The organism is Devosia sp. LC5 (genome assembly GCF_000735585.1).
Lineage (GTDB): Bacteria > Pseudomonadota > Alphaproteobacteria > Rhizobiales > Devosiaceae > Devosia.
In genome coordinates, this window is sequence record NZ_JNNO01000023.1 from 173,015 (window position 1) to 287,463 (window position 114,449).

Annotated in this window: 106 protein-coding genes, 1 tRNA gene, 2 other RNA genes and 2 pseudogenes (1 of these 111 cut by a window edge); 44 read left to right on the forward strand and 67 right to left on the reverse strand. The window is 62.2% G+C overall.

Going from position 1 to position 114,449, the window contains the following annotated elements:
- The 7 genes from FF80_RS12935 to FF80_RS12965 all read right to left on the reverse strand — a co-directional run.
- Positions 1-145, reverse strand: the beginning of a protein-coding gene (locus FF80_RS12935; RefSeq protein ID WP_081917424.1) for a protease modulator HflC. The gene continues 989 nt to the left of window position 1, outside the view; 145 of the gene's 1,134 nt are visible here — the first part of the coding sequence; its start codon is at positions 143-145; the stop codon falls past the left edge of the window.
- Positions 146-148: 3 nt separating this feature from the next.
- Positions 149-1,276, reverse strand: coding sequence for an FtsH protease activity modulator HflK (gene hflK, locus FF80_RS12940; RefSeq protein WP_052153528.1), 1,128 nt, complete (start codon positions 1,274-1,276; stop codon positions 149-151).
- 62 nt (positions 1,277-1,338) lie between these two features.
- Positions 1,339-1,863 (reverse strand): dihydrofolate reductase, encoded by a 525-nt coding sequence (locus FF80_RS12945; protein WP_035101048.1) that lies wholly within the window; start codon positions 1,861-1,863, stop codon positions 1,339-1,341.
- On the reverse strand, positions 1,860-2,339 hold the full coding sequence (locus FF80_RS12950; RefSeq protein WP_035101050.1) for a GNAT family N-acetyltransferase: 480 nt from the start codon (positions 2,337-2,339) through the stop codon (positions 1,860-1,862). Before FF80_RS12950 ends, FF80_RS12945 begins: the two co-directional genes overlap by 4 nt.
- Before the next feature lie 2 nt (positions 2,340-2,341).
- Positions 2,342-3,355, reverse strand: coding sequence for a DUF4424 domain-containing protein (locus tag FF80_RS12955; protein WP_035101052.1), 1,014 nt, complete (start codon positions 3,353-3,355; stop codon positions 2,342-2,344).
- Positions 3,356-3,456: 101 nt separating this feature from the next.
- Complete coding sequence (locus tag FF80_RS12960; RefSeq protein ID WP_035101054.1) at positions 3,457-3,771, reverse strand: hypothetical protein; 315 nt, start codon at positions 3,769-3,771, stop codon at positions 3,457-3,459.
- Complete coding sequence (locus FF80_RS12965) at positions 3,768-4,562, reverse strand: thymidylate synthase (RefSeq protein WP_035101056.1); 795 nt, start codon at positions 4,560-4,562, stop codon at positions 3,768-3,770. Before FF80_RS12965 ends, FF80_RS12960 begins: the two co-directional genes overlap by 4 nt.
- Before the next feature lie 230 nt (positions 4,563-4,792).
- Here FF80_RS12965 and FF80_RS12970 point away from each other — a divergent pair, with 230 nt between their 5' ends.
- The 5 genes from FF80_RS12970 (at position 4,793) to FF80_RS12985 (ending at position 6,689) form a co-directional block, all read left to right on the forward strand.
- On the forward strand, positions 4,793-5,191 hold the full coding sequence (locus FF80_RS12970; protein WP_035101059.1) for a RidA family protein: 399 nt from the start codon (positions 4,793-4,795) through the stop codon (positions 5,189-5,191).
- Positions 5,188-5,427, forward strand: a complete 240-nt coding sequence (locus FF80_RS12975) for a YdeI/OmpD-associated family protein (RefSeq protein WP_035101061.1) — start codon at positions 5,188-5,190, stop codon at positions 5,425-5,427. Before FF80_RS12970 ends, FF80_RS12975 begins: the two co-directional genes overlap by 4 nt.
- Before the next feature lie 61 nt (positions 5,428-5,488).
- Positions 5,489-5,846: a transfer-messenger RNA gene (ssrA, locus tag FF80_RS21415) on the forward strand.
- A gap of 111 nt (positions 5,847-5,957) precedes the next feature.
- Entirely contained in the window at positions 5,958-6,449 is a 492-nt protein-coding gene (locus FF80_RS12980) for an SspB family protein (RefSeq protein ID WP_035101064.1), read from the forward strand.
- Between the two features lie 12 nt (positions 6,450-6,461).
- On the forward strand, positions 6,462-6,689 hold the full coding sequence (locus tag FF80_RS12985) for a ribbon-helix-helix domain-containing protein (RefSeq protein WP_035101067.1): 228 nt from the start codon (positions 6,462-6,464) through the stop codon (positions 6,687-6,689).
- Here the strand turns inward: FF80_RS12985 and FF80_RS12990 are convergent.
- Both FF80_RS12990 and FF80_RS12995 read right to left on the reverse strand, forming a co-directional pair.
- Positions 6,670-10,296 carry an AsmA family protein gene (locus FF80_RS12990; protein WP_035101073.1) on the reverse strand — a complete coding sequence of 1,209 codons (3,627 nt, stop codon included), beginning with the start codon at positions 10,294-10,296 and terminating at the stop codon, positions 6,670-6,672. The genes FF80_RS12985 and FF80_RS12990 overlap by 20 nt on opposite strands.
- 188 nt (positions 10,297-10,484) lie before the next feature.
- Complete coding sequence (locus tag FF80_RS12995) at positions 10,485-12,668, reverse strand: esterase-like activity of phytase family protein (RefSeq protein WP_035101076.1); 2,184 nt, start codon at positions 12,666-12,668, stop codon at positions 10,485-10,487.
- 205 nt (positions 12,669-12,873) lie between these two features.
- Here FF80_RS12995 and FF80_RS13000 point away from each other — a divergent pair, with 205 nt between their 5' ends.
- The gene (locus FF80_RS13000) at positions 12,874-15,213 is read left to right on the forward strand and encodes a UvrD-helicase domain-containing protein (RefSeq protein WP_035101078.1); all 2,340 of its coding nucleotides are present in this window, start codon (positions 12,874-12,876) and stop codon (positions 15,211-15,213) included.
- A 25-nt stretch (positions 15,214-15,238) separates the two neighbouring features.
- Here the strand turns inward: FF80_RS13000 and FF80_RS13005 are convergent, their stop codons facing one another.
- Together FF80_RS13005 and FF80_RS13010 are read right to left on the reverse strand one after the other, a co-directional pair.
- Complete coding sequence (locus tag FF80_RS13005; protein ID WP_035101081.1) at positions 15,239-15,616, reverse strand: carboxymuconolactone decarboxylase family protein; 378 nt, start codon at positions 15,614-15,616, stop codon at positions 15,239-15,241.
- Positions 15,617-15,637: 21 nt separating this feature from the next.
- Positions 15,638-15,982, reverse strand: a complete 345-nt coding sequence (locus tag FF80_RS13010; protein ID WP_035101355.1) for a MerR family transcriptional regulator — start codon at positions 15,980-15,982, stop codon at positions 15,638-15,640.
- A gap of 72 nt (positions 15,983-16,054) precedes the next feature.
- Here FF80_RS13010 and FF80_RS13015 point away from each other — a divergent pair, with 72 nt between their 5' ends.
- Positions 16,055-16,372, forward strand: coding sequence for a heavy metal-binding domain-containing protein (locus FF80_RS13015; RefSeq protein WP_035101084.1), 318 nt, complete (start codon positions 16,055-16,057; stop codon positions 16,370-16,372).
- Here FF80_RS13015 and FF80_RS13020 read toward each other — a convergent pair.
- Together FF80_RS13020 and FF80_RS21420 are read right to left on the reverse strand one after the other, a co-directional pair.
- Positions 16,369-16,659 carry a putative quinol monooxygenase gene (locus FF80_RS13020; RefSeq protein ID WP_035101087.1) on the reverse strand — a complete coding sequence of 97 codons (291 nt, stop codon included), beginning with the start codon at positions 16,657-16,659 and terminating at the stop codon, positions 16,369-16,371. The genes FF80_RS13015 and FF80_RS13020 overlap by 4 nt on opposite strands.
- Positions 16,660-16,672: 13 nt before the next feature.
- Positions 16,673-16,971, reverse strand: a pseudogene (locus tag FF80_RS21420) (DUF5680 domain-containing protein).
- A gap of 103 nt (positions 16,972-17,074) precedes the next feature.
- Between FF80_RS21420 and FF80_RS13025 the strand changes: the two are divergent.
- Complete coding sequence (locus FF80_RS13025) at positions 17,075-17,959, forward strand: 50S ribosomal protein L11 methyltransferase (RefSeq protein ID WP_052153530.1); 885 nt, start codon at positions 17,075-17,077, stop codon at positions 17,957-17,959.
- A 176-nt stretch (positions 17,960-18,135) separates the two neighbouring features.
- On the opposite strand, the gene FF80_RS22345 is transcribed toward FF80_RS13025, so the two are convergent.
- Positions 18,136-18,267, reverse strand: a complete 132-nt coding sequence (locus FF80_RS22345; RefSeq protein WP_262166763.1) for a hypothetical protein — start codon at positions 18,265-18,267, stop codon at positions 18,136-18,138.
- Between the two features lie 301 nt (positions 18,268-18,568).
- Between FF80_RS22345 and FF80_RS13030 the strand changes: the two genes are divergently transcribed.
- Positions 18,569-20,389: an aminopeptidase P family protein gene (locus FF80_RS13030; protein WP_035101089.1), complete on the forward strand. Its 1,821-nt coding sequence runs from the start codon at positions 18,569-18,571 to the stop codon at positions 20,387-20,389.
- Positions 20,390-20,607: 218 nt separating this feature from the next.
- Here FF80_RS13030 and FF80_RS13035 read toward each other — a convergent pair whose 3' ends face one another.
- From FF80_RS13035 to ftsZ, 7 genes are all read right to left on the reverse strand, one after another.
- The gene (locus FF80_RS13035) at positions 20,608-21,075 is read right to left on the reverse strand and encodes a DUF3828 domain-containing protein (RefSeq protein WP_035101091.1); all 468 of its coding nucleotides are present in this window, start codon (positions 21,073-21,075) and stop codon (positions 20,608-20,610) included.
- Positions 21,076-21,095: 20 nt separating this feature from the next.
- The gene (locus tag FF80_RS13040; RefSeq protein WP_035101094.1) at positions 21,096-22,379 is read right to left on the reverse strand and encodes a hypothetical protein; all 1,284 of its coding nucleotides are present in this window, start codon (positions 22,377-22,379) and stop codon (positions 21,096-21,098) included.
- A 24-nt stretch (positions 22,380-22,403) separates the two neighbouring features.
- Positions 22,404-24,614, reverse strand: a complete 2,211-nt coding sequence (ligA, locus tag FF80_RS13045) for an NAD-dependent DNA ligase LigA (RefSeq protein WP_035101096.1) — start codon at positions 24,612-24,614, stop codon at positions 22,404-22,406.
- Between the two features lie 159 nt (positions 24,615-24,773).
- The gene (gene recN, locus FF80_RS13050) at positions 24,774-26,444 is read right to left on the reverse strand and encodes a DNA repair protein RecN (protein ID WP_035101098.1); all 1,671 of its coding nucleotides are present in this window, start codon (positions 26,442-26,444) and stop codon (positions 24,774-24,776) included.
- Between the two features lie 217 nt (positions 26,445-26,661).
- The gene (locus tag FF80_RS13055; protein ID WP_160172836.1) at positions 26,662-27,507 is read right to left on the reverse strand and encodes an outer membrane protein assembly factor BamD; all 846 of its coding nucleotides are present in this window, start codon (positions 27,505-27,507) and stop codon (positions 26,662-26,664) included.
- A gap of 89 nt (positions 27,508-27,596) precedes the next feature.
- Complete coding sequence (gene lpxC / locus FF80_RS13060; RefSeq protein ID WP_052153531.1) at positions 27,597-28,553, reverse strand: UDP-3-O-acyl-N-acetylglucosamine deacetylase; 957 nt, start codon at positions 28,551-28,553, stop codon at positions 27,597-27,599.
- A gap of 112 nt (positions 28,554-28,665) precedes the next feature.
- Complete coding sequence (gene ftsZ / locus FF80_RS13065; protein WP_035101101.1) at positions 28,666-30,336, reverse strand: cell division protein FtsZ; 1,671 nt, start codon at positions 30,334-30,336, stop codon at positions 28,666-28,668.
- A 214-nt stretch (positions 30,337-30,550) separates the two neighbouring features.
- Here ftsZ and FF80_RS13070 point away from each other — a divergent pair, with 214 nt between their 5' ends.
- The 3 genes from FF80_RS13070 (at position 30,551) to FF80_RS13080 (ending at position 33,070) form a co-directional block, all read left to right on the forward strand.
- Positions 30,551-31,012 (forward strand): VOC family protein, encoded by a 462-nt coding sequence (locus FF80_RS13070; protein ID WP_035101103.1) that lies wholly within the window; start codon positions 30,551-30,553, stop codon positions 31,010-31,012.
- Between the two features lie 56 nt (positions 31,013-31,068).
- A complete protein-coding gene (locus FF80_RS13075; protein WP_035101106.1) occupies positions 31,069-31,872 on the forward strand; it encodes a nucleotidyltransferase domain-containing protein in 804 nt (267 codons plus the stop codon).
- A gap of 115 nt (positions 31,873-31,987) precedes the next feature.
- Entirely contained in the window at positions 31,988-33,070 is a 1,083-nt protein-coding gene (locus FF80_RS13080; RefSeq protein ID WP_152558375.1) for a transporter substrate-binding domain-containing protein, read from the forward strand.
- Here the strand turns inward: FF80_RS13080 and ftsA are convergent.
- The 18 genes from ftsA to FF80_RS13165 all read right to left on the reverse strand — a co-directional run bounded on the left by ftsA (position 33,067) and on the right by FF80_RS13165 (position 52,514).
- Entirely contained in the window at positions 33,067-34,380 is a 1,314-nt protein-coding gene (gene ftsA / locus FF80_RS13085; RefSeq protein WP_081917427.1) for a cell division protein FtsA, read from the reverse strand. The genes FF80_RS13080 and ftsA overlap by 4 nt on opposite strands.
- A complete protein-coding gene (locus FF80_RS13090) occupies positions 34,377-35,261 on the reverse strand; it encodes an FtsQ-type POTRA domain-containing protein (RefSeq protein WP_052153533.1) in 885 nt (294 codons plus the stop codon). Before FF80_RS13090 ends, ftsA begins: the two co-directional genes overlap by 4 nt.
- Positions 35,249-36,169: a D-alanine--D-alanine ligase gene (locus FF80_RS13095; protein WP_035101109.1), complete on the reverse strand. Its 921-nt coding sequence runs from the start codon at positions 36,167-36,169 to the stop codon at positions 35,249-35,251. Before FF80_RS13095 ends, FF80_RS13090 begins: the two co-directional genes overlap by 13 nt.
- Before the next feature lie 121 nt (positions 36,170-36,290).
- Positions 36,291-37,268, reverse strand: a complete 978-nt coding sequence (gene murB, locus FF80_RS13100) for a UDP-N-acetylmuramate dehydrogenase (RefSeq protein ID WP_035101112.1) — start codon at positions 37,266-37,268, stop codon at positions 36,291-36,293.
- Positions 37,265-38,683: a UDP-N-acetylmuramate--L-alanine ligase gene (gene murC, locus FF80_RS13105; RefSeq protein WP_035101115.1), complete on the reverse strand. Its 1,419-nt coding sequence runs from the start codon at positions 38,681-38,683 to the stop codon at positions 37,265-37,267. Before murC ends, murB begins: the two co-directional genes overlap by 4 nt.
- The gene (gene murG / locus FF80_RS13110; RefSeq protein ID WP_035101120.1) at positions 38,680-39,795 is read right to left on the reverse strand and encodes an undecaprenyldiphospho-muramoylpentapeptide beta-N-acetylglucosaminyltransferase; all 1,116 of its coding nucleotides are present in this window, start codon (positions 39,793-39,795) and stop codon (positions 38,680-38,682) included. Before murG ends, murC begins: the two co-directional genes overlap by 4 nt.
- On the reverse strand, positions 39,792-40,952 hold the full coding sequence (locus tag FF80_RS13115; protein WP_035101372.1) for a putative peptidoglycan glycosyltransferase FtsW: 1,161 nt from the start codon (positions 40,950-40,952) through the stop codon (positions 39,792-39,794). The genes murG and FF80_RS13115 overlap by 4 nt, the downstream gene beginning before the upstream one ends.
- 255 nt (positions 40,953-41,207) lie before the next feature.
- Positions 41,208-42,293, reverse strand: coding sequence for a phospho-N-acetylmuramoyl-pentapeptide-transferase (gene mraY, locus FF80_RS13120; protein WP_035101122.1), 1,086 nt, complete (start codon positions 42,291-42,293; stop codon positions 41,208-41,210).
- Positions 42,294-42,320: 27 nt separating this feature from the next.
- Complete coding sequence (gene murF, locus FF80_RS13125; protein ID WP_035101124.1) at positions 42,321-43,715, reverse strand: UDP-N-acetylmuramoyl-tripeptide--D-alanyl-D-alanine ligase; 1,395 nt, start codon at positions 43,713-43,715, stop codon at positions 42,321-42,323.
- Positions 43,715-45,160: a UDP-N-acetylmuramoyl-L-alanyl-D-glutamate--2,6-diaminopimelate ligase gene (locus tag FF80_RS13130; protein WP_035101125.1), complete on the reverse strand. Its 1,446-nt coding sequence runs from the start codon at positions 45,158-45,160 to the stop codon at positions 43,715-43,717. Before FF80_RS13130 ends, murF begins: the two co-directional genes overlap by 1 nt.
- 21 nt (positions 45,161-45,181) lie before the next feature.
- The gene (locus FF80_RS13135) at positions 45,182-46,897 is read right to left on the reverse strand and encodes a penicillin-binding protein 2 (protein ID WP_035101127.1); all 1,716 of its coding nucleotides are present in this window, start codon (positions 46,895-46,897) and stop codon (positions 45,182-45,184) included.
- Positions 46,897-47,280 (reverse strand): hypothetical protein, encoded by a 384-nt coding sequence (locus tag FF80_RS13140; protein WP_035101130.1) that lies wholly within the window; start codon positions 47,278-47,280, stop codon positions 46,897-46,899. The genes FF80_RS13135 and FF80_RS13140 overlap by 1 nt, the downstream gene beginning before the upstream one ends.
- Positions 47,277-48,278, reverse strand: a complete 1,002-nt coding sequence (rsmH, locus tag FF80_RS13145; RefSeq protein WP_052153535.1) for a 16S rRNA (cytosine(1402)-N(4))-methyltransferase RsmH — start codon at positions 48,276-48,278, stop codon at positions 47,277-47,279. The genes FF80_RS13140 and rsmH overlap by 4 nt, the downstream gene beginning before the upstream one ends.
- A gap of 131 nt (positions 48,279-48,409) precedes the next feature.
- Positions 48,410-48,795, reverse strand: an RNA gene (gene rnpB, locus FF80_RS21035) — RNase P RNA component class A.
- A gap of 33 nt (positions 48,796-48,828) precedes the next feature.
- Positions 48,829-49,605: a DnaJ family molecular chaperone gene (locus tag FF80_RS13150; protein WP_244445768.1), complete on the reverse strand. Its 777-nt coding sequence runs from the start codon at positions 49,603-49,605 to the stop codon at positions 48,829-48,831.
- Positions 49,606-49,689: 84 nt separating this feature from the next.
- On the reverse strand, positions 49,690-50,466 hold the full coding sequence (locus FF80_RS13155) for a hypothetical protein (protein WP_035101132.1): 777 nt from the start codon (positions 50,464-50,466) through the stop codon (positions 49,690-49,692).
- A gap of 188 nt (positions 50,467-50,654) precedes the next feature.
- Entirely contained in the window at positions 50,655-51,563 is a 909-nt protein-coding gene (metF, locus tag FF80_RS13160) for a methylenetetrahydrofolate reductase [NAD(P)H] (protein WP_244445769.1), read from the reverse strand.
- Entirely contained in the window at positions 51,564-52,514 is a 951-nt protein-coding gene (locus FF80_RS13165; protein WP_052153539.1) for a metalloregulator ArsR/SmtB family transcription factor, read from the reverse strand.
- Positions 52,515-52,656: 142 nt separating this feature from the next.
- Between FF80_RS13165 and FF80_RS13170 the strand changes: the two genes are divergently transcribed.
- Both FF80_RS13170 and FF80_RS13175 read left to right on the forward strand, forming a co-directional pair.
- Positions 52,657-52,911: a type II toxin-antitoxin system VapB family antitoxin gene (locus FF80_RS13170; protein WP_035101134.1), complete on the forward strand. Its 255-nt coding sequence runs from the start codon at positions 52,657-52,659 to the stop codon at positions 52,909-52,911.
- The gene (locus FF80_RS13175; protein WP_348270330.1) at positions 52,908-53,318 is read left to right on the forward strand and encodes a type II toxin-antitoxin system VapC family toxin; all 411 of its coding nucleotides are present in this window, start codon (positions 52,908-52,910) and stop codon (positions 53,316-53,318) included. Before FF80_RS13170 ends, FF80_RS13175 begins: the two co-directional genes overlap by 4 nt.
- A gap of 12 nt (positions 53,319-53,330) precedes the next feature.
- On the opposite strand, the gene FF80_RS21030 is transcribed toward FF80_RS13175, so the two are convergent.
- Entirely contained in the window at positions 53,331-54,455 is a 1,125-nt protein-coding gene (locus tag FF80_RS21030) for a DUF2336 domain-containing protein (protein ID WP_052153541.1), read from the reverse strand.
- 163 nt (positions 54,456-54,618) lie between these two features.
- On the opposite strand from FF80_RS21030, the gene FF80_RS13185 reads away from it, so the two are divergent.
- Positions 54,619-54,972 carry a hypothetical protein gene (locus FF80_RS13185; protein WP_035101136.1) on the forward strand — a complete coding sequence of 118 codons (354 nt, stop codon included), beginning with the start codon at positions 54,619-54,621 and terminating at the stop codon, positions 54,970-54,972.
- 46 nt (positions 54,973-55,018) lie between these two features.
- Here FF80_RS13185 and FF80_RS13190 read toward each other — a convergent pair whose 3' ends face one another.
- Positions 55,019-56,518, reverse strand: coding sequence for a catalase (locus FF80_RS13190; protein ID WP_035101138.1), 1,500 nt, complete (start codon positions 56,516-56,518; stop codon positions 55,019-55,021).
- 104 nt (positions 56,519-56,622) lie between these two features.
- Between FF80_RS13190 and FF80_RS13195 the strand changes: the two genes are divergently transcribed.
- Entirely contained in the window at positions 56,623-57,534 is a 912-nt protein-coding gene (locus tag FF80_RS13195; RefSeq protein ID WP_052153543.1) for a hydrogen peroxide-inducible genes activator, read from the forward strand.
- Here FF80_RS13195 and rarD read toward each other — a convergent pair.
- Positions 57,531-58,451 (reverse strand): EamA family transporter RarD, encoded by a 921-nt coding sequence (rarD, locus tag FF80_RS13200; protein ID WP_052153544.1) that lies wholly within the window; start codon positions 58,449-58,451, stop codon positions 57,531-57,533. The two genes, FF80_RS13195 and rarD, sit on opposite strands and share 4 nt — an antisense overlap.
- Positions 58,452-58,647: 196 nt before the next feature.
- Here rarD and FF80_RS13205 point away from each other — a divergent pair, with 196 nt between their 5' ends.
- Positions 58,648-59,097 (forward strand): host attachment protein, encoded by a 450-nt coding sequence (locus tag FF80_RS13205; RefSeq protein WP_035101144.1) that lies wholly within the window; start codon positions 58,648-58,650, stop codon positions 59,095-59,097.
- 258 nt (positions 59,098-59,355) lie between these two features.
- On the opposite strand, the gene FF80_RS13210 is transcribed toward FF80_RS13205, so the two are convergent.
- The 5 genes from FF80_RS13210 to FF80_RS13230 all read right to left on the reverse strand — a co-directional run bounded on the left by FF80_RS13210 (position 59,356) and on the right by FF80_RS13230 (position 67,712).
- Entirely contained in the window at positions 59,356-60,216 is an 861-nt protein-coding gene (locus FF80_RS13210; protein WP_052153546.1) for an alpha/beta hydrolase, read from the reverse strand.
- Positions 60,217-60,303: 87 nt separating this feature from the next.
- Positions 60,304-61,959 carry an energy-dependent translational throttle protein EttA gene (ettA, locus tag FF80_RS13215; protein ID WP_035101147.1) on the reverse strand — a complete coding sequence of 552 codons (1,656 nt, stop codon included), beginning with the start codon at positions 61,957-61,959 and terminating at the stop codon, positions 60,304-60,306.
- Between the two features lie 231 nt (positions 61,960-62,190).
- A complete protein-coding gene (locus FF80_RS22220; RefSeq protein WP_244445777.1) occupies positions 62,191-63,015 on the reverse strand; it encodes a hypothetical protein in 825 nt (274 codons plus the stop codon).
- A gap of 403 nt (positions 63,016-63,418) precedes the next feature.
- Positions 63,419-64,348, reverse strand: a complete 930-nt coding sequence (locus FF80_RS13225) for a response regulator (protein ID WP_035101151.1) — start codon at positions 64,346-64,348, stop codon at positions 63,419-63,421.
- Entirely contained in the window at positions 64,335-67,712 is a 3,378-nt protein-coding gene (locus FF80_RS13230) for an ATP-binding protein (RefSeq protein WP_035101153.1), read from the reverse strand. The genes FF80_RS13225 and FF80_RS13230 overlap by 14 nt, the downstream gene beginning before the upstream one ends.
- A gap of 278 nt (positions 67,713-67,990) precedes the next feature.
- Between FF80_RS13230 and urtA the strand changes: the two genes are divergently transcribed.
- From urtA to urtE, 5 genes are all read left to right on the forward strand, one after another.
- The gene (urtA, locus tag FF80_RS13235; RefSeq protein WP_035101395.1) at positions 67,991-69,262 is read left to right on the forward strand and encodes an urea ABC transporter substrate-binding protein; all 1,272 of its coding nucleotides are present in this window, start codon (positions 67,991-67,993) and stop codon (positions 69,260-69,262) included.
- A gap of 112 nt (positions 69,263-69,374) precedes the next feature.
- Complete coding sequence (urtB, locus tag FF80_RS13240; RefSeq protein WP_244445775.1) at positions 69,375-70,961, forward strand: urea ABC transporter permease subunit UrtB; 1,587 nt, start codon at positions 69,375-69,377, stop codon at positions 70,959-70,961.
- A gap of 202 nt (positions 70,962-71,163) precedes the next feature.
- Positions 71,164-72,384, forward strand: a complete 1,221-nt coding sequence (gene urtC, locus FF80_RS13245) for an urea ABC transporter permease subunit UrtC (RefSeq protein ID WP_035101157.1) — start codon at positions 71,164-71,166, stop codon at positions 72,382-72,384.
- A 3-nt stretch (positions 72,385-72,387) separates the two neighbouring features.
- Entirely contained in the window at positions 72,388-73,137 is a 750-nt protein-coding gene (urtD, locus tag FF80_RS13250; protein WP_035101159.1) for an urea ABC transporter ATP-binding protein UrtD, read from the forward strand.
- Position 73,138: 1 nt separating this feature from the next.
- Positions 73,139-73,840, forward strand: a complete 702-nt coding sequence (gene urtE, locus FF80_RS13255) for an urea ABC transporter ATP-binding subunit UrtE (RefSeq protein WP_035101161.1) — start codon at positions 73,139-73,141, stop codon at positions 73,838-73,840.
- 60 nt (positions 73,841-73,900) lie between these two features.
- Here urtE and FF80_RS13260 read toward each other — a convergent pair whose 3' ends face one another.
- Positions 73,901-74,233, reverse strand: a complete 333-nt coding sequence (locus FF80_RS13260) for a hypothetical protein (protein WP_035101163.1) — start codon at positions 74,231-74,233, stop codon at positions 73,901-73,903.
- Positions 74,234-74,323: 90 nt separating this feature from the next.
- Here FF80_RS13260 and FF80_RS13265 point away from each other — a divergent pair, with 90 nt between their 5' ends.
- The 12 genes from FF80_RS13265 to ureG all read left to right on the forward strand — a co-directional run bounded on the left by FF80_RS13265 (position 74,324) and on the right by ureG (position 81,237).
- Positions 74,324-75,118 (forward strand): urease accessory protein UreD, encoded by a 795-nt coding sequence (locus tag FF80_RS13265; protein ID WP_035101398.1) that lies wholly within the window; start codon positions 74,324-74,326, stop codon positions 75,116-75,118.
- Positions 75,119-75,127: 9 nt separating this feature from the next.
- Complete coding sequence (locus FF80_RS13270; protein ID WP_035101165.1) at positions 75,128-75,430, forward strand: urease subunit gamma; 303 nt, start codon at positions 75,128-75,130, stop codon at positions 75,428-75,430.
- Between the two features lie 9 nt (positions 75,431-75,439).
- Complete coding sequence (locus FF80_RS13275; RefSeq protein ID WP_035101167.1) at positions 75,440-75,745, forward strand: urease subunit beta; 306 nt, start codon at positions 75,440-75,442, stop codon at positions 75,743-75,745.
- 4 nt (positions 75,746-75,749) lie between these two features.
- A complete protein-coding gene (locus tag FF80_RS13280; RefSeq protein ID WP_035101169.1) occupies positions 75,750-76,172 on the forward strand; it encodes a hypothetical protein in 423 nt (140 codons plus the stop codon).
- 12 nt (positions 76,173-76,184) lie between these two features.
- Positions 76,185-77,894 (forward strand): urease subunit alpha, encoded by a 1,710-nt coding sequence (ureC, locus tag FF80_RS13285; protein ID WP_035101171.1) that lies wholly within the window; start codon positions 76,185-76,187, stop codon positions 77,892-77,894.
- 128 nt (positions 77,895-78,022) lie between these two features.
- Positions 78,023-78,415 (forward strand): MliC family protein, encoded by a 393-nt coding sequence (locus FF80_RS13290; protein WP_052153547.1) that lies wholly within the window; start codon positions 78,023-78,025, stop codon positions 78,413-78,415.
- A 6-nt stretch (positions 78,416-78,421) separates the two neighbouring features.
- Positions 78,422-78,652, forward strand: a complete 231-nt coding sequence (locus tag FF80_RS22225) for a hypothetical protein (protein WP_244445771.1) — start codon at positions 78,422-78,424, stop codon at positions 78,650-78,652.
- A gap of 153 nt (positions 78,653-78,805) precedes the next feature.
- Positions 78,806-79,012, forward strand: a complete 207-nt coding sequence (locus tag FF80_RS22230; protein WP_244445772.1) for a hypothetical protein — start codon at positions 78,806-78,808, stop codon at positions 79,010-79,012.
- Between the two features lie 53 nt (positions 79,013-79,065).
- A complete protein-coding gene (locus tag FF80_RS13300; protein WP_035101402.1) occupies positions 79,066-79,530 on the forward strand; it encodes an urease accessory protein UreE in 465 nt (154 codons plus the stop codon).
- Positions 79,527-80,180, forward strand: coding sequence for an urease accessory protein UreF (locus tag FF80_RS13305; protein ID WP_035101173.1), 654 nt, complete (start codon positions 79,527-79,529; stop codon positions 80,178-80,180). The genes FF80_RS13300 and FF80_RS13305 overlap by 4 nt, the downstream gene beginning before the upstream one ends.
- On the forward strand, positions 80,177-80,608 hold the full coding sequence (locus FF80_RS13310; RefSeq protein ID WP_052153549.1) for a DUF3995 domain-containing protein: 432 nt from the start codon (positions 80,177-80,179) through the stop codon (positions 80,606-80,608). The genes FF80_RS13305 and FF80_RS13310 overlap by 4 nt, the downstream gene beginning before the upstream one ends.
- Positions 80,605-81,237 (forward strand): urease accessory protein UreG, encoded by a 633-nt coding sequence (gene ureG, locus FF80_RS13315; RefSeq protein WP_035101176.1) that lies wholly within the window; start codon positions 80,605-80,607, stop codon positions 81,235-81,237. The genes FF80_RS13310 and ureG overlap by 4 nt, the downstream gene beginning before the upstream one ends.
- 284 nt (positions 81,238-81,521) lie before the next feature.
- Here the strand turns inward: ureG and glgX are convergent, their stop codons facing one another.
- The 8 genes from glgX to FF80_RS13355 all read right to left on the reverse strand — a co-directional run bounded on the left by glgX (position 81,522) and on the right by FF80_RS13355 (position 96,103).
- The gene (gene glgX / locus FF80_RS13320) at positions 81,522-83,519 is read right to left on the reverse strand and encodes a glycogen debranching protein GlgX (RefSeq protein WP_035101178.1); all 1,998 of its coding nucleotides are present in this window, start codon (positions 83,517-83,519) and stop codon (positions 81,522-81,524) included.
- A gap of 110 nt (positions 83,520-83,629) precedes the next feature.
- Positions 83,630-85,264, reverse strand: a complete 1,635-nt coding sequence (locus FF80_RS13325) for an alpha-D-glucose phosphate-specific phosphoglucomutase (RefSeq protein ID WP_035101180.1) — start codon at positions 85,262-85,264, stop codon at positions 83,630-83,632.
- The gene (gene glgA / locus FF80_RS13330; protein WP_035101407.1) at positions 85,245-86,705 is read right to left on the reverse strand and encodes a glycogen synthase GlgA; all 1,461 of its coding nucleotides are present in this window, start codon (positions 86,703-86,705) and stop codon (positions 85,245-85,247) included. Before glgA ends, FF80_RS13325 begins: the two co-directional genes overlap by 20 nt.
- Complete coding sequence (gene glgC / locus FF80_RS13335; RefSeq protein ID WP_035101182.1) at positions 86,705-87,976, reverse strand: glucose-1-phosphate adenylyltransferase; 1,272 nt, start codon at positions 87,974-87,976, stop codon at positions 86,705-86,707. Before glgC ends, glgA begins: the two co-directional genes overlap by 1 nt.
- A 55-nt stretch (positions 87,977-88,031) precedes the next feature.
- Complete coding sequence (gene glgB / locus FF80_RS13340) at positions 88,032-90,227, reverse strand: 1,4-alpha-glucan branching protein GlgB (protein ID WP_244445773.1); 2,196 nt, start codon at positions 90,225-90,227, stop codon at positions 88,032-88,034.
- 106 nt (positions 90,228-90,333) lie between these two features.
- On the reverse strand, positions 90,334-92,811 hold the full coding sequence (locus FF80_RS13345) for a glycogen/starch/alpha-glucan phosphorylase (protein ID WP_035101189.1): 2,478 nt from the start codon (positions 92,809-92,811) through the stop codon (positions 90,334-90,336).
- Between the two features lie 101 nt (positions 92,812-92,912).
- Positions 92,913-94,766, reverse strand: coding sequence for a monovalent cation:proton antiporter-2 (CPA2) family protein (locus FF80_RS13350; protein ID WP_244445774.1), 1,854 nt, complete (start codon positions 94,764-94,766; stop codon positions 92,913-92,915).
- Between the two features lie 80 nt (positions 94,767-94,846).
- On the reverse strand, positions 94,847-96,103 hold the full coding sequence (locus tag FF80_RS13355; protein ID WP_052153551.1) for an AI-2E family transporter: 1,257 nt from the start codon (positions 96,101-96,103) through the stop codon (positions 94,847-94,849).
- Between the two features lie 148 nt (positions 96,104-96,251).
- On the opposite strand from FF80_RS13355, the gene FF80_RS13360 reads away from it, so the two are divergent.
- From FF80_RS13360 to FF80_RS13370, 3 genes are all read left to right on the forward strand, one after another.
- Complete coding sequence (locus tag FF80_RS13360) at positions 96,252-97,193, forward strand: nucleoside hydrolase (protein ID WP_035101192.1); 942 nt, start codon at positions 96,252-96,254, stop codon at positions 97,191-97,193.
- Positions 97,194-97,197: 4 nt separating this feature from the next.
- Complete coding sequence (locus FF80_RS13365) at positions 97,198-97,431, forward strand: hypothetical protein (protein WP_035101195.1); 234 nt, start codon at positions 97,198-97,200, stop codon at positions 97,429-97,431.
- Between the two features lie 62 nt (positions 97,432-97,493).
- Complete coding sequence (locus tag FF80_RS13370; RefSeq protein WP_035101198.1) at positions 97,494-98,105, forward strand: LysE family translocator; 612 nt, start codon at positions 97,494-97,496, stop codon at positions 98,103-98,105.
- A gap of 106 nt (positions 98,106-98,211) precedes the next feature.
- Here the strand turns inward: FF80_RS13370 and ugpC are convergent, their stop codons facing one another.
- The 6 genes from ugpC to FF80_RS13400 form a co-directional block, all read right to left on the reverse strand.
- Positions 98,212-99,285: a sn-glycerol-3-phosphate ABC transporter ATP-binding protein UgpC gene (gene ugpC, locus FF80_RS13375; protein WP_035101200.1), complete on the reverse strand. Its 1,074-nt coding sequence runs from the start codon at positions 99,283-99,285 to the stop codon at positions 98,212-98,214.
- Positions 99,282-100,109 carry a carbohydrate ABC transporter permease gene (locus FF80_RS13380; RefSeq protein ID WP_035101202.1) on the reverse strand — a complete coding sequence of 276 codons (828 nt, stop codon included), beginning with the start codon at positions 100,107-100,109 and terminating at the stop codon, positions 99,282-99,284. Before FF80_RS13380 ends, ugpC begins: the two co-directional genes overlap by 4 nt.
- Complete coding sequence (locus FF80_RS13385) at positions 100,106-101,008, reverse strand: sugar ABC transporter permease (RefSeq protein ID WP_035101204.1); 903 nt, start codon at positions 101,006-101,008, stop codon at positions 100,106-100,108. Before FF80_RS13385 ends, FF80_RS13380 begins: the two co-directional genes overlap by 4 nt.
- Positions 101,009-101,071: 63 nt before the next feature.
- Entirely contained in the window at positions 101,072-102,298 is a 1,227-nt protein-coding gene (locus tag FF80_RS13390) for a sugar ABC transporter substrate-binding protein (RefSeq protein WP_035101207.1), read from the reverse strand.
- A 71-nt stretch (positions 102,299-102,369) separates the two neighbouring features.
- A complete protein-coding gene (locus FF80_RS13395) occupies positions 102,370-103,272 on the reverse strand; it encodes a sugar phosphate isomerase/epimerase (RefSeq protein WP_035101209.1) in 903 nt (300 codons plus the stop codon).
- A gap of 12 nt (positions 103,273-103,284) precedes the next feature.
- A complete protein-coding gene (locus FF80_RS13400) occupies positions 103,285-104,319 on the reverse strand; it encodes a Gfo/Idh/MocA family oxidoreductase (protein WP_280113905.1) in 1,035 nt (344 codons plus the stop codon).
- Positions 104,320-104,482: 163 nt separating this feature from the next.
- On the opposite strand from FF80_RS13400, the gene FF80_RS13405 reads away from it, so the two are divergent.
- Both FF80_RS13405 and FF80_RS13410 read left to right on the forward strand, forming a co-directional pair.
- Complete coding sequence (locus FF80_RS13405; protein WP_035101211.1) at positions 104,483-105,520, forward strand: LacI family DNA-binding transcriptional regulator; 1,038 nt, start codon at positions 104,483-104,485, stop codon at positions 105,518-105,520.
- A 32-nt stretch (positions 105,521-105,552) separates the two neighbouring features.
- Positions 105,553-105,628 (forward strand) — tRNA-Ile (locus FF80_RS13410).
- 31 nt (positions 105,629-105,659) lie between these two features.
- On the opposite strand, the gene phnE (FF80_RS13415) is transcribed toward FF80_RS13410, so the two are convergent.
- From phnE (FF80_RS13415) to FF80_RS13435, 5 genes and pseudogenes are all read right to left on the reverse strand, one after another.
- A complete protein-coding gene (phnE, locus tag FF80_RS13415; protein WP_081917432.1) occupies positions 105,660-107,003 on the reverse strand; it encodes a phosphonate ABC transporter, permease protein PhnE in 1,344 nt (447 codons plus the stop codon).
- Between the two features lie 3 nt (positions 107,004-107,006).
- Positions 107,007-107,972, reverse strand: a complete 966-nt coding sequence (phnE, locus tag FF80_RS13420) for a phosphonate ABC transporter, permease protein PhnE (protein ID WP_152558379.1) — start codon at positions 107,970-107,972, stop codon at positions 107,007-107,009.
- Positions 107,973-108,035: 63 nt separating this feature from the next.
- Positions 108,036-108,947, reverse strand: coding sequence for a phosphonate ABC transporter substrate-binding protein (gene phnD, locus FF80_RS13425; RefSeq protein WP_035101216.1), 912 nt, complete (start codon positions 108,945-108,947; stop codon positions 108,036-108,038).
- A 65-nt stretch (positions 108,948-109,012) separates the two neighbouring features.
- On the reverse strand, positions 109,013-109,819 hold the full coding sequence (phnC, locus tag FF80_RS13430; protein ID WP_035101219.1) for a phosphonate ABC transporter ATP-binding protein: 807 nt from the start codon (positions 109,817-109,819) through the stop codon (positions 109,013-109,015).
- A 134-nt stretch (positions 109,820-109,953) separates the two neighbouring features.
- Positions 109,954-110,148 (reverse strand): annotated as a pseudogene (locus FF80_RS13435) (helix-turn-helix domain-containing protein); the annotation flags it as partial.
- Between the two features lie 225 nt (positions 110,149-110,373).
- Here FF80_RS13435 and FF80_RS13440 point away from each other — a divergent pair.
- The 5 genes from FF80_RS13440 (at position 110,374) to FF80_RS13460 (ending at position 114,445) form a co-directional block, all read left to right on the forward strand.
- Positions 110,374-110,967, forward strand: coding sequence for a GNAT family N-acetyltransferase (locus FF80_RS13440; RefSeq protein WP_035101223.1), 594 nt, complete (start codon positions 110,374-110,376; stop codon positions 110,965-110,967).
- A gap of 296 nt (positions 110,968-111,263) precedes the next feature.
- Positions 111,264-111,656, forward strand: a complete 393-nt coding sequence (locus tag FF80_RS13445) for a pseudoazurin (protein ID WP_052153569.1) — start codon at positions 111,264-111,266, stop codon at positions 111,654-111,656.
- A gap of 127 nt (positions 111,657-111,783) precedes the next feature.
- Positions 111,784-112,536 (forward strand): ABC transporter permease, encoded by a 753-nt coding sequence (locus tag FF80_RS13450; protein ID WP_035101225.1) that lies wholly within the window; start codon positions 111,784-111,786, stop codon positions 112,534-112,536.
- Between the two features lie 32 nt (positions 112,537-112,568).
- A complete protein-coding gene (locus FF80_RS13455) occupies positions 112,569-113,582 on the forward strand; it encodes an ABC transporter substrate-binding protein (protein ID WP_035101227.1) in 1,014 nt (337 codons plus the stop codon).
- A complete protein-coding gene (locus FF80_RS13460; protein WP_081917435.1) occupies positions 113,579-114,445 on the forward strand; it encodes an ABC transporter ATP-binding protein in 867 nt (288 codons plus the stop codon). The genes FF80_RS13455 and FF80_RS13460 overlap by 4 nt, the downstream gene beginning before the upstream one ends.
- The last annotated feature ends 4 nt before the right edge of the window (positions 114,446-114,449 follow it).

The following is a 114,449-nucleotide window of genomic DNA, read 5'->3' on the forward strand; positions in this document are numbered from 1 at the left end:
GCCCCGGTTCGGTGCGGATATCGGTGATCTGGCCAAAGCGCATGACGATGGCCTGTTCGCGCTCGTTCACGATGTAGAGCGAGGAGAACACGACATAAAGGGCGGCGAGAATGGCAACGCCAAGGATAATCAGACGATTGCTCATGGCTTAGTTCCCCGTCCCGGTTGTCGGTGGCGTGGTCGTTCTGGCGCCTGGGCGCAGTTCAGGCAATGGCAGATAAGGCACGACACCCTGCCCATTGGCCCCGCTCTCGATCAGCACCTTTTCGGAGCCGCTATAGACCTCTTCCATGGTCTCGAGGAACAGGCGCTTGCGCGTCACTTCGGGCGCATTGACATATTCGGCATAGATCGCGTTGAAGCGCTGCGCCTCACCGGTTGCTTCCTGCACCACGCGGTTGCTGTACGCAGCCGCATCTTCGCGCAGGGCCGCAGCCCGGCCACGCGCATCACCCAACAGGGTGTTGGCGTAGGAGCGAGCTTCTTCCTGCAGGCGCGTTTCGTCCTGGCGGGCACGCTGCACTTCGTTGAAGGCGTCGATGACTTCGGCCGGCGGACCGGCATTTTCGATCAGCACCTGCCCGATACGCACGCCCAACTGATAGCTGTCGAGGATCGACTGGGTGATCTGCTGGACTTCGAGCTCAATGCCGCGGCGGTCATCGCTATAGATGTCCTGGGCCGGACGGCGCCCTGCCACTTCGCGCATCGCGCTTTCCGCGGCATTGCGGACCATTTCTTCAGGGTCACGCACATTGAACAGGTAAGCCACCGGATCGCTCACCGACCACAGCGCCGAAAACTGCACATTGACAATATTCTGGTCACCAGACAGCATCAGCCCGCTGCCGCCATTGGAATTGGCGCGCGAACCCGAAGCCGTTGCCGCCCCGATCGTGGTCTGGTTCTCGGTGACCGTGACACGCTCGACGGTTTCGATCGGCCAAAGATGGAAATGCAGGCCCGGCATGGACAATTCGGGCTTGGGCTTACCGAAGCGCAGCTCGACGCCCACTTCCTGCGGATCGACCGTATAGATCGAATTCAGCCCCCAAAACGCGATGACGGCAAGCACGCCGCCAATCAGCGCCCAGCGTCCGCCGGGTACACCGCCCTTGAACTGGTCACGGCCGCGATTGAGAATATCTTCGAGGTTGGGCGTATTGCCACCCCCTGGCCGGCGTGGACCACCACTGCCGCCGCCACCGGGCGCTTGCCCCCAGGGGCCGCCATTATTATTGCGGCCACCCCCGCCTCCGTTACTCTCCCACGGCATCGCAATCCTTTCAGGATATGTTTGTTTCGTCGTGGACATATATAGGCAAGCGCGTCACCCGATCAATGCGCGGTTCCGTTATGTCGCTCATACACTTTGACGCGGTAGCCGGCCTGGTCCTTCTCCATCGGGGTCACCTCCGGCTCGTCCACAATCGCCCATTCTGCGGGGTTTATTGCGGGAAACCGGATGTCGCCCTCTGGCGAAAGTGCGATATGGCTGATGTAAAGACGGTCGGCCACGCCCATAAGCTGGGCATAAATATCGCCGCCACCGATGATCATGATCTCGTCAACACCGTCTTTTTCCGCAATTTCCCGTGCTTTTTGCAGCGCCGCATCCACGCTGGAAACCACCACCACCCCCTCGGGCTGATAGCCCTCCTGCCTTGTGACCACGATATTGGTGCGGCCGGGCAAAGGTTTTCCAACCGTCTCATATTGCTTGCGCCCCATGATCATGGGCTTGCCCATGGTCATGCGCTTGAAAAAGGCGAAGTCGGATGGGATGCGCCAGGGAATGGTCTGTTCGCTGCCGATCACGCCATTTTCGGCGACGCCGGCGATCATGGCAATTCTGATGCTCATAGCGCCCCCAGCCGGGCCAGCGCGTCGCCATCGACCCGCACCTTGGTCCATTCGTCCTGCATCACCCCACCCTGCGATTTATAGAAGTCGATGCTCGGCTCGTTCCAGTCGAGCACCCACCATTCAAAGCGTCCCAGCCCCTCGGCCACGCAACGCTGCGCCAGATTGATCAGTAAGGCCTTGCCGATCCCCTTGCCGCGCAAGGACGGGTCAACAAACAAATCCTCGAGCCAGATGCCGTGCCGTCCCTGGAAAGTGGAATAGGTATAGAACCAGAGCGCGAACCCCACCGGCTCGCCCTGCCATTCGGCAATCTCGCAGAACACTTTGGGATCCGCGCCGAACAGGTCGCGCACTATATCGGCCTCATTGGCCTGCACTTCGTGTTTGAGCTTTTCATAGGCTGCCAGCGCCCGCACGAAACCGACAATGGTCGCGGCATCAGCCGCAAGAGCCGGGCGAATGACCAGGCTCACGTTCAGTAATCCTCGTGCCGCTCAAGAATGAGAATCTCCAGTTCCTTCTCCGGGTAGAAATCGGTCGCCACCATTTCAAACGTCGTCGGCCCGGTCTTCTTGATACCCTCGCCACAGAATGACACCAGATTGGCTTCGTCGCCCTTGTCCACCACCAGCCGGAACTTGGGGATGTAGCCACCGCCCCAATTGCCGCCCGTGGTCAGGATGTAGGAAATCCAGCTTTCGTAGAACGGCGCCGCCCAGGGCTCATCCCCGCTCTTGACCGTCTTGCGCACGGCATTGAGGAAGGCCTCGTCCGTGCAATAGCGCTCCCGGTATTCCGCCGCCGGGTCGAACCCCTCATAGGGCTCGCTCAGGAAGCTGACGCCGGTCGTGCCGCCCACGCTGGGCTTATAGCGATGCTCGACCTTGACGGTTTCCCCGGCCGGGAAATTGGCCTCCCAGGTATAGGTCGCCCGATAGGTCCACATTGGATAATAGTTGGTCTCGGCGCCGTCGCTCTCGTCATACATATCGGGCACGAACATGCCCAAATGCAGCATTTCCGCCTTGGTCGCATCATCCAGCGCATCGGTTGCTTCATTGGTCGATTGCGCAAACGACACCAGCGAAATGCCCTTTTCGCGCAGATAGTCCGAGCGATCGACCCCCGCCGCGATGGCATATTCATGCAGCTCGGCCTTGACCGGCTGACCATTGAACGTGGTCTGGAAGTGGAAGAGATTGTCGTTCGGCCCATCGGGGAACGCGGTCGGCGACCACCAATCCGGCTCGATATCGGGCATGGGGAAGGCCACCAGCACATTCTGGTCTGTGTCGGTATTGTTCTGGAATTCATAGACGACGCGGATTTCGTCGCGCGAGATGAACAGCTCTTCGCTCAGCATCTTGATGTCGTCATTGATGACGAATTCCAGCCCGCCGGTAACCAATTGCGCCGCCGTATCATTCGCCTGCGTCGGCACCGCCACGGAGGCGGCGAGCACACAAACCAATCGCGAAAACACCCTCATGTTCCAACACTCCAAAAACGCATATGGCGTAAAGGGTTAGCCCCTTGTCCAGATTCTTTGCCACCAGATGAAATGGCGGCGCGACGTACGCCTGGCGTAAATCAGCCAGGCAAATGGCTGAACCATTTGCGTTCCAGCGCCGCATCGAGATCGATGCCATTCTGTCGCGCAAACAGCAGCAGCATAGCTAGGACGTCTGCCGCCTCGTCTTCCTTGGCCTGCTGCACGATACTTTGCGTAGCGCCCTTGAGCCGCCCGCGCCCGCTGGCCTTCAGATGCTCGGCCGTGAGTTCGCCCAGCTCCTCCTGCAGCTTGAGGATGTACCAGTCGTCATCCCGGGCAATATCGTTGCGCTCCGCGTAAATATCGGAAACGCGCGCCACCAGTTCGCTGATTTCGCTCAGGCTCCGGCTCATACCGCTATGGGCGCTTTGATATTGGGATGCGGATCGTAGCCCTCGAATGTGAAATCCTCGAACACGAAGTCCTCCAGCCGTTTCACATCCGGGTTGATCTTGAGCACCGGCAACGGTCGTGGCTCGCGGCTTAGCTGCTCCCTGGCCTGCTCGAAATGGTTGGAATAAAGGTGCACATCGCCAAAGCTATGGACGAATTCCCCCACTTCGAGCCCCGTCACCTGCGCCATCATATGGGTGAACAGCGCATAGGACGCGATGTTGAACGGCACGCCCAGGAACGTATCGGCCGAACGCTGATAGAGCTGGCAGCTTAGCTTCCCATTGGCGACATAGAACTGGAACAGGCAGTGGCATGGCGGCAGCGCCATCTCATCCACCTCGGCCGGATTCCAGGCCGAAACGATGTGCCGCCGCGAATCCGGCTTGGTCTTGATCGAATGCACCACATTGGCGATCTGGTCGATTTTGCGCCCATCCGGTGCCGGCCAACTGCGCCATTGCGAACCATAGACCGGTCCGAGATCGCCGTTTTCATCGGCCCACTCATCCCAGATCTTGACCCCGCGCTCCTGCAACCAGCGCACATTGGTCTCGCCGCGAAGGAACCAGAGCAGCTCATAAATGATCGATTTGCGGTGCAACTGCTTGGTGGTCAGCAGGGGAAAGCCCTGCGCCAGATCGAACCGCATCTGATAGCCGAACAGGCTGCGCGTACCGGTACCGGTCCGGTCGGACTTGTCCGTACCATGTTCAAGAATATCGGAGAGAAGTTTTAGATAGGGCTGCATGCCGGCACTCTAGACGATTCTCTTGGCGAACGGGCTCATCGTGATGCTGTGTCCACATCCCGACCGGTCAACGCGGTTCTCCATCATCGCCCGGCGGGGAACTGGATCGCCAACGGCCGGTTGTAGCAATACCGCGTCGCAAAGCTGGTAATAGAATACCGCATCAAGCACTGACACAGGCTGTCAGGACCCGGTGCTATTCGTTGGCCGCACCGCAAGGAGAAATTACAATGGCCGTCCAACATATCAATCCCCAGGGCATGTATAAGAGCCCGGTTTTCTCGCAAGGCATCATCCTGCCGGCGGGCGCCCGTATCCTGTTGATCGGCGGCCAGAACGGCGTCGATGCCAATGGCCAGATCGTCGGCAAGGGCGATGTCGGCAAGCAGACCGCGCAGGCGCTGGCCAACCTGCAAAAGGTGCTGGACGCCGCCGGCGCCAAACTTGAGGACCTGGTCAAGGTCACCATCATCATGCAGCAGAACATCGACCTCAACGCCGCCTTCGGCGAATGGATGAAAGTGTGGGGCCAAAGAACCAACCCGCCCACCGTCACCGGCTTCCGCGTCGCCGCCCTCGCCAATCCCGATGTCCTGATCGAGATCGAGGCTCAGGCGGTGCTGAAATGAGCCCGGTCCTGCGTCCCCTGCGTCCGCGCGAGACCATGCCCGGCTTCGTCAGCGCCGCGCTCGACGAACGCGGCCTGCGCGAAAAATACGACGCGCGCCCACCCTATCAGCGCAATGATTACCTGCTCTGGATCAACAAGGTCAAAACCGAGCAAACCAGGCAGAAGCATCTGGCGCAGATGCTCGACGAACTGGAATCCGGCGGCGTTTATATGGGGATGCAGTGGAACGGGTGAAGTGTTAGCCGGTACGCGCCTCGATGCTAACAGTCCGCTAACCAATTCGCCCTGTCGGTGAACGATTGCATCACCGGTCGGGTGCGCCTATATAGGAATTGCCCGCAAGGGCTATGGCAATAAACTGTCATCGTAATAAACCTTTCGGACCCGGGGGCAGTACCCGGCGCCTCCACCATCTAGCCCGCCAAAGGGCCAGCCAATGGGGGCGAAACAGGATCGACGAGGGCGTAAAGGGTGTGCTTTTGCTCGGTGAGGTACCACCGTTATCGGTCCAAAACTTATAGTTGCAAATGACAACCATAAGGCTCCAGTCGCTCTCGCTGCGTAAGCAGTGCTAGCATTGGGAAATTAAGTCCTCCGCTCCTAGCCGGGCGACAGGCGGGGTCCGCAGGCACCTGGCAACAGAAGCCTGCATTAACATTGTCCCAATCGCCCAAGCGTGACGCCTTTATCCTTGAATTCTCATGGAACGTGAGGCTGATATGGGCCATTCGGGATTCGCTCCCCAAGGCGCAAGAAGGGTAATTATGGCCGAAGATCACATGCGATACGACATTCTCGCCCAGGAAGCCCTGCGCGGCGTCGTGCGCAAGGTTCTGGCCGAAGTTGCCAAAACCGGCCTGCCCGGTGACCATCACTTCTTCATTTCCTTCGTAACCCGCGCCCCCGGCGTGCGCCTGAGCGAAAAATTGCTCGGCCAGTACGACAAGGAAATGACAATCGTCATCCAGAACCAGTATTGGGACCTCAAGGTCAACGAAACCGGCTTCGAGGTTGGCCTGTCCTTCGACGGCATCCCCGAAACGCTGGTGATCCCGTTCTCCGCAGTCAAAGGGTTCTTCGACCCCTCCGTGCAGTTCGGCCTGCAATTCGACCCGGCAACGGCCGCGCGGGATGACGGGCAGGAAGACAATGCCGACGACGCCCTTGAACACGCGGCCGATCCGGCTACCCCCGCCGACGACGAGAAGCCCGGCGAAAAGGTCGTGAGCCTCGACGCCTTCCGCAAAAAGCCGTAACGCCAGCCGGGCATGGAAAAGCGCTCGCTCTCCATTGCCGGCCATCGCACCAGCATCGCGCTTGAGCCCGAATTCTGGGCAGCGCTTGCCGAACTCGCCGCCAGCCGCGGCCAGACCATGGCCGGTCTCATCAAATCCATCGACGAAACGCGCCAGACGACAAACCTGTCCTCGGCGGCGCGATTGGCCGCACTCAAATGGTATCAGGACCGCGCGGCCGCTAGTTCAGCGGCAGAGTGAACGGCTGGTTGACCGGTGGCGGTGCCGGCAGCCCCAGGTCAAGCGGACCCTGCGGCTGAGACGGTGTGGGTTGAGGCTGCGTTTGCGGCTGCAATTGCTGTAGTTCGAGACGCCGCGCCTCTTCCGCCGCCTGCCGCGCAGCTTCTTCCTCGGCCCGGCGGGCAGCTTCTGCGGCGGCACGCTGGCGCTGTTCCTCGATCAGCCGGTTGCGCTCCTCGGCCGCCGCCCGCTGGCGCTCCGCATCCTCGGCGCGCAGGACTTCCAGGCGTTCCACTTCCAGCTCATTGGCGCGCACCTGAATGGCCGCGATCAGCGTATCCAGATCGAGCGTGGACACCGGCGTCAGCACACTACCCGATAGCTGGGTCCCGATCCGCGCCGTGTCGGCCGAGATGAGCCCATTGGCATCGTCGAACCCAAGCGGGGTCAGCGCAAACCCACCCTCGAGGCCAAGCGTGGCAAGCTGTACATTGATATTGCCAGCCAACCGGCCGCCCTGCCCTTCGACGATGAAATTGGCCAGCCGCGCCACGCCGCCGGCCACGGTGAAGGCACCGGTCGCCTGGCTCGCGGTAAACGGGCCCTGTTGCAAGGCCACGCCGATAATTCCGGCCAAAGCATCGGGTTCCATATTGAGCACATCATCGAGGCCCGACACAGCGCCGAACACGCGCGGATCAAGCTGATCCACCGCCAGATTGGTCAGCGTGAAATTGCCTTCGCCGGTCATGGCGCCAAACACCGAAGCCAGGCTTGCCCCGGTGCCCTCGAACCGCACGCCGCCCTCGATCGTGCCCCCCACCATCGCCGCCAAGGCCGGAAAAGCAATGGAGTTGACCGGCACACCGGCCAGGGTCAGTCGGCCGCTGACCGTCTTGTCCAGCAGCGCTCCGGCACAGCACACAGACAGATCGAGCGTCGCCTTGCCGCCGCCCAGCCCAGCTTCGAAGCGAGCGAGGCGCAGGCGGCTCTCATCCCAGCTTAGTTCAAAACTGGCATCGGTCATCCTTGCGACGCCGCCAGCCGAGACGAGCGGCGCAGTAATGCTGACCGAACCCCGCGTCTGGCGCGGTGCATCCCCCGAGGCGATTGGCCCTTCGGGCCATATGCTATCGCCCGGAACGAGCGCTGCGGAACCGAACACGGCAGTGGAAAGGCCTTCGACGGAAACCTCCTCAATGGTGAAATTACCTGCCACTGCCGCCGCATTATTGGTACGGGACAAGGAGAGCTCGCCGGTAAAGCCGGTTTCGCCGGAAGTTCCCTGCACATTGGTCAGCCGCGCCAGCCGCTCACCCTCGAAATGCAGGTCGGCACTACCCTTGGCCATGGGCAGGCTGAGATCGCGGCCGCCGGCAATCTGCGCTAACCCCCCGGCATCGGCCAGATCGACATTGAGCTGCCCCGTGCCTTGCAATTCGGCATTGGGGCCGAACACCAGATTACCGGCAAACCCGACGCTCTCGCTGCCGAGGCTGGTGGTAATGCTGCCATTCAGACTGGTGGACGGCGTGCCTTCGAGGCCAATGGCCACCAACATGGAACCCGGCCCGGCGAACAGATCGGCTTCACCCAGGCCGATCTGGCGCGTCAAGCCGGCGGTGTCGGTCGATTCCAGCATCGCAGTAACACGCAGTGGCGCGCTGAAAGCCGCCGCCAGGCCGCCGCCAAGCTGCAGGCGGGCATCGAGATTGGCGGCGCCAAGCGTGCCATCCAGGGTGAGCGTCTGCCCGTTCTCGCCCGCCGGTGCGCCCAGATCAAAGGCAATGTCGCCCGGTACGGAAAGCGCGAGGAAATTGCGCCAGTCCGCCGGCGTCTTCAGCCCCTCGTAAAGCGCCAGAAGCGCTGGCGCATCGCCCGAGCCGATTTTGATATTGCCATTGCCCACGAGCTGCGGCGCGGTCAACGTGCCGGTAAATTGGCCAGCGGCGTCGAAGCCCACGCCACCCAGATCATCAGCGGCAAGCCGCGTGAACTCGACCCCACCGGCGCTCCACATACCCTCCGCGACAAGACCCGCACCATCCAGCCCAAACAGCTGAGCGCTGTTGCCGCTGAGCGCAAAACTGCCCATGGGAAAGCTGATACCGAAAGTGGGGCTGGCGCCCATATCGGGCAGCAGAGCGCCGATCAGCGTGCTGCCGCTGGCGCCCAGGTCGTCGAAATGACCCACCACATCGAGCCGCTTTTCTGCGCCAAAACCCAGCCGCAGTTCCACCGCGTGGTCATGCTCATCCAGCGTCAGCCGCCCGTCGGTCAGGCCGAACGCGTCGCCGCCCAGCATGACGCGGCCCTCCAGCCTGCCCGGCTGGTTGAACAGCGGATTGTTCTCCAGCGGCTTGCGCCACAATGCAGCAAGACCATCGAGCCTGCCGCTGTCGAGCGAGGCCTGTCCGCGAAATGCCGGCGAACCATTTTCATCGCTCAGCGTGCCGCTGGCGCGCAATTCGGTTTCCCCCGGCAGACCGGCGATGAATTGCTCGATCTGCCAGGCCTTGCCATCGGTGCTGGCATCGACGCGCACATTGCGCAGGGCAAAACCGCGCAGCCCGATTTCGGCCAGGTCCACCCCGATACGGCCGGGAATGGGCGGAATGAGCGGCGCGGGAAGCTCAGCAAGCAGGCGGACGGCCTCATAGGGCTGGGCATTGGCGTCTTCCTTGGCATCGCGCGGCGGCAGCGTGAACACGCCGCCCGAGATCACCGCATCAAAACTCTGCTGCGTGCCCAATTGAATGCTGGCAGCGCCGGTTAGCCTGGTGCCGGCCCGATTTTCGTCTGGCTGCAAAGTATAGCCCGACAGCACCACCCGATCGGTCGACGCCGTGATTCGGCTTTCGAGCACCAGATCGCCATGGATTTCGTCCGCATTTTGCGCCACTGGCGGGCGCTTCCGATAGGTCATCGTCCCGTCGAATTTGGGCGCCATGCCCGCCGCCAGCAGCCCTTCGACGGCAAACGAAAATGCATCCGATTCCGGCCTGACCGCAGCCGTGACCCGGCTCGATCCGTCGCTGGCCAGCGGCGCCGAATTGAACCGCGCCGTGTAGCGCCCGCCATCATAGCTGCCCGAGCCCTGAAATTGCAGTGGCCCGGCAAGACCGGAAAGTTTGAGTTCTCCATCGACCTCGCTGGCCTCGTAGGTCTTGCGCACCCGCCGATCCATCAGCCGAACGGTGGCGTCGATAATGCTGGCCTGCGCCAATCCCACCCCGGTTCCCGTGCCATTCGGAGCAAATCCGCTGCCAAACAGACCGCTTTCGTCGATAGTGAAATCCACCACCGGCTCGCGCAGCACCAGCCGGGTGATGTTGTAGTGATCGCGTAGAAAATCCATCAGGGAGAATTCGGCCTCGACTGCGCCGACGGTCGCGGCGGGCTCGTCAGCCGATCCCACCAGCACATCGGTGAAGTTCAGCCGTGGCTGCGGCAGCAGGGAAAACTCAATATCGCCGCGGATGATGACCTTGGCGCCCAACACCCCGCCGGCAAGCTCTTCCATGCGTTCGCGATAGTCACCCCATTGGATGAAGCGCGGCGCGATAAACGCTCCGGCGAGTACGAAAATCGCCAGCAAGCCAACGATGATATAGATGCGATTCAGCACGGTTACGCATGGGTCCGGTTTGCGCGCAGAGTTTAGGCACTTGCGCCCCCTAAGCAAGCCCGCCATTGCCTTGATTCACGCTATGAAATTGTCGGGGTAAAGGCAGGTGCCATCACGCCTTTGCGACGGGCAAAGCAAAAACGGCCGGGCGCTGGGCCCGGCCGTCACCGTCAATTGGTCTCTATCGATCAGAGCTTGCCGATCGACCAGAACAGGGTCTCGCCCGAGCTGTCATCGACACCGTCATTGTCGGTGATGACATAGCCCACACCGTCGGCGTCGACGGCAAAGCTCTCAACCTTGTCGACCACATAGCCATTGAGGCTCTTGAGGTCGGGAACCAGGTCGCGCACCAGCTCCTTGGTGACGACAGGCAGTTCGCCGCCAAGCTCGGCAGCCACAAGTTCAGCGACCGGCACGCGATAGAGTGCCTTGAGCTGCGCATTGCCGGCGATCTGGTTGTCACGCTCGATGATATAGACGTAGTCGCCATGGGCGGTGATTTCCGACAGGCCAACCCACGCGCCTTCCGAGGGGGCCTCCAGCGCGTAGGCGACAGCGCCCCATTCCTCGGTTGAAGGCTTGTAGCTGACGAGCTTGACCTGGCCCTTGGGATCATCCTTCCACTCGCGCTGGATAGCGATCCACAGGGTCATGTCGTCACCCTCGCCAATGGCGGTGATGCCTTCCGAACCCGAGCGGATTTCATTGGCCAGCAATTCGGCCGGGAACGCGACCTCGTCCTCGATCTCGCCATCGGCGTTCACGTGGTAGAGCGCATGCGGCGTCAGCTTGGCGGTATAGCCCTCCGAAGCCAGCCAGAAGCCGCCTTCCCCATCCAGCGCAATGCCTTCAAGGTCGAGCTTCTGGGCGGGAGCGCCGTTGCGGGTGATGATGGTCTTCTTGATGATACGGGCAGGCTTGGCGGTCGCATCGATCTCGTAGATCGCAGCTTCCGCGAAGGCGCTGTCGTTGACGGCATAGAGGGTGCCTGGCTTTTCGGCATCGCCCACGGCGCCCGAAAGTGCCGCCCAGCCAATCGGCTTACCGTCGGCGTCGAGGTCGGACATGATCTGTGGATAGGCCGGCTCGCTTTCGCTGAGTTCGAAGATCATGACATGGGAACCGGCCAGCCCATCGGGCGACAGGTCGGTTTCGTTGGCGGTCACATAGAGATTGCGCGACGGGATCGCCAGCGCACCTTCTGGACCGACCCCCGAGGGGAGTGACTGCCAATATTCCGGCTCGCCGCCGGTATCCTTGTAGACGGCCACGAGCGAGGAACGTTCCTGGTTCACGAAAATGAACCTGGTGTCGCCATAAGTGCCCACTTCCATGCCTTCGGGCTCAACGCCCTTGGCGTCCGAACGCCCCTCTGGATAGTGGCCGAGCTGGGCCGCGATATATTCCATCGACGGGCCGCTTTCATAGAGAACGGTGCCGTCTTTGTTGAAGATGGTGAAGCCGCGCGCACCGCCTTCATAATCGCCTTCATTGGCAGTGACGATACGATCGTCATCCAGCCATTGCAGGGCATCGGGTTCGCGCTTGCGGCCCGGCTGGCTCTCGGTGAAGCTGAGACGGTCGTCTTCGGTGGCATCAATGCCTTCGAGATCGACGGTGCCGGCGCTGAAATCACTGATGATCTCGCCGGTCTCGCCGTTGAGGATCACAATATGATTGTTTTCCTGCAGCGTCACCGCGAGTTCGTTGGCGCTGTTGAAGTCGGTATATTCCGGCTCGGCATCCTCACCGGCAAAATCTGCCACGCCGGCCAGTTCGGTAACCCGCATGCTGGCGCAATCGACGGTGCCATCGGTCACCGGGAAGAACGTGATGTTACCGCTCGGCAATTGCGGAATTTCACCATCGTTGAGGTCTTCGTCGCGCTGGTTTTCCATCGAGATGGCCACCAGCGATGCGTCTGCATTCTTGGCAATGGCGTCAGGCTGCCCCCCAAGATCACAAGTAACCTCGATAGCCTTGGTCGCAATGTCGATGACCGACAGATAACCGGTGGGAGCGGTGAAGTCTTCGCTCGTATCCGAAGTCACGAGGACCTTGCCGCCAATGACCGTTACAGAGGTCGGGCCGCCATCGAGTGCAACAAAGCCAGCGGGCTTGGGCGCGGCCGGATCGGTGATGTCGACAAACCCGATGCCACCCAGCAGGGCGTTCGAATAGACCAGCGTCATACCGTCTTCGGTGGCCGTAATGATCTCGGCCGAATTCTCGGTGCCTTCCTCGGCGTCCGGATTGTTCAGCGCGACGGGAAAGCTAGCAATGCGATTGAACACTTGTTCGGCATGGACCGAAACGGTCGTCGCCAGCAAGGCGGCCGTGAGTGCGGCAAGAAATTTCGTGGAATACATGGTTCAAGCCCCTGTTGAAGTCCAGGGGACTGCCCTAGGCCGCGCGCATAAAACTTCGATGACAGGGATATGACGGTGCTGTGACGCCGCGTTCTTCTATACAGCGGAGCCCGCGCCACCTATATTGCACCGTGAACAAAAGAAGATTCGTCAATACCCCCACGGCGCAGCCAGCTCGCGGCGCGACGTGATGGAAAGGCTCTGGATGCCCGGCACTAATCACAACACCGAACGCCCGCCTGCCGGGTCGATCACCAGCCAATTCGGCCGGCGGGAAACCCCTGCCTATCTCGATGGCCTCAATGATGAACAGCGGCTTGCCGTGGAGACCATTGATGGCCCGTTGCTGGTGCTCGCCGGCGCCGGCACCGGCAAAACGCGCGTGCTGACAACGCGCATTGCCCACATCATCAATACCAATCGTGCCTGGCCCTCCCAGATTCTGTCGGTGACCTTCACCAACAAGGCCGCCCGCGAGATGAAGGAGCGGATCGAGAAACTTGTCCCCCGGCTCGAGGCAATGCCCTGGATGGGCACATTCCACTCCATCGGCGCCCGTATCCTGCGCCAGCATGCTGGCCTCGTGGGTCTGACCAGCACCTTCACCATCCTCGATACGGACGATCAGATCCGGCTCATCAAACAGTTGCTTGATGTGGAGAATATCGACGAGAAGCGTTGGCCCGCCAAGCAATTCGCCGGCATGATGGATGCCTGGAAGAACAAGGGCCTGTTGCCCAAGGATGTTTCGCCGGCCGACAGCGGCGGCTATGCCAATGGTCGCGGCGCCAAGCTCTATGCCGATTACCAGGCGCGGCTGAAGGTGCTCAACGCCGCCGATTTCGGCGACCTGCTGCTCGAATGCATTCGCCTGTTCAAGGAACACCCCGACGTCCTGGCCGAATATCACCGCAAATTCAAATACATGCTGGTAGACGAATACCAGGACAGCAATGTCGCCCAATATCTCTGGCTGCGGCTTCTCGCGCAGGGCAAACCGGCCAGCGAGGCCAATATCTGCGTGGTCGGCGACGACGACCAATCCATCTATGGCTGGCGCGGCGCCGAGGTCGACAATATCCTGCGCTTCGAAAAGGACTTTCCCGGCGCCAAGGTGATCAAGCTCGAGCGCAATTACCGCTCGACCTCCAACATCCTCAAGGCCGCCTCCAATCTCATCGCCTTCAATGAAAGCCGCCTCGGAAAAACGCTGCAGACCGATGTTGGTGAAAAGGGCGAGCTGGTTTCTGTCACCCAATTGTGGGATTCCGAGGAGGAAGCCCGCACCGTCGGCGAGGAGATCGAGCAATATCAACGGGCGGGTGAAGCGCTCAATTCCATGGCTATCCTGGTCCGCGCCTCCTTCCAGATGCGCGAATTCGAAGAGCGCTTCATCACGCTGGGGCTGAATTACCGCGTCATCGGCGGCCCGCGCTTTTACGAGCGCAAGGAAATCCGCGATGCCATCGCCTATCTGCGCCTTGTCGCCCAGCCGGCCGACGATCTGGCGCTAGACCGCATCATCAACACCCCTAAGCGCGGCCTCGGCGATTCTACGGTTCAACTGCTGCACAGTGCCGCCCGCGCGGCCAATGTCCCCCTGCTTTCAGCCATCCGCATGCTGGTCGATACCGAGGAACTCAAGCCCAAGCAGCGCACGACCTTGCGCAGCCTGGTGTCCCAGTTCGACGACTGGACGTTCCACGCCCAGACCATCAAGCCGTTCGAGCTGGTCGAACGGATCCTCGAGGAGAGCGGCTATACCGACATGCTCAGCGCCGACAAGTCGGTGGAGTCCGAGGGCCGCAAGGAAAACCTCAAGGAACTGAGCCGCTCGATGGAAGAGTTCGACACCCTCGGCGGCTTTCTCGAACACATCGCCCTGGTGATGGACCGCGACAGCACCGAGGCGAGCGATGCCGTCACCATCATGACCCTGCACGGGGCCAAGGGTCTGGAATTCAACACCGTTTTCCTGCCCGGCTGGGAGGAAGGCACCTTCCCCAGCCAGCGCTCGATGGATGAAAGCGGCCGCGCCGGGCTCGAAGAAGAGCGGCGCCTCGCCTATGTCGGCATCACCCGTGGCCGCAAGCGCGTGCGAATTTCTGCCGCCCAGAACCGGCGCATCCATGGCCTGTGGCAATCGGCCATTCCCTCGCGCTTTCTCGATGAATTGCCGGCCGACGCCGTCGAGGTGACCGATACCGGCTCCTCCTATGGCGGCTATGGCTATGGCGGGGGCGCCACCAGCCGCTTCAACAAGGCCGACCCGTTCGAAAGCGTCTATGAAACCCCCGGCTGGCAGCGCGCCCGTGCCCAGCAGGCCAGCCGCAAGGGCAGCGGCCCGATGACGATTGACGGGGACCTGGTCGCCCGCTCGGTCGATCTGGGCAACGACAAATCCGCCTTCAGCTTTGGCGAACGCGTCTTCCACCTCAAATTCGGCTATGGCGCAATTGCCGGGATCGAGGGCAACAAACTGACCATCGACTTCGAGCAAACCGGCCGCAAGAAGGTGCTGGACAGCTTTATCAGGAAGGGGTGAGGCCCCGCGCCCCACCCCGCTCTGGTTACTCCGCGAACACTTCCTTGGCCGCAAATAGCCCGTTGAGTGCGGCCGGGAAACCGGCATAGACGGCCATTTGCATGATCGTTTCAACGATCTGGTCGCGGCTCAGGCCGACATTGAGCCCGGCCCGGATATGCACCTTCAATTGCGGACGCGCATTGCCCATTGCGGTCAGCGCAGCAATGGTCGCGACCTCCCGTGCCCGCAAATCGAGGCCCGGCCGCGAATAGATGTCGCCAAACGGAAACTCGACAATGTAGCGGGCGAAATCCGGGGCGATATCGGCCAGCGAGGCGATCACGGCTTGGCCGCCCTCGCCATCGATCTCAGCCAGCTTGCGCGTGCCGCGCTCATAGCGGCTTTCGGATACTTCATTCATGGCAGTGCCTTTCAGTTCTGATCAATCGTCATAGGAGGCGATCTTGGCACCGAGCACTTCAAGACAGGCGATCAGCTCCTCGACATGCTGTCGCACCGCATCGCGATGCTCGCTGAGCAGGGCTTTGCGTTCGGCATTTGAGGATGGCCCGGCGGCACGCAATTCGGCATAGCGCAGCATCTGCCGGATCGGCATGCCGGTGGTTTTGAGCCGGCCAAGAAATTCGATCCAGTTGAGCGCCCGCTCGTCATACTGCCGGTGCGTCGCACCATTGCGCGGCGCCGGCGGCATCAATCCAATGCGCTCGTAATAGCGGATCGTGTGGGCCGAAAGGCCTGTCCGCTCTGCCAATTCGCTGATCTTCATAGCTGCCTTCTCGTCTCGATTTACCTCTGCTACAACTTCGAGCGCACTCTAAGTCAATAGGTAAACCGAGCGATGATCGTCAGCACCACACCCACTCTGGAAGGCCGCCAGATCAGCGAATATCTGGGTATCGTTACCGGCGAGGTCATTGTCGGCGCCAATATTTTCAAGGACCTGTTCGCCGGTATTCGCGATATCGTGGGCGGCCGCGCGGGCGCTTATGAATCAACGCTGCGCGATGCCCGCCGTGAAGCGTTCAGCGAATTGGAAGCCGAAGCCAGGCGGCTGGGCGCCGATGCCGTGGTGGGTGTCGACATCGATTACGAAGTCGTCGGCCAGGGCGGCTCCATGCTGATGGTGTCGGTTTCCGGCACCGCTGTCAGGCTCTAGAATCCGATCCCGCCCAACGGTTCGGTTTCGAAATACTCCCCGAAACCGGCAATGATCGGCTTGGCCCTGGCAATGGTCGCTTGCACATGCGGCAGTTGCAGCGAGGCGGCGTGGCTTTCCTTGCTGTCCCACACTTCGGTGATCCAGATGCCGTCCTCGCTCGCCGGATCGCGGGCGATCACATAGCTGATGCAGCCGGGCATGGCGCCATTGCCCTCCAGCATGATGGCCAGCAATTCCTCGCGCCTGCCCGGCGATGCCAGCATTTTGCCGATCAGGCCATACATTGCACTTCTCCCCCTAAGGCTTGATCAGGCCGCCGCTATAACGCAGCCCGTAAGCCTTTGTTCCAGCGCAATAAATGGCCTCCTCGCCGGAGAACAGACCGACTGCGCCTTCGGACTTATCCACGTGTTCCCCGTGAGGCCCGCCCCCCAGAAATCGGTGCCACCAAAATAGCTGTCGCGATAGCGCCACGGCCCTTGCGACCATACCAAATCATGCGAGCCCTCTCGGCTCGACGCGGATTTTTCGCCTCCGCCGACATAACAGGCTTGTTTTGCAGCCACTATGGCGGCGTTGAGCGCAATCAAATCCATTTTTCTGCCTCCGAACAAACCATGAACGAACGCTTGGTATTCGTCAAGGAAATCGTGGCGCATTGACTTGTTTGGAGCGCTGCCGCAACAAGGGGCCGATCAAATGAAAGCCCTGCCCATGTCCGTTGACCAGCTCTCCGCCCCGCTCACCAAGGAACAGGCCTATGCCCTGGTCGATGCCGTGATGGAGCGGGACGATCTGGCGCTGACCGCCTCGGCGCATGAGAATGAAGAGACGGGCGAATGGTTCTTCGAGGCTACGTGCGATAGTCCGCCCGATCTTGAATCATTTTCTGAACTTGCCCGGCAAACCCTTGGCGGCGCTGTCGATTTTTCCGTTTCGCCAATTGATCCGCAGATCAATTGGGTGGCCAAATCGCTGGAAGGTCTGGCCCCGGTGATTGCGGGCGGCTTCTATGTTTATGGCAGCCACGAAACCGGCCCCATTCCGGGCGGGCTGACGCCAATGCGGATCGATGCGGCGCAGGCTTTTGGCACGGGACACCATGAGACGACCACGGGATGCCTCGAAGCCATCGACAAGGTGCTCAAGCGCCGCCGCCCGCGGGTTTTGCTCGACGTGGGGACCGGTACGGGTGTGCTGGCAATTGCCTTGGCCAAGCGGCTGCGGCTGCCGGTCATTGCCAGCGATATCGACCCTATTGCGGTGAAGACGACCATTGAAAATGCTCAACAAAATGGCGTCGGCAAGTTCATTATCGGCATCGAGGCGACGGGGCTGACCAATCCGACCATTGCGGGCAATGCGCCCTATGACCTGATCGTCGCCAATATCCTGGCTGGGCCTTTGACGGCGCTGGCGCCGGCCATGGGGCGGGTGGCCGGGCGGGGTGCGACCATCATCCTGTCAGGCATTTTGCAGCACCAGGCGCGGGGCGTGATCAATGCCTATCAGCGCCAGGGCATGATCCTGATCGAAAAGCTGCAGCGCAAGGATTGGACCACGTTGATCCTGGAAATGCGGTGAATAGCTTCACATTCGATCCCGGGGCGCCCTGGCCGGCTTTGAGCTAGCAATCGGCTAGCATAGGCGGTCACCTTTTGGCCCGGTGCGGGCAGAGCGATCATCCTGCCCGGAAAAGCAAAATCCCCGAACTCGCGTCCGGGGATCGATCAGATCGTCAGCAGTAAACTGCAGCGGCCTTACGGGCGCTTGGTGAATGCGCCGATCAGCTGGTGCTGCATGCGATAGCTGACCTGACGGCTCGACTCGCGGCCACGGGCGTCGATAACGGCTCCCAGTGCCTTGCGGAAATCGTTCTTGCTCTCGGTCATCTCAGTCTCCATGCATGTCGATGATCTATTGCCATCGACAGCAGGATATCTAGTCCCTCCCCTTGGCTTTGGTTAGGGGGCAAACGGCAAGCCAGCCATGTCAGTTTCGCAAGCCCCGTTACTGCCACGTTAATTTGCCGTTCAGACTTCGCAGCGCGCCGGCCTCTGGCCGAGCCGGCAATTTGAAAAATCAAATCGTCGGCTCGGTTTCTTGTTGTCGCAAGGTTTTACGCGAAAAGCCGGTTCCCACCTTTTCGCACCTTGCTTTAAGGTGTCGCATGAGCCGAACAGGAACGACGCCATGACAGACCAGACTTTTCCGCCAGCCATCTTCCAGAGCTTTGAGGAAAAGGCCGATCCCAAAAATGTCGCGCCCCGCCTGAAGGCCTTGCGGGCGGCCATGGCCAAGGCAGGGGTGGACGGGTTCCTGGTGCCACGGGCCGATGCCCATCGCGGCGAATCGGTTCCGGCCAGCGAAGCGCGGCTGGCCTATCTCACCGGCTTCACCGGCTCGGCCGGTATCGCCATGGTGGGTAAGAAGAAAGCGGGGCTGTTCATCGATAGCCGCTATACCTTGCAGGCGCCGGCGCAGACCGACACGGCCAAGGTGAGCGTGCATGAAGTGCTGCAAGGGGGGCTGCCGGTCGAGATCGGCGATTATGTGCCCAAGGGCGGCACCATTCGCTACGATCCCTGGCTGCATACGCCCGCCGAAATCCGCGACCTGCAGGCCAAGCTGGGCAAGCGCGCCAAGCTGATGCCCGGCCCCAATCTGATCGACGCGATCTGGAAGGACCGGCCTGGCGCGCCGGTCAGCCCGATCGAAGTGCTCGGCCATAACCGCGCCGGCAAGACGGCGGCGGACAAGATTGCCGATATTCAGGCGAGCCTGGCCCAGGACCGGGCCGATGCCGCTGTGCTGACACTGCCGGAATCGATCTGCTGGCTGCTCAACATTCGCGGGCGCGACGTGCCCAACACACCCTTCGTGCTAGGCTTTGCATTGGTGCCACGCAAGGGCGAGCCCTCGCTCTATCTCGACCCGGCCAAGATCACGCCGGAGCTGACCAGGGCTCTCGATGGCGTCGCCAAGGTGGTGAGCAGCAAGAACCTGCCCACGGCGCTCGCCAAGCTGGGCAAGGACAAGAAGACGGTGCTGATCGATCCGGCGACGGCGCCAGAGGCCATTGCCGCGACGCTCAAGAGTGCAGGCGCCGCGCTGATCGAGAAACGCGATCCGGTACTGCTGCCCAAATCGCGCAAGAATGAAGCTGAACTGGCAGGGATGCGCGAGGCGCACAAGCTGGATGGCGTGGCTCTGGCCAAGTTTCTCGCCTGGTTCGACGACAAGGCGCCATCGGGCGAGTTGACCGAAATCGGCATCGTCACGGCACTCGAAGCCTTCCGCCGCGAGGACGAGACTTGCGTGGATGCCAGTTTCGACACCATTTCGGGCGCGGGCGGCAATGGCGCGATCGTGCATTACCGGGTGACCGACAAGACCGATCGGGTGCTCAAGCCGGGCGAATTGATGCTGGTGGATAGCGGGGCGCAATATCTGTCGGGCACCACCGACATTACCCGGACGATGGCGACCGGCCCGGCGACCGACGAGCAGCGCGACCGCTTCACCCGCGTACTCAAGGGCATGATCGCCATTTCCATGGCGCGCTTTCCCAAGGGCACCTCGGGCGCCCAGCTCGATGTGCTGGCGCGGCAATTCCTGTGGCAGGATGGGGTGACCTATAATCACGGCACCGGACACGGCGTGGGGGCATATCTGGGCGTGCATGAAGGCCCGATCGGGATTTCGCCGCGCTATACGCTGCCGCTCGAGGTGGGGAATGTGATCTCCAATGAGCCGGGCTATTACAAGACCGGCGAATACGGCATCCGCATCGAAAACCTGATCGTGGTAGTGGAGAGCCCCAAGACGGGGTTCCTGGAATTCGAGACGCTGACGCTGGCGCCGATCGACAGGCGGTTGATGGATGTTGGGATGCTGACCGCGGGTGAGCGGGACTGGCTCAATGGCTATCACCAGCGGGTTTGGGCGGAGATTGGTCCAGTGGTGACGGGCGCGGTGAAGGATTGGTTGAAGGCGGCGACGGCGGCGATTTGAGGGGGCTATCGGGATAGGCTATCCAGCGCTGGATGTGTGGATAGGGGTGGATTGGCACAAAATCACTGCATAACCACCGCTTTCTCCCTCGGGCTTGACCCGAGGGCCTACCGGGGTTCCACCCGGGCGCCTGGCTTGCGGCGAGTGGCCCTCGGGTCAAGCCCGAGGGAGATGCGGTGGGGAGGCGAGCTCACCATGAGGTCTTCTATTGTCGCCAGCTAATTAGCGATGCTAGCGGCGCCGGCGAAGATTTCGCTGAGGCGATATTGGTTTTCCGGATTGGTGGAGACCACGTCATCGATCCGCCAGCCGCCGTCTTCGAAGACCAGGTCATAGGTCAGGTGGCGTGCCGCGCCGAAATTACGGAAATCGACATCGACAATGGCCGTGTCGCCATCGATCTGCGGCTCGCCGATGACGAAATCGGTCAATTCGTAATCCTGCCCGTCGATATAGGGATCAAAGCTCAACGCGCCCATTTCGCCCGCCGGGGTGGAATCCGCATCGGCATCGTAGAGCGCCTGCAGGGCGGCGGAGCGGAACGGGCTCTCGTCCTCGTAGAATTCGCCCGAGACATAGGGCTCGTAGAAAGCCTCGAGCAGATCCTGCGGCGTATCATAGGCCTGGGCATTGGCCAGGCCCGTCAGGGCAAGGAACAGGCTCGCGGCCAGGGGGACGAGGCGCATGATGGTCTCCACAATTAGGCTCAGTTGAACCAGAAGGCGTAATTGAGCCAATTGGTGCCGAAGACCCGATTGGCCTCGGCAAAGCTGGCGCCATCGGCAATGGGCCCGTCCTTGAGATAAGGCAGGGCACCGGAGCCGGTGATCAGCATGACGATGTCGGTGCGCGTGGCGGTTTCGAAATAGGCCTTGAGATCAAAGCCCTGCTTGAAGCGCCAATGCGGCACCAGCAGCTTGCCATCGAGCACTTCATCGACCGTATCGAGCGTTGCCATCCAGGCATCGACGGTTTCCTGGGTGACAGGCGTGTCCGGCAGCAGCGAGGTCTGGCTTGGCGAGGGCACCAGCTCACGGTTGTCGTCGGTCTCGGCCAGGATGGCTTCCCAGTTCTGGCGGGACAATGCGGTGATCGACTTGAGGCGGGTCAGCACGCCGGCCAGGCGGGCGGTGTCGAGGACCGGGAAATTCATCGTGTGGATGGCGGCGATGATATCGGCAATGCCGGTATCGCTCTCCGGGTCCATGAACAGCATGCCGCCGCTCGAATAGTCCTGCATGGGCAGGCCGGATTTGGGGAAGGCGCGATGCAGGTAGGCGTTAAAGAAGTCCGAGAAATCATGGGCAAGCAGCAAATCCACCGGCGCCGCCACGACCTGTGAATAGCCGGCGAACCAGATGGCGTCGGCGCGATCGAACCCGATCGTGGTATCGACCGGTGCCGGCGTATCCCCCTTGGTCTTGCCGCCGGGCGGCGGGCCATCCGGAGCAGGAATATCGGTGAATTCGCCCATCGAGCCGATCAGCGCACCGAGCGTCTCACCCTCGCCGGCTTGTCCGTCGCCGTTGAAATCGATCCGCACCTTGAATGGATCGATGGCGATGACATAGTCACCCTCGATGCTGGCAAGGTCAAAACCAGTGCGCGCTCGATCGAGATCATCCAGGAAATCGCCAAGGACGGTGCGCAGCCCCTCATAGGTCAGCGGTTCGGGGTTGGGATTGGCCGGGATGCTTTCGACCCCCATATTCAACCCGAGCAGCATGGCCGCGGGAGAGGTGCCGGGCGTGGTCGCGCCATACCGATAGAGATCCTGCGCCAGACCTTCATAAGCCGTGACGAATTTCAGCAAGCCAAGGGCGAAGCACCCCTCCTGGTCCGGGGCGTCGCAGGCACGGCCCGCGTCGGCGAGACCTTCGGCCGCCGTGCCGGCATAGAGATGCTCGATCAGCGCATCGCCCGCCTCCCCCGCCATGGCCGGAACAGCCAGAGCCAGAAGTGCCGCCGCCGCCAGAATATTGCGCTTCATCGTCTCTCCCTTCGATGAGCCGCGCTATTTGCCGACCCGCTCGAACCACGCATCTTCGCTGATCACCTCGACGCCCAGCTCCTCGGCCTTTTTCAGCTTGGAGCCGGCGCCGGGACCGGCCACCAGGATATCGGTTTGCGCCGATACCGAGCCGGCAACCTTGGCGCCCAACCGTTCGGCCATAGCCTTGGCTTCCGATCGTGACATTTTTTCGAGCGAACCGGTGAAGACGACTGTTTTTCCGGCCACCACACTGTCGGCTGAAACGTTGACGATATAGGGCTTGGGGTGAACCTGCTCCAGCAGCCGGTCGAGTACATCGTCATTGCGCTCATTGCCGAAGAAATCCGTCAGCGCCTCGATCACCGTGCCGCCAATGCCGTCGACGGACGGGAAGACGGCCTTGGGGTCTTCCGCTCCGGCGGTTTCCTTGCCGACCCGGATCAGCTCTTCCATCGTCGAGAAGGTGCGGGCCAGCACCGCTGCGGTGGTCTCCCCGATATGGCGGATGCCCAGGGCGAAGATGAACCGGTCAAGCTCTGGCTCGCGGCGGTCGTCGATGGCCTTGAACAGCTTGTCGAGGCCTTCAAAATTGCGGTCCTCGACGCTGCGGACATTCTTGCGCGTCTTGCCCGAGGCGGCTTCGCGCAGCCTGGCCTGTTCCTCGCGCCGCTCGGCCAAAGCCTGCTGCACGGCGGGGCGGCGCTCATGCAGCGTGAAGATATCGGCCGCCGTCCGCACCAGGCCCTTGGAAAAGAACAGCTCGATATTCTCGGCGCCCAGCCCCTCGATATCGAGCGCGCCGCGCGACACGAAATGGCGCAGGCCTTCCACCGCCTGGGCGGGGCAGATCAATTCGCCGGTGCAGCGGCGGCGGGAATCTTCCTTGCCGGTCTTTTCGTTGATCTCGCGCGTGGCGGGCGAGCCGCAGACCGGGCATTCATGCGGGAATTCGTAGGGCACGGCGTCCGACGGGCGCTTTTCCAGCACCACGCGGACGATCTGAGGAATGACATCGCCGGCGCGCTGAATGACCACCGTATCGCCGATGCGGATATCCACGCCCTCGCGGATCGGCATTCCGTTGCTGTCAAAGCCCTTGATATAGTCCTCATTGTGCAGCGTGACATTTTCCACCACCACGCCACCCACCGTGACCGGCTCAAGCCGCGCCACCGGGGCCAGGGTGCCAGTGCGGCCGACCTGGATATCGATGCGTTTGACCACGGTGCTGGCCTGTTCGGCCGGGAATTTATGCGCCACCGCCCAGCGCGGCTCGCCGGTGACGAAGCCCCAGCGGCGCTGCAATTCGAGCTGGTCCACCTTGTAGACGACGCCGTCGATATCGTAGCCGAGCGAGGAGCGCTGTTCCTCGATCAGCCGGTATTGCGCGATGAGTTCGTCCACAGATCTGGCGCGCACCATCAGCGGGGTCACCTGGAAACCCCATTCGGCAAATTTCTGCACCGCATCATATTGGGTGGGAGCCGGGTCCTCGGTGGTGGCGCCCCAGGCATAGGCGAAGAATTTGAGATTGCGGCTGGCGGTGACCGAGGCATCCTTCTGGCGCAGCGAGCCGGCGGCGGTGTTGCGCGGATTGACATAATCCTGCCCGCCGGACGCGGCCGAGCGGGCCTTGAGCGCCTGGAACTCGGCATAGGTCATATAGACTTCGCCGCGGATTTCGATGCTGGCCGGCCAGCCCGAGCCTTTGAGCTTTTCGGGAATGTCCTTGATGGTACGCAGGTTTGCCGTGATGTCCTCGCCCACCGCCCCGTCGCCGCGCGTGGCGCCGCGCACGAAGACGCCGTTTTCGTAGAGCAGCGAGGCCGAGAGCCCGTCGATCTTGGGTTCGGCGGTGAAGGCGATGTCGAGATCCTTGTCGCGCTCGAAGAAGCGTCTGCCGCGGGTGATGAAATCGACCACGTCCTCGTCGGTATAGGCTTTGGCCAGACTCAGCATCGGCACGGCATGGCGCACCTTGGCAAAGCCCTCGGCCGGCGGCGCGCCGACCGAGAGCGAGGGGCTGTCCTCGCGCACCAGATGGGGGAAGGCTTCCTCGATGGCGTCATTGCGGCGGCGCATGGCGTCATAATCCGCGTCGGTGATCTCGGGCGCGTCATTCTGGTGATAGGCGATATCGGCTTCGGCGATGGCCCTGGCGAGGCGCGCCAGCTCGGCATCGGCTTCCGGCTCGGTGAGTTCGTCGACGGGTTTGTTGGATAGGTCGGTCAATTATGCCTCGGAAAACTCGGAGACCTCATGGTGAGCTTGTCGAACCATGTGGTCGGGAACACTGTGCCACGACCTCGTCCTTCGACAAGCTCAGGATGAGGTCTACTGAAAATCTTGCCCGCGTGGTGAGACAGTCGCGCCACACGGTTAGGGGGAGACCTACCCCACTTCGCTCAATAGCTTGCTGGCGGCGGCGCGGGCTTCGTCGGTTATGCTGGCGCCGGCCAGCATGCGGGCGACTTCTTCCTTGCGGGCGGTGATGTCGAGCGGCTTGACATGGGTGCGCACGAAGGCGCCCTCCTCCACCGCCTGCTTTTCGATCAGGAGATGGCGCTGGGCGCGGGCGGCAACCTGGGGGGCGTGGGTGACGGCGAGCACCTGCACCTTGCCGGCAAGCCGCGCCAGGCGCCGGCCGATGGCGTCGGCGACGGCACCACCGACGCCGGTGTCGATTTCGTCAAAGATCAGCACGGGGGCCGAACCGCGATCAGCCAGCACCACTTTGAGGGCCAAGAGGAACCGGCTGAGTTCGCCGCCCGAGGCCACCTTGAGCAAGGGGCCGGCGGCAGTGCCGGGATTGGTCTGCACGTGGAAGGCGATCTGGTCGAAGCCAGCGGCGGCAATGCGGTGCTTGTCGACCTGATGATCAACGATGAACTTGGCCGAACCCAGCTTGAGGTCGGGCAATTCGGCGCCCACGGCCTTGCCGAGCGCGATGGCGGCCTTGGCGCGGCCTGTGCTGAGCGTTTCGGCGGCTTTGCGATAGATTTCCATCGCCTTGGCCTCGGCTGCAGTCAGCGCCACCAGCTTGGTTTCGCCATTCTGCAGGGTTTCGAGGTCGGCCGTGTATTTGGTCAGAACCTCGATCAGCCCTTCGGGCGTCGTCTGGTGCTTGCGGGCAGCCGCGCGCAGGGAGAACAGGCGCTCCTCGACGGCTTCCAACTCGCCCGGGTCATAGGCCATTTCGCGCTTGAGCTCTTCGAGCGCTTCGCTGGTGCGGTCCAGGGCGATCAGGGATTGGTCGAGCGCGTCCACGATGGGCTGGAACTGGGTGCCGCCGCTATCGATCTTGCGCAGGAGGCGGCGCATCAGGGCGGCAAGCGCCGGCGCTGGCGCCGAGGGCCCGTTGAGGATTTCATCGGTCTCGGTGACATCGGCAGCCGATTTCTCGGCCTGCTGCAATTGCTGGCGGCGATCGGCCAATTCATCTTCTTCGCCGGGCACCAGCCTGAGCTTGCTCAATTCCTCGACGGTGTGGCGGGCATATTCCTCGGCGGCGAGCGCTTCGGCCACCAAAGCCTTCTGCTCGGCGACGGCTTCCTGCGCCTCGGTCAGCGCCTGCCAGGCGTCACGGACGGCGGCTACGGGCCTTTCCAGCTCGCCAAAGGCGTCCAGAGCCGCGCGATGGGTCGCGACATCCACCAGCGCGCGATCATCGTGCTGGCCGTGGATTTCAACGATCTGGCTGCCGACGCGCTGCAGCAGCGCGGCAGAAACCGGCTGGTCATTGATGAAGGCGCGGGTGCGGCCATCGGCGAACTGCACGCGGCGCAGGATGATGTCTTCGTCATCGGGAATGGCATTGTCGCGCAGGGCGGCGCGCGCGGGATGGTCCTGCGCCAATTGCAGCACGGCCACCACCTGCCCGCTGTCGCAGCCAGTGCGCACCAGCGAAGCGTCGCCCCGCCCGCCCAAAGCCAGCGTCAGTGAATCGAGCAAAATGGATTTGCCGGCGCCGGTCTCACCCGTCAGCACGGTCATGCCGCCATCCAGCGCGAGATCGAGCTGATCGATCAGGACGATGTTGCGAACCGAAAGCGCGTTCAGCATGCGCGGACTAGTCCCTAAGACGCCAGAACATCGAGCGGCAACAGCTTCACCAAGTGCCCCCATGATGAGCCCGTCGAACCACGGACTCTGGTAGCACGACCGCGTCCCTCAACAAGCTCGGGATGAGGTCTACTTCAACTTTTGCCCCGATTTCTACAATAGAAGAAGGCGCGCCAGCAAGCTAGCGCGCCTTGGAACAAAATAGCAACATTTATTATTAGCGGCGGACAGCGGCCAGCCAGCTACCAGTGTTCATCTCGGGCGCCAGGCCCTGCTTGCCCAGCAATGCGAAGGCCTGCTGATACCAGGTGCTGGACGGATAATTGTGGCCCAGCACGGCGGCGGCAGTCTTGGCCTCGTTGACCAGGCCGAGCAGCAGATAGCCCTCGGTCAGGCGATACAGCGCTTCCTCGATATGTGTCGAGGTCTGGTATTGCTCGACAACCGTACGGAAGCGGTTGATGCCGGCCAGATATTGACCATTGCCCAGATAATAGCGGCCAACCGACATTTCCTTGCCAGCGAGCTGGTCAAAGGCCACCAGCAGCTTTTCCTTGGCATCCTGGGCATATTCGGACTTGGGATAGTTCGAGATGATCAGGTTGTAGGTGTCGATGGCGTCACGCGACAATTGCTGGTCGCGGGTAATGTCCTTGATCTGGCCGAAATAGGAATTGCCCTTGAGATAGAGCACATAGGCCACGTCCTTGCCGTTCGGATAAATGGCGAGGAAACGGTCAGCGGCAAGGATGGCTTCGGAGAACCGGCCGATTCGGTAGTTCGCGTAGACCACCATCAGCTTGGCTTTTTCGCTCAGAGCCGAGGTGGGGTGCTGACGCTCTAGCTTTTCGAGATGCCCGATGGCCGTGACATAGCGCTGCTGATCCATGTTATCGAGCGCCTGCTGATACAGCGCCTCGGCCGGAATGATCGGCTCTTCCCGGGCCTTGGGCGGCCCAAACAGGTTCATGCCCGAGCAGCCGGCGAGCACCAGGACCAGAAAGCCAAGTGTCAAGAACCGGGCGGCCCGGCTGGTGAAACCACCAATAGCATCAACTGTCACGAACTGCCCCGTCTCTATCAGGAAACCGCTATGTGCGGCGTAGTTAGCAAATGGTTCAAAACTGTGGCGCTGCAACTGACCCCACCGGGTCAGCGCACGGACCGCAAGTAGTGATTGATCTCTAACCCATCAGGCTGATCGTCGAAAGCCTCGAATTCGAGCGGCAAATCTTCCGCACTGACGATTTCATAATTGGCTTCGCTGGAAAACAGCCCCGTCAACACATGTGCGTTAAGAGCGTGACCGCCTTTATAGGAGCGGAACCGGCCCCAGATGGGCAGGCCACCCAGCGACAGGTCCCCGATAGCGTCGAGCAGCTTGTGGCGCACGAATTCGTCTTCGTAGCGCAAGCCGCCCGGATTGAGGATACGGTCTTCGTGCAGCGTGATGGAATTGTCGAGGCTGGAACCCAGGGCGTAGCCGGCCTGGCGCAGGATCTTGGCATCCCGCACGAAGCCAAAGGTGCGGGCGCGCGAAATGTCTTCGTAATAGCGGCGCGGCGTCCAATCGAAGATCATCCGCTGGCGGCCGATGACCTTGGAGTCGAAATCGATCTCGAGATCGAACGAGCGGCCATTATAGGGCTCGAGCGCGGCGAACGCGTCATTGTTGCGCACGGTAACGGCGCGCATGATCTTGAGGAACTTGCGCTGCGCCGGCTGGATTTCGAGGCCCACCTGCAGGATGGCATCGGCAAACGGGCGCGCGCTGCCATCCAGAATCGGGCATTCCCCGCCATCGAGCGTGATCAGCGCATTGTCGACGCCCATGCCCGACAGGGCGGAGGTCACATGCTCGATCGTGGCGACGCTCATGCTGTCGCCCAGATCGAGCGTAGTGCACAGGGTGGTGCGCGAAATACGCGCGAAATGCACGAGAACAGGCCGTGTCGTGCGGCCTTCGCCCAGTTCGCGGCAGATCAGCAGACCGCTATCGGGCGCGGCCGGGCCGAGCGTGAGGGTAACGGGTTGCGCGCTATGAACACCATAGCCCGCGAACGAGATCGGCGCCGCTAGGGTACGCTGGCGCGTGGTTAGTTTTGACATGCTTGAAGTTACTCCGACCCAAGCCCTGGGACGACTGGCTACTCTATTATCCAAAAAAAACTCGGTGCGGAAGCCGCACCGAGTCACGTTTCACGAGTCCGTAAGCGGAGTGTTAACCGTGCTTTCGGAGGAATGCTGGAATTTCAAGGTGTTCTTTCTGTGGCGCCGGGGCCGGTTGGCGGCCATGCAGGTCAAGACGCCCCTGGGCCCCTTCGGCCGGCGGGGAAACCCGCGAAGTCCTTGCCGGACCGGCCTCAATCGCGCTGCGGGCAGCCGCATCATCGGCGCTGGAATAGGCAGTTTCGTCACGTTCTACCGGCTGGGACTGGCCCAGATTGAGCCCGACATTGGAGGCCAGGCGCTTGAACAGTGCACGGGCATTGCGCGGCTCGGTGTCAGGACGTTCCTGCTCCTGCTGTGTCCGGCGCGCAACAACCGGCAGCTCTTCAGTGCGCGGCATGCGGCGCTGGCCATCGGGACGGGCAGCGTGAGAAGGCACATAAACACTGGGCACGGGCTCGTCCTGCACCATGGCAGGCTCATCCGCATCATGGATCGAGTCGGCGGCCGGAATATAGGGCTCAACGAAAACGCCATCGTCTTCATGGCCATGGCTCGGCGTGGGATTGTCGAACGTGATGGCTTCGGCGACGGCCGCCTCGACCTGATGCTCGATAGCCTCGCTGGTCGTCGGCGCAGGGGTCGCAACAGCAGCGCGTTCGGCGGCGACACGGGTCGGCTCAACCGGGACATGGCGGCGCACTTCGAGCGGGGTGCGCGAAGCATGCGACTTGGCCGGCTCTAAAGCCTGCACCATGGTCGCGTCGGTGCCGGTGGCCACAACGGCAACACGGATCGTGCCGGTGAGGTTCGGATCGAAGGTAGCGCCCAGGATGATATTGCAATCCACATCGACTTCCTCGCGGACGCGGCTGGCCGCTTCGTCGACTTCATAAAGCGTCAGGTCAGGACCGCCGGTAATGGAAATCAGCAGACCGCGCGCACCCTGCATCGACACGTCATCGAGCAGCGGATTGGCAATGGCAGCTTCCGCGGCGTGGCGGGCACGATCTTCGCCCGAGGCTTCGCCAGTCCCCATCATCGCCTTGCCCATGCCACGCATCACGGCACGCACGTCGGCAAAGTCGAGGTTGATCAGGCCTTCCTTGACCATCAGATCGGTGATGCAGGCAACACCGGAGAACAGCACCTGGTCGGCCATCGCGAAAGCGTCGGCGAAGGTGGTCTTCTCGTTGGCAACGCGGAACAGGTTCTGGTTGGGAATAACGATCAGCGTATCGACATGGCGATGCAGCTCATCAATGCCATCATCGGCCAGACGCGTGCGACGGTTGCCCTCGAAGTTGAAGGGCTTGGTGACGACACCAACCGTCAGAATGCCTTGCTCGCGCGCAGCCCGAGCCACAACGGGCGCAGCGCCAGTACCCGTACCACCGCCCATGCCGCAGGTGATGAACACCATATGAGAGCCGGAAAGGTGGTCGTTGATCTCGTCCCAGCTCTCTTCGGCTGCAGCGCGACCCACTTCGGGGTGCGAACCGGCGCCCAGGCCCTCGGTGACACCGACGCCGAGCTGGATGATGCGCTGCGCCTTGGACAGGGCCAGGGCTTGAGCATCGGTATTGGCGACGACGAAATCCACGCCATCAAGACCGGACTCGATCATGTTGTTGACGGCGTTGCCGCCACCACCGCCAACACCGAATACGGTGATGCGGGGCTTGAGTTCCTGAATATCCGGGATGGTGAGGTTGATGGTCATGGATGGCCTCATAGTGGCTTGATTGGTTAAGGTTTACCCCCCAATTCGTTAACCGCGTCCTAACAATTGTCTCACCGGTGTTAACGTGATCGCAAAATGCGACACCAACCATTCCGCCATTGCAGAGTTGTTAACCACGCCGGCCCGGCGGCCGGTTGACACACATAACCAATCAGATCTATAACATAACGGTTATGCAATGAGGAGACTGCAAATGACCGACATCATGCCCTGCCTGTGGTTTGATAATCGCATTGATGAAGCTATCGAATTTTACACCAGCACCTTCAAATCGGCCAAGGTGCACGAGGTGACCCACCAGGACCCCAATGGCCCCGCCTTCACCGCCGTGATCGAGCTGGAGGGGTACAAATTCATGCTGCTCAATGGCGGCCCGCAGTTCAAATTCACCGAAGCCGTCTCGTTCATGATCAATGTCGATGGGCAGGACGAGGTCGACTATTTCTGGGATCGCCTGACCGCCGATGGCGGCGCGGAGAGCCAGTGCGGCTGGTGCAAGGACAAGTTCGGCCTGTCCTGGCAGGTCGTGCCCAAGCAGATCTATGAGACCGTCCTGGGCAAGGACCCGGCCGGCTCGCAGCGGGCGATGCAGGCCATGCTCAAGATGGGCAAGCTGATCGTTGCCGACCTGCAGAAGGCCTATGCGGGCGCATAGACCGAATTGCCTCTGCTGTCGCGATATGGTCCTTTGCCGCAAACGGGGAGAGGACAATGGACCAGCACGAGCTGATCGCGGCTGTTAAGGAAGCAATGACAGGCAAGGAGGCCATTCGTGGGCTCTTTCTGGCCGGCAGCTATGGAAGGGGAACGGCGGACGCCTGGAGCGATGTCGATCTGGTCGCGCTGGTCGAGCCGGAACACCATGCGACTGTTGCTGCCGATTGGCGGCAGACGCTGGATGCGATCACCCCGATCGTGTTCTGGCAGGAATTGCCACGCGGCGGCCTGCTGCTCAATGCGGTGTCCGAAGAATGGCTGCGCTGCGACATGAGTATCGTGGCGCCCGACAATTTCGGCCGGCGGGCCAAGAACACGGTCAAGCCGCTGGTCGACCGCGACGGGCGCTATGACGGCCTGCCCGATGCGCTGCCGCTCAGGCAGCCGGACAAGGGCACGGTCAACTATCTCATCCATGAATTCATTCGCATGCTGGGGCTGATGCCCGTCGGCGCAGGAAGGGGTGAATATGTAACCATGGTGCTGGGCGTCAGCATGATGCGCGACCATCTGACGACATTGCTGATGCAGGACGTGACCAATCCCGACCCGGGCGGCATCCTGCATCAATCGACGCTGCTTTCGGCCGAGGACATGGCCCTGCTCAAGTCCCTGCCCTATCCCAGGCCGGAGCGTGATGCGGTGATCGCGGCCAATTACGCCATTGCGCGGGAGTTCATGCCGCGGGCCCGGGCGATGGCCAAGCGGCTGGATATCGCGTGGCCGGAGGCGTTTGAAGCGGCGACGCGCAAGCGGTTGGCCGCGACGCTGGGGGATGAGGCCGGGCGGGCTTGGTAGTCACTTGGAAAAACGCCTGCCCCCGGTTGCATCATTCGCCTCTGGCATAAAAAATAGTGTGCCACGCGAATGATATGGGGAGACCATCGGGATGAAACCGGGACGACACCCAGTGATGGCGATCGGGCTTGTGCTGGGCCTTTTCGCAGCTACGGCCGGCCAGGCGCAGCAGGTGGATAGCAGCGCCGGCGCTGAATCGGCGCCGCTGACCGTCGGCGTCTATGTCAGTCCACCCTTCGTGATGAAACAGGATGACCGGTTCACCGGCATGGCCATCGACCTCTGGGAGCATGTCACCGAACCCCTTGGCCTGGATTCCACCTATGTCGAGCTGGACACGATTGCCGATCTGATCGAGGCCACCGCCAACGGAACTGTCGATGCCGCGGTGACCAACCTCACCGTGACCCGTGATCGGGTCGAGGTGCTCGATTTCACCCATCCCTGGTTCGATGCCGGGCTGCGGGTGATGGTAGAGGAAAATCGCAGCTCCAGTTTCTGGGACATCCTGGCCGGACTGCAGGCCTCCGGACACTTGACCGCCTATGCCTGGATCATCGGCATTATCCTGGTGGCAACTGTGCTGCTGACCCTCTTTGACCGCCGCTTTGACAGAAACTTCCCCGAGCCCTGGCACGACGGCATTGCCGAGAGCTTCTATACGGTGATGTCGGTGGCGACGACCGGAAAGCCACCATCCCGCAAGAACCTCTTCGGCTGGATAGGCCGTGTCTGGCAGGGGCTGTGGCTGGTCTGCGGCGTCGCGGTGCTCGCCTATGTCACGTCCTCGGTCACCAGCGTCATGACGGCCCTGACGCTGACCAACCAGGTCAACAGCGTTGCCGATCTGCCGGGCCGGCCGGTCGCCGTGTTCAGCGGCACGGTGGCCGAACGCTATGCCGCCGATGCCGGTTTCGATGCCCGTTCCTTCGCCCATATCGACGAAGCGGTCGATGCCCTGGTCAAGGGACGCGTCCTCGCCGTCGTGGCCGATGCGCCCGTATTGGAGTTCTACACCTACAGCAATCCGTCGGTACCGGTCGCCGTCGTCGGCGCCATCTTCGAGCCCGACAAATACGCCTTCGGCCTGCCCCATGGCAGCCCACTCAGCCGTCCGCTGACGGTGGAAGTGATCGGCGCAGCCGAGAGCGGCGGCATCGCCGAAATCCGCGAACGCTATTTTGGCGACCTGCCCTAAAAACTGGTTCTGAGCCAGTTTCCCACGCGGGCGAAATAGCCGTCGGTGCCGGTGAGTTTGCGGCTGCCGCGGGGTTCGGCATATTCCTGGGAGCAGACCTGGGGATAGACCAGCATGCCGGCGACGGTGGCGAAGGCGGCGCCCTTGGCCATTTCGGGCAGGCCGGCAATGCCCATGGGGCGGCCATTGCGCACGTTACGCGCGAGGATGCGGCGGGCAACTTCGGGCAGGCCGGTCATTTCGCTGGCACCGCCGGTCAGCACGAAGCGGCGGCCGCAGACATCCATCATGCCGGTGGCCTGCATGCGGTCACGGATGGCGGTGAGGATTTCCTCGATGCGCGGGCGCATGATGCGGGTCAGCACCGAACGGGCCACCTGCCCCGGCGCTTCGTCGTGCGTGGCGCCCACGGGCTGGATCGCGATCATGTCGCGCTCATCGGCCTGGCCGGGCAGCACCGAGCCGTAGAAGGTCTTGAGGCGCTCGGCATCGGCGACGCTGACCGAAAGCTGGCGGGCGATATCAAGGGTCAAATGATGGCCGCCAATGGCGATGGCGTCGGCATAGATCAGATGGCCGTCGTTGAAGACAGAAACGGTGGTGGTCGCGCCGCCGAAATCGACGCAGGCAACGCCGAGCTGGGCTTCGTCATCGACCAGGGTGGCAAGGCCCGAGGCATAGGGGGTGGCGATCAGGGCTTCGATCTGCAGGTGGCAGCGATGCAGCACCAGCTCGAGATTGCGCATGGCCAGGGTTTCGGAGCTGACCACGGCGACATCGACGCCCAGCTTTTCGCCCACCATGCCCTTGGGATCGCGAATGCCCTTCTGGCCATCCAATGCGTAACCGATGGGTAACGCGTGGATGATCGATCGCTCGGGACGGACCGAGCGTTCATTGACGGCGCGCAGCACGCGGTGAATGTCGGCCTTTTCGACTTCCAGACCATCCAGCGACACGGCGGCAGAGAAGGTCTCCGAGCCCAGCCGGCCAGCGGTGACATTGACGATGACGCTTTCGAGCGTCAGGCCCGCGGCGCGTTCGGCCATGCCGACAACGGAGCGGATGGCGTGCTCGGCCTTTTCGATATCGGTGACAACGCCGCTCTTGACCCCGCTGGAGGGGCCATAGCCAAAGCCGATGACCTCGACCTGATGCGAGCGGCCGCGCAAAGCCTTGCCCTCGGCGCGCGGGGTGAGCCGGGCGATGACACAGCAAATCTTGGTCGACCCGATATCGAGCACCGCGACCAGCGTGGTCTTGCCTGGTTGAACGGGCCGCAGCCGGGAGGTCATGGCGTCGGTCATCATCGCTTCTTGGTTTCTTCTACGGCAGGTGTGGTCGGGCGGAGGGCGACGAGATTGTCGACGCGCAGGTCGATCACGGTGATATCGCGGTCGAGCAATCGGTAATCGGTTTCGTACATGGCGAGCTTGCGCAGCGCCTGGGCAACACCCAGCTCCGGCAATTGCACACGCAGGCCCGTATCATAAATCATGTCCCAGCGGCGGTCGGCGATGCGGGAGAGGGCCAATAGGCCATTCTTGAGGCCGGGAAATTGATCGAGCGCGCGGATCATCACCAAAGCGTCGTCGGCAGCGCCATCGCCAATCACCAGCGGCAGGTCGCCATAGGCGCCCCGGTCCTCGCCGATCTGTTCGCCCTGCCCGTCGACCACAAAGGTCACGCCATCGACGCGCCAGCGGGCAATGGGGGTCTTTTCGGTGATGGTGACCAGCACATCGCCGGGATAATTCTTGCGCACATTGACGGTCTCGACCGAAGGGAGCTCGGCAATGCGCTGGCGGGCCGCTTCGACATCGAAGCTGACGGTGGAGGTTTTGGGCTGCACGCCCAGGGCGTCGAAAATGTCCTGCTCGCTGGTCAGCGACTGGCCGGTGATGGAGATTTCACCGATGGCAAAACCAGCATCGGCGAATTCGCCCTGCGCAATGCCGCCCAGCGCGGAGACACCCATGCCCAGCGGTTCGCGGATCTGATAGATGACGCCGATCACGGCCAGCAGAGCAATGGCCGAGCAGGTGCGCACAATGGCTTTGCGGTGCAGCACCCAGGCGCGGCCGAAATTGTTGATGAGCTTGCGCCGCGGAGAGCGGACAGGAACAGGCAATGCACGGGGATTTACGATCCGCGCGCCAGCGAGAAATGCCTCGCTTTTTACCTGTTGCAACTCGCGTCCTCCACCATCCAGGAGACAAGATCTTCGAAGGAATGCCCGGCATATTTGGCCTGCTCGGGCACCAGGGACGTCTCGGTCATGCCCGGCTGGGTATTGATTTCGAGACAGACCAGTTCGCCATCTTCGCCCACCGCGTCATTGTAGCGGAAGTCCGTCCGCGACACGCCCCGGCAGCCAAAGGCCGCATGCGCGGCAAGGCTTAGCTTTTGCACTTTGTCGTAAATTTTCGGTTTCAGCTGTGCCGGAATAATGTGGACCGAACCGCCTTTGGCGTATTTGGCCTCGTAATTGTAGAAGCTCAGCTCGGTGACGATCTCGGTCACCCCCAAAGCCACATCGCCCATCACCGCGCAGGTCAGTTCGCGCCCGGGAATGTAGCGTTCCACCATCACCTCTTCGCCCGAATTCCAGTCTTCGCCCAGGATGTCCTGCGGCGGCCGATTGGCGCCCTGCTTGACGATGTGGACGCCAAAGCTCGAGCCATCGGCAATCGGCTTGATGACATAGGGCGTCGCCATGACGTGGCTGCGTGCCGCGTCGGCCCGCGGCACGACAACATGGTCGGTGACCGGCAGGCCCGCGGCCTTGAGCACGATCTTGGCCTGGTGCTTGTCCATGGCCAAGGCCGAGGCCAGCACGCCCGAATGGGTATAGGGCAGCTGGATCAGCTCGAGAAAACCCTGGATCATGCCGCTTTCGCCAAACGGGCCATGCAGCGCATTGAAGGCCACGTCGGGCTTCAGATCAGCCAATACATTGGCAATGTCGCGGCCGACATCGACTTCGGTGACGCGATAGCCGGCGCGGCGCAGGGCAGCGGCGCATTCGGTGCCCGAACTCAGCGACACCTGGCGTTCATTGGACCATCCGCCCATCAGGACGGCGACGTGTTTGGTCATGGGGAAGTCCGATCGGCCTGAGAAAACATAGGAAAGAGACCCCTCATCCGCCCCTTCGGGACATCTTCTCCCTCAAGGGGAGAAGAGGGGTATTGGGTTTTGGCGATGCGGCCAGCGGCCATCACACCGCCCCGGTGAAAACATCGCCATCGAGGAATTCTCGCACCTCGCGGCCGGGCTCGAAATGGCCCATGCGGCGGATTTCCCATTTCAGCTCGATGCCCGAATGCGCCCGCACCTTGTTGCGCACGGTCTCGCCCAGGGTTTCGATGTCATGGGCACTGGCATTGTCGATATTGAGCAGGAAATTGGCGTGCAATTCGCTCATCTGCGCGCCGCCGACGGTAAGGCCCCTGCCCCCGGCAGCGTCGATCAGCTTCCAGCTCGAATGCCCTTCGGGATTCTTGAAGGTGGAGCCGCCGGTCTTGGCCTTGGTGGGTTGTGAGCTTTCGCGCTTCTCGGTGATCTCGCGCATGCGGGAAAGGATGTCTTCGCGCTCACCGGCAAAGCCCTGATAGACGGCGGAGGTGAACACCGCGCCGCGCGGGCCGTTCGACTTGCGGTAGAGATAGCCCATATCGGCATTGGTGAGGGTGATGATCTCGCCCTGCCGCGTCACCGCGCGCAGCTCGACCATGCGGTCGCGCGTTTCGGTGCCGTAGCAGCCCGCATTCATATAGAGCGCGCCACCAATGCCGCCGGGAATGCCGCGATAAAAGGTCAGCCCGTCAATGCCGGCCTCGGCAGCGGCGGTGGCAACCTTGACGTCGGGCAGCGAGGTGCCGACGCGGATCTTGTGGTCGTCCAGGATTTCGACCTGCCCGAAGGCCCTGCCGGAGAGCTTGATGACCACCCCATCCAGGCCGCCATCACGGATCAACAGGTTCGAGCCCAGCCCGATCACGGTCATGCGGATGTCGGCGGGCAGGTGCTTGAGGAAATAGGCGAGGTCTTCCTCGTCGGCCGGAGTAAAGAACAGCTGGGCCGGGCCGCCGACGCGGAACCAGGTGACTTCGCTCAGCAGCTGGTTGGGAACCAGCCGGCCGCGAACCCCGGCAATCCAGGGCTGGAACTGGGGAATGAGGTCGGGATAGCTCACTGCACGTCCTTTCCCAAAAGCGTGGCCAATTCGCCCGGCAAGGCGGCGGCCCATTGGGTGATATTGCCGGCGCCCAGGCACACGATATAGTCGCCATCCTCGGCGCGGCCGGCGATCAGTTCCGCCAGGTCCTCGGGACGCTCGAGTACACGGGCATCGCGGTGGCCCCGGGCGCGAATGCGGTTGACCAGTTCGTCATTGGTCACGCCAGCAATGGGCTGCTCGCCGGCGGCATAGACCGGGGCGACGATGACGGTATCGGCGTCGTTGAAGCAGGCGGAAAAATCGTCGAACAGATCATGCAACCGGCTATAGCGGTGCGGCTGCACCACGGCGATGACGTCACGCCTTGTCGATTGGCGGGCGGCGCGCAGCACCGAAGAGATTTCCACCGGGTGGTGGCCGTAATCGTCGATGATTGTAATGCCGCCGACCACGCCGGTGCGGGTGAAGCGGCGCTTGACGCCCGAAAAATTCTTGAGGCCCTTGCGGATGGCTTCGGCCGGAACATGCAACTGGTCGGCCACGGCGATAGCGGCGGTGGCATTGAGCGCATTGTGTTCGCCCGGCATGGGCAATTCGAGCCCATCGATGCGCAACTGGGTGAGGCGGATACGGTCGCGGATTTCGACGGCGAAATGGCTGACGCCGTCGATGGTTTCAAGATCCACCAGACGCACATCGGCCTGCGGATTGCGGCCATAGGTGATGACGCGGCGATCCTTGACCTGGCCGACCAGCGCCTGCACTTCGGGATGGTCGAGACACATCACGGCAAAGCCGTAGAAGGGAACGTTCTCGACAAACTGGTGGAAGGCCTGCTTGACGCCTTCGAAATCGCGATAATGATCGAGATGTTCGGGATCGATATTGGTGACCACGGCCACATCGGCCGGCAGCTTGACGAAAGTGCCGTCGCTCTCGTCGGCCTCCACCACCATCCACTCGCCCTCACCCAGGCGCGCATTGGTGCCATAGGCATTGATAATGCCGCCATTGATGACGGTGGGGTCGAGATCGCCGGCATCGAGCAGGGTCGCGACCAGCGTGGTCGTCGTGGTCTTGCCATGCGTGCCGCCAATGGCGATGGCGTTCTTGAAACGCATGATCTCGGCCAGCATCTCGGCGCGGCGCACCACGGGCAGCGCGCGGGCGCGGGCAGCGACCAGTTCGGGATTGTCTTTCTTGATGGCTGACGAAACGACGACCACGGCCGCTTCCCCGAGATTTTCGGCCTTTTGGCCGATCTCGATGCGGATACCCATGTCGCGCAGGCGCTGCACATTGGGATTGGCGGCGGCGTCCGAGCCCTGCACTACATAGCCCTGATTGTGCAGGATTTCGGCAATGCCGCTCATGCCGATGCCGCCGATCCCCACAAAGTGGACCGGGCCGATATTGCGGGGCATTTTCATGAGACTTGTTCCATTTCCGTAGTGCCCTTCCCGGCGAGAGTCTCGGCGATATCCGCCAGCTTCTCGACGGCGCGGGGCTGGCCCAGCGCACGGGCGGCGGCGGCGGCCTTGTTGAGCGTCGCCGGGTCGGTGATGAGGTTGGTGAGGCGAGTGCCTAGCGATTGCGGCGACAGCGTGGCCTGCTCGGCAATCCAGCCGGCGCCGGCAGTGTCGACGACCAGGGCATTGTTTTTCTGGTCGGCATCAAGCGCACCGGGCAGCGGCACCAGGATCGAGGGGCGCCCGATGACGCAAAGCTCGGTAATGGTCGAGGCGCCCGAGCGGCCGATGACCAGATGGCTCCGTGCGATCCGCTCCGGCAGGTCGCCAAAGAACGGGGCAAGTTCGACATTGACCTTGGCCTGCCGGTAGACCTCGGCCACCCGGTCCAGGTCCTCGGCACGGCATTGCTGCACGATGCGCAGGCGCTGGCGGATATGTTCGGGGATGAGCGCAATGGCTGCCGGGACGATGTCGGACAATGCCTTGGCGCCCTGGCTGCCGCCGAAAACGACAAACTGGATCGGCCCGTTTTCCTCAAGCGGCGGATAGGGCATGCCGGCCAGCACCCGCACGCGGTCGCGCACCGGATTGCCGGTGACGCGCTTTTCGATTTTGAGCGTGTCGGCGAATTTGGTTTCGGCAAAGCTCAGGGCCAGCACGTCCGCAAAGCGGCCCAGCGCGCGATTGGCGCGGCCCATTACCGCGTTCTGCTCATGCAGGATGCCCGGAACACCCAACAGGCTCGCCGCGACGAAGGGCGGGAAGGTGGGATAGCCGCCAAAGCCGATCACGGCATCAGGCTTGGCTTTGCGCAGCTTGCCCATGGCAACGGCAATGCCGCCCAGGATTTTGAGGCCACCGGCGACAAATTTGATCGGATTGCTGAGCGAGGGCGTGGCCGAGGGCACGATGTGGACCTGCGTGGCGGGAAAGTCCGAGCCATAGCTTTCCACGCGATGATCGGTCATCAGCTCGACCAGATGCCCGCGCCGCGTCAATTCCTGGGCCAGCGCCATGGCCGGGAAGAGATGCCCCCCCGTGCCACCCGCCATGAGGATGAACTTCTTCATTCAGCTGGTGCCAATGCGCTCTTGTAGACGGGCAGACCTGTGACCATTCGCTCCTCGGGCTTGGTGCGTGTGAGGGCCAGCATCAGCCCCATGCCGAAGGCAATCGCGATCATCGACGTACCGCCATAGCTGACGAATGGCAATGTCATGCCCTTGGGCGGAACGAGGTTGAGATTCACCGCCAGATTGATGCCCGACTGCATGGCGAACTGGATGGCCAGCGTCGACGAGGCCAGCCGCGCAAACAGGCTCGTCTGCCGTTGCGCGCCCATCATGGCGCGAATGACGATAAAGGCGATGAGCGACACCAGCACCATGCAGAAGATGATACCGAACTCGCCAGCGGCGGCCGAGAAGACATAGTCGGCATGGGCGTCGGGGATCAGCTTTTTGGCGATGGATTCACCGGGCCCCCGGCCGAACCAGCCGCCTTCGAGCAGCGACTGCAGCGCACGGTCGATCTGGTAGGTATTGCCCCCGCCTTCGGGGTTGAGGAAAGTATCGATGCGGCGCGAAAAGTGCGGGAAGAACAGATAGGCCCCGAACAGCAGCCCCCCGGACGCACCGGCAAGGCCGACAATGATCCACCAGGAAATGCCGGAGATGAAGAGCAGGCTCGCCCAGGTCGCCAGCACCAGCGCCGTCTGCCCGATATCGGGCTGCAGCAGGAGGGCTACAACGATGGACAGCATGATCAGCGTGGCCAGCATCTTGCCGGGCACATTCTTGTGCACCATGGATTCCGAGAACAGCCACGCGCCCAGCACGGCAAAGGCCGGCTTGACGAATTCGGAGGGTTGCACCGATTGGCCGGCAAATGAGATCCAGCGCCGCGCGCCTTTGACCTCGGTGCCGAAGCGCAGCGTGGCCCAGAGCAGGACGAGGCTGACCACCAGCGTTACCAAAGCTGCGATACGTGCCTGCCGATGGCTCATCAACGAGGCGCCGAGCAGCACCGGCAAAGCCAATAGGCAGAACAGGGCATGACGGATGATGAAGAACCACGGCGACAGCCCGATGCGCTCGGCCACCGGGGGGCTGGCGGCGAAGCTGAGGACCATGCCGCAGGTCATCAACAGGATCAGCGCACCGAGCAGTTCGCGGTCGATTGACCACCACCATTCAGCCAAAGGGGTCTTTTCTGCGCGGGAAAACATCATGGGCGAGCCGGTTCAGCCGGCCTCCTGACAGATAAAATTCGTGTCGAATTGTATCTCGCCGATGGTTACCGATTTCCCACCGCTTTTGCGTTTTGCGAATCGAATGATGGGACCGGCATCTCTGCCATCGTCATCACCCGGCTTGTCCGGGTGATCCATGCGTCAGCGCGCGCTGAAAGATGGATTGCCCGGATAAACCGGGCAATGACGATGTGGGTAGCATGGGGTAACGGCCGGCAATTCGCAGTAGGCTTACCGCAATTTCAGCGAGCTCAGGCCGATCAAAGCGAGGACGAAGGAGATGATCCAGAAGCGGATCACCACCTGGCTTTCGGTCCAGCCGAGATGCTCGAAATGGTGGTGGATCGGCGCCATGCGGAACACGCGTTTGCCGGTGAGGCGGAACGAGGCGACCTGGACGATCACCGATACGGTTTCGAGCACGAATAGCCCGCCGATAATGGCGAGGACGATTTCATGCTTGGTGGCGACGGCGATGGAGCCCAGGGCGCCGCCCAGAGCGAGCGAGCCGGTATCGCCCATGAAGATCTGGGCCGGCGGGGCGTTGAACCAGAGGAAGCCCAGCCCTGCCCCGATCAGCGCGCCGCAGAGCACCGAAAGCTCGCCGGTGCCGGGGACGTAATTGAGCAGCAGGTAATCGGAGAAATTCACGCTGCCGACGAGGTAAGCGATCAGCGCGAAGCAGGCGGCGGCAACCATGACGGGGACGATGGCCAGGCCATCAAGGCCATCGGTCAAATTGACCGAATTGCCGGCCGCCATGATGACGAAGCCACCGAACAGAATGAAGAAATAGCCCAGATCGATGGCCAGACCCTTCACGAACGGGAACAGCAGCGAGGTCGCGTAGGGCTCGGGGCCCAATTGGGAAATGGCGTAGCAGGCTATAGCGCCGATCAGCGCTTCGAGGGCCAGGCGCTGCTTGCCGCCAAAGCCCCTGTGGCTCATGCGCTTGACCTTGAGATAGTCGTCATAAAAGCCGATTGCGCCGAAGCCGACGGTGACCAGCAGAACCACCCAGACATAACCATTGGTGAGATTGGACCAGAGCAGGGTCGAAAACACCGCGCCGGACAGGATCATCAGCCCACCCATGGTGGGCGTGCCCTTTTTGGTCAGCAAATGCCCGGCAGGGCCATCTTCGCGGATCGGCTGGCCCTTGCCCTGGCGCAGGCGCAGGCCGTTGATCATGGCCGGCCCGAACAGGAAGACGAAGAACAGTGCCGTGATCACCGCGCCCGCTGTGCGGAAGGTGATGTAGCGGAACACGTTGAAGGCCGAGACCGCATCGCCCAGCTGACCGAGAAAATAGAGCATGAAGGAAGCGTCCTCGTTGGCTGGGGTTTATGGTCCGGAGAACTTGCTGCGGATCTTTTCGACGATGCCCGACAGCCCCACGCCGTTGGACCCTTTGATCATAACTGCGTCGCCATAGGCAAGGTCGCCAAGCACGATGTCCGCGATATCCGCAGTGGTATTTGCGTGAGCGGTGACGCGCCCGGCGCCCAGCGCCTCGGCCAAGGCGGCCATGCCCGCACCCACCAGATAGATGCGCTCGGCGCCCGAGCCGATCACCGCATTCTTGAGGCTGGCATGGAGGGCCGGCCCCTGCTCACCCAATTCCAGCATATCGCCAAGGACCAGCACCTTGCGCCCGCCGGGGGCTGTTTGTTCGGTGAAGACGTCGAGCGCCGCGCCCATCGAGGCGGTATTGGCGTTGTAGCTTTCGTCGGTCAGCACCAGCGGCTTTTCGGACGGCCCGAACACCAGCCGCTGGCCGCGGCCGGGCTGGGCGCCGAAACCGGCCAGGGCGCGCAAGGCCACATCGGGTTCGACGCCGGCAATATAGCCGACGGCCATGGCGGCGACCGCATTGGCCAGCATGTGGCGGCCGGGCACGGCGAGAGCCAATGCGTGGCGGTCGTCGCCATGCAGCACGGTGGCAAAGCTGTGGTCGGCGGCCGATTGCACATCCACGATCTGCCAGTCGCAGCCCCGGCCGAAACCATAGGTGATGACATTGCCGACCCCCGCCGCCATGGCGGCGTCGAGCAACACCTGCAACTGGGGATGATCGGCATTGAGCACCGCCGTGCCGCCCGGCTCCAGCCCCTCGAAAATCTCGGCCTTGGCGGCGGCGATGCCCTCGAGCGAGCCGAAAGCCTCAAGGTGGGCAGCGGCGACATTGGTGATGACGGCAATATGCGGGCGCACCAATTGGCTGAGCGGACGAATTTCGTCTGGAGCATTCATGCCCATTTCGAACACGCCGAACTGGGTCGTCTCAGGCATGCGGGCCAGCATGAGCGGCACGCCCCAATGATTGTTGAAGCTCTTGATCGAGGCATGAGTCTGCCCAGCGGCCTCAAAGACCACGCGAATGGCTTCCTTGGTCGTGGTCTTGCCGACGCTGCCGGTGACGCCGACGATGACGGCGCGGCTGCGCTCGCGGCTGGCGATGGCGATATCGCGGAGCCCCTGCAGGGCATCGGGAACGACGATGCGGCCGGGGCCTTCGCTGCGGCCTTCGGAGACGAGGGCGGCGGCCGCGCCGTTCTTGAGCGCGGTGTCAACGAAATCATGGCCATCGAAACGGTCGCCCTTGATGGCGACGAACAGCGCGTCGGGGCCGAGTTCACGCGAATCGATGGAAATCGAGCCAATGGCGTCCCCGGTCACCGCTTCGGCGCGACCGCCCGTGGCGGCCAGCAGGGCTTGGACCGTAAACAGATGTGCCATCAGAGCCCCTTGATTGCCTCCGCCACCACTTCATGGTCGGAGAAATGATGCTTGGTCGTGCCGACGATCTGGTAATCCTCGTGGCCCTTGCCGGCAACCAGCAGCACGTCGCCGGGCTGCAGCGATTTGATGGCTGCGACAATGGCTTCCCTGCGGTCGCCGATTTCGCGTGCGCCCTTGGCCGCTGCAAGAATTTCCGCGCGGATGGTCACGGGGTCTTCGGTGCGCGGATTATCGTCGGTGACGATGACATCGTCGGCCATGCGCTGGGCGACTTCGCCCATCATGGGCCGCTTGCCCTTGTCCCGATCGCCACCGGCGCCGAACACCACGCGCAACTTTGCCTTGGCATATGGCCGAAGCGAGGCAAGTGCGGATTCCAGCGCCACCGGCTTGTGGGAATAATCGACAAACACGGCCGCGCCATTGTGCTCGGCCACCAGCTCGAGCCGACCCTTGGCGCCGACCAGTTCGGACAGCGCCGGGAAGGCATCGGATTTGTCGACGCCCGTCGACATGGCGAGCGCCGCCGCGATCAGGGCATTGGACACCTGGAATTCGCCGGTCAGCGGCAGGTGGAAACTGAGCTTTTCCCCGACATGGCGCACTTCGACGCGCTGGCCATAGCCTTCGGGCTCGATCGAGAGGATTTCGATATAGGCCCCCTCGCGGCCCACGGTCAGCAGCGTGGCGCTGGCGCTGAGGGCAGCGAACATGAAGGGCTCGTGCTCGGGATCATCGACATTGACCACGGCCGGGCCGCTATCGACCAAAAGGTCGGTGAACAGCCGCAGCTTGGCATTGCGGTATTCGTCCATGCCGGCGTGATAATCGAGATGGTCACGGCTGAGATTAGTGAAGGCCACCGCCTCGAAATGGATGCCATCGAGCCGGCGTTGATCCAGGCCATGACTGGAGGCTTCGAGCGCCACATGGTCGATGCCCTGCGCCTTGAGCGCGCGCATCGACTGATGCAGCGTCCGGGAATCGGGGGTGGTCAGGCTGCCCTCGATCAGGCGGTTGGCGGTTTCAACGCCGATCGTGCCGATGCTGGCGCCGGGAATGCCGGCATAGGTCCAGATCTGGCGCACGAAGGAGGCCACCGAGGTCTTGCCATTGGTGCCGGTGACCGCAACGGTGATTTCCGGCTGTGGCTCGAAAATGCGCGAGGCGGCGCGGGCATAGGCGGCGCGCACATCCTTGACCACGATCACCGGCACGCCGGGATCGCCGGCCGGGGCGATGTCGCTGATGATGGCGAGCGCGCCGCGCCGGACGGCCTCCTCGACATGCTCATTGCCATGGGAATGGGTGCCCGGCAGGGCAAAGAAAATATCGCCCGGCTCGATCCGGCGGCTATCCGAATTGAGGCCAAAGACTGCGCCCAGGCCTTTTTTCGGCCGGGCGCCGGAGCCTTCGAGCAGCTGCGTTACGCTAAGTGACACGGGGATAAATCCTTCTGGATTTCAGCGATAAGCGGAAGGGACGAAACTATCGTCAATGATCGGAGAAAAATCGGGCGCAATTCCGAGCATGGGCGCAACGCGCTGCACAATGCGGCCGGTAACGGTGCCGGCGTTCCAGCCAGCCGTGGTGCCCGATTGCGGGTTTTCGGCCTTCGGCTCATCCACCATGATAATCATGGCATAACGCGGATTTTCCATGGGAAAGGCGGAACCGAAGAAGTTGGTGACCTTGTTGGACGAATAGCGCCCATCGACCACCTTTTCGGCCGTGCCGGTCTTGCCGCCGACGCGATAGCCCAGGGCTTCCTTGTTCATCTGCGAGCCCGAACCGCCCGCCCCAATGGCATTGAGGCGCATGAGGGCGCGGATATTGGCGCTGGTCTCGGGCTGGATCACCCGGCGATACAGCGCCTCGGCCTCGGCCTCGGTGCGCTTGTAAAGCGTGGGCGCGATGTAATTGCCGCCATTGACGAAGGCGGCATAGGCCGTGACCATGTGCAGCGGGGACACCGACAGGCCGTGGCCGAACGAGGCCGTCGCCGCGCCCACTTCGGACAAGGTCTTGGGGACGGTGGGCAGGCGCATCTCGGGCAACTCGAACGGCACGCGCTGATCGAAGCCCATGGTGGAGAGGAATGCGCGGAAATTGTCCTTGCCCATGGCCTGCATGACCCGGATCGTGCCGATATTGGACGAGAATTTATAGACTTCCGGCAAAGCCAGAATGCGGTGCTTGCCGTGGAAATCGTCAATGGTGAAGCGGCCGAAGCGCACGCCGAAACGGGCATCGAACTGGTCGGTGAACCTGACCGAGCCGCTATCGAGCGCACCGGCCATGGTGACGGTCTTGAAGATCGAACCCGGCTCGAAAATCCCCGCCGTGATGCGGTTGAAACTGTCCTTGACCAGGGCGGTCTTGGGATCGTTCGGGTTGAAATCGGGCAGCGAGGCCAGCGCAATGACTTCCCCCGTATGGACATCGATCATCACACCGGCCGCGGCGATGGCCTTGTAGCGGCTCATGGCATCGACCAATTGCTCGTGCATTACATGCTGCACGCGCATATCGACCGACAGCTCCACAGGCGCCAGCGCATTGCCACGCGCCAGCCCAAGCTCCTGCAGCAGGGCGACATTGTCGTCGTCCATATGCTTTTCGATGCCGGCAATGCCCTGATTGTCGATATTGGTCGAGCCCAGAATGTGGCTGGCCTCGCTCATACCCGGATAGAAGCGCTTGGATTCGGTGAGGAATTCCACGCCGGGAATACCCAGGCGCATGATGCGTTCCTGGATGGCAGGGGAGAGCTCACGCTGCACCCAGACAAAACCTTTGTCGCCGGTGAGGCGATTGCGCAGCCAGGTCTCGTTCAGATCGGGCAGGACGGTGCGGATCTTGGCGACGGCCTCTTCCACATCGATAATGCGGCGGGGCTCGGCATAGAGCGAGGGCACGCGAATATCGACGGCCATTTCGAGACCATTGCGATCAAGGATCGGCGGGCGCGTCGCGGTGATGACGTCGCGTGCTTGGCCCTCAATGGTGGAATCGGGCACGACCATGCCCAATTGGATGAGCCGCCCGCCCACCGCGCCAAAGCCCAGCACCAGCGCCAGCACCATCCAGCGGATGCGGGCCTGGGTGAGATTGCCGCGGATCTTGCGGCCGCCATCCAGCGCGATTGTGGGCGAGAGATCTTCTGCGGTCACGGCCATTACTCGATCCCCTCGAGTTCAAGGATGGCATCGATGGGGTCGATTCCCGCCTCGAGCGATTGGAACAGGGCATCCATCTCGGAATTATTGGGCTTGACCGGTCGCATGGGAATATCCTGGAAGGCGCCGAATTGCTTCTGCTGCACCGGCCCGATCGCCAGCGCCACCTGATGCCGCTTGACGATGGGGTCGATATGGCCGGGCTGATTCAGCACCGCCCAATCGGCCTTGAGCAGGGATAGATCGCCTTCCTGGCTTTCGATTTGCGCCGCCAGCGCAGTGCGTTCGCTGGCTGTGTGCTCGATGGAGAATTTGAGCGTATAGACGCCGGCCAGCATGATCACGCTGGTAAAGATCAGGATGATATTGAGACTGCGGATCATGCCGTGCCCCTCACGACCGGCACGCCGAGCCCGGTGAACTTGACCGCGCGGGCGGGCGCATCCGAACGGGTCCCGGCGCGCAGGATGGACGAACGTGCCCGGGGGTTGCGGCTCAGTTCGGCCTCGCCGGGCTTGCGCGCCTTGGCCACGTCGATCCAGCGCAGAGCTTCGCCCTGGGTCTGCGGCAGGTGGCGCGACTGGGCAGGGCCACCCTTTTCGGGGTCGAAGAAGCGTTTGACGATGCGGTCTTCCAGCGAATGGAAGGTGATGACGACCAGCTTGCCGCCTTCGGTCAGCAGGCGCTCGGCAGCGAACAGCCCCTCGACCAATTGGTCGAACTCGCCATTGACCGCGATGCGCAAGGCCTGGAACGAGCGGGTCGCCGGATGGGCATCGCCCGGCTTGCGGCCGATGGATTTTTCGATGATGCGGGCCAGCTCAAGCGTCGTCTGGATCGGCGCGGTTTCGCGCGCGGCAACGATGAACTGGGCAATGCGGCGCGATTTGCGCTCTTCGCCAAAGGCATAGAGCAGATTGGCCAGCGCTTCGACTTCCAAACCATTGACCAGATCGGCAGCGCTTTCGCCCTCCCCGCTCATCCGCATGTCGAGCGGCCCATCGCGCATGAAGGAGAAGCCGCGTTCGGCTTCATCCAATTGCATGGAGGAGACGCCGATATCGAGCACGACGCCATCGATGGGGCCATGCTCGGCGGCGAGGGTGTCGAGTTCGGAGAACGTGCCGGGCACGAAAATCAGCTGCCCGGTGAATTCGGCCATGAGGGCATCGGCAAAGGGGCGCACGCTCGGATCGCGATCGATGGCCACAACATGGGCGCCCGCCTGCAACAGGGCGCGCGAATACCCACCAGCACCAAACGTGCCGTCAACGATACGCTTGCCTTCCAGCGGCGCCAAAGAGGCCAGCACCTCGTCCAGGAGGACGGGGATATGCGGGCCAGCATTTTGGCTGGTTTCGGGCACAGAACGCTTGCCCATAAAGGCCACTACTCCACTGCCGGCCGGAACCGGTTCGTAAACTTCCCGCCACTTTGACCAAGGACGTTTAAGATTCTGTTTCCCATTTCGCGGTGGCGGGAAATTTTGGATGTGGTGAGAATGGAAAGGTAAACGCCAGTTGACCTGTAAGCCGGGTTCTGTAGGGCCGCGTTTCCGCGACGTGGTGACCATTCATCTGCGACGCCTGTTACCAGGCGCCTGTTGCAACCAACCCGGATGATCTGGCCTCAAAACAGGCTGGGGCCGAAGCCCCGCGTCATCCCTATTTGGTCTTGCTCCCGGTGGGGTTTACCGTGCGGCTTCCATTGCTGGTCACCCGGTGCGCTCTTACCGCACCCTTTCACCCTTACTCCGGCATGCCGGAGCGGTTTGCTTTCTGTGGCACTTTCCCTAGGGTCGCCCCCGCCGGGCGTTACCCGGCACCGTGTTTCGAAGGAGCCCGGACTTTCCTCCAGCGGACAGTTACCCATCCGCCAGCGGTCACCCGGTCAACTGGCTGGCGCGTTTGTGGTGCAGAGATGCGGTGGCGTCAAGCCAGCAACGGCGCGGGCCGTGGTTTGGTGATGGCCTGATAGGCCAGATTGATCGCGGTCATCCGCGCCGTGGCCACATCGATCAGTTCTTCGGGAACGCCCTTGGCGATCAACCGGTCAGGGTGATGCTCGGAGACCAGGAGGCGATAGACGCGGCGCACTTCCTCGGGCGGTGCATTGGGCGCCAGGCCCAGCACCACATAGGGATCGACCCCATCGGCCAGCACCACATGCTGGCTGGCCATCTGCTCGAACCGCACGTCGTCAAAGCCAAAAATGTCGCTCACTGACTTGAGATAATCGAGCTCGGCCTCATGCACCATGCCATCGGCCGTGGCGATGAAGAACAGGCTGTCGAGCACATGTTCCAGCGTTTCGGGGCTGGTGGCAAAGAAGCGCGCAATCTTGCGGGCATAGCTTTCGTAGCCGGCGACATCCTGCTTGGCCAGATTGAACAGCCGCTCCACCTGCGGCTCCTGGCCCTGGGTGATTTCGACCGTGGCGTTGAAAGCGCGCACTTCGGACGCCGTCACAATACCGTCAGCCACCGCCATCTTGGCGGCCAGAGCGATCAGCGCGAGCGTAAACGCCGCGTCCCGTCCGCCGGGCAGCCAGGTGTCCGGATCAAGCATATTGGCGATGGAGCCGGCCATGCCGGTTCGTTGGCTGAACGACCCCAGGAACTGGGACAGCTTTTGCCAAACATCCCGGTTTTCTTCGGCTTTGCGCACGCAGCACAGCATGGTGACGTCTTTCACGAAGCGACCACGCAAGGGGGAATCCGAGCGTGATATGCTGGACCAGCATATCCTTCGCAACGCGTCCGGTCCATTGCCGGGCGCGCATGGCAGCTTACATCAATTGGTGAATGGCAGAAAAATCGGCGGATCGATCGGGCCGACATAGCGGTCATAAACCTCGGGGGGCGCCGCTTCATCGAGATAGAACCCACCAGGACGGTAATCCTGCGGGGCCTCGGCCTGCTGCTGGCGGCTGGCGAGGAATTCGGACAGCGGGCCGCTTTCCCAATCCTGCAGATCATCGGCGGTGACCGCAACCGGCGGGGCCGGGCGGACAACCACCTGCTGGGACGGCGCCACCGGCGCATAGGCTGCGACCGGCTTGGGCCGCATGGAAAGCGGCATGGGCACCGGCGCGATCTTGTCAGGTGGCAGCGAGGCGACCTGCACCGGATCGGTCGCAACGGGCGCCGGAGCAGCCGGTGTCGTGATCGGCGGGCGGGCAGGTTCTGCTGCAGCGGTGGCGGGCACAGGCTTTACCGGCGCTGTCACAGCGGGCGCTGCCGGAGCGGTTTCTTCGGTGCCACCAGTGATATAGCTGGGCAATTTCTTGCCCGATTGCAGATAGGCATTGAGCGGGTCGGCCGGATTGGCGGCTGCCGTTGGCGCGGGGGTAGCGAGCTTGACCGGGGGCGCCTCGGCCACTTTGACTGGCTCGTCGGGGCGCTGCGAGGCGGGCGCCGGCACCGGCGCAACCGGCTCGATGACGGCGACCTGCGCGGCCTGGCCATTGCCCAGGAATTGCGCGGACAGCAAGTCGGCGGCCGGAATACCGACGACGAGCAAGGCGCCGGCCCAGGCCAGGCCATTGGTAATGCGGCGATCGATCTGCATGGTCTTTCACGTCCCGATTTGCTTCGCCCTCCGCAGAGGGAAAGAGCCGGAATTGATGGCGGTTTTATGGAACCGCCCTGCTCCGTCTCAATGCTGCCCATAAGCTGAATGGGACCTGAATGACGCTTTTCCAGGCCACCGCCCCATGGGCGGCGACCTGATGGCACCAGAACATGGTGAATGCAAGGTTAATCCGGGCGCCGTCCGAGAATGCGGGCCAGCGCCAAAGCCAGGTTCGAGCGATTCATCGTATAGATGTGGAACTCGGTGACACCCTCATCCAAGAGCTCGATCACCTGCTCGGCCGCGACTGCCGAAGCGACCAAAGCGTGGGTTTCCGGATCTTCGTCGAGCCCGGCGAAGCGCTCGGCCAGCCAGGCCGGAATCGAGGCGCCGCAACGGGATGCGAAGTTGGAAATCTGCTTGAAACTGTGGATTGGCTGGATGCCGGGCACGATTGGCGCGGTGATGCCAGCGGCGCGGGCGCGATCGACATAGCGCAGGTAATCGGCATTGGAGAAAAACATCTGCGTGATGGCGCGATTGGCCCCAGCATCGAGCTTGCGCTTCAAATTATCGATATCGGCCTGCCAATCGGCACTTTGTGGGTGCTTTTCGGGGTAAGCGGCGACGGAAATATCGAAATCGCCGATCTTGCGAATGCCCGCAACGAGGTCAGCGGCATTCTGATAGCCCTGCGGATGCGGCGTAAAGGGTTGCCCGACACCCTCCGGCGGATCACCGCGCAGCGCAACGATGCGGTTGATGCCCGCTTCCTGATAACCGCGCACGACGGTATCGACTTCGTCACGGGTAGAACCGACACAGGTGAGGTGGGCCGCGGCGTCGACGCCGGTATCGGTTTTCACCGAGGAGACCATGCGCAAGGTGCGCTCGCGGGTGGAGCCGCCTGCGCCATAGGTTACCGAGACGAAGCGCGGCTGCAGCGGGGCGAGCTTGTGGATGGAGTCCCAGAAGCGCTCTTCCATCGCATCGGTCTTGGGCGGGAAGAACTCGAAAGAAAGCTGCAGGTCGGGGCGCTGCCCGGCGATCTTCCGGCTGGCGCGCGCATTGTCATCGATCATCTTGGTATCCATTCACGTCTTGTCGCTGAGGCGCCAGAGGCAGACCGTCAGGCCATTGTCACCATTCTCGCCGGGAAATTCCCGCACCGCCTCGACTGAAAGACCGGCGGCAGCGGCCCACAGGCTCATTTGCGCCTGCGACAGGCCGAGCCGCCGATGGGCATGTTCGGTGCGCAGGAATTCCAGATTATGCGGGGCAAAATCCACGATCAGCATTTCGCCGCCAGTCTTGAGCAGGCGTCGCGCCTGCGCCAGCATGCGGCCCGGATCGTCGAAATAATGCAGCACCTGATGGATCACGATCACATCGGCCGAACCGGTCGCGGTATCGAGATCGGCAATATCGCCCAGCCGGACCTGCGCATGGCCGAGACCGGCAGCGGCAAGGCGCGAGCGGGCCACGGCCAGCATTTCGCGGCTGGAATCGATGCCGATGCCGCGCTTGTAGAACGGCGCCAGCACTTCGAGCATGCGGCCGGTGCCAGTGCCCAGATCGACCAGGAGGCCAACTGAGCGGCCGCCCAGCGCCTCGACAATACCGGCCTCCACCGCCTCTTCGGGCACATGCAGGGTCTTGAGCAGGTCCCAGCTGCCGGCGACCTTGGCGAAATATTCGGCCGCCTGCGCCTGCTGGGCGGCGCGCACCGCCACCTGCCGCTCGATGTCGCGGCGGCGTTCGGGATCGCTGGCATCGAGCCGGTCGATGGCCCATTGCGCCAGCGCCGCGCCATCGCCGGACTGTGCCAGGCCATAATAGGCCCAGGCGCCCTCGGCATTGCGCTCGATCAGCCCGGCATCAGCCAGCAGCTTGAGATGGCGCGACACACGGGGCTGGCTTTGGCGGAGAATTTCCGTCAAATCCTTGACCGAATGATCGCCATCGGCCAGCAATGCCAGAAGACGCAACCGGGTCCCCTCACCCGCCGCCTTCAGCACCCCCACCAATGTCGCCAGCTCGGCCATCACGCCTCACGAGATATAAAGATGTCTTTATATCTGTTTAAGGGCGGAGGTCTAGAGGCATATGGAGGAATGCGGCACAACTTGATTATGTAGATCAATCAATCTACATATAATGGCGAAATAATCTACATGGGTGAATGCCATGGCTTTGAACGTCAACAACAAGCAAGCGGATGAACTGACCCGCAAATTTGCGCAGCTTGAAGGCGTGGGGCTAAGCGAGGCAATTGTCATTGCCATGCGCGAGGCCATAGCCCGTCGGAGGGCAAGCGAAACACCTCGCCAAACCGTGGAACGGGTGTTGAGCAAGCACGGCATTTCGAACAACGCCAAGATAGGCCAGCCGCTGCCCAGATCCGCCTACGATGAAATGTGGGGCGACGAGGACAAGCAATGACCCTGTTCGTCGACGCCTCCGCGCTCGTTGCACTGCTCTCGGCAGAACCGGAGGCAGAGCGCGTCAGCAACGCCATTGCCGCAGCCGAGGGACCATTCACGTCGGCATTGGCCATCCTGGAAACCGCACTCGCCCTGTCCCGTCCTGACAAATGGAACCTGCCAATCCAGCAGGTGCAAACGGTCGTGCTGGAGGTGCTGGAGGAACGCGACATCGTCCTCAAGGACCTGCCTGAGCCTCTCACCGCCGTACAGCTCTCGATTGGCGCGGCGGGCCGATTTCGTCGGGGTCGTCATGGTTTGAACTTGGCGGATTGCCTGCACTATGCCTGCGCCAAGCATTATGGAGTTCCGGTGCTGGCAACGGATGACGAGTTTCGCCAGACCGATCTGGAGGTCGTGCCTTAGGGGTGATTGCCCCTAAGCCACGTTCACCCGCTCGTCGCTGGCGGCGCGTTTGCGGAAGGAGTGGGCGCGCCAGAGTTCGAAAATGCCGGCGGCTTCTTCGCGGTCGAGGGCTTCGAAGCGGGACTTGACCATGGTCTTGTCGGCCTGGGATGGCAGGTCGCGCCATGGCAGGGTGGCGACGATGGCTTCAAACAGTTCAGGCGTCAGGCCGGCGGCGCGCAGGGCGACGGTGATGGCGACATAGTCCTGGCTGGCGAGCCATTTGACAAAGACTTCGGGGCTGACGCGCAGCACGACAGTGAGCGCGGCGGCGGCATGGTGGCCATAGCCGAAACGGGCGAAACGGGCTAGAGCACGGTCATCGAGCTGCTTGCGATCGCTGAGTGCCTTGACCTGATTGTAAGCCACTTTCCACTCATTGGCGGAAAAACCGGCACGGTTGCGCATGCGATTGTAGACCACGGCATTGACCTTGCCGGCAGCGACCGGATCGAGCGAATTGTCTTCGTCCAGGGTCTCGAGAACCTTGCTGGCAACGCTGTCGATCTCGCCGCGCAACGAGCCCCAATCGAGCTCGGGCCGGCCGCGCAGGTCGGCCGCGATCTCCGCATCGGCATTGGCCCGGGCGACGAGCTTTTCCAGCGTCGCCTTGTCGAATTCGGCATTGGTATTGCGCACGAGGCGGGTGATCGAGGATTTGGCGCCGTGCTCCACGATCGCCTCGCCCACTCGCTCGGGCACATTGGAGCGGCCAGCAATCGCAACGCGATGCTCCTCGCTCTGCTTGCCAATAATGTCGATCAGATCGTCATCGGACAGCACATTGGAGAATTCGAGCAGCGGCTTGGCTACCTCGATATCGTCATTGGCCAGCTTGACCACAACCGTGCCGGGCGCGCGTTCGAGCGGCGCAAGGAGCTTAGCGACGTGGATGCGGGCTTCGACCTCGACCAGCTCGGCCAGCTGGCACAGTACCTCGTCATATTGGGCGACCTGTTCGTCGTCGCAGCGATCCGACACATAGCTGAACAGCTGCGCCATATTGCGGAAGAGCTGCTCGCGCTCGGCGTGGTCATTCTCGCCGTTGAGCACTCGAAAACTCGAAAACGCCCGCTGGCCCTGGTCAAGTTCGGTCATAACGTTCCCCGGCTCCTGCCGCATAATTCAACAACGGCAAAGTGGACCTGCAGGTTCTTGCACGGGCTGAAAGCAACAGCGCGGATTTGATTCAAATTTTAGGCGATCACTTGCCCGTTACCGGCGGCGGTGATTGAATCACGCGGTTTGAAGGAGGATTTTCATGCGTATCATTGCACTGACGACGATCTTCGCCGCGCTCAGCATTGCCCCGGTTCTGGCGGATGACGTGCCGGCCAATCTGAACGGGCATTGGGCCATCGATGGCGCCTGCGACAATGCCGACGATTCCGTCCACATCGAAGGCAACATGCTGGCTCTGGGTACGGGCGAGCCGCTTGCTGTCGTGTTCTACCCCGATGATAGCCCGTCGGGTAACGGCGCCATCCACTGGGAAGAAGAAGGCTCGGTCGATAATTTTGAATATGTGCCCGACAGCGACGAGCTGATCTACAATCCTGAGGGCTACGGCATGGGCGACGCCAAGCCCTCGCTCTACAAGCGCTGCAAGAGCTGATGTGAAAAGGCCGGCCCCACAGGACCGGCCTTGCTTTTTTTCGGACCTATTCGGCCGCGGCGCTTTCCTGGTCGGAAATGGCGTCCTTGGCCTGACCGGCCAAAGCCGCGCGGGCGGCGCGGATGCCCTGGGCATAGGCCGGATCGATCAGGTGGAAATGGGCCAGCTGGCGCTCGATAATTTCGTCGGGCACGCCATCCATGGCGGCGGCGAGATTGTCGAACAGGCGGCCCTTCTGGGCATCATCGAACAGATTGAACAGCGCGCGGGGCTGGCTGTAATCGTCATTGCCGTCGCGATGATTATACCGGTCGGCATCGCCGGTGATGCGCAGCGGCGGCTCCTTGACCGACTTGTCTTCCACCGGACCGCCAAACGAATTGGGCTCGTAATAGGCGTCGGGATGGCCGGTCTTGATGCCGCCATAGACATTCATCTGCCCATCGCGGTGATAGTGATGCACCGGCGACTTGGGCTGGTTGACCGGAATGCTCTCGTAATGCGTGCCCAGGCGATAGCGGTGGGCGTCGGCATAGGAGAAGACGCGAGCCTGCAGCATCTTGTCGGGCGAATAGCCGATGCCGGGCACTTTGTTGGAGGGCGAAAAGGCCGCCTGCTCGATCTCGGCGAAGTAATTGTCGGCGTTGCGGTTCAGCTCGACAATGCCGACCTCGATGACCGGGTAATCGGCATGCGGCCAGACCTTGGTCAGATCGAAGGGATTATACGGGGTTTTGTCCGCATCGGCCTCGGGCATGATCTGCACTTCCATGCGCCAGCGCGGGAATTCGCCACGCTCGATGCCGCCGAACAGCTCTTCCTGGTAGGTCTCGCGGCTCGCTCCGATGATCTTCTCGGCTTCGGCATTGGTGTAATGCTTGTGGCCCTGCAGGGTCTTGAAGTGGAACTTGACCCAGAAGCGCTCGCCTTGCGCATTCCAGAACGAATAGGTGTGGCTGCCATAGCCGTTCATATACATCGGCGCGACCGGCAGGCCGCGATCGGAAAACAGCGTGGTGACCTGATGCAGTGATTCCGGGCTCTGGCTCCAGAAATCCCACATCGCGGTCTTGGAGCGCAGATTGGTCTTGGGATGGCGTTTCTGGGTGTGGATGAAATCGGGGAATTTCAGCGGATCGCGCACGAAGAACACGGGGGTATTATTGCCCACCAGGTCCCAATTGCCTTCCTCGGTATAGAACTTGAAGGAGAAGCCGCGCACGTCGCGCTCGGCATCGGCCGCGCCCATTTCACCGGCCACGGTGGAGAAACGGATCAGCAGGTCCGTCTTCTTGCCGACTTCGCCGAACACCTTGGCGATGGTGTATTTGGAAATGTCATTGGTGATGGTCAGCGTGCCGAACGCACCCCAGCCCTTGGCATGCACGACGCGCTCGGGAATGCGCTCGCGATTCTGGTGCGCGAGCTTTTCGAGCAGTTGATAGTCCTGCAGCAGGACGGGGCCGCGGGCGCCGGCAGTTTCGACATTCTGGTTGTCGGGCACGGGCGCGCCGGCACTGGTGGTGAGGCGGGGTTTGTCGATCATTGCTGCAATCTCCCTGGAATAATTCCAAACTGAGGTGGTTTTGCCCCTTTGGCGTCGATTAGGCAAATTGATTGATCCTTTTGTTATGATAAGCTGCGCCTATCATGAGCTTCACCCTCAAACAGCTGCGCTATGCCATTGCCGTGGCCGAAACCAACCATTTCGGACGCGCGGCGACAGTCTGCAATATCAGCCAGCCGGCGCTGAGCCAGCAGATCCAGGCCATCGAGGACTTTTGCGGCACTCCGCTGTTTGATCGTCTCAACCGCGCGGTGCGCCCAACCCCGTTTGGACGGGAGTTTATCGAGCGCGCACGACGCGTTATTGACGGCGCCGACGCACTGGCCGCCTTTGCCATCGGGCAGGCGGGCAATCCTGAGCGGCCTATTCGCTTCGGGCTGATTCCGACGGTGGCGCCCTATCTCTTGCCCGAGATTTTTCCGGCGCTGACCAAGAACCTGCCGGGCCTCGACTTTGCGGTGAGCGAAAACCGCACCGAGGCGTTGATTGCGGGATTGGTGGATGGGAGTCTCGATATCGCGCTGATCGGCACGGATGCGCCCGAGCATGGCCCCAAGCTCACCAGCGCGGCGCTGTTCGACGATCCCTTCGTGCTGGCGACCAGCCGCGACGAGGAAACCGCCGCGCCGGTGGCGCTATCGACGCTGGCGCCCGAACGTATCCTGTTGCTCGACGAGGGCCATTGCTTCCGCGACCAGACCATTGCCGCCTGCCGGCTGGACAGCGACCTATCGGCCCGCACCTTCGCCGCGACCTCGCTATCGACCATCGTGGAATTCGTGGCCAATGGTCAGGGGGTCACGCTGCTGCCCCAGATTGCGCTGCGCAAGGAAGCGACCGACCCACGCATCGCCATCCACCAATTGGTATCACCCGGCGCTGGAAGGCGGCTGTCGCTGGTGTGGCGCGAGGCGACCCCCTTTGCTGACATGTTCGCGCAGATCGCGGGCATCATTCGCGAGACGCGGGCAGGCAAGGCGGCGCGGGCGGCTTAGCTGCGTGCCCGGCGGCGGAAGCTGTCATAGCTGAACACGGCCAGCGATACCCAGATCAATGCAAAGCTGGCGAGGCGGATGCCGTTGAGATGTTCGTGGAATACGACAATGGCGACCAGGAATTGCAGCGAGGGCGCCAGATATTGGAACATGCCAATGGTGGTGAGACGCAGGCGGCGGATGGCATAGGCAAAGAGCAGCAGCGGCACTGCGGTGGCCGGGCCGCTGAAGACCAGCAGCAACATGGTCTGCGGATCGGCATGCACGCCAATGCCATTGCTGGCGAGGTCGTAGACGACATAAGCCAGCGCGAACGGGGCGATTAGCAGCGTTTCGGCAAACAGGCCCGCGGCCGGGCCAAGCGCTGCGGTTTTGCGGAAGAAGCCGTAAAAGCCGAACGAAAGCGCCAGGCCCAGCGCGATGAACGGCACCCCGCCCAGGCCGGCGGCCTGAATGGCAATGGCAATGACGGCGATGAGTATGGCGATGGACTGCATCCGGTTTTGCCGCTCGCCCAGCATGACCATGCCGATGGCAACATTGACCAAGGGGTTGATGAAATAGCCGAAGCTGACTTCGAGCACCTGCCCGGTTTCCACCGCCCAGACAAAGAGCAGCCAATTGCCGGCCAGCAAGGCCGCCGACAGCAGCAGCACCCCGCTCTTGCGCCAATCTGTGAGCAGGGTCAGCACTTCGCCCAGCTTGCCCATGACGCCCAGAATGATCGCCAATAGCAGCAGCGACCACAGGGTGCGTTCGGCCACGATCATCACCGAGCCGACATTGCTGAGCAGCCCGAACAGAATCGGCAGAAAGCCCCACAGCACATAGGCGCCCAGGGCCGCGAACACGCCATTGCGGGTTTCGGTGGCGGCGATCGGAATAGCTGCGCCGGGCGCGGTTTGAGGCGAGGTCATTGAGTACTCCACGCCTCGCGGGAGAGGCGTCCGGCCCTTGGTAGCAGGGGATGGCGGCGCGGACCAATGACAGTTTTTGATCGGCGTGCCGGGGCAAAGCTGATGGACCAGGCAAACCTTTTGCGCGCCGGGGCGTTCTGCTCAAGGGGCGGCTGAGGCGTCGCCCCTTGCTGACCATCCACACAAGGAGCAGACCATGAAGAAGACCATAACCTGGATTCTGATCGCCGATGGCACGCAGGCCCGCGTGCTGGAGAACACCGGACCAGGCAAGGGACTGCGCCAGGTGGATGGGCTGGATTTTGCCATCGATCCGCTGATGGCGCAGGAAATCGTCACCGACAAGCCCGGCCGCAGCCACTCATCGGTCGGCCACGGCCGCAGCGCCATACAGCCCAAGACCGACCCGGCAGAGCATCGCGAAACTGTCTTCGTCAAATCGCTGGCCCACATGCTCGAGCGCAAGCGCCAAGAGGGCGAATTCGATCGCCTGGTGATCGCCGCCGCCCCGATCGCGCTGGGCGAAATCCGCCGGGCCATTTCACCGGCAGTGAAAAAGACCATTCTGGCAGAACTGGACAAGGACCTGACCAATCTGCCCACACCGCAGCTGGACCGGCATCTGGATGGGATTATTGCCGTTTAGGATCAGCAGGTTGGGCGTAATACCGGAATCAGGCTGATAGGCAGATGATTCGCGGCGCGAGCTCGGTGAATCGGAACATGAGGTGGCCGGGCAGTGTTCCTGCCAGCTTGATTCAGGGGGTGAGGAGATCGCGGTAGATCAGTTCTCCTCCAGTAGACCTCATCCTGAGCTTGTCGAAGGACGAGGGCGTGGCAACCAAAGCCTCCACCCGCTCGACCTCGTGGTTCGACAGGCTCACCATGAGGTCTTTTGGGCAGCCTATTCCTCGTCCCCCTCGTCCGCCTCGTCCGCCTCCTCATCACCCTCGCCGCCAATCGCATCGAGAAATTCCAGCAGCATCGAGTTCACCAGGTCCGGGCGCTCGATGCTGGGGATGTGGGCGACGCCTTCCAGCACGGCAGCAAAGGCGTTGGGCATTTCTTCCGACAGGTAATCGTGCCGCTCGATCAGGGCGGTGAAATCCTCGTCGCCCACCAATAGCAGTGTGGGCGCGCCCACTTCGGCGACGCGGCGCCAGGCGCTGGGGCGCTCTTCTTCCATGGTCAGTGGCGGCTTGCTGAGGGCCAGCGCATTCATGTCGAGAAAGAGGTCGCGCGCCGGCCCGCTGACGCGTCCGCTCTGAGCGCGCGGGCCATCGAGCCATTCATGCGCCTGTACGCGATTGAGCATGTCCCAATCGCCGCGTTCATAGGCATCCTCCTCGGCCGCTTCGATCATCCGCTCGACATCGGTAGCGGTCCAGGGCGAACCGGTGACCGAAGTACCGATCAGGACGAGCCCGATGACGCGGCCGGGATGGCGCAGGGCAAAATCCATGGCCAGCCCGCCGCCCATGGAGCAGCCGACAAAGACGGCGGCATGAATACCAAGGCGATCGAGCACGGCTTCCAGATCATCGAGATGGTTGAAGGCCTCGTCTTCCGAGACGGTCTCGCCATAGCCGCGCCGGTCATAGGCGATGGCATGCCAGCCCTCCTCGGCCACGGCTGCCATCTGGCTGAGCCACATGCGCTTGTCGCACACGCCCGCATGCAGAAAGACGACGGCAAGCCCCTCCCCCATCTCAATGCCGGCAAGGCTGGCCCGACCGATGTCGAGCGCGAATGACTCTGCTGACACGGCTATTCTCCATATTATTTGGCGGGCCCGCCCGGGAAATGACGGCGCCCTTGGGGCGGCATCTGGTGTGGACGCCGCCCGCGATCGTTACCGCGTTAGCGGCTTGTAAGTCGCGCGCTTGGGGTTCACCGCGTCGGCGCCGAGGCGGCGGACCTTGTCGGCTTCGTAGTCGGCAAAATTGCCTTCGAACCATTCCACGTGGCTATTGCCTTCAAAGGCCAGCATGTGGGTCGCCAGGCGATCGAGGAACATGCGATCGTGGCTGATGATCACGGCGCAGCCGGCGAATTCCTCCAGCGCTTCTTCCAAGGCGGCGAGGGTTTCGGTGTCCAGATCATTGGTGGGCTCGTCAAGGAGCAGCACATTGGCGCCGCTCTTGAGCATCTTGGCCAGGTGCACGCGATTGCGCTGCCCGCCCGACAGATTGCCCACCTTCTGCTGCTGGTCGCCGCCCTTGAAGTTGAAGGACGAGGTATAGGCGCGCGAATTGACCTCGCGCTTGCCCAGCATCAGCACTTCGTCGCCTTCCGAGATTTCCTCCCAGACGGTCTTGTTGGGGTTGAGGCTATCGCGGCTCTGGTCGACATAGCCAAGATGCACGCTCTCGGCCACGGTGACTGTGCCCGCATCGGGTGTTTCCTGCCCGGTCAGCATGCGGAACAGGGTGGTCTTGCCAGCGCCATTGGGGCCGATAATGCCCACAATGCCGCCTGGGGGCAGCTTGAAGCTGAGATTGTCGATCAGCACGCGATCGCCATAGGACTTGGACAGGCCCTCGATGTCGATGACGTTCTGGCCCAGGCGTTCGCCGGGCGGAATGACGATCTGTGCCGTGCCCGACTGGGTGCGGGCCTCGTTGATCTTGACCAGTTCGTCATAGGCCTTGAGGCGGGCCTTGGACTTGGACTGTCTTGCTTGTGGAGATTGCCCCATCCATTCGCGCTCGCGTTCCAGCACCTTGGCGCGGGCGGCGTCTTCGGATTTTTCCTGGGCGAAGCGCTTGGCCTTGGCGGCGAGATAGGCCGAGTAATTGCCCTCATAGGGCACACCGCGGCCGCGATCGAGCTCCAGAATCCAGCCGGTGACATTGTCGAGGAAGTAGCGATCGTGAGTGATGATCAGCACCGCGCCCTCGAACTCGCGCAGATGGCGCTCGAGCCAGGCCGTGGTTTCGGCATCCAGATGGTTGGTCGGCTCGTCCAGCAGCAGCAGGTCGGGCTTGGAGAGCAGCAGCGCGCAGAGCGCGACGCGGCGGCGTTCACCACCCGACAGCTTGGTCACGTCGGCATCGCCCGGAGGGCAACCCAAGGCTTCCATGGCGACTTCGACCTGCGATTCGAGATCCCACAGGTTTTCGGCGTCGATCTGGTCCTGCAGCTTGCTGGCCTCGTCGGCGGTCTCGTCGGAATAGTCCATCATCAGCTCGTTGTAGCGATCGATGACGGCCTTCTTTTCCTTGACCCCGGTCATGACATTGCCGAGCACGTTGAGCGCCGGATCAAGCTCGGGCTCCTGGCTGAGATAACCGACCCTGGCGCCCTGGGCGACCCAGGCTTCGCCGGTGAATTCGGTATCGATGCCGGCCATGATCTTGAGCAGCGTCGATTTACCCGAGCCATTGGGGCCCAAAACGCCAATCTTGGCATCGGGGTAGAAGGAGAGATGGATATTGTCCAAGACCTTTTTGCCCCCGGCATAGGCTTTGGACATTCCGTGCATGTGATAGATGAACTGGCGAGCCATAGGCTTGCGGACCTCTTCGCGGCTGATCGTGAATTTGGCCGTCTATGTAGGGCAAGCCGGGCGGCGGAGCAACGGGGCTGGCGGCGGGCAATGCACAGCGCGGGCTGGCGCCTGCCATTCCACGCAGCCGGACCACTGATCCACGCGGCGGGCGTCGATGACATTACGCCCTGGGGCAGACGTGCCAAGGCCCGGCGATGCCGGGCCTTGGACAGTGCGCAATAGGCGGATTTAGTAGACGTAAACCGTCAACTGCGAGCCGGAGCGCTTGACCGCAAAGACGCGGTCAGGCCCGAAGCTGGCGCGGCCGAGCGAGGTGCTGATCAACGCGTCGTTCGCGACGGCATTGTGCAGCACCGGGCCGAGACCCGAACCGCTCAGCTGGCCTTGCAGCCAGGTCCGGATTTCCGGGCATACCCCAACGCGCTGGATCTGCACGTTCGATGCACGGGCCCAGGAGGCATCCACCCGGGTCGAGCGCACCAGGCGCACCAACTGGTTGGGCGACTGGCCGGCACAGGCCGCATTGGCAAAGCCGCCGGCTCCACCGCCGCCGCCCGGAATGACGCCGGGGCCACCAGGGCCTCCCGGTCCGCCAGGGCTACCCGGACCGCCAGGCCCTCCGGGTCCGCCGGGGCCGCCAGGACCTCCTGGGCCACCGGGACCGCCAGGCGACCCCGGGGAGCCGATGCCAATATCAACATCGAGCAGACTGCCCCCACCAACCGAGGCGGAAACCCCCACGGTATCCAGCAGATTTACATCTGCGTCGAGCAAGCTATCACCGCCGCCCACACCAACCGTGGCGCCTGCAATCGAGCCGCCGCTGCCAACCGCGACATCTGCGTCGAGCAGGCTACCGCCCCCGGTGCCGACCGTGGCGGTCGCAAGCGGGTCTGACCCGCCCACATTCACGTCAAGCAGGCTATCGCTGCCGCCGATACCAATATTGATCAAACCGGAATCGGAGGCAGACCCCGAACCAAGATTAATCAAACTGCTATCGCCGTCATCACCCAGAATATCGCCAAGCAAGTTCTGGGAAAATGCGGGCATTGCGGTACTCGCAAGAAAAGCTCCGGCGAGAAGTATAGAAACAACCCTCTTCATCGTACGTCCTCTCATGACACAGCCCCCTTGGCCGTGCATAGAAGACGCAGAGGCGACCATTTGGTTTCAGCGTCTCGCCAACACCTTGGAATCATGCAGAACGGCGCGTAAATCACGCTGTGCAATTTTCATAAACTCTTCAAAGAACTTGAAGAAAAGGGCGCGAAACCGGAGTTTCGCGCCCCACCGGAGACACCACAAAGGAGCGTCAGCCTCTGCAGCAGTCCACCGAACGTTGGCGCGTCGAAACGGCGACACACCAATGTGGGCCCGCCATAGGCAGGCTCGGTAAATTAAACGGGGTTGGGCAGCATGAGTTCCCGGCAAGCCGCAGACGTGATCGGTCCGATCAATCCTCGAGGGATGACTGCAGTACATGGGTGGCGCGGATGGCGGCCGAGGCGCGGTTTTCCACCCCGAGCTTGGAATAGACCTGTTCCAGATGCTTGTTCACGGTGCGCGGGCTGAGGCCCAGGATATCGCCGATATCGCGATTGGACTTGCCGCGGGCGATCCACAGCAGCACCTCGCTCTCGCGCTGCGTCAGGCCGAACTGGCGGCGCAGGATGCCATCCTGGTTCTCGTCGCCCGGCGTGAGCAGGCGGAACAGATATTCGTCGGCCCCGATCATGCCCAGGCACATCAGCTGGATCCGCGCACCATTGCCCGGCTCCAGCATAAGGCTGTCGCCAGCGATGGAATTGGCGCCCGCACGGGCATCAAGCCAGGGCCGGACCTGCTTGGCGATAAAGCTGGCGGCATCCATGCCGGGCATAATGCGCTCCAACAGCTTGCCCGCCTGCGGTGTCGCCCACAGGGTCAGGCCACCACTCGACAGGGCCATCAAATGGCGGCCTGCGGCGTCGAGCGCAACGCGAGCGCTCTGCGCCCGGCGGGCATTGGCCAGGTGGACGCGGATGCGGGCGCGCAATTCATCCAGATTGATGGGCTTGGTGAGGTAATCCACCCCGCCCACATCGAGCGCATGCACGATATGCTCGGTCTCGGTCAGCCCGGTCATGAAGATCACCGGCACCTGAGCCACGCTGGGCATGGCCTTGAGCCGCGTGCAGGTTTCAAAGCCATCGAGCCCCGGCATGACTGCATCCATCAGGATGATATCGGGCACGATCTTGTTGGCAATGCTCAGGGCAGCCTCGCCGCTGCGAGCCAGCAGCACGGTGACGCCTTCCGCTTCCAACGCCGTGGTCAGGAAGCCCAGCGACTCGATGGAATCATCGACAACCAGGGCGATGTATTGCTTCTCAACTTCGCTCATGTTCGCCCACGCTGTTGAGGATCGCGGCATAGCCGTCGAAATCGTAGGTCTCGATCTGCTGGCGCAAGGCCGCGACCAGCGGGCCATGGCGCGGATCGTCGGCAAGGGCCGAGAGCCGCGCATCAATGCCACGGACATGGCCGATCTCGCCCAAGGCAAGAAGCTCGCCAACCACATCGGCGCCGGGTGAAACAATGTCGGCGGCCGGGGTCACCGGAACATCTACTGCCACTTGATCCTCAACCCAGCTGATGCCGAGATGAGCCCCGAGCTTGTCGAGCAATTGCCCGTAGTTGAGGGGCTTGGCCATGCTGTCGCTATGGCCCGTATCGGTTGTGGGTTGGCCCAGGCCATCCCCGATATTGGCCGAGAGCATGATGATGGGGGCGCCCTGCCCGCCATCGCGCAGCTTTTCCACCAGCTCCCAGCCATTCATTCCGGGCATCAGGATATCCACGAAGAACAGGTCCGGCTTGATGGCCTCGACCAGGGTGAGGCAATTGGGGCCATCGACCGCCGTCAGCACGGTAAAATCGAGCGGCACCAACAATTCGCGCATCATTTCGCGGTGTTCGGCATTGTCGTCAACCACCATGATGGTGCGGCGCGGCCCGCTATAGGTGCGGATGCGCAACTCCTCATGCGGCTTGGCGGCGGGGCGCTCCACACGGGCCAGCATCAACCGCACCTTGAAGGTGGAACCCTTGCCCGGCGTGCTCTGCACCTGGATTTCTCCGCCCAGCGTTTCCGCCAGCAGCTTGGTGATGGTGAGGCCCAGCCCCAACCCCGGCGTCAGCCGATTGCGCTCGGCCGCGCCGCGCGCGAAGGGCTCGAAGACGCGGCCCAGATCGGCCTCGCCAATGCCGTGGCCGCTATCGGTGATGGTGAAGGTGGCCACCTGTGAGCGATAGGCCACTTCGAAGGAGACGAAGCCCGTATCCGTGAACTTGATGGCGTTGGACAGCAGATTGACCAAGATTTGTCGCAACCGCTTTTCATCGGTGCGCACGAATTGCGGCAGGTTGGGCGCGACCTTGTAGCGGAACTCCAACCCCTTGGCCTCGCCCTGCAGGCGGAACATTTCGCGGATCTGGCTGAGGAAATCGTGGATATTGATCTCGTTGGAATAGACCTGCAACCGGCCGGCCTCGATGCGGGAAATGTCGAGCAGCCCGTCGATCAGGCCCGATAGATGCTCGGCGCTGCGGCGGATGACCTTGACCGAGGCGCGGCGTGGCGCGGGCACGGTCTCGTCGCGCTCAAGGATTTGCGCATAGCCCAGCACGGCATTGAGCGGGGTGCGCAATTCGTGGCTGAGGCCCACCACATAGCGGCTCTTGGCCTGATTGGCGGCTTCGGCGACTTCCTTGGCCTTTTGCAGCGCCGCGTCGGTGCGGTTATGGGCGGCGATTTCCTTCATCAGCAGCGTGTTCTGCCGCGAGCTTTCTTCCTCGGCCACCAGACGGCTGTCATGCGCCAGCACGAGGAACCAGGCGACAATGCCCGCCACAACCGCAAAGACGAAGAAGACGACGAGGATCGTGCCGCCCACCACCTCCTCGGTGTCAGGTGCGGCGCCAGCGGCGAAATAGTAGATCAGGCCGAGGATCGAGCCGATCAGCGCCAGCGAAATGCAGAACGATATGCCATAGCGGCCCAACCGGCTTTGCAGCTTGTCGATCGCCCAATCGGGCAGGATGCTAGCGGCGACGGCGCGGGTCTGCGCGCGGAAATGCGCATTGGGCTTGCACATGTCATGGCAGCGCGCATCGAGCGAACAGCAGAGGGAGCAGATCGGGGCAGCATAGGCCGGGCACCATGCCATGTCCTCGGGCTCGAAGGGGTGTTCACAAATCGAGCAGGTCACCGATTTGAGGTTCTGCCACTGCTTGCGCGGCTTGCGGGCCAGATAATATTTGCCCTTGGTGGCCCATGCGATGGTGGGCGAGGCGATAAAGGCCACGACCAGCGCGATATAGGGCGCCAAGGCAGCAGCCATTTCGCCAAAGACGCCAAAATGGGCCACCAGCGCCACCACGGCCGAGAGCAGCATGGAGCCCAGCCCCACCGGATTGATGTCATAGAGATGGGCGCGCTTGAACTCGATGCCAGGAGGGGCCAGGCCGAGCGGCTTGTTGATGAAGAGGTCAGCCGAAATCGAACAGAGCCAGGCCATGGCGATGATCGAGAAAATGCCCAGGGTCTCCTCGAGCAGCCTGTAGATGCCCAGTTCCATCAGCAGCAGGGCGATGCCGACATTGAACAATAGCCAGACCACGCGGCCGGGATGGCTGTGGGTCAGCCGGGAGAAGAAGTTCGACCAGGCGAGCGAGCCCGCATAGGCGTTCATCACATTGATCTTGAGCTGGCTGACCACCACGAACACGGCCATCAGCAACAGCGCCACCACCTCATTGGGGATCATGTAGCCAAAGGCGATGGAGTACATATAGCCGGGCTCGGAGGCATGCTCGGGCGACACGCCCGATGAGAGCGCCAGATAAGCGAGGAAGGAGCCGGCCAAGAGCTTGGGCGCGCCGACCACGACCCACCCTGCCCCCGCCAGGAATATCGCCAGCTTGTGCCGGAACTTGGAACTACCCTGGGCCGGCAGGAAGCGCAGGAAATCGACCTGCTCGCCAATCTGGGTCATCAGCGCCAGAATCACCGCCGAGGCCGCGCCGAACTTGGCGACGTCGAACGGGGCAATGCTGCCCGCTACGCCTTCGGGCTGGCCCAGGCCGCCAAAGGCGCGCCATAGATCGAATTTCTCCCAATCCATGAAGGCGATGAAGAAGAACGGCGCAATATTGAGGATGATCCAGATCGGCTGCGTCCAGATCTGGAACCGGCTGATCATCCGCACACCATGCGTCACCAGCGGAATGACGATGATGGCGCTGATGATATGGCCGATCCACAGCGGAATGCCGAAGGCCAATTGCAGGGCGCTCGACATGATCGAGGCCTCGATGGCGAAGAGGATGAAAGTGAAGCTGGCATAGATCAGCGAGGTAATGGTCGAGCCGATATAGCCAAAGCTGGCGCCCCGGGTCAGCAGGTCGATATCGACGCCATGCCGCCGCGCATAACGGGAAATGGGCACCCCGACCAACAAGATCGCGATGGAGGCGATCAACACCGCGATCATCGCATTGGTCGTGCCATAGGAGAGCGTGATGGCTCCGCCAATGGCTTCGAGCGCCAGGAACGAGATGGCGCCTATCGCGGTCTGCGAAATGGTGTCGCTGGAATATCGGCGCGCCGACTTTGCGGTAAAGCGCAGCGCATAGTCTTCCAGCGTCTGGTCGGCGACCCAGCGATTATATTCGCGCCTGATCGGAATAATACGCTGCCGCGCCATGGGCCCTGTCTAATTGTTAATCGCGTTGCGGGACTGCCCAAAAAACTATCGTTGTTATCTCTGCCACGCAATGCACCGCAAAGCCAAGCCAGCCCTGCATTTTTCGTCATCTGGCTAGACCGCGTCCCAGCCGGGTTACGTCAATCGACGTATACGCCCCCGTTAACAATGGTCCCAAGGTCAGCCTCCGTGACCCATCGCCGCCTGGGGGCGTGTTGGGCAAGCGAAATGAACGAGGGACGATAATGATGACTGGAAAACGCCTGATGCGCGCGCTCATGGCGCTGGGCCTCATGGCCGGAACTGCCCTGCCAGCCGTGCCGGCACTGGCGCAGGAAGACACCATCAAGGTGGGTATCCTGCACTCGCTTTCGGGCACGATGGCAATCTCGGAAACCACGCTCAAGGACACGATGCTGTTCCTGATCGACGAGCAGAACAAGAAGGGCGGCGTTCTGGGCAAGCAGCTCGAGCCGGTCGTCGTCGATATCGCGTCGGATTGGCCGCTGGCCGCTGAACTGGCCCGCCAGTTGATCGAAGTCGATCAGGTCGACGTCGTGTTCGGCTGCTGGACCTCGGTGTGCCGCAAGTCGGTGCTGCCGGTGTTCGAGGAATTGAACGGGCTGCTGTTCTACCCCGTGCAATACGAAGGCGAAGAAAGCCAGCGCAACGTGTTCTACACCGGCGCTGCGCCTAACCAGCAGGCCATTCCGGCCGTCGATTACCTGATGGAAGAAGAAGGCGTCGAGCGCTGGGTTCTGGCAGGCACCGACTATGTCTATCCCCAGACCACCAACAAGATTCTTGAGCAATATCTCAAGGACAAGGGCGTGGCCGCTGAAGACATCATGATCAATTATACCCCCTTCGGTCACTCCGATTGGCAGACCATCGTCTCCGACATCAAGGCCTTCGGTTCGGCCGGCAAGAAGACCGCCGTGGTCTCCACCATCAATGGCGACGCCAACGTGCCGTTCTACCGTGAACTGGGCAACCAGGGCATCGACGCCGCCGATATTCCGGTCGTCGCCTTCTCGGTGGGTGAAGAAGAACTGGCCGGCCTCGACACCGCTCCGCTGGTGGGGCACCTGGCCGCCTGGAACTACTTCATGTCGGTTGATACCCCCGAAAATGAAGATTTCATCGCCGCCTGGCAGGCCTTTATCGGCAGCACCGACCGCGTGACCAATGACCCGATGGAAGCCCATTATATCGGCTTCAACATGTGGGTGAAGGCCGCCGAAGCCGCCGGCACCACCGATGCCGATGCCGTTATCGACAACATTATCGGCGTCGCCGTGCCGAACCTGTCGGGAGGCCTGGCCTCCATGGCGCCGAACCATCACATCACCAAGCCCGTACTGATCGGCGAAATCCAGGACGATGGTCAGTTCGACATCGTCTACGAGACCCCCGGCCTGGTGCTGGGCGACGAGTGGAGCGACTTCCTGCCCGAATCCAAGCCCCTGATCGCCGATTGGCGGGCCCCGCTCTCCTGCGGCAATTTCAATACCGCCACCATGACCTGCGGCGGCGCGACCACGCCATAAGTCCGAATTCCGGGGAAGGCGGCACAAGCTGCCTTCCCTGTTCTTGCCGTCTTACACCTGGAGAATGCCGATGTCCGTCAAGCGCCTGTCCGCCGCATTGCTGGCGCTGCTCATGGTCCTGACTGCCATTGTGCCCAGCCTGGCCCAGCCATCGGATGCCGAGCTCACCACGCTGATCGACGCCCTGGCGCCCGGCAGCTATTCCGACCGCGAAGCGGCGATCGCCGCCCTTGTCGCCACCGGCGACACCCGCGTTTCCCCCATTCTCAATACCCTCTCCGAGGGCGACCTCTATGTCGTCGAAGCCACCGGCCGCGTCGTCTATGTCGAGCGCCAGGGCGACAATTACGCCACGACCGACCCGCTGACTGGCGCTGACCTGGGCGAAGTGGGCCGCCGCGATGCCGAAAAGGTGCGGGTCAACAATAATCTCCGTCGCGTCATCCGCTCGGCCATCGGCCAAATGACGCTGCTCAGCGACGATCCGGCGACAAGGCGCGCCGCTGCGCAATCGATCATGCGCGATGCCGACCCGGTCAATCTGCCGCTGCTCGATGAGGCGCTGGCCGCCGAAACCGATCCGGGCGTCAAGACGCTCATGGAAACCGCCCGCGCCTTTATCGTGTTGCAGGACCCCGACGCCAGCATTGAGGACCGGGAAGCCGCGGCGCCCGTGGTTGCCAAGTCCGGCGATAGCTCGGCCATCACCGTGCTGCGCGGCGCCTTGGCCAATGCCCCTGATGGGCTCAAGGCCGATATTCAGGCCAGCCTTGATGGCCTCAATCGCGATGCGGCGGCCTGGGGCGCGGTACAGAATGTCTGGTACGGCATCTCGCTCGGCTCGGTGCTGCTGCTGGCGGCTATTGGACTTGCCATCACCTTCGGCGTGATGGGCGTGATCAACATGGCGCATGGCGAAATGGTGATGCTGGGCGCCTACACTACCTTCATGACGCAGGCGCTGATCCGCCAATATGCACCAGGGCTGGCCGAATATTCGCTGGCCGTCGCCCTGCCCGCCGCATTCCTCTTCACCGCCCTCGTCGGTATCGCCATCGAGCGCGGCGTGATCCGCTGGCTCTATGGCCGGCCGCTCGAAACCCTGCTGGCCACCTGGGGCATTTCGCTGATCCTGCAGCAATCGGTGCGCACCATCTTTGGGCCAACCAACCAGATGGTGTCCAATCCAAGCTGGATGTCGGGCTCGGTCGCCTTTTACGGGCTGTCGATCACCTGGAACCGCTTCTGGATCGTCATGTTCGCCATCGCGGTCTTCCTGATGCTGCTGATGATCCTCAATCGCACCCCGCTCGGCCTGCAAATGCGGGCCGTGACGCAAAACCGGCGCATGGCCTCGGCCATGGGCATCCGCACGCCGATGGTGGATGCGCTGACCTTCGGGCTGGGTTCAGGCATTGCCGGGCTCGCCGGCGTGGCGCTCAGCCAGATCGACAATGTCTCGCCCAATCTGGGTCAGGGCTACATCATCGACAGCTTCATGGTCGTGGTGTTCGGCGGGGTCGGAAATCTCTGGGGCACTTTGGTGGGGGCACTCACCCTGGGCGTTGCCAACAAATTCCTCGAACCCTATGCCGGCGCCGTGCTCGGCAAAATCCTGATCCTGGTCATGATCATCCTCTTCATCCAGCGCCGGCCGAGAGGCCTGTTTGCCCTCAAGGGAAGGGCGATCGAGCAATGAGAATTTTGAATACCATAAGCCCGTCGACCGTCGCCTCCCTCTCGGCTCTAGCGTCCCCTCGCCCCTCGGGGGAGAGGGCCAGGGTGAGGGGTGCGATGCTGATGGATTATCGCTTGTTGCAGCGTCGCACCCCTCACCCGGCGCTACGCGCCGACCTCTCCCCTGAGGGACGAGGTGAGCATCTAGCCGGGAGCCCTATGCCATGCTGACACAAGCCCTGTTCCGCGCCCTCGACACCAAGGCCTGGTGGCTGATCGGCATCTTGCTTGCCGCTGCCATTCTGGTTCCGGCCAGCAATCTGCTGCTCTCGCCCGGCCAGTTTGGCTATGTGCCGACTTATCTGGTGTCGCTGTTCGGCAAATATCTGAGCTATGCCATGCTGGCGCTCGCCCTTGATCTGGTCTGGGGCTATTGCGGCATTCTTTCGCTCGGCCATGGCGCCTTCTTCGCGCTAGGCGGCTATGGCATGGGCATGTATCTGATGCGCCAGATCGGCCCGCGCGGCGTCTATGGCAATCCCACGCTGCCCGATTTCATGGTATTCCTCAACTACAAGGAATTGCCCTGGTATTGGCTGGGCTTCGACAATTTCTGGTTCGCCATGCTGATGGTCGTGCTGGTGCCGGGCATTTTGGCCTTCGTCTTCGGCTTCCTCGCCTTCCGCAGCCGCGTCACCGGGGTTTACCTCTCCATTATTACCCAGGCGATGACCTTCGCCTTGCTGCTGGCCTTCTTCCGCAACGATATGGGCTTTGGCGGCAATAACGGCCTGACCGACTTCAAGGATATTCTGGGCCAGCCGATTGCCGCACAGACCACCCGCCTCGCACTCTTCGCCGCGACCGCCATTGCCCTGGCACTGTCGGTGTTCATCTGCTCGATGATCGTCAATTCCAAGCTGGGCAAGGTGATGGTCGCCATCCGCGACGCCGAAAGCCGCACCCGGTTCCTGGGCTATCGCGTGGAGTATGTGAAACTCTTTGCCTTCACCGCCTCAGCCATCATGGCGGGCATTGCCGGCGCGCTCTATGTGCCGCAGGTGGGCATTATCAACCCGTCCGAATTCGAGCCATCCAACTCCATCGAAGTGGTGATCTGGACGGCGGTGGGCGGGCGCGGCACCATTATCGGACCGATCATCGGCGCCATATTGGTCAATCTGGGCAAATCCTATTTCACCAGCGCCCTGCCCGAATTCTGGCTCTTTGCGCTGGGTGCGCTGTTTGTCTTCGTCACCCTGTTCATGCCCAAGGGCATTGTCGGGCTGATCGGCCAGTGGCGCACCATGACGACCAAGCGCGAACAGGCCCCGCCCAATGCCGCGCTGCAGCCAAGTTCACCCGAAACCTCGCAAGCCGCCGAGCGCGGCGAAGACCCTGCGACCATGCTGGTCGAAACCGCCCAACCCAAGCCCGCGGAGTAAGACATGGCCAAGGCAGCAGACACCATGCTCTATCTCGACGGCGTCTCGGTCGCCTTCGATGGGTTCAAGGCGATCAACAATCTTTCGATCATCGTGCGGCCCGCCGAAATGCTGGCCATTATCGGGCCCAATGGCGCCGGCAAGACCACGATGATGGACATCATCACCGGCAAGACACGTCCTGACTCGGGCGACGTCCTGTTCGACGGGCGTACCGACCTCACCAAGCTCGATGAAGCCGCCATCGCCAATCTGGGCATTGGCCGCAAGTTCCAGAAGCCCACCGTGTTTGAGAGCCAAACCGTGTGGGACAATATCGAAATGGCGCTGAAAAAACCGCGCGGGGTCTTCGCCACCCTGTTCTATGCGGCCAGCGCCGATGACACCGCCCGCATTGATGAAATCCTCGACACCGTCCGCCTCTCAGCCCGCAAAAACGACTTCGCCGCCAATCTCAGCCACGGGCAAAAGCAATGGCTTGAAATCGGCATGCTGCTCGCGCAGGACCCCAAGCTGTTGCTGGTCGATGAGCCCGTCGCGGGCATGACCGATAGCGAGACAGTGGAAACTGCCAAGCTGCTCAAGCAAATCGCCACCACACGTTCGGTGGTGGTGGTGGAACACGATATGAGCTTCGTGCGCGACCTGGGTTCGCGCGTCACCTGCCTGGCCGAAGGATCAGTCCTGGCCGAGGGGAGCCTGGAACAAGTCAGCGCCAATCCGGTGGTGATCGAACGCTATTTGGGACGCTGACATGACCGCCCTTTCCATCCAGTCCATCGACCTGCATTACGGTGCCGCCCAGGCGCTCAAGGCCGTGTCGCTCGAATGCAAGCCCAATCGCATCACCGCCGTACTCGGCCGCAACGGGGTCGGCAAATCATCGACTTTGCGCGCCATTACGGGGATCAATGCGATCTCGGCCGGTGACATCACCTTTGGCGAGCAGGTGCTGAAAAAATCCCCGCCCTATCGCCGCGCGCGCATGGGCATCGGCTACGTGCCGCAGGGCCGCGAGATTTTTCCGCTGCTGACAGTCAAGGAAAACCTTGAGACCGGCTATGCCGGGCTCAAACGGGCCGACCGCAATATCCCCACCTACATTTTCGAGCTGTTCCCCGTGCTCAAATCCATGTTGAGCCGGCGGGGCGGCGACCTCTCGGGTGGCCAGCAACAACAATTGGCCATTGGCCGTGCGCTGGTCACCCGACCCAAGGTTCTGGTGCTCGACGAGCCCACCGAGGGCATCCAGCCCTCCATCATCAAGGATATCGGCCGGGCACTGCAATTCCTGCGCGACGAAAAGGGCATGACCATCCTGCTGGTCGAGCAATTCCTCGATTTCTGCCGGGAGATTGCCGACGATATCTACGTCATGGACCGCGGCGAAATCCAGCATGCAGGCCCAGCCAGCGACCTCGATCTGCCGGAGGTGCGGCGGCATCTGATGGTCTAAAAACGCAAAACGCCCGGCACAGGTGCCGGACGCATATTTCGAGGGATGCAGACCCCTCGACTACATGGCAGATACGAGGCCTGCCTCCACGCAGGCTTCGAGCGTCAGGGAATCCAGGTCCACAGCGGTCGTTGCATTGGCCGCTTCATTGGGAAGCGGGGCATCTGGAGTGGCGGCATCACCGGCATTTTCGGTGGTTTCATCACCGGCTTTGGGATCGGCCAGCGATGCGGTATCTTCGGCGGTCTTCAGCTCATCGCAGCGTTGCTGCACGGCAGGAAGATCAGCTTCCGAAACCGCCGCCCCGTTGATCATGGTCTGGGCGAAAGCCGGACCTGACAGAGCAAAAGCGGCGGTAAGCGCAACGGCCGACAGAGTAGATTTGAGGTTCATTTTTCTTATCCTATCAAACATTCAAGGTAGAGCCTGTGCACCCATCAAAAACGCATCCCCTTGCAAATCGTTGCCAATAACCTCGTGAAAATGCAGCGCGCGCGCGGCGCCGGAACGCTCGCAACCCAGTTGCGCGATGGCGGAACGCACCTGCACACCCTCTATCAGGACGGCTGTGCCAAGATCCGCCTGCCCCACACCCATGACCAGAGTCTGGAGGCGGTTTTGATCAATACGGCCGGCGGACTGACCGGTGGTGATTACATGCGCTGGCAGGCAGATATCGCGCCCGGCAGCCGCGCCACCATCACCACGCAAGCCTGTGAACGCATCTACCGTTCGACCGGCGCCACCGCGCAGGTCGAAACCCACCTCACGGTCGGCGCCGGCGCGCATCTCGATTGGCTGCCGCAGGAGACCATTCTTTTCGCCAAAAGCCGATTCGAGCGGTGGATCAACATTGACCTGGCGCCCGATGCCAGCCTCACCGCCATCGAAGCTGTGCTACTGGGCCGCGACGCCATGGGCGAGGACGCGCGCGATGCCCTGTTCCGCGACAATTGGCGCATCCGGCGGAACGGACGGCTGGTGCATGCCGAGGCAACCCATATCGATGGTTCGGACATGAGCCGAGACAATCTGGCACTGCTGGCGGGAACACGGGCTTTTGCAACGATCATCCATTTTGGAACCAACCTGACGAGCCGGCTCGAACAGGTGCGCGCATTGCTGCCGGAGGGGGCGATGGCGGCCGCCAGCGTCAGCGGCGAACGTCTTGTCATACGAGCCATGGCAAATTCCGGGCTTGCGCTTCGCCGCACGATCGTTCCAATTCTTGGCGCACTTTCCCGCGCCGGCAGCTTGCCGCGACTTTGGCATCTTTAGGAAACGTCGATGAATCTTACTCCGCGCGAAAAAGACAAACTGCTGATCGCCATGGCGGCCATAGTGGCCCGCAAGCGGCTCGAGCGGGGCGTCAAGCTCAACCACCCCGAGGCGATCGCGCTCATCACCGATTTCGTCGTCGAAGGCGCCCGCGACGGCCGCCCGGTGGCCGAATTGATGGAGGCGGGCGCCCATGTCATCAGCCGTGACCAGGTGATGGAGGGCATCTCCGAAATGATCCATGATATCCAGGTGGAAGCCACCTTCCCCGACGGCACCAAGCTCGTCACTGTCCACCAACCCATTCGCTAGGAGCCCGGTATGATCCCCGGTGAAGTCATTCCCAAATCCGGCGATATCGAACTCAATGTCGGTGCGCCCCAGATCACCATCGAGGTGGCCAATACTGGCGACCGGCCGATCCAGGTCGGTTCGCACTATCATTTCTACGAAACCAATGCGGGATTGCGGTTTGACCGCGAACAGGCGCGCGGCATGCGGCTCGATATCGCCGCGGGCACCGCAGTGCGCTTCGAGCCGGGCCAGACCCGTGAAGTCCGGCTCGTGCCATTGAGCGGCAGCCGTACCGTCTACGGCTTCCGCCAGCAGATCATGGGACAACTCTGATACAATGACTGAACAGACCAATACCGACGCCCGCCTTGCCGATCTGCGCCAGCGCCTCGCCGCAATATTGCGCGACCTGACCGAAGCCGGCGTGGACGATGGCGAAGCCATGTATCTGCTCGGCGGCTCCACCGTCGGCCTGATCGACCGGGGCGGCGCCAAGGACTGGCGTGGCTTCAAGGCCGGCCTGCCCGCAGCCGATTTCGATCGCCTGCTCAAGCAGATCGAAAAGGAAGGCAATCAGTTGGTTGCCGATGGCAAGGGGAAGGCAGCCTATGCGCTGCAGGCGCTTGCCGTATCGCTGGTCGCCAGCCGCCAGGACGACAAGGTGCTGCGCGAGGGCGAGCAATTGCTCGATGCCGTCATTGTTGCCAGCGCCGCCAACTACCGCAAGCACGCCAAGCCCGCCGCGTCCAAGGCCCACTAAGCCGGAGTCATCATGCCAGCCCGCATTTCCCGCGCCACCTATGCCGACATGTATGGCCCGACCACCGGCGACAAGGTGCGCCTGGCCGATACCGAGCTTTTCGTCGAGGTGGAAAAGGACTTCACCATCTATGGTGAGGAGGTCAAGTTCGGCGGCGGCAAGGTGATCCGCGACGGCATGGGCCAAAGCCAGCGCACGCGGGCCGAGGGCGCGGTCGATACCGTCATCACCAATGCGCTGATCATCGACCATTCCGGCATCTACAAGGCCGATATCGGCCTCAAGAACGGCTTGATCGCCGGTATCGGCAAGGCAGGCAATCCCGATACCCAGCCGGGCGTCACCATCATTATCGGCCCCTCGACCGAAGTCATCGCCAGCGAGGGCCGCATCATCACCGCGGGCGGCATGGATGCCCATATCCATTTCATCTGCCCCCAGCAGATCGAGGAAGCCCTGATGAGCGGCGTGACCACCATGCTGGGCGGCGGTTCGGGCCCCGCCCATGGCACGTTGGCCACCACCTGCACCGGCGCCTGGCATGCCCAGCGCATGATCGAGAGCTTTGACGGCTTCCCAATGAACCTGGCTTTGGCCGGCAAGGGCAATGCGTCCCTGCCCGCCCCGCTGGCCGAAATGGTGCTGGCCGGCGTCTCCTCGCTCAAGCTGCACGAAGATTGGGGCACCACCCCCGCCACGATCGACAATTGCCTGTCGGTCGCCGACGAATTTGACGTGCAGGTGATGATCCACACCGATACGCTCAACGAGAGCGGGTTCGTGGAAGACACCATCGCCGCCTTCAAGGGCCGCACCATTCACGCCTTCCACACCGAAGGCGCCGGCGGCGGCCATGCCCCCGACATCCTGCGGGTGGCGGGCCTGCCCAATGTCATTCCGTCCTCGACCAACCCGACCCGGCCCTATACGCAGAACACCATTGCCGAGCATCTCGACATGCTCATGGTGTGCCACCACCTGTCCTCGTCCATTCCCGAGGACGTGGCCTTTGCCGAAAGCCGCATCCGCAAGGAGACTATCGCGGCCGAGGATATCCTGCACGATATCGGCGCGCTCTCGATCATTTCCTCGGACAGCCAGGCCATGGGCCGCGTCGGCGAGGTGATGATCCGCACCTGGCAAACCGCCGACAAGATGAAAAAGCAGCGCGGTCGCCTGCCGGAAGAAACTGGCGAGAACGACAATTTCCGCGTCAAGCGCTACATCGCCAAATACACCATCAACCCGGCCATTACCCATGGCATGAGCCAGCATATCGGCTCGGTGGAAGTGGGCAAGCGCGCCGATTTGGTGATGTGGAGCCCGGCCTTTTTCGGCGTGAAGCCCGAAATGGTCCTGCTGGGCGGCTCGATCGCCGCCGCGCCCATGGGCGACCCCAATGCCTCGATCCCCACGCCCCAGCCCATGCATTACCGGCCCATGTTCGCCTCGTTCGGCAAGCTGCGGACCAGCTCGTCGGTGACCTTCGTGTCGCAAGCCGCCTATGACGACGGGCTGCGCAACAAGCTCGGCGTCGAAAAGCACATGCTGCCCGTGGGCAACACGCGGGGCGGCATAGGCAAGTCCTCGATGATCCACAATGCGGCGACGCCCTTTATCGAGGTCGATCCCGAAACCTATGAAGTGCGCGCCGACGGCGTTTTGCTGACCTGCGAACCGGCAACGGTGCTGCCGATGGCTCAGCGTTACTTCCTGTTCTAGGCGATTGCGCTTGGCGTAGAACGGAATAGTCTAGGCCGGGCGGCAATGGATCCAGATCGCGGCGATCCAATTTCTGCCGCCTGCATGGGTCAAGGTTGGTGCTGGACAAGCGAGGAGACAGCGCCAAAATGACTTTTATGATCAGGACGATTCTTGCAGCATTGCTTCTAACCGGTGCGGTGACGGCCGCGAATGGTGTCGAGGCGTCATTGTCGCTCACCTTGGGCACCGATGCCTTCGCCGATATCCAAAAGCGCACCGTGCAATATGAATGCGGCACGGGCGCGCCGCTGAGCGTCGACTACATCAATGCCTCGCCCAATTTCCTGGCGCTGGTCAATGTGCCCGAGGAAACCGAGAAGCTGGTCTTTGCTTCCGTCGTCTCGGGCTCGGGGGTGCGTTATGTCTCAGGCCAATGGGCCTGGCTGACGCAGGGCACCGAAGCAAGCCTGCATGACACGACGCTGGGCGAGGACGCCCCGGCGGTCAGCACCTGCTCCGAAGCCAGCAACGCACCCTGAGCCGATATGGACCCGCAGCCGATCCACCCAGAGCTGTTCCCCCATATCCGCATCGTCATGGGCATGGTTATCGGCCTTGGCATCACCCGTCTGCTGATGGGCGTTGCCGGCCTCATCCAGCATCCCCATCGCAACAAGCCCTCCACGGTGCATCTGCTCTGGGCCGGCTCGATCCTGGTAGAGCTGGTACTGTTCTGGTGGTGGGAATTTGCCCTGTTCCAGATCAATAGCTGGTAGTTCGGGCTATTCTTCTTCCTGATTTTCTATGCCGTCACGCTTTTCCTGCTGGCGGCACTGCTGTTTCCCGACAACATCACCGAATATGCCGGCTATGAGGATTTCTTCCTCAAGCGGCGCAAATGGTTCTTCGGCCTATTGGCGGCGACCTTTGTGTTCGATTCCATCGATACGCTGATCAAGGGCACCGAACATTGGGAACGCTTCGGGCCGGACTATTTCCTGCAGGTGCCGTTCGGACTGGTGCTCTGTGCTTTGGGCATCTGGTCGGCCAATCGGCGGCTGCATGTGGCCATACCGGCATTGCACATCGGGTATCAGCTCTATTGGATCATCAAGGTCTTCAATACCATGACCTGACGCGCTAGGGTGGATACGGGCCGGGAAGCCTCGTTACCTTGGAAAAGTTCTTCATGCTTCGTGCCGTCTCCATCCTGCCGCCAGACCATGGGCAGGGCGCCCCTTTCGATCTTGTTGTTCTCGAACATGACGAACGCCGCCTGCGGCGCAAATTGCTGCGCCTGCGCGGGGGTGCCGAGGTGATGGTGGACTTCCCCCAGACCATTACGCTCGAGCACAAAAGCGCGCTTTTGCTCGACGACGGGCGATTGGTGGAAATCATCGCCGCCGAGGAACTGCTCTATGAGGTGCGCGGCCGCGATACGGCCCATCTCGTCCGGCTCGCCTGGCACATCGGCAACCGCCACACTTCGGCGCAGCTCGAAGAAAACCGCATCCTGATCAAGCGCGACCACGTGCTCAAGACCATGCTGGAAGGCCTGGGCGCGACGGTGAGCAATGTCACCGAGCCCTTCTATGCCGAGCATGGCGCCTATCACAGCCATGGCGATAACGGCCACGCGCTGCTGGCGCGATGAGCGATCTGCAAAAGCTGCTGACCTGGCTATCGCCTGCCTTTCCGGTGGGTGCCTTCGCCTGGTCGGCGGGGCTCGAAGCCGCCATCGTCAAAGGCGTGGTGACTGATCGCGCGACGACCCAGCAATGGGTCGAAGGCATTCTCGCTCATGGTGGGTTGCGCACCGACGCCATTCTCTTCGCCCATGCCCATCGCGGCAGCGGTGATGCCACCACCCTGCAGGAGCTCGCCGATCTCTGCCTCGCTTTGACGCCCGCCCGCGAACGCCATGACGAAACCACCATTACCGGCGATGCCTTCGCCACGGCGGCAAAGGCCTGGCCGTCACCCGTGCTCGACATCCTGCCGCGTCCCTGCCCCTACCCCATCGCGATCGGGGCCATCGCGGCCAGCCACGGCATTGACTTGCAGGCGGCCCTCACCGCCTATCTCACCGCGACGGTTCATGCCCAGGTGTCGGTGGCAGTGCGCCTGATCCCGATCGGTCAATCCGATGGCCTTGCCATCGTGGCCGCGCTCGAACGCCCCATTTCCGAAATGGCTGTGCTATGCCAGCATGCGACGCTGGACGATATCGGCTCCATCGCCTATGCCGCCGACATTGCCCAAATGGCCCATGAAACACTGACGACGAGAATTTTTCGCTCATGAGCATGCTGATTTCCGCATTCATGTTCATCGCCTTGCTGGCCGTGTCCTTTGCCCATCTGCTCTGGTCCTTCGGCCGCACCTGGCCCATTCGCGACGAGAAGCTGCTGGCCCAGACCGTAGTCGGCTTCCGCGACATCGAACGCATGCCACCGCGCCTCGCCTCCTTCGCCGTGGCCGTGGCAACTTTGGCTGCCGGCATCCTGGCCCTGGCCCTGGCCGATCATGACAGCGGTGGCCTCGCCTTGACCTTGCTTGGCATTCCGGCGGCCGCCGTGTTCCTCGCCCGTGGCGCCATCGGCTACACGCCCTGGTGGGCAGCGCAAACGCCCGAACCCAATTTCCGGCTCAACGACAGCCGCGTCTATTCGCCCCTGTGCCTGCTGCTGGGCGCAGGCTTTGTCGCTCTTACCATCATGAGGCTGCTATGAAATCACTGAATGGCCCCCTGCGCATCGGCATTGGCGGCCCGGTCGGCTCGGGCAAAACGACATTGTGCGAAATGCTGCTCAAGGCGCTGCGCGAGCGCTATTCCATGGCCGTAGTCACCAATGACATCTACACCCGCGAAGACGCGCTGATCCTCGCCCGGGCGCAGGCCATTTCCGAAGATCGGATCGTGGGCGTCGAAACCGGCGGCTGCCCGCACACCGCCATCCGCGAGGATGCTTCGCTCAATCTGGCCGCCATCGACGATCTCAACCGCAAATTCCCAGACCTCGATATCATCCTGGTCGAAAGCGGCGGCGACAATCTGGCGGCGACTTTCTCGCCGGACCTGGCGGATCTCACCATCTATGTGATCTCGGTGGCCCAGGGCGAAAAAATCCCGCGCAAGGGCGGACCGGCCATTTCGCGCTCGGACCTGTTGGTCATCACCCATACCGATCTGGCGCAATATGTCGGGGCCAGCCTCGAAGTGATGGAAAGCGACACCCAGAAAGTGCGCGAGGGACGCCCCTATGTCTTCACCGACTTGCTGCGGCGCGAGAGTCTCGACCAGATCATTGGCTTCATCGAAAAGGCCGGCGGCTTCACCGGCGCGGTAGCCGCCGAATAGCAAGGCGCCGGACCCTGTGCAGCGGTCCGGCGCCATTATCGGCCCGCAAGGGACGGTGCGGGCGACGGCTCCAAGCTGCGCGTCCGTCGCGGCAAATTTCCGGGCAATTGATGGAATTGTCCGGGCGCAATTACGGCTTTGCGGTGGTGCTGCATCGAAGACCTCATGGTGAGCTTGTCGAACCACGAGGTCGAGCGAGTGGAGGCAAGTGTGCACGACCTCGCCCTTCGACATCCTGAGCTTGTCGAAGGATCAGGACGAGGTCTACTGAAGTGAGCGATTGATCACGCCCGCACCAGCGCCACCACCGAACGCGGCGTCAGTGTCGCCGTGCCCTCGGAAAACGCCACTTCGGCTGTATTGTCCGATTGGATGCCCACCGCCCAATTGCCCTCGGGCAGGCGCGCCACCACCGGTTCGGTACGGCGATTGAACCAGACCAGCACCTGATCGTCCTTGTTGATCAGATGCATGCCCAGCACTGAGGCAGCGGAATCGCGCCAGTCGCCTTCATTCATTTCGCGCCCGTCCGGATGCAGCCAGACCACGTCGCGCACGCCATTCTTGTCCTGGCCGGTGAGAAAATGGTCATGGGTCAGCGCCGAATGCGCCTTGCGGAAGCCGTTCACGGCGGCGACGAAATCCACCAGGTCGCCATCGGCGGCTTCCCAATCGAGCCAGGTGATTTCATTGTCCTGCGCATAGGCATTGTTATTGCCCCGCTGGGTGCGGAACATTTCATCGCCCTGCTGCAACAGCGGAGTACCGCGCGACAGGAACAGCGTGGCCAGCAGCGCCCGCACGTCGCGCTTGCGCGCCGCATTGATGGCCGCATCGTCCGTCTCGCCCTCGACGCCGCAATTCCATGACTGGTTGTGGTTATGCCCGTCGCGATTGCCCTCGCCATTGGCCTCGTTGTGCTTGTCGCTATAGCTGACCAGATCGCGCAGGGTGAAGCCGTCATGCACGGCCAGCATGTTGACGCCATGGCTGGGCTTGCGCCCCGCACTATCGAAAATCTCGGCCGAGCCGGCGACCTTGCCCGCGAGCGCACCGATCTTGCCGTCCTCGCCCCGCCAAAAGCCGCGAATTTCGTCACGATAGGTATCGTTGTGCTCTTTGAATTCCTTGCCGAACTGGCCAAGGTGATAGCCGCCCGGACCCGGATCCCATGGCTCGGCAACCAGGATGCACTGGCTCAGCACCGGATCGGCCTTGATCTTCTTGAGCATTTCCGCATTGGGATTGAACCCTGGCTCGCGGCCCAGCACGGTGGCCAGATCGAAGCGGAAGCCGGAAACGCCCATTTCCTCGACCCAGTAACGCAGGCTGTCGATCACCAGCCGCTGCACGGCCGGATGATCGCAGCGCAGCGTGTTGCCCGTGCCGGTATCGTTGACCAGGTGCTGTTTGCCGTCGACTTCGACGAACCGGTAATAGGTCTTGGCATCCAGCCCCATCAGGCTGAGCAGCGGGCCATCGGAATCCCCTTCCCCGGTGTGGTTATAGACCACGTCGAGGATCACCGAGATGCCGTTCTTGCGGTAGAGATCGGTCATGTTGCGCAATTCATGCGGGCCCCGCGGCGCCAGGCGCGGATCGATGGCCGAATAGACCACCGGATTATAGCCCCAGGCATTGGTCAGCCCCAATGCCGGCAAATGCCCTTCGTCAATCCAGGCGGCCGTCGGCATCAATTGCAGCGTATCGACGCCAATGAATTTGAGATGGTCGATCACCCGCTGCGTGGTCAGCGCCGCCACGGTGCCACGCAACGGCCCCTGCACGCTGGGATGGCGCATGGTATAGCCACGCACATTCATTTCGTAGAACAGCCCCGGCGCCTTCTTGCGCGGCAGTATCAATTCGTCATTGGGCGTGACGACAATGGCCTTGGGCACCAATGGCGCGGTATCCACCGCCTCGGCGCGATCCAGCCGCAGCCGGGGTGAGCGCACGAAAACCCGGTCGAGCCGCTTGGCATAGGGATCGACCAGCAGCTTTTGCGGATCAAAGAACAGCCCCTGGTCGGGATTGTATTCGCCATCGGCGCGCAACCCATAGCGTGTGCCGGCGCCTAGCCCGGCCACGAGCCCCGCATGCACATGATCGCGGTGAACATCCAGTTCGAAGCGGCCGGTTTCCTCGTCCTGCTCGTTGAACACCGACACCCAGATTGCCGAAGCGCTTTCGGAATAGACGGCAAAATTGACGCCCTCCGCTGTGAGCGTTGCACCAAGCCGATCTGTCGTCCCGCCATTGGGGACCAGTTCTGGTTTCATGGGTCGTCCAATATCAAGGCATGCCCGAGCACCGAAACCGGCCCTCGCGGAACACATGCAACTACAAAAATCTAGAGCCGGCGATTTGATTTCGTCAATTCGCCCGACGTTCAGGTAATGACGCTGGGCTGCTCACGCCCGGTGCGCTGCTTGATCCCCGCCAGGGTCTCGGACAGCGCGATCAGCGGCTCAAGCGCCAGTTGGGTATCCAGGTCATGCCGTCCGTCGGCGGCCTCATAACGTTCAAGGTAGAGCCGCAACGTGGCACCAACCGTGCCCGTTCCGCTCAACCGCAATACGATGCGCGACCCATCGGTGAACCCGATGCGTACGCCCTGCTTGGCGCTAGTCGAGCCATCCACCGGGTCGTGATAGGTGAAATCATCGGCATAGGCGATTTGCAGGTCTTCCCCGAAAACCTTGCCCGGCAGCGCGGGCAATTGCGCGCGCAGGTCATCGACCAGCTTGCCGGCAATGGAAGCATCGACCTCTTCATAATCGTGGCGGGTATAGTAGTTGCGGCCATAGGTGGCCCAATGCTCGCGCACGATCTGGTCGACCCCCTGCTTGCGCGCGGCAATGATATTGAGCCAGAGCAATACGGCCCATAGACCATCCTTCTCGCGAACATGGTTGGAGCCCGTGCCGGCGCTCTCCTCGCCGCAAATGGTGACGCGGCCGGCATCGAGCAGGTTGCCGAAGAACTTCCAGCCGGTCGGGGTTTCGTGCATCTCGATGCCCAGCTTTTCGGCGACGCGATCGGCAGCGGCGCTGGTCGGCATCGAGCGGGCAATGCCGGCAATACCAGCCTTGTAGCCCGGCGCCAGATGCGCATTGGCGGCAAGCAGCGCCAAAGAATCCGAAGGCGTCACGAACCGGTTCTTGCCGATGATCAGGTTACGGTCCCCGTCGCCATCCGATGCGGCACCGAAATCGGGGCCCTCCGGCGTCATCAGCAGGTCGAACATGTCCTTGCAATAGACCAGGTTCGGATCTGGGTGGCCCTTGCCGAAATCGGGCGATGGCGTGCCATTGACCACCGTCCCCTTGGCCGCGCCGAGCTTGCCTTCGAGAATGGCATGGGCATAGGGGCCGGTAATGGCATGCATCGCATCGAACGTCATGGTGAAGCCGGAGGCGAACAGCACGCGGATCGCCGGGAAATCGAACAGCGTCTCCATCAGCGCCGCATAATCGGTCACCGGATCGATGACCTCGACCACCATGCTGCCGACCTGCTGGGTGCCGATCTGCCCCAGCGCGATATCGGGCGCATCGACGCTTTTGAAGCTGTCGATCACCTTGGTCCGCTCGAACACCGCATCGGTAATCTTCTCGGGCGCCGGCCCGCCATTGCCGATATTGTACTTGATGCCGAAATCGCCATCCGGCCCGCCCGGATTGTGGCTGGCCGACAGCACCAGCCCGCCATACGCCTTGTGGTGGCGGATTACGTGGCTCGCGGCCGGCGTCGACAGCAGGCCATTCTGCCCCACCAACACCTTGCCGAAACCATTGGCCGCAGCGATACGGATGGCCTTCTGGATGGCCACGTCATTGTAGAACCGGCCGTCCCCCCCGATTACCAGCGTCTGGCCTTCAAAGCCTTCGAGGCTGTCGAAGATGGCCTGGATATAGTTCTCGACGTAATTGGGCTGCTGCCACACCGTCACCCGCTTGCGCAGGCCGGATGTGCCGGGCTTCTGGTCACCAAAAGGAGTGGTCTTAATCGTCTGAACTGTCATCTGTCTTCTGCCCGATAAGGGTGGCGTAGAGGTCGGCATAGCGTGCTGCGCTGGTTTCCCAGGAAACATCCGACTTCATTCCCCGCCGTTGGATTTTCTTCCAGAGCTTGTCATTGGCATAAAGCCGGACAGTGCGCCGGATGGCTTCGTACAGCGCATGCGCGCTGCCGGCGTCGAACATGACGCCAGTTGCAACTTCGGCGGCAATTGCGGCCGGATTGGCATCGATCACCGTATCGGCCAGCCCGCCAATGCGGCTGACCACCGGCACGCAGCCATAGCGCAACCCATAAAGCTGGGTCAGCCCGCAGGGCTCGAACCGGGACGGGATCAGGATTGCGTCGCACCCTCCTTGCATCAGATGGGAGAGATCTTCGTTATAGCCGGTGATGATCGAAACCTTGCCCGGATGGCGGGCCGAGGCATAGCGGAAGCCATCCTCGATAAAGCCCTCGCCCGACCCCAGCACGGCAAGCCGCGCGCCCAGATCGACCATTCCGTCCACGATCTGCAGCAGCAGGTCCATGCCCTTCTGGTCGGTCAGCCGGCTGACCACGCAAAACAGCGGACCATCGACGCCATCAAGCGCGAACCGATCGGCCACCGCCAGCTTGTTGGCACGGCGCAGATGGGTCGTGTTGATGCCGTAGGGCTGGGCCAGCGCCTTGTCCGCCGCCGGATCCCAGGCGGTGATGTCGATGCCGTTGAGAATACCCAGCACCGTATCGGCCCGGCCGTTGAGCAGGCCTTCGAGCCCCATGCCAAACGCTGGCGTGCGGATTTCGTCAGCATAATTGGGGCTGACCGTGGTGACGTAATCGGCGCATTCCATGCCCGATTTGAGATAGGAAATGCCGCCATAATATTCGACGCCGTTGACCCCATAGGCATGCGGCGGCAGCCGCAGCTGCGAGAAAATCTCGGGTCCGAAGAACCCCTTGAACGCCATGTTGTGGACGGTCATCACCGTTTTGACGCGGTCGGATGGGCCATATTTGACATAGGCAGGCGCCAGCCCCCCCTGCCAGTCATGCGCATGGATGATCTGGGGCTGATAGCCCTCGACCAGCCCCTGCCCCAGCTCAGCGGCCACCCAACTCAGGGCGGCGAAGCGCTTCCAATTGTCCGACCAGTCCCAGCCATCGGGGCTGACATAGGGATTTCCCGGCCGGTCATAAAGCGCGGGCGCTTCGATGACGATGATGTCGAGCCCTGCGACCCGCCCGGCAATGAGCTTGGCCGGCACGCCGAACAGGTCGGCGATCTCAGCCACGACCCGCCCACCGGTCAGTTTGCCCATTACCGCCGGATAGCCCGGCACCAGGGTGCGCATGGTTATGCCGCTTTGCGCCAAGGCACCGGGGAGTGCCCCGGTGACATCGGCAAGACCGCCTGTCTTGATCAGCGGATAGAGCTCGGAAGCAACCGAGAGGACTTCGATCATCGGCTCGCCAGATATTTGTTGATCATGGCCTGCGTGATCAGCGTCACCCCATCATCGGTGCGTCTGAACCATTTGGCGTCAAACTCGGGATCGTCCCCGACCACCAGTCCTTCGGGAATATTGACGCCGCGATCGATCACCACTTTCTTGAGCCGCGCGCTGCGCCCGATATCGCAATAGGGCAGCACGACGGCCTCATGCAGCTCGGAATAGGAATGCACGCGCGAACCGGTCGAGAGCAGCGTACGCTGCAAATGCCCGCCCGAAATGATGCAATCGCCCGACACCAGCGAATTGACCGCCGAGCCGCGCCGCCCATCGAAATCATGCACGAACTTGGCCGGCGGCGTGATCTCGGCATAGGTCCAGATCGGCCAGTCACGATCGTAGAGATCGAGTTGCGGCTCGATATCGGTCAGATCGATGCTCGCCTTCCAATAGGCATCGATCGTGCCGACATCGCGCCAATAGCTGACCTCTTCCTTGCTTGAGCGGACGCAGGAGCGGTTGAAGCGATGCGCCCAGGCCGTGCCGTTCTTGACGATATAGGGGATAATGTCCTTGCCGAAATCGCGGCTCGAACCCTCGGTCGCGGCGTCGCGCCGCAATTGCTCCATCAGGAACCGCGTCTCGAACACATAAATGCCCATCGAGGCCAAAGCCATGTTCGGATTATCCGGAATGCCCGGCGGGTCCTTGGGCTTTTCCACAAAGTCGATGACCCGATCGCGCCCATCCACCGCCATCACGCCGAAGCCGGTAGCCTCCATGCGCGGCACTTCCAGGCACCCGATGGTAACATCGGCGCCGGTATCCACATGCTGGCGCAGCATGATTTCATAGTCCATCTTGTAGATGTGGTCGCCGGCCAGGATCACGATATAGCGGGCGCCGTAATCCTCGATAATGTCCATGTTCTGGTACACGGCATCGGCCGTGCCGGCATACCACATGTCCTCGGCCACGCGCTGGCTGGCGGGCAGCACATCGAAACTCTCGTTACGTTCCTGGCGCAAAAAGTTCCAGCCACGCGACAGGTGGCGGATCAGGCTATGAGCCTGATATTGCGTCGCCACCGAAATCCGGCGAATCCCTGAATTGATGGCATTGGATAGCGCAAAATCGATAATGCGGGACTTGCCGCCAAAATACACCGCCGGCTTGGCACGCCGGTCCGTCAGTTCCATGAGTCTCGTGCCGCGCCCCCCCGCAAGCACATAGGCCATGGCCTCGCGGGCCAATGGTGATGGAATTCTATAGTCTGCCATTTCTAACCCTCCACGCGTCGCCCGGATTGATCCGGGACGTATCCCTCACGCCCGATCATTCGGGCTCGAATTTCAAGAACAGCGTCGACAACGGCGGCAGGTATAGCTCTGCCTCCGCCGGCCAATACTGCCCCTCAACAGCATAGGCCTCCACGGCACCCTGGTTGCCCGTGTTGGATCCCGAATACCAACCGGCATCGGTATTGATGCGCTCCACCCACTTGCCGGCATGCGGCATGGGGATTTTGTACCCGCTACGTGGCACTGGCGTGAAATTAGAGACGACGAGAACCGGATCGGCCCCCGGCGCCTTGCGCAACCAGGCCAGCACCGAATTGGCGTGATCATTGCCGATCACCCATTCAAAGCCATCCGGCTCGCAATCGCGCTCATAGAGCGCCGGCAATTGGCGATAGGCCAGGTTCAGGTCAGCAATCAGCCGGCGCATGCCTTCATGCATGCCGGCGTCGAGCAGATACCAATCGAGCGCTTTGCCATCGGCCCATTCCTCGCGCTGGGCGAATTCCTGGCCCATGAACAGCAACTTCTTGCCCGGATGCCCCCACATGAAGGCGTAATAGGCCCGCAGATTGGCAAATTTCTGCCAGTCGTCGCCCGGCATCTTCTCCAGCAACGAGCCCTTGCCATGCACCACTTCGTCATGGCTCAGCGGCAGCACGAAATTTTCCGAAAAGGCATAGACCGCGCCGAAGGTCATGTCGTTATGGTGGAATTTGCGATGCACCGGCTCGCGGCTCATGAAGCGCAGCGTATCGTTCATGAAGCCCATATTCCACTTGAAGCCGAAGCCCAGCCCGCCCGTATAGGCAGGTTGGCTGACGCCGGGCCAGGCGGTGGATTCCTCGGCAATCATGAACGTGCCGGGATGCAGCCGATAGGCTTCCGTATTCACCCGGCGCAGGAATTCGACAGCTTCGAGGTTTTCATTGCCACCATGCTGGTTGGGTACCCATTGCCCGGCTTTGCGCGAATAATCCAGATAAAGCATCGAGGCGACCGCATCGACGCGCAGCCCGTCAATATGGAATTTCTCCAGCCAATAGAGCGCGTTATTAACGAGGAAGCTCACCACTTCCTTGCGCCCGAAATTGTAGATCGCGGTGTTCCAGTCCGGGTGATAACCCTGCCGCGGATCGGCATGCTCATAAAGCGCGGTGCCATCGAAATGGGCCAGGCCATGCGCATCAGTGGGGAAATGCGCCGGCACCCAATCAAGGATTATGCCCAGCCCCGCCTCATGCGCCGCATTGACGAAGCGGGCAAACGCCGCCGGATCGCCGAAGCGCGCCGTGGGCGAATAGAGCCCGGTGGGCTGGTAGCCCCAGCTCGGATCGAACGGATGCTCGCTGATCGGCAGCAATTCGATATGGGTATAGCCCATATCGGCCGCATAGGGCACGAGCTGTTCGGCCAGTTGATCATAGGTCAGGAAGCCGCCATCGGGCCGGCGGCGCCAGCTCCCCAGATGCACCTCATAGATCGACATCGGCGTGCGCCGCCAATCGTGGGTCGCCCGCTCCTCGATATATTTGGCATCGCTCCAGGTGAACGGGGTCGGATCGGGCACGACCGAAGCCGTGCGTGGCCGGAGTTCGGACTGCCGCGCATAGGGGTCTGCCTTGAGCGGCAACACCACCCCATCGGGCCCGACAATCTCGAATTTATACAGCGTGCCGGTCCCCAGGATCGGTACAAACACTTCCCAGATGCCGGTCTCGAAGCGATTGCGCATCGGATTGCGCCGCCCGTCCCATTCGTTGAACGGGCCGACCACGCTGACGCGCTTGGCATTGGGCGCCCAGACGGCGAAATGGGTGCCATGGATGCCCTCGAATTCCATTTCGTGGGCGCCCAGCTTGTCGAATAGCCGCAGATGACTGCCTTCCCCGATATAGTAATCGTCCATCGGCCCCAGCACTGGGCCGAAGGAATAGGGGTCGTAGACATCCCATTCGCCGCCGGCATTCCTGGCGCGGTAGCGGATCGGCTGGCGCTTGTCGACACTCACCTTGCCTTCAAAAAAGCCGCTCGGATGACGCGGGAACAGATGCCCCAACTCAGTGCCGTCCAGGGCGTGGGCCGTCACCATTTCGGCATGCGGAATGAACGCGCGCAGCACCCAATTGCCCGCGACCTCCTGCAGCCCCAGAAAGGCAAAGGGATCGGCATGGCGGCCATTGACGATGGCGTCGACGTCCCTGCTGTCGGCCTGCCAGATTTCCTTGGTCACACGCACGTCCCCCCGTGAACCACCTGCGGGCCTATGGCCCCGCGGGTTCCAGATTCAAACATCAAGCGAGCCCGATCTTGCCTGCCGGGTACCTCGCGGCTCACCTTCACGCCGGGGTCGCCGTAACGCCCCAGATATTCTTGGCATATTGCCTAATAGTGCGATCCGAGGAGAAGAACCCGACGCTCGCCGTATTGCGGATGGCAACAGCGTTCCAGTGGTGCTTGTCGTTCCACAGCGCGTCCACCTGGGCCTGTGCCGCGACATAGGCGTCGAAATCGCGAGCCACCATGAACCAGTCATGGTCATACAGCCCGCCGATCAGATCGCGATAACGGTTCGGATCATCGGGCGAGAACACGCCCGTGGAGATCGATTCCAGCGCTTCCTTGAGCCGTGGCGAGGCCTCGATGGCGTCCTTCGGCAAGTCGCCCTTGGCGCGCGTATCGTTCACCTCTTCGGTGGACAGCCCGAAAATGACGATATTGTCGGCCCCAACTTCCTTGTGCATTTCCACATTGGCGCCGTCCATCGTGCCGATGGTGATGGCGCCATTGGCCATGAATTTCATATTGCCCGTGCCCGATGCTTCCATGCCCGCAGTCGAAATCTGCTCGGACAAATCGGCGGCGGGAACGATCACTTCGGCCAGGCTCACATTGTAATTGGGCAGGAACACCACCTTGAGCAGACCCCGCACCGCCGGGTCGTGATTGATGACCTTGGCGACGTCATTGATCAGCTTGATGATGAGCTTGGCGTTCCAATAGCCCGGAGCCGCCTTGCCTGCGAAAATCTTGACGCGCGGAACATATTCGCGTTCCGGATGCGCGCGAATTTCATCATAGGCGGCAACGGCTTGAATAATGTTGAGCAGCTGGCGCTTATATTCGTGGATGCGCTTGATCTGCACATCGAACAGCGCGTCCGACGACACCGTAATGCCCATCCGATCCTTGATCAGCTTGGCCAGCCGCTGCTTGTTGGCGGTTTTGACGGCGGCGAACTGCGCCTGAAAACCCGGGTCTTCGGCATGCGCCTTGAGGCCCTGCAGCAGATCGATGTCATCCAAAAAGTCCAGGCCGATCCGTTCGCCAATCAGCTTGGTCAGCGCGGGATTGCACTGCATCAGCCAGCGGCGCGGGGTAATGCCATTGGTCTTGTTGTTGATGCGGTCGGGGTAGAGCTTGTGCAGGTCGGAAAACACCGTCTGCTTCATCAATTCGGTATGCAGCGCCGACACGCCATTGATCGAGTGCGACCCCACGAAAGCCAGTTGCCCCATGCGTACACGGCGACCGCCGGCTTCGTCGATCAGCGAGACATTGGCGATCTGCGCATCGTTGAACTTGGCCCGCTGCCGCGCCTCGGCCAGCACATCGGCATTGATCTGGTAGATGATCTGCATATGGCGCGGCAGCAGCCGCTCCAACAACGCCACCGGCCAGCTTTCCAGCGCCTCGGGCAAGAGCGTGTGGTTGGTATAGCCAAACGTGCCGCGCGTCAGCTTCCAGGCATCGGCCCATTTGAGCCCATTGTCGTCGATCAGGATGCGCATCAGCTCGGCAATCGAGATCGAGGGATGCGTGTCGTTGAGCTGGATGGCCACCTTGTCGGGCAGCGAACCCAGATCGCCATATTGCTGCAGATGCCGTCGCACGATGTCCTGCAGCGATGCGGAGGAGAAGAAAAACTCCTGCCGCAACCGCAATTCCTGGCCCGCCGCCGTTGAATCGGCTGGGTAAAGAACCCGCGTAATGGCCTCGGCCCGCGCGCTTTCTTCCAGCGCGCCGATATGGTCGCCTGAATTGAACTTGTCGAGCAGGATGGGATCGATGGGCTGCGCGCTCCACAGCCGCAGCGTATTCACCCGCGCCCCGCGCCAGCCCACAATGGGGGTGTCATAGGCCACGGCGAGCAGATGGTCGTTAGGCCGCCATTCCTGCCGCACGCTGCCATCGGGATCGGTGACCGGCTCGACATGGCCGCCAAACCCGATCTCATAGGCGCTTTCGCGGCGCTCGAATTCCCAGGGATTGCCATGCGCCAGCCATTCCTCGGGCAGCTCGACCTGCCAGCCTTCGCTCATTTCCTGGCGGAACAGGCCATGCACATAGCGGATGCCATAGCCATAGGCCGGAATTTTCACCGACGACATGGATTCAAGAAAACACGCCGCCAGCCGGCCCAGGCCGCCATTGCCCAAGGCCGCGTCTGGCTCGAGATTGATCAGTTCACCCAGATCGACATTGAGATTCTTGAGCGCATCGCGCACCGGCTCCATCAGCCCGACATTGCTCATGGCATCGCGCATGAGCCGGCCGATCAGGAATTCGAGGCTGAGGTAGTAAACCCGCTTGTTGGAGGTCCGCCATGTCTCGCGCGAGGACTCCATCCAGAGGTCCATCACGCGGTCGCGCACCGCCAGAATTGTTGCCGCCAGCCAATCATGCGGCCGCGCAACGATCGGGTCCTTGCCGACGGAATAGATCAGTCTTTCGAGGATCTCGCCCTGGATGGCCTCAACTGTTGCTGCAGGGCGTTCGAGGGTAGGCGCGTCGTAAACGATTGGCTTTTGCGGCATATCGCAACCCAGTTTTCATGACGAACAGTTCCCCTCTGTTATGCTCAAGCATTGCACTTAATTTGGGCAGGCGGAAGCCCCCTCGCGCAGTCCTTCCATGTCTAGGACGCAGGCTGCGTACTCTTGGCGATAGTGTCCTCCACCGCCTCTTCCGTCAGCACCACCCCGCCTTCGCGGGCCTGGTCGCGCGCATTGCTGAGCAGCAGGCGGCTGCCCGCCAGTTGATCCGCGCCGGCCAGTTGCATCTCGAAGCGCTGCCGGTCGCGGTCACGCACACCCTCCACCACCTCGGCGGCCTCCTCGTCGGTTGCGCCCAGCATCTTGATCACGTCGCCGCCAAAGGTCAGCGCGGATTCGAACATCTCGCGCAGCTGATATTCCACCCCAGCCTTGATCAGCTCCATGGCATGGCCGCGGTCAAAGGCGCGCGCCATCACCCGCACCAGCGGAAATTCATCGCGCAGCAATTCGGCGATACGAGTGGTCTGCTCCCGCTTGTCGGTGCAGATCAGGATCACGTCGGCAGTACCAGCGCCCGCGGCACGCAGGATATCGAGCCTCGTGCCGTCCCCATAATAGACCTTGAAGCCGATCTGCGCGGCGACCCGAACCATCTCGGTATCATTGTCGATGATCGACACCGAATGGTGCATGGCCAGCAGCGGCTGGCTGGCAATTTGTCCGAAGCGCCCAAAGCCGATGATGAGAATCTTGCCTGATAGCCCATCGGCCTTTTCCACACCCTCCATCGACTGCGTCTCCTCCTTGGGTAGCACATAGCGCAGCCCGATGATGAAGAACGGCGTCAGCACCATCGAGATGATGACGGTGGCCGTAAAGATCGCATTGGTCGGCCCGTCGATCAGCCCGGCGGTAGCAGCGGTGGTGTAAAGCACGAAGGCGAATTCGCCGCCCTGCCCCATCAGCACGGCGCGCTCCAGCGCTTCGCCATGGCTCGATTTGAGGACCCGTGCGATGAGGTAGATCGCCCCCGCCTTGACCAGCATATAGGCCACCACGCTGATGGCGATAATGCCCCAGTTCTGCAGCACGATCACGAGGTCAAGCGACATGCCGACGGCCAGGAAGAACAGGCCAAGCAGGATGCCGCGGAACGGCTCCACATCGGCCTCGAGCTGATGCCGGAAGGTCGAGGTCGACAGCAGCACCCCGGCCAGGAACGCCCCCATGGCCATGGAGAGCCCGCTGACCTGGAACAGCAAGGCCGCGCCCAGCACGACCAGCAATGCGGCAGCTGTCATCACCTCGCGCAGCTTGGTCGAGGCCAGGAGCGAAAAGAACGGGTTCATGATGCGCCGGCCGAGGAAAATCAGCAGGCCGATGGCGCCCAGCGCGATGGCAATGCCGGTTAGCCGGCTGACCAGCGTCTCCTCGCCACCGGTCGGCGCCAGAATCGCGACCACCGCCAAAAGCGGCACGATGGCGAGGTCTTCGAGCAGCAGGATGGACACCATGCGCTGCCCGCTATCGCTCGATAGCTCGCCCCGCTCGCCCAGGATCTGCATGACGATGGCGGTCGAGGTCAGCACGAACCCCATGCCGAACACGAAGGCCACGGCGGGCGCAAAGCCGAGCAGGATGCCGACTCCGGTCAGCAGCGCCCCACAAACCGCCACCTGAATGACGCCAAGCCCGAAAATCTGCTTGCGCAGCGACCACAGCCGCGACGGCTCCATTTCGAGCCCGATGATGAACAGGAACATCACCACGCCCAGTTCGGCCAGATGCAGCACGGATGCGGGGTCGTTGATGACTTCCAGACCCGATGGCCCCAGCAGCAGTCCCGCCGCCAGATAGCCCAGCACCGAGCCCAACCCCAGCCGCTTGAACAGTGGCACCGCAATCACCCCGGCGGCCAATAGCGCCACGACCGGCAGCAGGTCGATGCCATGCGATGCGGCTTCTGCCGCGTGTCCAACCGCTTCGCCTGCCACCACGCTCTCCCAATATGAACCTGGCTATGCAGTGTTCCGATCTGCCCCCGCGCGTCAAGCAGCGCGCGCGCAAACCAGCTTCACGCCGCCGGCTCCGCCCCGCTTGGCGCGGTGCCATCGGGGGGCTGCATACGCTCGTTCTTGCGCTTGCTTTCGGGCTTTTTCTGCTCCTCGGCCTGCTCGCGAATGGCCACCGCGGCATTGGCCAGCAACTCGTCGCGGTCGGTCATGTTCCGCGTGCGCCGCACCGGGCGCTTGGGCAAGACGGGCTTGGTCGGCACCGCATGGCTGAGAATCGATTGCGCCATCAGCAGCGTCGGCACGGCCACCAGCCCGCCGACCGGCCCCCAAGCCCACAGCCAGAAAGTGATCGACAGGAAGATGATGAAGGGGTTGAGCGTCATGGTCCGCCCGATGAAGTGCGGCGTCAGGATTTGCCCTTCGACGAAGTTGATCGCCACATAGCACCCCACCGGCAGCAGGATGTTTTCGAGCCCCGTCTGCGTACCCAGCCCCACGGCCAGCAGCACCAGGATCATCACGCCCTGCCCCACATAGGGAATGTAATTGAGCACCGCCGCCATGGCGCCCCACAAGATCGGCGAGGGCATGCCGATGGCCCACATGGCCAGCGTTACCGCGCAACCGACGCAGAAATTGATGAAGGTGATCGACAGCAGAAAGCGGCTGACCTTGGTTTCCACATCGAGAAACACATGCGCCGTGCGCCATCGCATGCGCCGGCTGACACACAACGACAGCACTGAAATGCGGATGTGATCCCGCGTCGCCATGAAGAAATAAAGGCTGGCCAGAAAAATCAGCACCTGCGCCCCAATGGCCGGCGCCAGCATAGCCAGACCAATCACCTGCCCGCCATCCTCCACCGTCACCGCCATGGCCGAGGCGCTGCCGAACAGCGAGGTCAATTGCTCCTGGAACGCGGCCACCGATTCCATCGGTTCGCGCAGTGCCGAAATCTCGTTCTGCAGCTTCTCCCAGATCGCCGGCGCCCGCGCGACCCATTCCGACAGCGGCACGGCAAACAGCGCCACCCCGCCGAAAATCACGGCCAATAGCAGCAGCACGACCACCCCGGCCGATAGAGCCGGCGGCACGCCAACGGCCTCGAGCCGATCGGCCACCGGGCCGAACATCAGCCCGATAATGATCGCCAGCGTAACCGGCGCCAGAATGACCCGCCCTTCCTGCAACACCACCAGCAGCACCGCAAAACCGACCAGGACAATGGCGATGCGGGCGGAATTGCCCAGCATCCGCTCGAACTGGCTCTCGTCCATGTCGTTGCTTGCAACCGTTCGCGGCGAGCGGGCCATATAGCCTTCCAGCAGCAGGGGAATTCCTGCCCATCACCAACGTTAACCCGCCCCAAACGTTCCTTTGCACAACCCGCACATGCCCAGTCGACCCAGGCCATGACCGCCGATAACATCGCGCCGGTTTTCAACGCGCCAAGGTTCCGACATGTCCCGCAAAATCATCATCGATACCGATCCCGGCCAGGACGATGCCGTCGCCATCCTGCTGGCGCTGGCCTCCCCGGACGAACTCGATGTGCTGGCCGTGGTGGCGGTCGCCGGCAATGTCGGCGTCGCGCAAAACGCCATCAATGCCCGCAAGGTGGTGGAACTGGCCGGCCGCAGCGACATCCCGGTCTATGCCGGCTGCTCCCGCCCGCTGCGCCGGCACCTGGTCACCGCCGAGCATGTGCATGGCGAAACCGGCCTTGATGGTCCCAGCCTGCCCGATCCGCAAATGCCGCTGCAGAGCCTGCATGGCGTCGATTACATCATCAATACGCTGATGGCCGCCGAGCCCAATACCATCACCCTGTGCACCCTGGGGCCGCTGACCAATATCGCCATGGCGCTGATCAAGCAGCCCGCCATTGCCGATCGCATCGCCGAAATCGTCATGATGGGCGGCGCCTATTTCGAGGTGGGCAACATCACCCCCGCCGCCGAATTCAACATCTATGTCGATCCCGAAGCCGCCGACGTCGTGCTGCGCTGCGGCGCCCCCGTCACCATCCTGCCGCTCGACGTGACCCACCAGATCCAGTCAACCCCCGAGCGCCTCGCCGCCATCAAGGCCATCGGCAATGCATCCGGCGCGGCAGTCCACGCCATGCTGACCTTCTCGGAAACCTTCGACCTCAAGAAATACGGCTGGACCGGCGCGCCCCTGCACGACCCCACAGTCATCGCCTATCTGCTGCAGCCGGACCTGTTTGAGGGCCGCTACTGCAACGTCGCCATCGAAACGGCGAGCGAGCTGACGGTCGGGATGACCGTGGTGGACTATTGGCACGTTACCGGCAGGGTCAGGAACGCGAATTATCTGCGCAATGGCAATGCCGATGGGTTCTACAAGCTGCTGACCGAACGGCTGGCGCGGCTGCCGTGATGCGATGGGCCTGGTCCTCTATCTTTTCGGCGCCGTAATATTTGTGCTGGTGGTGGGCTGGGCCGTCTACGTGCTGCCCACGCCGGGCCCTCTCGGCCCGACCTCGCTCGCCACTGCGCTCATTCCCGTCGCGATCATCATAGGATCGGTATTTGCCCTCGTACTGCTAACCTGGCTCCTGCTGACACTCGCCCGGACGCTGCGCCGCATCTGGCGGCATCTCACGAAGTCCTCCTGAAGAAGCCGATTGGCAACCGGCACGGGCAAGCGTAGTGTCCGCCTCCCAAACCGAGACCTGCCATGGAACCCTTTACCCTCCTCACCTTCACCATCGCCTATGCCATCGCCGTACTGGTGCCCGGCCCCGGCGTTGCAGCCGTTGTCGCCCGCGCCCTCGGCGGCGGGTTCAAGGGCGCTTTCCCCATGGTGCTCGGAATTCTGGCGGGTGATCTGGTCTATTTCGTCTTCGCAGTGTTCGGCCTTGCCGCCGTCGCCACCTGGTTCGGCCCGGTCTTCACCATCATCCGCTGGGCCGGCGCCGCCTACCTGCTCTATATCGCCTATAAGTTCTGGACCGCGCGCCCCGGCGCCGAGCAGATGAAGCCCAAGAACGAAGATGGCTGGCGCACCTTCCTCGCCGGGTTCTCGCTCACCATGGGCAATCCCAAGACCATCGTCTTCTACCTCGCCATCCTGCCCACCGTGATCCCGCTCGACCAGATGACCCCAGTGGCCTTCGCCGAACTGACCGCCATCGTGATCGTGGTCCTGCTGATTATCGGCTGCGGCTATGCCTGGCTCGCCTCCGCCGCCCGCGAGATGTTCAAGAGCAGCAAGGCCCTTGGCCGCCTCAACAAGACAGCCGGCGTGATGATGGCCACCGCCGCCGGCCTGGTCGTCTGGCAGCATTAGGCGGCACGGCCTCGTCCTTCGACAAGCTCAGGATGAGGTCTACTGCGAAAACACAGCCTTACCAGCAGGCCTCATGGTGAGCCTGTCGAACCACGAGGGCGTGGTATTAAATCGCCTTCTCCGTCGCCGGATCGAACAGGTGCACATTGCCCGGCTCGATACTGACCGAGATCGTATCCCCCGCCTTCACACTCGTACGCCCGGTATCGACCACCATGATTTCCGGATCGCCGCCCAGCGTCAGATAGGTCATCGACCCCGTCGATTCGACCGCTGAAACCGGCAGCCGCAATACCGCCGGGCCATCGCCGCCCACTTGCAAATGCTCGGGCCGCAGCCCGATCAGCACCGAACGCCCTGCCCCGACCGAACGGCCCAGAGCGACCGAGCCCGCTCCTGGCAAATCCGGCTGCACCGATTGGCCATCCGCGCTCACTTTCCCCGGCACGAAATTCATCGCCGGCGAACCGATAAAGCCCGCCACGAATTTGCTGGCCGGCGTGTCGTATAGCTCGAGGGGCGAACCCTGCTGCTCGATCACCCCATCGCGCATCACCACCACATGGTCGGCCATGGTCATGGCCTCGATCTGGTCATGCGTCACATAAACCGAGGTTGCGCCCAGCCGGTCATGCAGCGCGCGGATTTCCTTGCGCATATGCACGCGCAGAGCCGCATCGAGATTGGAGAGCGGCTCGTCGAACAGGAACGCCTTGGGATTGCGGATGATCGCCCGCCCCATGGCCACGCGCTGCCTCTGCCCGCCCGAGAGCTCGCGCGGATAGCGTCCCAGCAGCGGCGTCAGCCCCGTCGTCTCCGCCACTTCACGCGCCGCCCGCGCGGCTTCCGCCTTGGGCACCCGCTTGAGCCGCAGCGAATAGGTCAGGTTCTGCTCCACCGTCATATGCGGATAAAGCGCATAGCTCTGGAACACCATGGCCACATCGCGCTTGCGCGGCGGCACGCCATTCATCTGCTCTCCGGCGATTTTCATCGTACCGCCCGAAATGGTTTCGAGCCCCGCCAGCGAGCGCAGCAAGGTCGATTTGCCACAACCCGATGGCCCCACCAGCGCCACGAAGGCCCCCTTGGGAATGGTCAGGTCGATATTCTTGAGGGCATGGAAGCTGCCATAATGCTTGTCGATACCGACGAGTTCGATTTGCGGCTCTGCACTCATTTGAGAGCTCCCGAGGTAAGGCCGGAGACGATCCGGCGCTGCAGGATGACGAAGACGAGGAGGATCGGTGTCACATAGATGGCCGAATAGGCCATGATGGCGTTCCAGTCCGACGAATTGGGCCCGAGGAACCCGGATAGACCGACGCTGGCTGGTTGCAGCAACGGGCTCTGGATGATCGACTTGGAATAGATATATTCGCCGAACGCACTCATGAAGGTGAGGATGGCGCAGACCAGGATGCCATTGCGCGCCAGTGGCAGCACGATGAAGAAAAACGCCCCCACCCGCGAATTGCCATCCACCAGCGCTGCTTCCTCAAGCTCGCGCGGCACGCTCATGAAGGTGGCCCGCACCAGCACGACAAAGAAGGGCATGGCCTTGGCGGCGGCTGCCAGCACCACCGCCGTACGCGGATAGTTGAGCAACCCGATCTGGTTGAACCCCACAAAGAGTGGCGTGATCATCACCGAGGCCGGCAGCACCTGCAGCATCAGGATGGCGAACAGCCCCAGATCGATCCAGGCGCTGCGATAGCGCGCCAGCACATAGGCGCAGCCGGTACCCAGGATCACGGTAATGGCGGTCACGCCCGAGGCGATGATCACCGAATTCCACAAGAAGGTGGACATGGTGCGCCGCGCCCACACATCGGCATAGATGTTCGCGTTGGGCGCAGCAGGCCAGAAACTGGGCGGATTGGCGAAGATTTCCGAGCCCGATTTGAGGCTGGTCACATACATCCAGTACAGCGGAAACAGGTAAACTGCGGCCAAAGCCAGCGCGATGGCGAGCAATGCCCAGGGGGTATAAGTCCGGGTCATCCGCGCACCTCATGCCGGGTCGAGCGCACGTAAAGAATCGAGGCGAACAGCACGAGCACGAACATCATCACCGATACGGTCGCGCCCTTGGCAAAATCGTAGAGCTGGAAGCTCAACTGCCAGGACCAGTAACCGGCCACATTGGATGTATTGGCCGGACCGCCCTCGGTCAGCGCAGGGAAAAGATCGAATTGCTGCAACGTACCGATCAGCCCCAGCGACAGCACGGCGCCAATGGTCGAGCGCATCATGGGCAGGGTAATGGTCCAGAACCGCTGCCAGGCATTGGCGCCGTCAAGTTCGGCAGCCTCATAGAGATCGCGCGGAATGGCCGCCAGCCCCACCGATAGCAACAGCATGTTGAAGGCCAGGCCCAGCCAGATATTGGCGATGATCACCGCCCAGATGGAAAAGCTCGGATCCGATTTCCAGAAGATATTGGACTGGATGATGCCCAGCCCGCGCAGGATGGAATTGAGCACGCCGAAATCGCCGGCCAGGATCCAGCTCCAGATGGCGCCGACCACCAGGCCCGGCATCACCCAGGACACGAGGAACAACCCGCGAATGGTCGCTGCCCCCGGAAATTTCTGCGCAAAGAACACCGCCAGCGCGAAACCCAACACGAATTGTCCGGCCATCGAGCCAACGACAAACACCAGCGTATTGCGCGTCACCATCCAGAATTCGGGCTGCTGTACCACCGCCACATAGTTGGAGATGCCGGCAAAGGGACGGATCAACTGCCCCAGGGTGAACATATCCACCTGCTGGAAGCTCATCAGCACATTATAGACCAGCGGCAGGCCGGCCAGCGCCAGCAGGAACACCATTGCCGCGCCGACCAGGATCAGGTCGAACCCGACCCCGTCCCGCAAACTATTGAAAAATTTCGCCATCCGGCCTTCCTCTACAGGGGAATGCCCCGGCCGGATCGCTCCGGCCGGGTAGGATCAATCGGGCTAGCCGGTAATCCCCTTGATGGTGGCCTGTGCCTGGTCGAGCGCATCCTTGGCCGACATCTGGCCGGTCAGCGCCTGTTGCATGGCGTCGAAGATCGCCTTGGAGATTTTCTGCCATTCCGGGTGCGGACCACGCGGCTGGGCATATTGCAGCTGTTCCTGGAACACCTTGAGTGCCTCGTCCTTCAGCGCCACGCCGGTGACGGGCAGCTCGATATCGCTGCGAGCCGGGATGTTGCCGAATTCTTCGAAGATACGGTGATCCTGCGCCGCGAAATATTCGAGTGCGCGGAAGGCTTCATCGGGATGCTTGGTGGTCGACATGATGCCCCAGTCGAACCCACCCAGCGCCGAGGAACGATCGCCCCCTTCAGTGATCGTGGGCAGCAGGGCCACGCCCCAATCGAACTTGGCGTCTTCGACCATGCGGTCGATTTCCCAAGGGCCAGAGATCGCCATGGCGGCATTGCCGGAGTTGAAAGTGCCGGTGGAATCCCACTGGCCCAGGCTCAACACGTCCCTCGAAGCCCAGCCATTGTCGATCATCTTCTTCCACAGATCGAGCACTTCGGCAGCGCCATCCGTATTGACGTTGTCATAGCCGCCACCCGACATCTGGATGATGGGCAGGAACTGGAACGTGCCTTCTTCACCGGCGCGGGCCGAGAAGGTGGCGCCATAGACGTTGTTGGCCGGGTCGGTCAGCTTTTCGGCATATTCGGTCAGTTGCGCCCAGGTCTTGGGCGGCTCGGTAATACCGGCCTTGGCGAACAGGTCCTTGTTGTAGAACACGCCGATCGTGTCGGTATATTTCGGAATGCCGAAATACTTGCCATCCCAGGTCACCGAGTTCATCGGGCCTTCGAAATAGTTCTCGGCCTTGATGACCTCGGAGGCCGCGATGCGGTCGGTAATATCGAGCATGGCCCCGCGCGAGGAGAACATCGCAAAATCGGGATTGTCGAAGGAGACGATATCGGGCGCATTGCCGGTGGCGAAAGCGCGCAGCGTCTCGTTCACCAGGTCATCGAACGCAATGCCGCGGTATTCCACCACGATGTCTTCGTTCTGTTCGTCGAATTCCTTGGAAAACGTGTCGGCAATACCCACACGGTCCACCCCGTCGATCGACCAGATCTTGAGCGTCACCTGCGCCATGGCGGGTCCTGCCACCATCAGCGCGCCCAATGCGATACCGGCTGCAAGGCCGAGTTTAGTCAGCTTCATTGTCTTCCTCCCTTTTGGCGGCATCTGCCGCATCCAAAGCCAGGCGGGGCCCTCCAGCCCCACCCGGCAATCTAGCTGGCCATGGCGACGAATTCGCCGCCGCGGCAATTCTTGAGGTAGTTGAGCCCGCGCACCTGGCCGGTCATTTCCAGCGCATCGCGATAGACCGGATCATGCCAGCCTTCGATGTCGATCGAGCCTTCGTAGCCGGCGAGGCGCAATTCGGAGATCACATCGGTCCAATTGGTGTCGCCAAAGCCCGGCGTGCGCATGAACACGAACTTCTCCTTGCCGAAAATGCCGTGTTCCTTGATCACTTCCCAACGGATGGTAGCGTCCTTGCCATGCACATGGAAGAATTTGTGCGCCCATTTGCGAATTTGGGGCAGTGGATCAATCAGATAGACCATCTGGTGGCAGGGCTCCCATTCGAGCCCGATATTGTCATCCGGCGTTTCGTTGAACATCAGCTCCCAGGCATCGGGATTATGCGCGATGTTCCAGTCCCCGCTGGCCCAATTGCCATCCATGGCGCAGTTCTCGAAGGCGATCTTCACGCCCTTGTCAGCTGCCCGTTTGGCCAGCTCGGACCAGACTTCCTTGTAGCGCGGCAGGCTATCGGTCAGCGGCTTGTTGCGAATGCGCCCGGTAAAGCCGGCCACGCAGGTCGCGCCGAAATGATGGGCATTGTCGATACAATCCTTCCAGCCCTGCAGGGTCTGGCGATCCATTTCCTGGTCTTCCAGCGGATTGCCAAACATGCCGATGGTGGAAATGGTGATGTCGCGATTGCCTATGGCATCAAGGCTGCGTTTGCCCAGCTCGGCCAGGTCCTGCCCATTGGTGGTCTGCCAGAAAAACGGCTCGAAACTCTCGAATCCCAGATCGGCAATGGCCGCAATGTTCTCGGCGGCCTTGCCGGCCGTGCCCTGGATCATGGTGCCGATACGGATGGTCTTGGCTGGATCGCTCACGTCAAAAAATCCTCAAACTGCAATGGTGACGCGCTGCTTGGTCTTGGCGCTTTCGATCGCCGCAAAGACCATGGCAAGGCTTTTGATATTGTCGTTGCCGGCGGTTTCCGGCTGGCGGTTCTCGTCAATGGCGGCAAGGAACTCGGCAATGACGCTGGCATGGCCATGCGTCTGCGCCAGATCGGCCGGCTCGGGCACGTCGATGCCAACCAATTCGCGCAGGAACCCGCTGTCCCCCGCCACCACTTTGGCCTCGAACTTGTTTTCGCCATCCCAAAGCAGTGTGCCCTTGGTGCCGACAAAGCGCCACGCGCTTTCCCAGCTGGTATTGGCGCCCTCGGCCGCCCAGCTGCCGCGATAGGTGAAGACTACATCGTCGGAGAATTCAAAGATCGCATTGGCCGCTGCGCCGTGAGAATACCAGGAGCCGCGCGGATTATTTTCTAGGCAATAGACCGCCAGCGGCACCTTGCCGGCCATGAAGCGCGCCGCGTCCAGCGTATGGATCGCCATGTCGAGCAGCAGCACATTCTCCATCTGCTCGCGGAAACCGCCGAAATGCGCACCGATGAAGAAATCGCAATGCAGCCCCGTCAATTCGCCCAGCGCGCCGCTCTCGATCAGTTGCCGAATGCGCCGCACCCCGGCAATAAACCGCCGGTTCTGCACCACCGCATGCACCCGACCGGCAGTTTTCGCCTTCTCGATCAGGTCCTGCCCCGCGACCAGCGACGTCGCCATCGGCTTCTCGCTCAACACGTGGCAGCCGTGCTTGAGTCCCGTCGCGACCACGTCGTGCCGCGCCACCGGCACCACCACGTCAAACAGCAAATCCGGCTTGACCTTGGCCAGCATGGCATCGAGGTCCGACCCAATGGCCGCCCCGCTCAACCCGAATTCATCAGCCCGCGCCTGCGCCACTGCCGGGTCGAGATCGACCAGGCCGACAACCTCGACGCAGCCGGTCACTTCCGGCGCCTCCAGGATGGCTTTTAACCACCCCTTGGACATAGCTCCGCACCCGGCCAGAACGGCGGTTTTTGTCAAACTGATATCCTCCATACGGGATCTTTGGCCCGAGGGGTCCTCCTCCGCAGGCCAATTCCGTAAACGTTTACGAGGCTATATAAACCGGCTATTCCATGTCAATAGGGGTTGAAGGGGGCCGTGCAAAACCGGCCTCCCCACCACGAGGGGAGCCGCCAGAAAAATGATCGGTATCAAGCGTTTGGCTGAGCATCTCAATGTATCGATCGGCACTGTGTCGCGTGCCCTCAATGGCAAGCCGGACGTCAATGAAGCCACCCGCAAGCGCATATTGGAGGCTGCGGCGGAGCTTGGCTATGTCCCCAACCAGGCCGGCCGCGCCCTGCGCAAGGGCTCCACCGGCGTTGTCGGCTTCATGATGCAGACCGGTTCGCAGATCACCGGCGAAGGCGATGTGTTCTTCATGAGCGTCTTCGATGGCGTGCAGACCGTCTTTGCCCGCCACCAGCTCGATCTGGTCGCCCTGCTCTGCTCGTCCGAGGAAGACCCCCACGCCTATCTGCAGCGCGTCGTTGCGCGCGGCTTTGCCGATGCCCTGATCATCTCGGCCACCAAGCGCCACGATCACCGTATCGATTATCTGGCCGGGCACGGCATTCCCTTTGTCGCCCTGGGCCGTAGCCTCACCGATGCGGGCCAGCCCTGGCTCGATCTGGATTTCGAGGGCATGGCCGAAACCGGGGTCAATCGCCTCGTCGCAAAAGGCCACCGCCGCATCGGCGTCTTCGCCCCGATAGACGATACCAATCTGGGATTCGTCTTTGTCGACAGCTATCGCAAGACACTGGAGCGCCACGGCGTCGCATTCGATCCCGACCTGGTCTTCCGCACTCATCCCAACGAGCGCGGCGGTCACCAGATTGCCCGCGCCATTGCAGCCATGCCAGACGATAGGCGCCCCACCGGCTTTGTGCTGATCAATGAGAAGCTCTCCGTCGGCCTTTATGGCGGCCTCCACGAGGCGGGCCTCATACCCGGGCGCGACATCGCCGTCATCGGCCGCGACAGCCCCCATGCCCATTACCTCACGCCCAAGCTCACCTGCTTCCGCCTCTCGCTGCGCGCGCTGGGCATTAGCCTGGCCGAGGCCCTGCTCGCCACCATGCCCGCCTATGCCGGCCAATACCCGCTGGGCGTGGTCCGCAAGGTTCTGCCCATGGAATTGGTCGAAGGCGACAGCGACAACGCCCTCCCCCTTTGACACGCGCCACGACCCTGCTATGAGGCTGGCAGGGGCCTATAGCTCAATGGTTAGAGCCGACCGCTCATAACGGTCTGGTTCCAGGTTCGAGTCCTGGTGGGCCCACCATTTCCCTGCGCGACTGCCACAGATGCGCCGCCTAATGCCCGCTGGAGCCGATCAGGCGGGAGCGGATGGCATTGGACAGATTGTCGAAAACGAACACGACGATCAGGATGAGAACCACCATATAGGCGACATTTTCCCAATCCTGGTTGGTCCGCATGGCTTCGATCAGCTTCAGGCCAATGCCACCCGCGCCCACCGCGCCGATCACCGTGGCTGAGCGCGTGTTGGATTCCCAGAAATAAAGCACCTGGCTAAGGAAGACTGGCGCCACCTGCGGCACCACGCCATAGCGCTGGATGGCCGCCGGCGAAGCGCCGACCGAGCGTACGCCCTCGCGCTGCTTGTCGTCTATATTCTCGATCGCTTCCGTGCTGGTCTTGCCCAGCGTACCTGTATCGGTGAAGAAAATCGCCGCAATGCCGGGGATGGGGCCAGGGCCAAAGCCGCGCACGAAGAACAGGGCCCAGATCAGCATATCGACCGAGCGCAGCAGATCAAAACTGCGCTTGGTGAACCAGTTGGTCAACCGGTTCCGTGTCACGTTGCGAGCCGCAAGGAAGGATAGCGGGAAGGCGACCACGGCCGCAAACAGCGTCCCCACAAAGGCCATGACAATGGTCTGCAGGAGCTTGTTGTAGACATCAAGGTGCTGCCATTCCGAATTGGTGAGGAATTCATCCACCGCCAGCTGCAGGTTCGACCTGTCAGGCTCGATCTGCGGGCCTGCTGTCACCGTGGTCCAGACTTCTCCGGCCGACATGCCGAAAAAGGGAGAATTGGTGTCAAAGAAGAAATTGGGCCAGCCGAAGAACCGGCGGCGTATATAGACCTGTGTGGCACGGATTTCGGCAAGCCCGGCAAAACCGTAATAGACGGTGACGCGACCGTTCTTGAGAGCGAAGGCATCGGTCGCGGTTTCGGGCAGGACAGCCGCGCCATCGGCGAAGCGCACCACATGCTCGACCCCATCGACCACGGCAATGACCTGATCCTGTGCCACCTCGACGCGATTGGTGTCGCTTCCGAATGTGATCGCATAGGCATTTTCGCCCATCTGGGTAATCCAGTCCGGGTCCGGATCGTCGCCCAGAAGCGAGCGGGTCCATTCCACGTCTATCCCTTCGTCACCGAAGCGGAAGCGCGGCGTTGCCTCCCAGGACACCCAGTCGGCCATATAGGTGCCGGCACGTTCCCACTGGGCATCGCCCAATACCTGCGGCACGCCGAAAAAGAAGAAGCAGAAGACGAAGTAGGCGGCCGTCACAGCCACGGCGGCCGGCGCCCAGACGCGCTCGAACAGGCTTTTGTGGAACACTCCGGGATGACGCGCCATCAACGCGTTGCGTTCGGCGGGGCGCAGGCTCGACTGGATCATGGCTCAGGCTCCGAACTGGAAGGCGGCATTGCCCACCAACCTCTGCCGCAACCAGCCCGAGAACCAGTCGATCAGCAGGATGGTGGCGAACAACAGGACGATGATGGCGTAGGTCTTGGCCGCATGGTCGCGGCTGAGCGAGAGACGGAACACCTCCCCGATGCCGCCACCGCCCACCGCTCCGATGATGGTTGAAGCGCGCACGTTGATCTCGGTGCGCAGCAGGGCATAGGAGACAAAATTAGGCAGGACCTGCGGCACCATGCCGTAGCGAACACATTCCAGCCAGGTCGCGCCGACCGACCGCAGGCCCTCATCGGGCTTCATGTCGGCATTTTCGACCACTTCAAAGAACAGCTTGCCCAGCGCGCCGGTCGTATGGATGAAGATGGCGACCACTGCCGCAATCGGGCCGATGGAGAGGATGGCGACCAGCAGGCCGGCAATCACGATCTCGGGGAAGGCGCGCATCAGTTCGAGCAGGCGCCGCACCAGGAAGCGCACTGCGCCCGCGCCAACGAGGTTGGTGGCAGCGAAGAAGCAGAGCACGAAGGCCATGGCCGCGCCAGCCAGCGTAGCACAGAGTGCGATATTGATGGTGACCAGCATCTGGTAGAAATATTCGGGCAGATAGACGCTGCCGAAAAGATAGACCCGCCCTTCCTCATAGTCATATTTCAGCGAGCCATCGGCATAGGGCGAAGGCAGGTCGAACAGCGCGCGGACGATCTCGAACGGATCGTCGGGCTGGAAGTGAATGAAGAAGTCGAAGAAATAGGGCAGCCGGTCGAAGAACTTTCCAGCATTGTTGTCGTTGGCGAACCACAGCGCGAAGAACAGCAGCGTTGCGACGCCGCCCAGCGCGAGCAGGCTGTAAAGTCGCCTGGTGCGCAGCAATTGCTGATAGTGGCGATGGATGGTGCGGCCTGCCTCGGACAGCTCCGTCCGGCCGGGACCGGCATCGATCATGCTCATGAAATGGCTCCGCGCAGGGTGCGGCCGGCGACGTGGGGTCGCCGGCCGGCGAAGGTCTTAGCCGCCGATGGTGGCTTTGCGGGCATCGATAACCGGCTTGTAGAAGTCGGCATTCACCGGCGTGTATCCCGAGAAGTCGCCGTTCTCGATCGCCCGGAAGCACTCATAGTCTTCAGTCGGCAGGGCGGTGTAGAAGGCGATGATCTTGTCCTTCATCTCCTGCGGCAGGTCGGTGCGCATGACCAGCGGGCCGTTCGGGATCAGCGGCGACTGCCAGACCTGGGTGACGTCTTCCATGTCGAGCATGCCCTTGCCGACCATCGAGCGGATATTGCCCGAGGTGTAGCCCTCGGAGAATTCACCCACGCCCGAGGCCCAGGTCACGGCCACGTCGATCTTGCCATCGAGCAGGGCCAGGACGTTGTTCTCATGGCCGCCGTTGAACGAGGTCTCGAAGAACTCTTCCGGATCGGCGCCGCCGATGGCTTCGGGCAGGGTGACCTTGGGGATCAGGTAGCCCGAAGTGGAATCGGGGTCGGCCCAGCCCAGCTTCTTGCCTTCGGCCTGCTCGATCGAGGTGATGCCCGAGTCGGCCAGCGCCAGGGCGACCGAATAATAGCCGGTCGAGCCATCGGTCTGAACGTTGGTCAGGAAGGGCTCGACGGCGTTCGGATCCTGCAGGTAGACGGCGGCAAAGCCCGAAGCGCCAAGGCCCGCCACGTCCAGCGTGCCGCCCAGCAGGCCCTGGATCACCCCGTCATAGTCCGCGGCCGGGAACAGCTGCACTTCCTTGACGCCGAGAGCGGCCGGCAGCTTGTCGATCAGGCACTGGTTGTCGGCCAGGCGGTCGGCCTCGTTCTCGCCTCCGAGCAGACCAATGCGAATCACATCGATTTCCTGGGCGAAGGTGGGGGCGGTAACGCCGGCAAGGGCAATGCCGGCCAGCAGGGCGGTACGGATCGCGGTCATGGATATCTCCTTTAGTGACGCGAGGTTTATCAGCCGGCCCGCTAGGCGGGACCGACGTGAAAGGATCAGGCGGTTGGGGTCGCGATGGGCACGCGCGGCGCGATCGGCGCGATGGCGGTGGACGTCAGCGCTTCCTTGAGCCCATCGGCGCCGTAGATGGTGCGGGCGACTTCGCTGGTCAGCTCGTCCGGCGTACCGTCAAACACCACCTTGCCGGCCGCCATGCCGATGATGCGCTCGCAATAGGCGCGCGCCGTATCGAGCGTATGCAGGTTGGTGATGACGGTGATGCCCTCGGCATTGATGTCGCGCAGGCTGTCCATGACGATCTGGGCATTGCGCGGATCGAGGCTGGCGATGGGCTCATCGGCCAGGATCATCTTCGGCCCCTGCATCAGCGCCCGGGCGATGGCCACGCGCTGCTGCTGGCCGCCCGACAGGGTCTGGGCCCATTGCGTAGCGGTGGCGGCGATGTCGAGCCGCTCCAGGGCCTTGAGTGCGTGCAGTTGTTCTTCAGTGGTGAATATCTGCAGCAGGTTCAGCACGGGATTGCGGCCATTGAGCCGCCCCAGCATGACATTGGTGATGACGTCGAGCCGCGGCACCAGGTTGAACTGCTGGAAGATCATGGCGCAGTCGCGTTGCCAGTTGCGCAGGGCCTGCCCGCGCAGCGTCGAGACCGGCACCTTGCCGTAGCTGATCGAGCCCGATGACACATCGGCCAGCCGGTTGATCATGCGCAGCAGGGTCGACTTGCCGGCCCCCGAGCGGCCGATAACCCCCACCATCTGGCCTTGGGGAATCTCCAGCGTCACATCGTCGACGGCAAGTTTGTTACCGAACCGTCGCGAAACGTGAGAGATCTTCAGCATGCAGCCCGCCCCGCCAATAAACTGGGGGCACACCTAGGGCCCTCGATTGACGGGACCATGTAAGTTTAGTGAAGGTTGAGTGACGCTGCACAGTATAAAAACAAAAAGCCCCGCCGAGATGCGGGGCTTCTTTGCTAGTGTTCGTGATGCATTGCCGGGGGAATTTCAACACCGGTTTCGGCATATTCCCTCAACTTGTTCCGCATCGTCCTGATCGAGATGCCCAGGACATTGGCGGCGTGGGTACGGTTTCCTTCTGTCTGCCGCAACGTCGCCAGGATCAGATCTCTTTCGACATCTGCTACCGGCAGTCCTACCAGGGCCTCGGTGGCGCTGGCGTCAGGCGCGAAGTCATACATTTGGTTATCGCTTTCTGAGCCCCCAAATCCAAGCCACTCAGAATGCTGTAAGGGTGCCCCCTTATGGTTAACCAAAGATTAATTTCAGACCGCTTTTGCCGGGTGGCCCGGAGCGACCTCCTCGCTGGCGCGCCGATTTACTCGCCGCGCCGCATCACCTAGGCTCGCCCGCCAAGCACCAGCCCAGAGACCACAATGCCGATCCATATCCGGCCCGCCCGCCCGGCCGACCGCGCCGATCTCTTCCGCATCTGCCTGCTCACCGCCGATTCCGGCACCGATGCCAGCGCCCTGTTTTCCGATCCGGATTATCCGGGTCTGGTCTGGTCTGTGCCCTATCTCGACTTCGAGCCAGCCCATGCCTTCGTTGCCGACGATGGCGGCGAAGTGGTCGGCTACATCGTCGGCACGCCCGATACCAACGCCTTCGAGGCCAGACTGGACCGCCAATGGTGGCCCCGATTGGCCCGGCTTTATGCCGGCCGCGCCGCCACCGCCCCGTTCGATGCCAAGGTGCTCGACCGCATCGCCAGCCCCGTCCATAGCCATGCCGGCGTCGTCGCCAGCCACCCTGCGCATCTGCATATTAACCTCTTGCCGTCCGCCCAGTCCGGCGGCTGGGGCCGCAAGCTGATCGAAACCGAACTGGCCTCCCTGCGCGAAGCCGGCGCCAAGGCCGTCCATCTGGGCGTCAGCCCCACCAATGCCCGCGCCATCGGCTTTTATCACCATCTCGGCTTTGTCGAGATCGAGCGCAGCCAGGGCCTGCATCTCGGCAAGGCCCTCTAGCCTCCGCAAGCTGAAGGAACCGCCCGCGCTGCGGGTCGTTTACCGGGCAGCTGTTTAGCGGGCCATATTGATCGGCCAGTGCCGGCATCCTATCGTGGCTTTGGAGGCAGCTGAAATCGGAGGGGCGCGACACTTGCGTTACTGGCGCTCGACCAAGCCGTGTCCTATGGGTTTGCGCGCCGATGTATTTGCTGCACCGGCTCCGCACGACATTGCGCCTCAGGCGCCAGGAAGGAGTATTCAACGTGAAGATTTTCGGTATCCTCGCCTTCGCGGTCGCTACCGCTGTCTCGACCATGTCGCTCTCCGCGGCCGAGTTCGAAGTGCAAATGCTCAACAAGGACGCAGCCGGCAACACCATGGTGTTCGAGCCCGCCTTCCTGCAGATCGCCCCCGGCGACACCGTCACCTTCGTCCCCACCGACAAGGGCCACAATGCCGAAACCATCAAGGGCATGTTCCCTGAAGGCGGCAATGAATTCAAAGGCAAGATCAACGAACAGTTCAGCGTCACCTTCGACGTTGCCGGCGCCTATGGCTATAAATGCGCTCCGCACCTTGCCATGGGCATGGTCGGTTTGATCGTCGTCGGCGAAGATCCGGCGAACCTGGCGGATTTGCAGGCAGCCCGCGTACCGCCCAGGGCCAAGGCCAAATTCGACGAATTCGTCGCCCAGATCGGCCAGTAGCCATCCATCTCAACGACATCATGTCGGGCCGGGAGCGAGAACACTATTTTCGCGCACCCGGCCGGAGTGTATTTGAGGCCTTGAAAGCGTGTTCCGCGCCCCCCGCCGCACGCCAAGGTGGCCATTCATGAAAATCGCAGTCTATCGCCTGCTCTTTCTCGCCGCCCTCATTGGCCTGTGGTGGCTGGCCTCGACCCAGGTGGCGCGCAATCTCGTCCCCTCCCCGCTCGCCACCCTCCAAGCCGCCCAACGCCTCATCGCCGAAGGCCGGCTGGGCACCGCCCTGTTCGACAGCCTCTCGATTTATCTCGGCGGCTATACCGTCGCCATCTTCCTCGGCGTGCCGCTTGGCCTGCTGATGGGCACCATCCGCCCGCTGGGCAAGACGCTCGAAATCTTCGTCTACGCCCTCTCGGCCACGCCCCGCGTCGCCTTCATTCCGCTGATCATCGTCTTTCTCGGCCTGGGCCCCCAGGCCAAAATCCTCATAATCTTCCTGGGCGCCGTTATGCCCATCCTGATCAATACCTATGCCGGCGCGCTCAATTCCGATCAGGACCTCGTCGAAATGGCCCGCTCCGTCGGTGCCAAACGCCAGCGCATCTTCACCCAGATCGTACTGCCGGGCGCCGTGCCCTTCATCATCGTTGGCCTGCGCGTAGGCGCCACCATCGGGCTGATCAACACCGTCGTCGCCGAACTCTATACCGCGGTCAAAGGCCTGGGCGGGTTGCTCGCCATTTATGGCAACACCTTCCGCATGGCCGAATATTTCGTCGTCGTGCTGACCCTGGCCCTTGTCGGCGTCGTCGTGACCGAGGCGCTGCGTTTTGTTGAAATTCGGCTGGGACGCTGGCGCCGAAGTGAAGTAATCGTCTGACAAGAATTTTTGCGCGTCCAGGAGTCATCCCCGTGAACCTCAAACTGCTCGGCGGCCTCGCTGCTGCCTTCCTGCTGTCCACCCTGGCCGCCCAGGCCCAGCCCTTCCGCCTCATCGTCACGGATCTGGAAACCCCGCTCGTGCCCAATTCGGTGATGGATCTGGCCCTGCAGGAAGGCTATTTCGAGCGCGAAGGCGTCGAGGTCGAACTGGTCCGCGTGCAGCAGACCCCCTCCGCTCTGGCCGCGCTCCAGGCCGGTGAAGGCGAAATGGCCAATATCGGCACCGATGCGCTATTGCTGCTGGTGGCCGGTGGCGCCACCGATCTGCGCGCCGTAGTCTCGCCCAACAAGTCCCTGCCCTTCCTGATCGCCGCCAAGGATTCCATCGCCACCCCTGCCGATCTCGCCGGCAAGAGCTTCGGCATCGGCCGCCCCGGCAGCCTCGATCAATCCCTCAGCACCCGTGTGCTGCAAGCCGCCGATGTCGATACCAATACGCTCGAATTCGTCGCCCTGGGCCAGCCCAATGTCCGCGCGCAGGCGCTGGTCGCCGGCCAGGTCGATGCCACCACCATGTCGATCGGCACCTGGAGCGCCATGGCCGATACGACCGGCCTGCATGTCCTGATCGATCAGGATGCCTATTATGCAGCCGCCCCCGTGGTCAGCAAGGTCAACATCGTCACCCAGAAAGTGCTCGATGAACGCGCCGAAGACATCAAGAAGGTGATCACCGCCCTGATCAAAGCCTCGCGCGATTTTGCCGCCGATCCCGCCGCCTGGGCCACTGCCATGCACAAGGCCCGTCCCGATATCGACCTCGCAACCCTGCAGTCCCTCGGCACCAGCTTCGCCAAAAGCTGGAGCGTCAATGGCGGGCTCAACAAGGACGAGCTCACCTACACCACGACTTCCCTCTACCAGGGCGAAGACTTCGCCAATCTGCGCAAGGTGGAACTGGCCGAATGGACCGACTTCTCCATTCTCGACGCGGTCCTTGCCGAACTCGGCCCCGACGCCACCATGGATAACATAACGCGATGATCGGCGACGCCCCCCAGCATACCGGCTTGGCCGATAGCGAGGCCCCCGCGCCGCGCATCCTGCTGCGGGGCGTCTCCAAGACTTTCGGCAACCAGAACAATGGCGGCGGCACGCTCGCCCTCGCCAATGTCGATCTCACCGTGCGCGACGGCGCCTTCGTCTCCCTGCTCGGCCCCTCCGGCTGCGGCAAGACCACCATATTGCGCATGGTCAACGGTCTCATCGCCCCTGATGCCGGCACCATCACCGTCTCCGGCCAGGCGCCCCGACCCGGCCCCGATATGGGCTTCGTGTTCCAGTCCTTCCGGCTCATTCCCTGGTCGAGCGTGCGCGGCAATGTCGAATTCGCGCTGGTCGAAACCATTCCGGGCAAGGCCGAGCGCCGCGCTCGCGCCGATCGCTATATCGAGCTGGTCGGCCTTAGCCGCTTTGCCGATGCCTATCCCAGCGAACTCTCCGGCGGCATGAAGCAGCGTGTCGCCCTCGCCCGTGCCCTGGCCTCCGAACCCGCCATTCTGCTGCTCGACGAACCTTTTGCCAGCATCGATGCCCAAACCCGCGAATTGATGCAGATCGAGCTGATGCGCCTCTGGACCCTGCGCAAATCGGTGGCCCTCTTCGTTACCCACAGCGTGGACGAAGCCATCCTGCTGTCCGACCAGATCGTGCTGATGGGCCCCCGTCCCGGCCGCGTCCTCGAAGTCATCGATGTCGGCCTCAACCGTCCGCGCTGGACCTATGATGTCCGTGCCGAACCCCGCTTCATCGAACTGCGCAGCTATTTGTGGGACCGCATCCGCACCCTCGTGCTGACCGACCCGCAATCCGACTTCTACGGCCGCGACCTCAGCGCGAACATCTAGCGCC

Excerpts from the sequence above, each read along its gene's own strand:
- hflK (WP_052153528.1), bottom strand. The coding sequence starts at position 1,276 with ATGCCGTGGGAGAGTAACGGAGGCGGGGGTGGCCGCAATAATAATGGC.
- FF80_RS12945 (WP_035101048.1), bottom strand. The coding sequence starts at position 1,863 with ATGAGCATCAGAATTGCCATGATCGCCGGCGTCGCCGAAAATGGCGTG.
- FF80_RS12955 (WP_035101052.1), bottom strand. The coding sequence starts at position 3,355 with ATGAGGGTGTTTTCGCGATTGGTTTGTGTGCTCGCCGCCTCCGTGGCG.
- FF80_RS12960 (WP_035101054.1), bottom strand. The coding sequence starts at position 3,771 with ATGAGCCGGAGCCTGAGCGAAATCAGCGAACTGGTGGCGCGCGTTTCC.
- FF80_RS12965 (WP_035101056.1), bottom strand. The coding sequence starts at position 4,562 with ATGCAGCCCTATCTAAAACTTCTCTCCGATATTCTTGAACATGGTACG.
- FF80_RS12970 (WP_035101059.1), top strand. The coding sequence starts at position 4,793 with ATGGCCGTCCAACATATCAATCCCCAGGGCATGTATAAGAGCCCGGTT.
- FF80_RS12975 (WP_035101061.1), top strand. The coding sequence starts at position 5,188 with ATGAGCCCGGTCCTGCGTCCCCTGCGTCCGCGCGAGACCATGCCCGGC.
- FF80_RS12980 (WP_035101064.1), top strand. The coding sequence starts at position 5,958 with ATGGCCGAAGATCACATGCGATACGACATTCTCGCCCAGGAAGCCCTG.
- FF80_RS12985 (WP_035101067.1), top strand. The coding sequence starts at position 6,462 with ATGGAAAAGCGCTCGCTCTCCATTGCCGGCCATCGCACCAGCATCGCG.
- FF80_RS12995 (WP_035101076.1), bottom strand. The coding sequence starts at position 12,668 with ATGTATTCCACGAAATTTCTTGCCGCACTCACGGCCGCCTTGCTGGCG.
- FF80_RS13000 (WP_035101078.1), top strand. The coding sequence starts at position 12,874 with ATGCCCGGCACTAATCACAACACCGAACGCCCGCCTGCCGGGTCGATC.
- FF80_RS13005 (WP_035101081.1), bottom strand. The coding sequence starts at position 15,616 with ATGAATGAAGTATCCGAAAGCCGCTATGAGCGCGGCACGCGCAAGCTG.
- FF80_RS13010 (WP_035101355.1), bottom strand. The coding sequence starts at position 15,982 with ATGAAGATCAGCGAATTGGCAGAGCGGACAGGCCTTTCGGCCCACACG.
- FF80_RS13015 (WP_035101084.1), top strand. The coding sequence starts at position 16,055 with ATGATCGTCAGCACCACACCCACTCTGGAAGGCCGCCAGATCAGCGAA.
- FF80_RS13020 (WP_035101087.1), bottom strand. The coding sequence starts at position 16,659 with ATGTATGGCCTGATCGGCAAAATGCTGGCATCGCCGGGCAGGCGCGAG.
- FF80_RS13025 (WP_052153530.1), top strand. The coding sequence starts at position 17,075 with ATGAAAGCCCTGCCCATGTCCGTTGACCAGCTCTCCGCCCCGCTCACC.
- FF80_RS22345 (WP_262166763.1), bottom strand. The coding sequence starts at position 18,267 with ATGACCGAGAGCAAGAACGATTTCCGCAAGGCACTGGGAGCCGTTATC.
- FF80_RS13030 (WP_035101089.1), top strand. The coding sequence starts at position 18,569 with ATGACAGACCAGACTTTTCCGCCAGCCATCTTCCAGAGCTTTGAGGAA.
- FF80_RS13035 (WP_035101091.1), bottom strand. The coding sequence starts at position 21,075 with ATGCGCCTCGTCCCCCTGGCCGCGAGCCTGTTCCTTGCCCTGACGGGC.
- FF80_RS13040 (WP_035101094.1), bottom strand. The coding sequence starts at position 22,379 with ATGAAGCGCAATATTCTGGCGGCGGCGGCACTTCTGGCTCTGGCTGTT.
- recN (WP_035101098.1), bottom strand. The coding sequence starts at position 26,444 with ATGCTGAACGCGCTTTCGGTTCGCAACATCGTCCTGATCGATCAGCTC.
- lpxC (WP_052153531.1), bottom strand. The coding sequence starts at position 28,553 with ATGTCAAAACTAACCACGCGCCAGCGTACCCTAGCGGCGCCGATCTCG.
- ftsZ (WP_035101101.1), bottom strand. The coding sequence starts at position 30,336 with ATGACCATCAACCTCACCATCCCGGATATTCAGGAACTCAAGCCCCGC.
- FF80_RS13070 (WP_035101103.1), top strand. The coding sequence starts at position 30,551 with ATGACCGACATCATGCCCTGCCTGTGGTTTGATAATCGCATTGATGAA.
- FF80_RS13075 (WP_035101106.1), top strand. The coding sequence starts at position 31,069 with ATGGACCAGCACGAGCTGATCGCGGCTGTTAAGGAAGCAATGACAGGC.
- FF80_RS13080 (WP_152558375.1), top strand. The coding sequence starts at position 31,988 with ATGGCGATCGGGCTTGTGCTGGGCCTTTTCGCAGCTACGGCCGGCCAG.
- ftsA (WP_081917427.1), bottom strand. The coding sequence starts at position 34,380 with ATGATGACCGACGCCATGACCTCCCGGCTGCGGCCCGTTCAACCAGGC.
- FF80_RS13095 (WP_035101109.1), bottom strand. The coding sequence starts at position 36,169 with ATGACCAAACACGTCGCCGTCCTGATGGGCGGATGGTCCAATGAACGC.
- murC (WP_035101115.1), bottom strand. The coding sequence starts at position 38,683 with ATGAAAATGCCCCGCAATATCGGCCCGGTCCACTTTGTGGGGATCGGC.
- murG (WP_035101120.1), bottom strand. The coding sequence starts at position 39,795 with ATGAAGAAGTTCATCCTCATGGCGGGTGGCACGGGGGGGCATCTCTTC.
- FF80_RS13115 (WP_035101372.1), bottom strand. The coding sequence starts at position 40,952 with ATGTTTTCCCGCGCAGAAAAGACCCCTTTGGCTGAATGGTGGTGGTCA.
- mraY (WP_035101122.1), bottom strand. The coding sequence starts at position 42,293 with ATGCTCTATTTTCTCGGTCAGCTGGGCGATGCGGTCTCGGCCTTCAAC.
- murF (WP_035101124.1), bottom strand. The coding sequence starts at position 43,715 with ATGGCACATCTGTTTACGGTCCAAGCCCTGCTGGCCGCCACGGGCGGT.
- FF80_RS13135 (WP_035101127.1), bottom strand. The coding sequence starts at position 46,897 with ATGGCCGTGACCGCAGAAGATCTCTCGCCCACAATCGCGCTGGATGGC.
- FF80_RS13140 (WP_035101130.1), bottom strand. The coding sequence starts at position 47,280 with ATGATCCGCAGTCTCAATATCATCCTGATCTTTACCAGCGTGATCATG.
- rsmH (WP_052153535.1), bottom strand. The coding sequence starts at position 48,278 with ATGGGCAAGCGTTCTGTGCCCGAAACCAGCCAAAATGCTGGCCCGCAT.
- FF80_RS13155 (WP_035101132.1), bottom strand. The coding sequence starts at position 50,466 with ATGCAGATCGATCGCCGCATTACCAATGGCCTGGCCTGGGCCGGCGCC.
- metF (WP_244445769.1), bottom strand. The coding sequence starts at position 51,563 with ATGGATACCAAGATGATCGATGACAATGCGCGCGCCAGCCGGAAGATC.
- FF80_RS13165 (WP_052153539.1), bottom strand. The coding sequence starts at position 52,514 with ATGGCCGAGCTGGCGACATTGGTGGGGGTGCTGAAGGCGGCGGGTGAG.
- FF80_RS13170 (WP_035101134.1), top strand. The coding sequence starts at position 52,657 with ATGGCTTTGAACGTCAACAACAAGCAAGCGGATGAACTGACCCGCAAA.
- FF80_RS13175 (WP_348270330.1), top strand. The coding sequence starts at position 52,908 with ATGACCCTGTTCGTCGACGCCTCCGCGCTCGTTGCACTGCTCTCGGCA.
- FF80_RS21030 (WP_052153541.1), bottom strand. The coding sequence starts at position 54,455 with ATGACCGAACTTGACCAGGGCCAGCGGGCGTTTTCGAGTTTTCGAGTG.
- FF80_RS13185 (WP_035101136.1), top strand. The coding sequence starts at position 54,619 with ATGCGTATCATTGCACTGACGACGATCTTCGCCGCGCTCAGCATTGCC.
- FF80_RS13190 (WP_035101138.1), bottom strand. The coding sequence starts at position 56,518 with ATGATCGACAAACCCCGCCTCACCACCAGTGCCGGCGCGCCCGTGCCC.
- FF80_RS13195 (WP_052153543.1), top strand. The coding sequence starts at position 56,623 with ATGAGCTTCACCCTCAAACAGCTGCGCTATGCCATTGCCGTGGCCGAA.
- rarD (WP_052153544.1), bottom strand. The coding sequence starts at position 58,451 with ATGACCTCGCCTCAAACCGCGCCCGGCGCAGCTATTCCGATCGCCGCC.
- FF80_RS13205 (WP_035101144.1), top strand. The coding sequence starts at position 58,648 with ATGAAGAAGACCATAACCTGGATTCTGATCGCCGATGGCACGCAGGCC.
- ettA (WP_035101147.1), bottom strand. The coding sequence starts at position 61,959 with ATGGCTCGCCAGTTCATCTATCACATGCACGGAATGTCCAAAGCCTAT.
- FF80_RS22220 (WP_244445777.1), bottom strand. The coding sequence starts at position 63,015 with ATGCCCGCATTTTCCCAGAACTTGCTTGGCGATATTCTGGGTGATGAC.
- FF80_RS13225 (WP_035101151.1), bottom strand. The coding sequence starts at position 64,348 with ATGAGCGAAGTTGAGAAGCAATACATCGCCCTGGTTGTCGATGATTCC.
- FF80_RS13230 (WP_035101153.1), bottom strand. The coding sequence starts at position 67,712 with ATGGCGCGGCAGCGTATTATTCCGATCAGGCGCGAATATAATCGCTGG.
- urtA (WP_035101395.1), top strand. The coding sequence starts at position 67,991 with ATGGCGCTGGGCCTCATGGCCGGAACTGCCCTGCCAGCCGTGCCGGCA.
- urtB (WP_244445775.1), top strand. The coding sequence starts at position 69,375 with ATGGTCCTGACTGCCATTGTGCCCAGCCTGGCCCAGCCATCGGATGCC.
- urtC (WP_035101157.1), top strand. The coding sequence starts at position 71,164 with ATGCTGACACAAGCCCTGTTCCGCGCCCTCGACACCAAGGCCTGGTGG.
- urtD (WP_035101159.1), top strand. The coding sequence starts at position 72,388 with ATGGCCAAGGCAGCAGACACCATGCTCTATCTCGACGGCGTCTCGGTC.
- urtE (WP_035101161.1), top strand. The coding sequence starts at position 73,139 with ATGACCGCCCTTTCCATCCAGTCCATCGACCTGCATTACGGTGCCGCC.
- FF80_RS13260 (WP_035101163.1), bottom strand. The coding sequence starts at position 74,233 with ATGAACCTCAAATCTACTCTGTCGGCCGTTGCGCTTACCGCCGCTTTT.
- FF80_RS13265 (WP_035101398.1), top strand. The coding sequence starts at position 74,324 with ATGCAGCGCGCGCGCGGCGCCGGAACGCTCGCAACCCAGTTGCGCGAT.
- FF80_RS13270 (WP_035101165.1), top strand. The coding sequence starts at position 75,128 with ATGAATCTTACTCCGCGCGAAAAAGACAAACTGCTGATCGCCATGGCG.
- FF80_RS13275 (WP_035101167.1), top strand. The coding sequence starts at position 75,440 with ATGATCCCCGGTGAAGTCATTCCCAAATCCGGCGATATCGAACTCAAT.
- FF80_RS13280 (WP_035101169.1), top strand. The coding sequence starts at position 75,750 with ATGACTGAACAGACCAATACCGACGCCCGCCTTGCCGATCTGCGCCAG.
- ureC (WP_035101171.1), top strand. The coding sequence starts at position 76,185 with ATGCCAGCCCGCATTTCCCGCGCCACCTATGCCGACATGTATGGCCCG.
- FF80_RS13290 (WP_052153547.1), top strand. The coding sequence starts at position 78,023 with ATGACTTTTATGATCAGGACGATTCTTGCAGCATTGCTTCTAACCGGT.
- FF80_RS22225 (WP_244445771.1), top strand. The coding sequence starts at position 78,422 with ATGGACCCGCAGCCGATCCACCCAGAGCTGTTCCCCCATATCCGCATC.
- FF80_RS13300 (WP_035101402.1), top strand. The coding sequence starts at position 79,066 with ATGCTTCGTGCCGTCTCCATCCTGCCGCCAGACCATGGGCAGGGCGCC.
- FF80_RS13305 (WP_035101173.1), top strand. The coding sequence starts at position 79,527 with ATGAGCGATCTGCAAAAGCTGCTGACCTGGCTATCGCCTGCCTTTCCG.
- FF80_RS13310 (WP_052153549.1), top strand. The coding sequence starts at position 80,177 with ATGAGCATGCTGATTTCCGCATTCATGTTCATCGCCTTGCTGGCCGTG.
- ureG (WP_035101176.1), top strand. The coding sequence starts at position 80,605 with ATGAAATCACTGAATGGCCCCCTGCGCATCGGCATTGGCGGCCCGGTC.
- glgX (WP_035101178.1), bottom strand. The coding sequence starts at position 83,519 with ATGAAACCAGAACTGGTCCCCAATGGCGGGACGACAGATCGGCTTGGT.
- FF80_RS13325 (WP_035101180.1), bottom strand. The coding sequence starts at position 85,264 with ATGACAGTTCAGACGATTAAGACCACTCCTTTTGGTGACCAGAAGCCC.
- glgC (WP_035101182.1), bottom strand. The coding sequence starts at position 87,976 with ATGGCAGACTATAGAATTCCATCACCATTGGCCCGCGAGGCCATGGCC.
- FF80_RS13345 (WP_035101189.1), bottom strand. The coding sequence starts at position 92,811 with ATGCCGCAAAAGCCAATCGTTTACGACGCGCCTACCCTCGAACGCCCT.
- FF80_RS13355 (WP_052153551.1), bottom strand. The coding sequence starts at position 96,103 with ATGGCCCGCTCGCCGCGAACGGTTGCAAGCAACGACATGGACGAGAGC.
- FF80_RS13360 (WP_035101192.1), top strand. The coding sequence starts at position 96,252 with ATGTCCCGCAAAATCATCATCGATACCGATCCCGGCCAGGACGATGCC.
- FF80_RS13365 (WP_035101195.1), top strand. The coding sequence starts at position 97,198 with ATGGGCCTGGTCCTCTATCTTTTCGGCGCCGTAATATTTGTGCTGGTG.
- FF80_RS13370 (WP_035101198.1), top strand. The coding sequence starts at position 97,494 with ATGGAACCCTTTACCCTCCTCACCTTCACCATCGCCTATGCCATCGCC.
- ugpC (WP_035101200.1), bottom strand. The coding sequence starts at position 99,285 with ATGAGTGCAGAGCCGCAAATCGAACTCGTCGGTATCGACAAGCATTAT.
- FF80_RS13380 (WP_035101202.1), bottom strand. The coding sequence starts at position 100,109 with ATGACCCGGACTTATACCCCCTGGGCATTGCTCGCCATCGCGCTGGCT.
- FF80_RS13385 (WP_035101204.1), bottom strand. The coding sequence starts at position 101,008 with ATGGCGAAATTTTTCAATAGTTTGCGGGACGGGGTCGGGTTCGACCTG.
- FF80_RS13390 (WP_035101207.1), bottom strand. The coding sequence starts at position 102,298 with ATGAAGCTGACTAAACTCGGCCTTGCAGCCGGTATCGCATTGGGCGCG.
- FF80_RS13405 (WP_035101211.1), top strand. The coding sequence starts at position 104,483 with ATGATCGGTATCAAGCGTTTGGCTGAGCATCTCAATGTATCGATCGGC.
- phnE (WP_081917432.1), bottom strand. The coding sequence starts at position 107,003 with ATGATCCAGTCGAGCCTGCGCCCCGCCGAACGCAACGCGTTGATGGCG.
- phnE (WP_152558379.1), bottom strand. The coding sequence starts at position 107,972 with ATGATCGATGCCGGTCCCGGCCGGACGGAGCTGTCCGAGGCAGGCCGC.
- phnD (WP_035101216.1), bottom strand. The coding sequence starts at position 108,947 with ATGACCGCGATCCGTACCGCCCTGCTGGCCGGCATTGCCCTTGCCGGC.
- phnC (WP_035101219.1), bottom strand. The coding sequence starts at position 109,819 with ATGCTGAAGATCTCTCACGTTTCGCGACGGTTCGGTAACAAACTTGCC.
- FF80_RS13440 (WP_035101223.1), top strand. The coding sequence starts at position 110,374 with ATGCCGATCCATATCCGGCCCGCCCGCCCGGCCGACCGCGCCGATCTC.
- FF80_RS13445 (WP_052153569.1), top strand. The coding sequence starts at position 111,264 with ATGTCGCTCTCCGCGGCCGAGTTCGAAGTGCAAATGCTCAACAAGGAC.
- FF80_RS13450 (WP_035101225.1), top strand. The coding sequence starts at position 111,784 with ATGAAAATCGCAGTCTATCGCCTGCTCTTTCTCGCCGCCCTCATTGGC.
- FF80_RS13460 (WP_081917435.1), top strand. The coding sequence starts at position 113,579 with ATGATCGGCGACGCCCCCCAGCATACCGGCTTGGCCGATAGCGAGGCC.